This is a genomic window from Lactobacillus sp. wkB10 (genome assembly GCF_000760615.1).
Lineage (GTDB): Bacteria > Bacillota > Bacilli > Lactobacillales > Lactobacillaceae > Lactobacillus > Lactobacillus huangpiensis.
On record NZ_JRJB01000002.1, the window covers coordinates 57,672 to 173,014 of the forward strand.

Annotated in this window: 92 protein-coding genes, 2 tRNA genes and 1 riboswitch (2 of these 95 cut by a window edge); of the genes, 17 read left to right on the forward strand and 77 right to left on the reverse strand. The window is 36.2% G+C overall.

Features of this window, described 5'->3' with window-relative positions; translation table 11 throughout:
• From LACWKB10_RS01665 to LACWKB10_RS01690, 6 genes are all read right to left on the reverse strand, one after another.
• Positions 1-1,176 carry the 5' portion of a PTS sugar transporter subunit IIC gene (locus LACWKB10_RS01665; protein WP_034977986.1) on the reverse strand. Its footprint begins 141 nt before the window's first position, so the window shows 1,176 of its 1,317 coding nt (coding positions 1-1,176); its start codon is at positions 1,174-1,176; its stop codon lies off the left edge, out of view.
• A gap of 114 nt (positions 1,177-1,290) precedes the next feature.
• Positions 1,291-2,619: an alpha-L-fucosidase gene (locus LACWKB10_RS01670; RefSeq protein WP_052060241.1), complete on the reverse strand. Its 1,329-nt coding sequence runs from the start codon at positions 2,617-2,619 to the stop codon at positions 1,291-1,293.
• On the reverse strand, positions 2,612-3,595 hold the full coding sequence (locus LACWKB10_RS01675) for a LacI family DNA-binding transcriptional regulator (protein WP_034977989.1): 984 nt from the start codon (positions 3,593-3,595) through the stop codon (positions 2,612-2,614). The genes LACWKB10_RS01670 and LACWKB10_RS01675 overlap by 8 nt, the downstream gene beginning before the upstream one ends.
• Positions 3,582-4,463: an ROK family protein gene (locus LACWKB10_RS01680; protein WP_034977991.1), complete on the reverse strand. Its 882-nt coding sequence runs from the start codon at positions 4,461-4,463 to the stop codon at positions 3,582-3,584. The genes LACWKB10_RS01675 and LACWKB10_RS01680 overlap by 14 nt, the downstream gene beginning before the upstream one ends.
• A gap of 16 nt (positions 4,464-4,479) precedes the next feature.
• Complete coding sequence (locus tag LACWKB10_RS01685; RefSeq protein ID WP_034977994.1) at positions 4,480-5,856, reverse strand: glycoside hydrolase family 1 protein; 1,377 nt, start codon at positions 5,854-5,856, stop codon at positions 4,480-4,482.
• 152 nt (positions 5,857-6,008) lie between these two features.
• Complete coding sequence (locus tag LACWKB10_RS01690; protein WP_034977997.1) at positions 6,009-7,568, reverse strand: SLAP domain-containing protein; 1,560 nt, start codon at positions 7,566-7,568, stop codon at positions 6,009-6,011.
• Positions 7,569-8,055: 487 nt separating this feature from the next.
• Here LACWKB10_RS01690 and LACWKB10_RS01695 point away from each other — a divergent pair, with 487 nt between their 5' ends.
• Positions 8,056-18,975, forward strand: coding sequence for an SLAP domain-containing protein (locus LACWKB10_RS01695; protein ID WP_034978000.1), 10,920 nt, complete (start codon positions 8,056-8,058; stop codon positions 18,973-18,975).
• A gap of 109 nt (positions 18,976-19,084) precedes the next feature.
• Here LACWKB10_RS01695 and glmU read toward each other — a convergent pair whose 3' ends face one another.
• The 11 genes from glmU to trpS all read right to left on the reverse strand — a co-directional run bounded on the left by glmU (position 19,085) and on the right by trpS (position 31,207).
• On the reverse strand, positions 19,085-20,470 hold the full coding sequence (gene glmU, locus LACWKB10_RS01700) for a bifunctional UDP-N-acetylglucosamine diphosphorylase/glucosamine-1-phosphate N-acetyltransferase GlmU (protein ID WP_034978003.1): 1,386 nt from the start codon (positions 20,468-20,470) through the stop codon (positions 19,085-19,087).
• 61 nt (positions 20,471-20,531) lie between these two features.
• The gene (gene purR / locus LACWKB10_RS01705; protein WP_034978006.1) at positions 20,532-21,362 is read right to left on the reverse strand and encodes a pur operon repressor; all 831 of its coding nucleotides are present in this window, start codon (positions 21,360-21,362) and stop codon (positions 20,532-20,534) included.
• A 122-nt stretch (positions 21,363-21,484) separates the two neighbouring features.
• Positions 21,485-21,730 carry a Veg family protein gene (locus LACWKB10_RS01710; protein ID WP_034978009.1) on the reverse strand — a complete coding sequence of 82 codons (246 nt, stop codon included), beginning with the start codon at positions 21,728-21,730 and terminating at the stop codon, positions 21,485-21,487.
• A gap of 84 nt (positions 21,731-21,814) precedes the next feature.
• On the reverse strand, positions 21,815-22,708 hold the full coding sequence (rsmA, locus tag LACWKB10_RS01715; RefSeq protein ID WP_034978012.1) for a 16S rRNA (adenine(1518)-N(6)/adenine(1519)-N(6))-dimethyltransferase RsmA: 894 nt from the start codon (positions 22,706-22,708) through the stop codon (positions 21,815-21,817).
• A complete protein-coding gene (gene rnmV, locus LACWKB10_RS01720) occupies positions 22,698-23,264 on the reverse strand; it encodes a ribonuclease M5 (RefSeq protein WP_034978016.1) in 567 nt (188 codons plus the stop codon). The genes rsmA and rnmV overlap by 11 nt, the downstream gene beginning before the upstream one ends.
• Positions 23,251-24,018 carry a TatD family hydrolase gene (locus tag LACWKB10_RS01725; RefSeq protein ID WP_034978019.1) on the reverse strand — a complete coding sequence of 256 codons (768 nt, stop codon included), beginning with the start codon at positions 24,016-24,018 and terminating at the stop codon, positions 23,251-23,253. The genes rnmV and LACWKB10_RS01725 overlap by 14 nt, the downstream gene beginning before the upstream one ends.
• Positions 24,018-25,994: a methionine--tRNA ligase gene (gene metG, locus LACWKB10_RS01730; RefSeq protein WP_034978022.1), complete on the reverse strand. Its 1,977-nt coding sequence runs from the start codon at positions 25,992-25,994 to the stop codon at positions 24,018-24,020. The genes LACWKB10_RS01725 and metG overlap by 1 nt, the downstream gene beginning before the upstream one ends.
• Before the next feature lie 116 nt (positions 25,995-26,110).
• Entirely contained in the window at positions 26,111-28,801 is a 2,691-nt protein-coding gene (mgtA, locus tag LACWKB10_RS01735) for a magnesium-translocating P-type ATPase (protein ID WP_034978024.1), read from the reverse strand.
• Positions 28,802-28,888: 87 nt separating this feature from the next.
• A riboswitch (M-box (ykoK) riboswitch) is annotated at positions 28,889-29,054 on the reverse strand.
• 57 nt (positions 29,055-29,111) lie between these two features.
• Positions 29,112-29,771 carry a TPM domain-containing protein gene (locus LACWKB10_RS01740; RefSeq protein ID WP_369792466.1) on the reverse strand — a complete coding sequence of 220 codons (660 nt, stop codon included), beginning with the start codon at positions 29,769-29,771 and terminating at the stop codon, positions 29,112-29,114.
• The gene (locus tag LACWKB10_RS01745) at positions 29,701-30,180 is read right to left on the reverse strand and encodes a deaminase (protein ID WP_034978027.1); all 480 of its coding nucleotides are present in this window, start codon (positions 30,178-30,180) and stop codon (positions 29,701-29,703) included. Before LACWKB10_RS01745 ends, LACWKB10_RS01740 begins: the two co-directional genes overlap by 71 nt.
• Before the next feature lie 4 nt (positions 30,181-30,184).
• Positions 30,185-31,207, reverse strand: a complete 1,023-nt coding sequence (gene trpS, locus LACWKB10_RS01750; protein WP_369792467.1) for a tryptophan--tRNA ligase — start codon at positions 31,205-31,207, stop codon at positions 30,185-30,187.
• A 93-nt stretch (positions 31,208-31,300) separates the two neighbouring features.
• On the opposite strand from trpS, the gene LACWKB10_RS01755 reads away from it, so the two are divergent.
• From LACWKB10_RS01755 to LACWKB10_RS01765, 3 genes are all read left to right on the forward strand, one after another.
• The gene (locus LACWKB10_RS01755) at positions 31,301-31,906 is read left to right on the forward strand and encodes an SOS response-associated peptidase family protein (protein WP_034978030.1); all 606 of its coding nucleotides are present in this window, start codon (positions 31,301-31,303) and stop codon (positions 31,904-31,906) included.
• Between the two features lie 186 nt (positions 31,907-32,092).
• Positions 32,093-32,163, forward strand: a tRNA-Gly gene (locus LACWKB10_RS01760).
• Positions 32,164-32,397: 234 nt separating this feature from the next.
• The gene (locus LACWKB10_RS01765) at positions 32,398-34,464 is read left to right on the forward strand and encodes a BspA family leucine-rich repeat surface protein (protein ID WP_034978032.1); all 2,067 of its coding nucleotides are present in this window, start codon (positions 32,398-32,400) and stop codon (positions 34,462-34,464) included.
• A gap of 65 nt (positions 34,465-34,529) precedes the next feature.
• Here the strand turns inward: LACWKB10_RS01765 and LACWKB10_RS01770 are convergent, their stop codons facing one another.
• The 4 genes from LACWKB10_RS01770 to greA form a co-directional block, all read right to left on the reverse strand.
• Entirely contained in the window at positions 34,530-35,192 is a 663-nt protein-coding gene (locus LACWKB10_RS01770) for a CPBP family intramembrane glutamic endopeptidase (RefSeq protein WP_034978033.1), read from the reverse strand.
• Positions 35,193-35,280: 88 nt separating this feature from the next.
• Positions 35,281-35,637 carry a hypothetical protein gene (locus tag LACWKB10_RS01775; protein WP_081945320.1) on the reverse strand — a complete coding sequence of 119 codons (357 nt, stop codon included), beginning with the start codon at positions 35,635-35,637 and terminating at the stop codon, positions 35,281-35,283.
• Positions 35,630-36,943 (reverse strand): Y-family DNA polymerase, encoded by a 1,314-nt coding sequence (locus LACWKB10_RS01780; RefSeq protein WP_034978034.1) that lies wholly within the window; start codon positions 36,941-36,943, stop codon positions 35,630-35,632. Before LACWKB10_RS01780 ends, LACWKB10_RS01775 begins: the two co-directional genes overlap by 8 nt.
• Before the next feature lie 78 nt (positions 36,944-37,021).
• Positions 37,022-37,483, reverse strand: coding sequence for a transcription elongation factor GreA (gene greA, locus LACWKB10_RS01785; RefSeq protein WP_034978035.1), 462 nt, complete (start codon positions 37,481-37,483; stop codon positions 37,022-37,024).
• 208 nt (positions 37,484-37,691) lie between these two features.
• On the opposite strand from greA, the gene LACWKB10_RS01790 reads away from it, so the two are divergent.
• From LACWKB10_RS01790 to LACWKB10_RS01800, 3 genes are all read left to right on the forward strand, one after another.
• A complete protein-coding gene (locus tag LACWKB10_RS01790; protein WP_034978036.1) occupies positions 37,692-38,114 on the forward strand; it encodes an Hsp20/alpha crystallin family protein in 423 nt (140 codons plus the stop codon).
• A 545-nt stretch (positions 38,115-38,659) separates the two neighbouring features.
• Positions 38,660-39,271, forward strand: coding sequence for a PH domain-containing protein (locus LACWKB10_RS01795; RefSeq protein ID WP_034978037.1), 612 nt, complete (start codon positions 38,660-38,662; stop codon positions 39,269-39,271).
• A gap of 92 nt (positions 39,272-39,363) precedes the next feature.
• The gene (locus tag LACWKB10_RS01800; protein WP_034978038.1) at positions 39,364-40,680 is read left to right on the forward strand and encodes a C1 family peptidase; all 1,317 of its coding nucleotides are present in this window, start codon (positions 39,364-39,366) and stop codon (positions 40,678-40,680) included.
• 73 nt (positions 40,681-40,753) lie between these two features.
• Here LACWKB10_RS01800 and LACWKB10_RS01805 read toward each other — a convergent pair whose 3' ends face one another.
• The 6 genes from LACWKB10_RS01805 to LACWKB10_RS01830 form a co-directional block, all read right to left on the reverse strand.
• Positions 40,754-41,692: a nucleoside hydrolase gene (locus tag LACWKB10_RS01805; RefSeq protein ID WP_034978040.1), complete on the reverse strand. Its 939-nt coding sequence runs from the start codon at positions 41,690-41,692 to the stop codon at positions 40,754-40,756.
• A 9-nt stretch (positions 41,693-41,701) separates the two neighbouring features.
• On the reverse strand, positions 41,702-42,658 hold the full coding sequence (locus tag LACWKB10_RS01810) for an ABC transporter permease (protein ID WP_034978041.1): 957 nt from the start codon (positions 42,656-42,658) through the stop codon (positions 41,702-41,704).
• The gene (locus LACWKB10_RS01815) at positions 42,655-43,803 is read right to left on the reverse strand and encodes an ABC transporter permease (protein WP_052060242.1); all 1,149 of its coding nucleotides are present in this window, start codon (positions 43,801-43,803) and stop codon (positions 42,655-42,657) included. Before LACWKB10_RS01815 ends, LACWKB10_RS01810 begins: the two co-directional genes overlap by 4 nt.
• Entirely contained in the window at positions 43,796-45,331 is a 1,536-nt protein-coding gene (locus LACWKB10_RS01820; RefSeq protein WP_034978043.1) for an ABC transporter ATP-binding protein, read from the reverse strand. Before LACWKB10_RS01820 ends, LACWKB10_RS01815 begins: the two co-directional genes overlap by 8 nt.
• 74 nt (positions 45,332-45,405) lie before the next feature.
• Complete coding sequence (locus LACWKB10_RS01825) at positions 45,406-46,476, reverse strand: BMP family protein (protein ID WP_034978045.1); 1,071 nt, start codon at positions 46,474-46,476, stop codon at positions 45,406-45,408.
• A 119-nt stretch (positions 46,477-46,595) separates the two neighbouring features.
• The gene (locus LACWKB10_RS01830) at positions 46,596-47,687 is read right to left on the reverse strand and encodes a BMP family protein (protein ID WP_034978047.1); all 1,092 of its coding nucleotides are present in this window, start codon (positions 47,685-47,687) and stop codon (positions 46,596-46,598) included.
• Positions 47,688-47,981: 294 nt separating this feature from the next.
• Here LACWKB10_RS01830 and LACWKB10_RS01835 point away from each other — a divergent pair, with 294 nt between their 5' ends.
• Complete coding sequence (locus LACWKB10_RS01835) at positions 47,982-48,512, forward strand: methylated-DNA--[protein]-cysteine S-methyltransferase (RefSeq protein WP_034978050.1); 531 nt, start codon at positions 47,982-47,984, stop codon at positions 48,510-48,512.
• A 61-nt stretch (positions 48,513-48,573) separates the two neighbouring features.
• Here the strand turns inward: LACWKB10_RS01835 and LACWKB10_RS01840 are convergent, their stop codons facing one another.
• The 12 genes from LACWKB10_RS01840 to LACWKB10_RS01895 form a co-directional block, all read right to left on the reverse strand.
• A complete protein-coding gene (locus LACWKB10_RS01840; protein WP_034978052.1) occupies positions 48,574-49,227 on the reverse strand; it encodes an HD domain-containing protein in 654 nt (217 codons plus the stop codon).
• Between the two features lie 303 nt (positions 49,228-49,530).
• A complete protein-coding gene (locus tag LACWKB10_RS01845; RefSeq protein ID WP_034978054.1) occupies positions 49,531-50,364 on the reverse strand; it encodes a hypothetical protein in 834 nt (277 codons plus the stop codon).
• Positions 50,365-50,647: 283 nt separating this feature from the next.
• Positions 50,648-50,720: transfer RNA gene (locus LACWKB10_RS01850), tRNA-Thr, on the reverse strand.
• Between the two features lie 63 nt (positions 50,721-50,783).
• Positions 50,784-51,122, reverse strand: a complete 339-nt coding sequence (locus tag LACWKB10_RS01855) for a heavy metal-binding domain-containing protein (RefSeq protein WP_034978056.1) — start codon at positions 51,120-51,122, stop codon at positions 50,784-50,786.
• A 72-nt stretch (positions 51,123-51,194) separates the two neighbouring features.
• Positions 51,195-51,590 (reverse strand): NUDIX domain-containing protein, encoded by a 396-nt coding sequence (locus LACWKB10_RS01860; protein ID WP_034978058.1) that lies wholly within the window; start codon positions 51,588-51,590, stop codon positions 51,195-51,197.
• Between the two features lie 99 nt (positions 51,591-51,689).
• Entirely contained in the window at positions 51,690-52,955 is a 1,266-nt protein-coding gene (tyrS, locus tag LACWKB10_RS01865; protein ID WP_034978060.1) for a tyrosine--tRNA ligase, read from the reverse strand.
• Positions 52,956-53,225: 270 nt separating this feature from the next.
• Positions 53,226-56,198, reverse strand: a complete 2,973-nt coding sequence (locus LACWKB10_RS01870) for an LTA synthase family protein (protein ID WP_034978062.1) — start codon at positions 56,196-56,198, stop codon at positions 53,226-53,228.
• Positions 56,199-56,233: 35 nt separating this feature from the next.
• Positions 56,234-56,854 (reverse strand): glycerol-3-phosphate acyltransferase, encoded by a 621-nt coding sequence (locus LACWKB10_RS01875; RefSeq protein ID WP_152560550.1) that lies wholly within the window; start codon positions 56,852-56,854, stop codon positions 56,234-56,236.
• Positions 56,854-57,975 (reverse strand): LCP family protein, encoded by a 1,122-nt coding sequence (locus tag LACWKB10_RS01880; RefSeq protein WP_034978066.1) that lies wholly within the window; start codon positions 57,973-57,975, stop codon positions 56,854-56,856. The genes LACWKB10_RS01875 and LACWKB10_RS01880 overlap by 1 nt, the downstream gene beginning before the upstream one ends.
• A 103-nt stretch (positions 57,976-58,078) precedes the next feature.
• Entirely contained in the window at positions 58,079-58,645 is a 567-nt protein-coding gene (locus LACWKB10_RS01885; RefSeq protein WP_034978068.1) for a hypothetical protein, read from the reverse strand.
• 343 nt (positions 58,646-58,988) lie between these two features.
• Complete coding sequence (locus LACWKB10_RS01890) at positions 58,989-59,276, reverse strand: type II toxin-antitoxin system HicB family antitoxin (protein ID WP_034978069.1); 288 nt, start codon at positions 59,274-59,276, stop codon at positions 58,989-58,991.
• 138 nt (positions 59,277-59,414) lie between these two features.
• The gene (locus tag LACWKB10_RS01895; RefSeq protein ID WP_034978071.1) at positions 59,415-60,848 is read right to left on the reverse strand and encodes an MFS transporter; all 1,434 of its coding nucleotides are present in this window, start codon (positions 60,846-60,848) and stop codon (positions 59,415-59,417) included.
• 726 nt (positions 60,849-61,574) lie between these two features.
• Between LACWKB10_RS01895 and hflX the strand changes: the two genes are divergently transcribed.
• Entirely contained in the window at positions 61,575-62,855 is a 1,281-nt protein-coding gene (gene hflX, locus LACWKB10_RS01900) for a GTPase HflX (RefSeq protein WP_034978072.1), read from the forward strand.
• A 133-nt stretch (positions 62,856-62,988) separates the two neighbouring features.
• Here hflX and LACWKB10_RS01905 read toward each other — a convergent pair whose 3' ends face one another.
• The 4 genes from LACWKB10_RS01905 to LACWKB10_RS01920 form a co-directional block, all read right to left on the reverse strand.
• Complete coding sequence (locus LACWKB10_RS01905; protein WP_034978073.1) at positions 62,989-63,903, reverse strand: C40 family peptidase; 915 nt, start codon at positions 63,901-63,903, stop codon at positions 62,989-62,991.
• Positions 63,904-64,057: 154 nt separating this feature from the next.
• Positions 64,058-64,789 carry a C40 family peptidase gene (locus tag LACWKB10_RS01910; protein WP_034978074.1) on the reverse strand — a complete coding sequence of 244 codons (732 nt, stop codon included), beginning with the start codon at positions 64,787-64,789 and terminating at the stop codon, positions 64,058-64,060.
• Between the two features lie 203 nt (positions 64,790-64,992).
• Positions 64,993-65,586, reverse strand: coding sequence for a C40 family peptidase (locus LACWKB10_RS01915; protein ID WP_235191481.1), 594 nt, complete (start codon positions 65,584-65,586; stop codon positions 64,993-64,995).
• An 86-nt stretch (positions 65,587-65,672) separates the two neighbouring features.
• The gene (locus LACWKB10_RS01920; RefSeq protein ID WP_034978075.1) at positions 65,673-66,227 is read right to left on the reverse strand and encodes a guanylate kinase; all 555 of its coding nucleotides are present in this window, start codon (positions 66,225-66,227) and stop codon (positions 65,673-65,675) included.
• Between the two features lie 94 nt (positions 66,228-66,321).
• On the opposite strand from LACWKB10_RS01920, the gene LACWKB10_RS01925 reads away from it, so the two are divergent.
• Together LACWKB10_RS01925 and LACWKB10_RS01930 are read left to right on the forward strand one after the other, a co-directional pair.
• A complete protein-coding gene (locus LACWKB10_RS01925) occupies positions 66,322-66,615 on the forward strand; it encodes a hypothetical protein (RefSeq protein WP_034978076.1) in 294 nt (97 codons plus the stop codon).
• A gap of 108 nt (positions 66,616-66,723) precedes the next feature.
• Positions 66,724-68,247 carry an O-antigen ligase family protein gene (locus LACWKB10_RS01930; protein WP_034978077.1) on the forward strand — a complete coding sequence of 508 codons (1,524 nt, stop codon included), beginning with the start codon at positions 66,724-66,726 and terminating at the stop codon, positions 68,245-68,247.
• A gap of 161 nt (positions 68,248-68,408) precedes the next feature.
• Here the strand turns inward: LACWKB10_RS01930 and lacG are convergent, their stop codons facing one another.
• The 6 genes from lacG to LACWKB10_RS01960 form a co-directional block, all read right to left on the reverse strand.
• Positions 68,409-69,833, reverse strand: coding sequence for a 6-phospho-beta-galactosidase (gene lacG, locus LACWKB10_RS01935; RefSeq protein WP_034978080.1), 1,425 nt, complete (start codon positions 69,831-69,833; stop codon positions 68,409-68,411).
• An 11-nt stretch (positions 69,834-69,844) separates the two neighbouring features.
• Positions 69,845-71,587 (reverse strand): PTS lactose transporter subunit IIBC, encoded by a 1,743-nt coding sequence (locus LACWKB10_RS01940; protein ID WP_034978082.1) that lies wholly within the window; start codon positions 71,585-71,587, stop codon positions 69,845-69,847.
• A 19-nt stretch (positions 71,588-71,606) separates the two neighbouring features.
• Positions 71,607-71,960 carry a PTS lactose/cellobiose transporter subunit IIA gene (locus LACWKB10_RS01945; RefSeq protein WP_034978084.1) on the reverse strand — a complete coding sequence of 118 codons (354 nt, stop codon included), beginning with the start codon at positions 71,958-71,960 and terminating at the stop codon, positions 71,607-71,609.
• 4 nt (positions 71,961-71,964) lie between these two features.
• Entirely contained in the window at positions 71,965-72,828 is an 864-nt protein-coding gene (locus LACWKB10_RS01950; RefSeq protein ID WP_034978086.1) for a PRD domain-containing protein, read from the reverse strand.
• Positions 72,829-73,011: 183 nt separating this feature from the next.
• The gene (locus tag LACWKB10_RS01955; RefSeq protein ID WP_034978088.1) at positions 73,012-73,632 is read right to left on the reverse strand and encodes an LVIS_2131 family protein; all 621 of its coding nucleotides are present in this window, start codon (positions 73,630-73,632) and stop codon (positions 73,012-73,014) included.
• Positions 73,633-73,754: 122 nt separating this feature from the next.
• Positions 73,755-74,297: a hypothetical protein gene (locus LACWKB10_RS01960; protein WP_034978090.1), complete on the reverse strand. Its 543-nt coding sequence runs from the start codon at positions 74,295-74,297 to the stop codon at positions 73,755-73,757.
• A gap of 359 nt (positions 74,298-74,656) precedes the next feature.
• On the opposite strand from LACWKB10_RS01960, the gene LACWKB10_RS01965 reads away from it, so the two are divergent.
• Together LACWKB10_RS01965 and LACWKB10_RS01970 are read left to right on the forward strand one after the other, a co-directional pair.
• Positions 74,657-76,234, forward strand: a complete 1,578-nt coding sequence (locus tag LACWKB10_RS01965; protein ID WP_034978094.1) for a multicopper oxidase family protein — start codon at positions 74,657-74,659, stop codon at positions 76,232-76,234.
• A gap of 99 nt (positions 76,235-76,333) precedes the next feature.
• Positions 76,334-77,044, forward strand: coding sequence for a C39 family peptidase (locus LACWKB10_RS01970; RefSeq protein ID WP_034978097.1), 711 nt, complete (start codon positions 76,334-76,336; stop codon positions 77,042-77,044).
• 173 nt (positions 77,045-77,217) lie between these two features.
• Here the strand turns inward: LACWKB10_RS01970 and LACWKB10_RS01975 are convergent, their stop codons facing one another.
• The 5 genes from LACWKB10_RS01975 to LACWKB10_RS01995 form a co-directional block, all read right to left on the reverse strand.
• Entirely contained in the window at positions 77,218-77,694 is a 477-nt protein-coding gene (locus tag LACWKB10_RS01975; protein WP_034978101.1) for a threonine/serine exporter family protein, read from the reverse strand.
• Positions 77,695-77,697: 3 nt separating this feature from the next.
• Positions 77,698-78,474 carry a threonine/serine exporter family protein gene (locus LACWKB10_RS01980; protein ID WP_034978104.1) on the reverse strand — a complete coding sequence of 259 codons (777 nt, stop codon included), beginning with the start codon at positions 78,472-78,474 and terminating at the stop codon, positions 77,698-77,700.
• Positions 78,475-78,482: 8 nt separating this feature from the next.
• Positions 78,483-80,030 carry an ABC-F family ATP-binding cassette domain-containing protein gene (locus tag LACWKB10_RS01985; RefSeq protein ID WP_034978107.1) on the reverse strand — a complete coding sequence of 516 codons (1,548 nt, stop codon included), beginning with the start codon at positions 80,028-80,030 and terminating at the stop codon, positions 78,483-78,485.
• Positions 80,031-80,131: 101 nt separating this feature from the next.
• Positions 80,132-80,506, reverse strand: a complete 375-nt coding sequence (locus tag LACWKB10_RS01990) for a hypothetical protein (protein WP_034978110.1) — start codon at positions 80,504-80,506, stop codon at positions 80,132-80,134.
• 27 nt (positions 80,507-80,533) lie between these two features.
• The gene (locus LACWKB10_RS01995; protein ID WP_034978114.1) at positions 80,534-81,718 is read right to left on the reverse strand and encodes an LCP family protein; all 1,185 of its coding nucleotides are present in this window, start codon (positions 81,716-81,718) and stop codon (positions 80,534-80,536) included.
• Positions 81,719-81,865: 147 nt separating this feature from the next.
• On the opposite strand from LACWKB10_RS01995, the gene pepF reads away from it, so the two are divergent.
• On the forward strand, positions 81,866-83,671 hold the full coding sequence (pepF, locus tag LACWKB10_RS02000; RefSeq protein WP_034978117.1) for an oligoendopeptidase F: 1,806 nt from the start codon (positions 81,866-81,868) through the stop codon (positions 83,669-83,671).
• A gap of 126 nt (positions 83,672-83,797) precedes the next feature.
• On the opposite strand, the gene LACWKB10_RS02005 is transcribed toward pepF, so the two are convergent.
• The 14 genes from LACWKB10_RS02005 to LACWKB10_RS10365 form a co-directional block, all read right to left on the reverse strand.
• The gene (locus tag LACWKB10_RS02005) at positions 83,798-84,940 is read right to left on the reverse strand and encodes an ArgE/DapE family deacylase (RefSeq protein ID WP_034978119.1); all 1,143 of its coding nucleotides are present in this window, start codon (positions 84,938-84,940) and stop codon (positions 83,798-83,800) included.
• Between the two features lie 14 nt (positions 84,941-84,954).
• A complete protein-coding gene (locus tag LACWKB10_RS02010) occupies positions 84,955-85,704 on the reverse strand; it encodes an amino acid ABC transporter ATP-binding protein (RefSeq protein WP_034978122.1) in 750 nt (249 codons plus the stop codon).
• Positions 85,697-87,193: an ABC transporter substrate-binding protein/permease gene (locus LACWKB10_RS02015; protein WP_034978125.1), complete on the reverse strand. Its 1,497-nt coding sequence runs from the start codon at positions 87,191-87,193 to the stop codon at positions 85,697-85,699. The genes LACWKB10_RS02010 and LACWKB10_RS02015 overlap by 8 nt, the downstream gene beginning before the upstream one ends.
• Positions 87,194-87,364: 171 nt before the next feature.
• Positions 87,365-88,594, reverse strand: coding sequence for a lactate oxidase (locus LACWKB10_RS02020; RefSeq protein ID WP_034978128.1), 1,230 nt, complete (start codon positions 88,592-88,594; stop codon positions 87,365-87,367).
• 171 nt (positions 88,595-88,765) lie between these two features.
• Positions 88,766-89,563, reverse strand: coding sequence for a metal ABC transporter permease (locus LACWKB10_RS02025; RefSeq protein WP_034978131.1), 798 nt, complete (start codon positions 89,561-89,563; stop codon positions 88,766-88,768).
• Entirely contained in the window at positions 89,563-90,183 is a 621-nt protein-coding gene (locus LACWKB10_RS02030) for an ATP-binding cassette domain-containing protein (RefSeq protein ID WP_034978323.1), read from the reverse strand. The genes LACWKB10_RS02025 and LACWKB10_RS02030 overlap by 1 nt, the downstream gene beginning before the upstream one ends.
• Before the next feature lie 54 nt (positions 90,184-90,237).
• Positions 90,238-91,374: an SLAP domain-containing protein gene (locus tag LACWKB10_RS02035; RefSeq protein ID WP_034978134.1), complete on the reverse strand. Its 1,137-nt coding sequence runs from the start codon at positions 91,372-91,374 to the stop codon at positions 90,238-90,240.
• 13 nt (positions 91,375-91,387) lie between these two features.
• On the reverse strand, positions 91,388-92,287 hold the full coding sequence (locus LACWKB10_RS02040; RefSeq protein WP_034978137.1) for a metal ABC transporter solute-binding protein, Zn/Mn family: 900 nt from the start codon (positions 92,285-92,287) through the stop codon (positions 91,388-91,390).
• A gap of 260 nt (positions 92,288-92,547) precedes the next feature.
• Positions 92,548-94,005 (reverse strand): glycoside hydrolase family 1 protein, encoded by a 1,458-nt coding sequence (locus LACWKB10_RS02045; protein ID WP_034978139.1) that lies wholly within the window; start codon positions 94,003-94,005, stop codon positions 92,548-92,550.
• 41 nt (positions 94,006-94,046) lie between these two features.
• Positions 94,047-95,306: a PTS sugar transporter subunit IIC gene (locus LACWKB10_RS02050; RefSeq protein WP_034978141.1), complete on the reverse strand. Its 1,260-nt coding sequence runs from the start codon at positions 95,304-95,306 to the stop codon at positions 94,047-94,049.
• Positions 95,307-95,582: 276 nt separating this feature from the next.
• On the reverse strand, positions 95,583-96,308 hold the full coding sequence (locus LACWKB10_RS02055) for an LrgB family protein (protein WP_034978143.1): 726 nt from the start codon (positions 96,306-96,308) through the stop codon (positions 95,583-95,585).
• On the reverse strand, positions 96,308-96,742 hold the full coding sequence (locus LACWKB10_RS02060; RefSeq protein ID WP_235191483.1) for a CidA/LrgA family protein: 435 nt from the start codon (positions 96,740-96,742) through the stop codon (positions 96,308-96,310). Before LACWKB10_RS02060 ends, LACWKB10_RS02055 begins: the two co-directional genes overlap by 1 nt.
• Positions 96,743-96,899: 157 nt before the next feature.
• Positions 96,900-97,637, reverse strand: coding sequence for a LytTR family transcriptional regulator DNA-binding domain-containing protein (locus LACWKB10_RS02065; protein ID WP_034978147.1), 738 nt, complete (start codon positions 97,635-97,637; stop codon positions 96,900-96,902).
• Entirely contained in the window at positions 97,618-99,351 is a 1,734-nt protein-coding gene (locus LACWKB10_RS10365; RefSeq protein WP_052060245.1) for a LytS/YhcK type 5TM receptor domain-containing protein, read from the reverse strand. Before LACWKB10_RS10365 ends, LACWKB10_RS02065 begins: the two co-directional genes overlap by 20 nt.
• A 334-nt stretch (positions 99,352-99,685) precedes the next feature.
• On the opposite strand from LACWKB10_RS10365, the gene LACWKB10_RS02075 reads away from it, so the two are divergent.
• Positions 99,686-100,087, forward strand: coding sequence for a hypothetical protein (locus LACWKB10_RS02075; protein ID WP_034978152.1), 402 nt, complete (start codon positions 99,686-99,688; stop codon positions 100,085-100,087).
• Between the two features lie 361 nt (positions 100,088-100,448).
• On the opposite strand, the gene LACWKB10_RS02080 is transcribed toward LACWKB10_RS02075, so the two are convergent.
• Genes LACWKB10_RS02080 through LACWKB10_RS02090 form a run of 3 tightly spaced genes read right to left on the reverse strand, consistent with a single transcriptional unit; the run spans position 100,449 to position 104,106 of the window.
• Entirely contained in the window at positions 100,449-102,419 is a 1,971-nt protein-coding gene (locus LACWKB10_RS02080; protein ID WP_034978154.1) for a fructose-specific PTS transporter subunit EIIC, read from the reverse strand.
• A gap of 17 nt (positions 102,420-102,436) precedes the next feature.
• Positions 102,437-103,351 carry a 1-phosphofructokinase gene (pfkB, locus tag LACWKB10_RS02085; RefSeq protein WP_034978156.1) on the reverse strand — a complete coding sequence of 305 codons (915 nt, stop codon included), beginning with the start codon at positions 103,349-103,351 and terminating at the stop codon, positions 102,437-102,439.
• Positions 103,351-104,106: a DeoR/GlpR family DNA-binding transcription regulator gene (locus LACWKB10_RS02090; protein ID WP_034978158.1), complete on the reverse strand. Its 756-nt coding sequence runs from the start codon at positions 104,104-104,106 to the stop codon at positions 103,351-103,353. Before LACWKB10_RS02090 ends, pfkB begins: the two co-directional genes overlap by 1 nt.
• A gap of 285 nt (positions 104,107-104,391) precedes the next feature.
• On the opposite strand from LACWKB10_RS02090, the gene LACWKB10_RS02095 reads away from it, so the two are divergent.
• The gene (locus LACWKB10_RS02095; protein WP_034978160.1) at positions 104,392-105,747 is read left to right on the forward strand and encodes a threonine/serine exporter ThrE family protein; all 1,356 of its coding nucleotides are present in this window, start codon (positions 104,392-104,394) and stop codon (positions 105,745-105,747) included.
• 189 nt (positions 105,748-105,936) lie between these two features.
• Positions 105,937-106,956 (forward strand): adenosine deaminase, encoded by a 1,020-nt coding sequence (gene add / locus LACWKB10_RS02100; protein ID WP_034978162.1) that lies wholly within the window; start codon positions 105,937-105,939, stop codon positions 106,954-106,956.
• A 102-nt stretch (positions 106,957-107,058) separates the two neighbouring features.
• On the opposite strand, the gene LACWKB10_RS02105 is transcribed toward add, so the two are convergent.
• The 6 genes from LACWKB10_RS02105 to LACWKB10_RS02130 form a co-directional block, all read right to left on the reverse strand.
• Positions 107,059-108,504: an FAD-dependent oxidoreductase gene (locus LACWKB10_RS02105; protein ID WP_034978165.1), complete on the reverse strand. Its 1,446-nt coding sequence runs from the start codon at positions 108,502-108,504 to the stop codon at positions 107,059-107,061.
• Positions 108,505-108,569: 65 nt separating this feature from the next.
• Entirely contained in the window at positions 108,570-110,435 is a 1,866-nt protein-coding gene (locus LACWKB10_RS02110; protein ID WP_034978167.1) for an FAD-dependent oxidoreductase, read from the reverse strand.
• Between the two features lie 29 nt (positions 110,436-110,464).
• Complete coding sequence (locus tag LACWKB10_RS02115) at positions 110,465-111,685, reverse strand: nitrate/nitrite transporter (RefSeq protein ID WP_034978169.1); 1,221 nt, start codon at positions 111,683-111,685, stop codon at positions 110,465-110,467.
• A gap of 30 nt (positions 111,686-111,715) precedes the next feature.
• The gene (locus LACWKB10_RS02120; RefSeq protein WP_034978171.1) at positions 111,716-113,200 is read right to left on the reverse strand and encodes an FAD-dependent oxidoreductase; all 1,485 of its coding nucleotides are present in this window, start codon (positions 113,198-113,200) and stop codon (positions 111,716-111,718) included.
• 205 nt (positions 113,201-113,405) lie between these two features.
• Complete coding sequence (locus tag LACWKB10_RS02125) at positions 113,406-114,317, reverse strand: LysR family transcriptional regulator (protein WP_034978174.1); 912 nt, start codon at positions 114,315-114,317, stop codon at positions 113,406-113,408.
• A gap of 117 nt (positions 114,318-114,434) precedes the next feature.
• A protein-coding gene (locus LACWKB10_RS02130; protein WP_034978176.1) for an FAD-binding protein crosses the window boundary here: on the reverse strand, positions 114,435-115,343 show its 3' portion. 894 nt of this gene lie beyond the right edge of the window; 909 of the gene's 1,803 nt are visible here — the last part of the coding sequence; its start codon lies off the right edge, out of view; the stop codon is at positions 114,435-114,437.

Sequence of the window (115,343 nt, forward strand, 5' to 3'; positions counted from 1 at the left end):
AATCCATGGAGAAATTGCCACCATTTTTCCTAATAAACCAATTTTAGTTAAAATACATGCCAAGGTTAGATTAATTGATGGTATAACAGCTACGGGAATCATAAATAATGGGTTCATTACTACTGGTAATCCAAACATGATTGGTTCAGCAATATTAAAAACACTTGGTCCAATTGCTAATTTAGCAACATTACGATTATCCTCTTTTTTCGATACTAAAAATATGGCAATAATCAGTGCCATGACACATCCACCGCCACCTAATAATCCATAAGATCCTAAAAAAGGTGCGTTAACTATATTAGGAATTGGCTTGTGATTTGCAAAAGCTTGAATATTTTCTTGAATTGATTGTAACTGAGGTGCGACAGTAATTGGTGAAAGAATACTTGAACCATGTAATCCAAAAACCCACAAAGTATCAGATATGAACTGAATTAAAATCATCCCTGGTCCAGAAAGAACCAATCCTTTTAATGGCGTTTGAATAATAATAGAAATAAGCTCTGGTATACTTTTTCCAAGAAATGTTGTAATTAAATATATTGGAATTACCATTATAATTATAACAAGCACCTCTGGTACTAAAGAATTAAACGTAGATCCAACTGCTGGAGGAACGGAATCAGGCATATGAATTTGAAGTTTTTCATATTTAGAAAAACGAACAAACAGCTCAGTCCCTACTATTCCTGCAAACATTGCTAAAAATAAACCTGATGATGAAGTTAAACTTTGGGGAAAAGCATCAACTGCTAATGCTGTTTTACCAGAAACTAATGTAACCTGATTTCTAACAGGCATCATTAGAAACATTAAACACACAGACAAACCACCAGCATGAGTAGGTGTGAATGCTTTAGAATTCACCCTTTTATTTTCAACATACCAAGTAGCTAAATTAACACCGATATTGTATGCAACCAAAATTGCCAATATACCCAAAGTAGCATTATTTACCATTGTAGCTAAATCAGCTAATTTACTTAGATCTATAACTTTATTTACTGCAGCATTACTAAATAATAATGCATTCAATAAAACAAAAACTGAAGCTGCCATTATTAATGGCATTGTAACAATAAAACTATCACGTATCGCGGCTAAATGCCTTTGATTATTAAGTTTTCCTGCTAACGGGGACAACTTATTTGCAAATTTGTCAATCCAACTCATTTTCTTCCTCCTAAAAAATTGAAACGTTTCAACAATATTATTATAACTCTATATTGGAAACGTTTCAACTAAAAAATGTAAGTGATTACATAGAAGTTTGAGTGCTTTTAAAAACTATTTATCACATTTAATTTCTATTACACCATATGGAAAAGCAGTTTTCGGCAAATTAATAATACTGTTGTTAACAAGAACTGATTTTCCCGTTTCTAAGCTTAAAACTGTATTCGATTTTACTGGCAAATCATTCACTGAAATTTTATGACCAGCTTCATCACTGTTGTAAAATAAATAATAATCGGAGTTTTTCTTCGTCATAAAAATATTCTTATTGACATATTCTGGGCAGCCACGAGTATTATAAACAGCTTCTCCAAAAACTTTTAGCCAATCCCCTAGTTTTTTCATTAATTTTAAAGCCTGTTGTGGTAATGTACCATCTGGCTTTGGTCCAACCCCTAAAATAACGTTGCCACCTAGTGAAATAATTTTGACAATATTATCTAGTATTTCTCTAAAACTTTTATATTGATCATTAGGTACATATCCCCAATTTTTAGCCAAAGTTAAGTTAGACTCCCAAACCTTTTGTGGAGGTATGGTAGGTATTTGTTGTTCTGGTGTAACATAATTTTCGTATTTTCCGCCAATTGTGCGGTCAACAATCAGGGTATCTGCTTTAATTTGCCAAATTTTTCTGGCAATTTGCTCCATAGGCAAGAATTCATGATGACCCCCATTAACCCAGCCCGCATCAAGCCATAATATGTCAATTGGTCCATAATTTTGACAAATTTCCACTAACTGATTTTCAACAAACTTCTGGAATTTTTGCCATAGCTCCGGCTTTTGAACAGGATCATAGCTTGCATATCTTCCTCGGGGATCAGAGCCCGGTTCCCAATAAAAAGGACAGTGCCAGTCAGCCTTTGAATAGTATGCACCAATAGCGATTCCTTCCTTGCGAAAAGCCTCATTAACATATTTTAAAATATCAGCTGATGGATTATTATGAAAAGCAGAATCTTTGCCGGTAATCTTATAGTCGCTATATTTTGTATCGTACATGTTAAAACCATCATGGTGCTTTGTGGTAAAAATCATATACTTAAAGCCAGCATATTTTGCTGCTTTAGCCCAACTTTCTGGATCAAAATTTATCGGATTAAATTCATGGTTTAATGCCCAATAATCATGTCTTAATTCTTTTAGATCTTTGCGAAAAGCACCATGCTTACGAGCCCAATCATCTTCTTTTGATAATTGCCATGATTCAACAATACCTGCTTGGGCATATAAGCCCCAATGAAAAATAATACCCAGTTTTTGATTTTGAAACCATTCTAATTTATCTCGGATTGCTTGCGGTAAATCTTGATAGCTTTCCTGTTGCGCTTTCTTATTCTCAACTATATCTTGTCTTTTCTCATTTTTTTCATTCATCTTGCAACTCCTTTTGCCAAAATATCTTGTCTTTAATAAAAACCTGCTTTTCAACTTTCTGATGATCAAGCAGCTTTAATACTGTTTCCGCAACTTTTTCTGCTACCTTCTCAACTGGTTGCTTTATTAAAGTAACTGGTAATTTCATATTTTGTAATAAATGGGAATAGCCAAATCCAGCAACAGCGATATCTGTTCCTACCTTTTTACCACAGTCACGAACCCCTTGAACGACTTGAATAGCATTAGTATAATTAGTGACAAAAATTGAGTCAAAACCTTTTTTATTCAATCCTGCAACTGCTTCGTAAGCTTCAGTCGTACCGTAGTTAACATAAATTACTTGATCAGGAGTAAGTGTTACCCCCATTGATTTGCATGCGGCGTTGATACCAGCTAGCCGCTGTTGCAGCACATAGTCACTTTCAGTTGGAATCAAAAAAGCAGGTTTATTTCTTTTTTGCAGTATTTTAGTGACAACCTTTTGCGAAGCCATCATATCAGCACTCATGATTTCTGGCACTTTTTTGTCTGGCAATGAGGCTTCAACTGAAACAACCGGTAATGGCAGTTGCCCAACTTTTTGAAATGAGGTCCACTTAGTTTCCGCTTTCAAAATGATTAAAGCATCAACAGATCGCTCAATTAATTTTGCTAGTTTGAATTCAAAAGTTTTTTCATTATTACGATGACTGGTTAAAAGTAAAAAATAGCCGGCATGATCGAACAATTGCTCCAAAGCTGCTATTAATTGAGAGCTGTAAAAATTATCCATGTTATCAACCAGTATCCCAATTGAAAAAGACTTGTTCATTTTAAGAGATTTAGCGGTTTGATTTGGTATGTAATGTAACTCTTTGATAGCCTGCTTAATCTTTTCTTCATTCTCTTTTTTTAAATGAATACCATTTAAATAGCGAGAAATAGAACCAACTGATACACCTGACTTACTAGCAATATCTTTAATTGTTGCCATTTTTCACCTCTATAGCATAATCTGAGATAAAGTTATATGCGGCACCATATAAATTCGCATTATTGTGGTACTGGCACTCTTTGACTTCAGGCATTATTTCACCCACTTTATTTTTTACCAATTGTTCATGTAAACGTTTAGATAATTCAGAACTAAAGCCCTTATGAGCTGAAATACCACCACCAATTATTAAAGCATCGAAATCAAAAGCAACTTCAATATTGTATAAGCCAACAGCCAAAAAACTGTATACATTATCAATCAAATCCTGCGCTAATTTATCTCCTTGATCTGCTAACAGAAATAATTTTTCACCATCGATATTATCAACATGGGTTTGTTTTTCATATTCAGATGCAGCTTTAACAACTGTTGCCCGTGTACCCAGAGTTCCACCATCACTGGTTTGCATGAGACCAAATTCTCCACCAAATAAATGATTGCCTTTATATAATTTTTTATTGATAAAAACTGCACCCCCGATACCAGTTCCAATCACAATGAAAGCTACATTCGTAAAATCTTTTCCGGCACCTATATTAATTTCACAAATACCAGCACAATTAGCATCATTTTCAATTGCAACAGGTAATGAAAACTCCTCTTGTAATTCTTTAAATATTGGTCTGTCATGAATATAAGGTACTGCACTGATGCCTTTAATCGTGCCACTTGACTTATCAACAGCACCTGGTGCGCTAATAGCTATGCCATCAAAAGCATGCTTATCAATGAATCGATGCATTTGTATCTTCAAGCCTGTAAAAGTCTTGGGTGTAGCAAATTTTTCTATCTTAGTTATCTTATTATCCTGAAAACTACCACACTTAATATTAGTTCCACCAATATCAAAAACTGCTAATTTCATATTTGTGCCCTCTTTTTTAATTCAGGCTTTCGCCATTACCTGCTATTACTTTTTTAAACCACCAATAACTCTTTTTAGGAATACGCTTGAGATCCAATGGTTCGGAATTAGTGCGATTAACATAAACCATACCATAACGCTTATCCATATCACCAGCAGAACTGGGAATATCAATTAACCCCCAGACCAAATAGCCTAGAACCTTGACACCATCATTATTTATTGCTTTTTTTAAAGCACGTAAATGTTCTTTGTGGTATTCAATTCTCTGATCATCCTGAATTTCTTTACCGTAATATGTTTCCCGTAATCCAATACCGTTTTCGATAGGAAACATAGGTACATGATACTGATTATAGGTTTTAGTCAGAACATCCCTAAAGCCCTCTGGATCTATCGACCAGCCCCACTCATTTACTGGTAAAAATGGATTCTCTTTCCCACCAAATTTAAAGTAATAATTAGGCGCGATTTTTTCGGGAACAAGAGTGCTGCTAATTGTCGAGCTCTGATAATAACTGAATGCTATAAAATCACTCTTCATTTTGCTGATTTCTTCAAGATCGCTGGGTAAGTCACCAGTTTGAATATCATTTTTTTGGACAAAATTAATTACTTCATTTGAATAATGTCCTAAAACAAAGGCATCAAGCAAGTTTTTATTAAGAAATTCGTCTATTTGACGAGCATATAAAATATCTTTAGGCATTGATGAAGCTGGATAAACTTCACTATATGCCAGCATACCACCAATTTTATCATTCGTTTTTTCATGTAAGTAATTAGCAATTTGCGCATGAGCCAGCATCAAATTGTGACTAATAACATACAAATCATCGATTGTTTCATCACCTTTTATTTTGCCAGCAATTTTTGCTGCTCCAGGCATAAAATATAGATTTTGTTCATTAAATGTTAGCCAGTATTTTACCCTTTCACCAAAAATATCAATCATTTTTTTGCCATAACGAACAAAAGCATCAACTACATGGCGACTGCTAAAGCCATTAAATTTTTGGGCCAAATTCAATGGCATATCAAAGTGGTAAAGGCAAATCATTGGTTCGATTTTTCTTGCAAGTAAGCTATCGATTAAGTCTGAATAAAATTTAATTCCTTCAGGATTAAAATCTCCATCACCCAAGGGATTAACTCTACTCCAAGAGATTTGGAAACGGTAGCAATTGATACCTAAATCAGCAAACAAATCCAGATCTTCTGGATAGCGGTGATATTCATCTATTGCTGTATCCCAAATTGAACTGCCATCTTTTGCTCTATAAGTATCATAAACTGACTTACCCTTGCCCCCTTCTTTGACAGCTCCTTCAGTTTGCATACTAGATGTAGAGTTGCCCCACAGAAAGTTTTTCGGGAAAACCTTTTTTACCATTTTCTAACCTCATTTCATTTCTTTGAAACGTTTCAATAATATTATATAAAATTGACTTTATTAAGTAAAGTACATAGCTAATTCACTGCAAGATTACATAAAAATTAAAAACGACACCCCAAAGGATGTCGTCTTGTTTTAATATGTTATAACTACTTATTTGTTGTAGCATAGTCTGAAATATTTAAAGTTTGCTGGAAACCATTAGCACTTGTAACAGTCAAAACTGTATTATTGTTGCTAAACTGAACTGCACTTTTATCAACGCCGTTTACACTGGCAACCAAATCAACTATTTCATTAGATTCATTGATAGTCAAATTTTTCAAATCACTAACGACAACCTTTTTGCCATTTAGAGCAGCCTTCGCATTATTTATTTGGTTTACTGTATCACTAACTTGCGCTACAGTCGCAATAGCTGAATTAACTTGACTACCAGTTGAAATGGCCGAATCATAAGCACTACGCAGAGCTTTAGCAGAAAGTTTATAGGAATCACTTGCTTTAACTGCCGCATCTTGAGCTAACAAGTCTTGTAAGCTCTTTTTATCAGTTGAACTAGCAGTAACCGTCTCATCTTTAGCTGTATCAGGAGTATTGACTGGCGTCAGTTTAACACCACTAACTTTACTAATATCGTCTTGCTTAATATAACCATTCTTGTCACTTTGTAATTTGTAGAACAATTCAGCCTTATTATCATCCTTTACCCAAATGTACCTTAATTCGGTAACTCGTGCTCTGTGACCTTTAGCAAAAGTTTTTGTTGGTTGAGCCACACCTTTGCTGTTATATACATTAGTAGTACGAGCCAAAGTAATTGTTGTGATATCCGTATCATCTTCTGGCTTAGAATTTGTCGGCTGCAATTGTTTGCCAGAAACTATACCAACGTTATTCTTCTTAACCCATTGATCTTCGCCAGGGAAGTTATCGTCTTTAATACGATAAAACAGCTTTTTGCCGATATATTTAAGTTGATCAACTGTAATCTTTTCGTCTTTTCTAATCAAAGTTTTAGTCGAATGACCATTGCCATCATAAATATAAGCATTATGACTTAATGTGATCACAGTAGGATCGTTCTGGTTGTCACTTGGTGAATTATCATCTTTACTTGGCTTTTTATTAACTGGCTTTAACTTAGCACCTGTCGTTTTTCCAACATTAGCTGCCTTAATAAACTGGTTGCTTTGACCGCTGATTCTGTAAAACAACTTTTTGCCGATATAAATAAGCTGGTCAACTGTAACTGTTTGCCCCTTTTTTATCTTCTTTTTCTCGGTTTTACCTTTTGCATCATAAATGTAGGCATTATGCTTTATCTTGGCTTTCGCTGTGGCTGCAGGTTTTACAACCTTCTTGCCATTGACATAGCCAACATTTGCTGCCTTAACGTATGCATTGCCGCCCAAATTATAATATTCTTTATTTTTAATTGTAACTTTCTCACTAAATGTCAAGGTGATGCCTTTACCAATTTTGGTATTCTTAGCACTACCCATATAAGTCTTTAACCTTTTACCATTTTTGTCATAAACATAAGCATTATGACTTAACTTAATCGTATTTTGCTTTGAATTGTTGTTTTTCTTAGTTGCAACCTTGTCAGCCGCTTGCACAACAGTAAATTGACCTGCTCCTATTACAGGGCTGACACCAATTAACGCAGCAGCCGATACCATCATAAATTTATGACTAAATTTCATTTTGCTTCTCTACCTCGTTATTTATAAAAATTCTATCAATACATAATATTGTATACTAAAAAATGGTTGATACAAATAAAGTAAAGTATTGCTTACACTTTCTTAATACTCTTGCATAAATGTAAAAAAACTACAAAATTTTTAAAACTAAACTATAAGTTTTTCATTCAATTAACTTTTATATTTTGCTTCCGTTTTTTAATACATTTGATCTTTAAACATGCAGTACGTTTAAAATACTATATACATATATTTTAAATAAAATTTATTTTATGATATCAATTTCATTATTAGCTTCTCTGCTATTACAAATTCACCACTTTGTTTGCGCTTATTTTTCTACTATATAGCACTTTTTACTCAGTTCAATTTCTTTAAGTTTTTAATTTATAAACTAATGATATTATAATCGCAATAATTGACATTTATATAGGCATCTATTAAATTGATAATTGTATAGTAGTTGAAAATAAGAAAGGATATTTGTATGTTAGGAAAGAATAATAACAATGAACGGGTGAAAAAAATGGCAATGCAAGCTAAGCAAGACCATTTCTCAATTCGTAAATTGAGTATTGGTGCTGCCTCAGTATTGCTTGGCTTTACTTACCTAGGACTTAGCAGTAAAACAGTTAGTGCTGATACTGTTATTCCACCCCAACAAATAAGCAAAAAGTCAAAAGTAATAGCAAAAATTGACGCTCAGGCAACTCCCACCCCTACCCCTAGGGATGATGCTGCTCAAAATTCAACTGCTGCTACTAATAATATAACCAAAACCACTAAGCCAGAAAGCGAACCAAATTTAGGAACGTTTTCTGGCTTAAGTTCTTTTTTAAGGGGAAATAGCAGCAACAATGAGCAAAATGACACAAAGGTCAAAACGGACAGCGAGGATGCTAATGCGGACAAGGATAATAAGCAGATTTCTGTCACTGGTAATGTGCAAAATGACAATGAGCAAAAAAAGCAAGAAGAAACAGCTGATTCTACCGCAGATAGTGATCAAACCGAACAAAAGCAAGACAACTTAACTACTAAAATCACCAACAGAGATTTAAGAGATGTTGGCGAAAAAAGAAGCGTAGGTAACTGGAAAGACTTTATTAGTGCTCTAACAGATAGTAGTGTAAGCGAGATCGATATCACCAATAATATTAGTGCTGACAAAGACAAACGCCACTCCAACTTTCAAGGCAGAAAATTATTAATTAAGTCTGCTGGTAATGCGAAGTACACTCTTGACTTTAAGGGTATTGATCCCGCTCTTGCCAGTAATTCTTCTTTAGATATGACTTACGAAAACCTGATACTGAAGAGTACTGACTATTATGGTGTCATTAATACCTCTAATATGAATAAAGACCAAAAAGCTAGAGTTACTTTTAGAAATATTGTCTTTTATGGTTCACAGTTAGTCTTTACCAGAAATAATACCGATATTATTTTTGAAGGACAAATTCACGCGGAAACTGTCAAAATTCCAAGTAGTGTCGGTTGGTTATTTGATGGTAGTAATCAGCAACTTTTAGAATTTACCAATAGCAATAATAGCATTACTTTTAAAGCGGGTTGCCACTTTGACGGTTCAACATTTGGCGGCACCTTGATTGAAATGAGAGGAGAAGGCAACTCTTTAAATGTTGAAGAAGGAGCAGTTGTTAACCTGACCCCACTTAAGACGTATGACGGCACAAATGGTGCTAATAACAGTGAACATGGCAATCCAGTCAGTGCGATCTTTATTAGTGATGATGCACAAGTAACTGTTCATGGTCAGGTGAACATTAACATCGGACAAAGTGAAGGAATTAATTATGCGGGCAAACAAAATAACGGTCAAGCCAGAGCTATTTACCTAGATAATGCCAAATCAAAAGTTAATATTGGTAGAGGCGGCATTATCAACGTCAACACAAATGGTAATATTTCTATACGAGATAAACAAAATTTGATTTATATTGGGGGTGACTTTGCCATTAACTCCGGCGGTGCTCTCAAGATTACTGGGCAAAACATGGGCAATTATACTGGTTCGCTAGTGCAAATTGATGGTACAGCCAATGTCCAAAACGGTGGTTTTGAAATTCAATTAGTTGGTAATGCCGGTACTGGTGCAATAAAGCTGGTTGATGTGGCAAACACCGGGCAGCTAATTGTCAATAACCCAACATCTCTTGTTTTAGATGCTCATCTGAACAACAATGACCGCACCAGCATTATCGGTGATAATAAAATAACTGTCACAAATGTTCGCCAGTCCTTAAACCTTGGTGAACTTTTAAATGGATCAGCTGATAGCAACAACAATATAGTGCTACCGCCATTCCATGTCTTACAAGTAGAAAAAACCGCTAAAACTGTTGCAGTTAACAATTTGGAAGTATTAAACGGTCAAAGAATCTTCGACTTAGAAAAAGCCAAAAAAGATAGTCCACAGCTTAATGCTATTCTCAATAATGCGCCTAAAAACTTCCAGAAATTGCTGCAAAATTACAATCATCAAAGATATGACCTGCTCTTTCGGGCTATCGTTGAAGCAGCTTTTTCCAGTAAAGATAACCCAGGCTACAATAACATCAGATTTACGCCGGCTAATCAAAGTGGGTTCTTAGACATAGACCCAGAAGATGTAACAGTAACCAGTCAAGAAGATGGTTCAAAACTAGTCAAAGGTCATGTATTATACTATGATCCTGCAAAAGATGGTCCTGATAGTGACAACTTTTTTAAGAATATCTTACCTGGCGGTACTGAAGCCTATGTTTTAGCCAAGTTTAAAGATAGTGGTGTATACAAAAATGGTCAAGCTGTTATTGATTCCACAATAGCTAATCCATACGCTGAAACAGTTGATACTTATCGCGGTGAAGCAAATGATTTGGCATTTTTACCAACAAAATTTGCCGCTAAAGTAGCTCCAGATGGCACCTTTACCATTACTATTCCTGCTGAAATTACTACTAAAATGGCTAAAGACGCTACAATTCAACTAACTCCACATGCGAACTTTATTGAATATAGTCCCTTAGATATTGCCAGTGGCATTCGCCCTACTACAGTTAGTCTAGGCATTAAACCATTTAGTGCAATACAACAAGAAGCAGCTCAGGCAATTAAAGATGCTATTAGCACAGCTAAAGCCAATAAGCCAAATAACTTGACTGCAGATCAGGAAAAAGCATTCACTGACGCACTGAATGAAGCCGCTAAGTATGCTGCAAATAGTACAGACAGCAACTATGATTCCGGCAAATCAGTTTTTGGGGTGCAACCTTCCAAGACCGCAATTAGCGAAGTAAATAATAGAAAAAGAACCGTTTTAGACTTGGTAGAAAAAGCTGTACAAACGGCTAAAGGTCAAGCAGAGTATGAAAATGCCAAAAGGGATGCAAAAGATAAGTTAGATAGCCAGGCTAACGAGCAAATTTCTAAGTTTCCTTCACAGTCAGAAAAAATAAATGCTGCAAAAGATAAGGCAATAAGCAATGTTGATGCTCCCGAAACAAACGTCACCAACCTCGGTCAGGTTGTTAGTGACGGGATTGATGCCATCAATCAAATTGGTAAAGATTATCGTGAAAATGCCAGAACAGATATCAAGCAAGCAATTTCAAACGTGGAAAATGCTATTGCTGAAGCTGCTAAAGATGACAACGTCCAATCGCCTGTTGACGAATTGATTACTGGTTTAAAAAACAGGCTAAAGCGACCAAAAGAAATCGTTGCTACCGAAGGTGATCTTGATCAAGACGATAATGAAAAAGTCATCGATAACCATCAAAAAGAAGCAAAAGAAGCAATTCAAGGTATTCAGGATACTATTGCTGCCGTCAAAGCTTTAGAAGATGCTGCTAAAGAACAAATTACGCAACATGCAGATGATAAAGAAGACATTCAAGATGTCCTAAATCAGGCGATTAAAGATATTATTAGCAGCAATAATCCGAAAGAAGACGTTAATAAGGGTCTTGATCATATTAAGGGCACCCATACCGGTAAGCAAAAAGACCAGGCAGCAAAAGATATTAAAGAAGCAGCTGCCCAAGCTAAAGAGCGGATTAAAAACTCTGGTTTATCTGAGGATGAACAAAAACAATATCTTGATGAAATAGAGCAAGTGGTTGCTGATACGACAACTACAACTGGTGATACCAGTAAATCTATTTACGGCACTGATGATGACGAAATTATCAATAAGAGAAAAGCTGCTGCTGAAAGTTTAATCAATAAAGCTGCTGCTAAATCAGAAATTGTTGGTTATACCAGAGGCTATGAAAATGTCCTCGGCAAAGTAGACAATGCCGAGACAGCTATGGCAGATGCATTAAGTGCAATTGATAAAATTGAAGATAATGCTGCCAGTAGCCAAAATATTACCCAAATACTAAAATCGACAAAGGATAATATTTTAAACGCTTTTAAAGATGATGCTAAAGCACAAGTTAATGCAGATGCAGATACTGTTAAGACCAACTTAGGAGTAACTAAAGAAACTAATATTGATGACGCAGTCACCAATGCCGGTAACACGATTGACAGTCACAATTCTGCTACTGATATTAAACAAGACATTATTAACGGTAAAAAGAATGTTTTAGACGCTTATAAGACGGCTGCTAAAGCGCAAGTTAAACAAGACGCAGATGAAGCAAAAAGTAATTTAGGAGTTGACCAAGAAACTAATATTGATAACGCGGTCACTAATGCTGCTAACACGATTGATAGCCATGACTCACTTACCGATATTAAACAAGACATCATTGATGGTAAAAAGAATGTTTTAGACGCCTATAAAACTGCTACTAAAAACCAACTGGAAGCAATCAAAAAAGATGTTATAGCTAAAATTCAAAATAACCCTAACTTAACGGCTAAAAATAAAGATGAAGCTGTAAATAAAGCCAATGATTTGCTTACTGGAGATCAGGGATATTACGACCGCATTGATAACGGAGAAACTCCAGAAGACATTGACAAAGCTACCAAAGAAGGTACTGCTGCATTAAACGATTTGCTTAACGAACAGAACATCAAGGGCCAACGCAATCAAGCTATTACGGATATTCAAACTGCTAGAGACAAAGCAATTGCTGAAATTAAGGGCAATAAGAACCTGAGTGACGCGGATAGTACTAAGTATCAAAATCTAATTAACGCTGCAGCCGATAAAGGGATTGCCAATGTTTCTCAAGACGAAGATGAAAATGCAATTGAAACAGATCGAGACAATGCTATTAAAAATATTACAGACTATCAGAATAATGCCGCGAACGCTGCTACGAATAATTTAGATCAACAACGTCAAACTGCAATTACAGAAATTGAAAATGCAGCTCAAGCAGCTAAAGACAAAATTGATGGCTTTGCTGACTCCGATTTAAGCCCAGAGGATAAACAACATTTTAAAGAACTGATTGCTAAAGACTTAGATAGTGCCAAGGCAGAAATTAATGCAGCTAAAGACACTGATGATATTAATTCTGCCAAGCAAGCTGCTAAAGATAGTATCAACAAGGACTTGGCAGTTGCTCAATTGGCGGTCGCTAAATCTCAAGCAAATAAAGCTTTGCAAGCCGAGAGAGAAAAGGACTTAGCCACTATTAATCAGGCTTTTGAAGATAATAAAATTAATAGTGAGCAAAAGGATGCCTTAACTAGTAAGATTAGTGGCTTCTACGAAACAGCAACCAGCAAGGTTTATAGTGACTTTACCATTGACCAAGTAGTTAAAGATAGAGATAACGGCGTTGCTGCTATGGCTAATGTTGCTGGCAGTATTGCAAGCGAAGAAGCAAAATTCTTAGAGCAACAAAAAAATGAAGCATTAACTAACCAAGATACTGGACTAAACTCTTTAGCTGAAAAAATTCGGGCGGATATCGAACAAAATCCTAACCTTTCCGGTCAGGAAAAGAATAGCTACTATGGAGAAATTGCTACAGCATTAACGACAGCAAAAACTAATATTCAAAATGCCACTACTAAAGAAGAAATTGCTGCAGCAGCTAATGCTAGTCGCGAGGCCTTAAATAAAATCCGCGATAAAGCAGCCCTACAGTCAACTAGAAATGCTGCCCTGAAAGAATTATTGAGTGTTTACAACGATGTAAACGATAAAATTTCAGGTTTACAAAATGTCAATAGTAGTACAAAAGACGGGCTAATTAAGCAGTTAAACGATGATTACAATGATGCAGTTAACAAAGTTAAGAATGCTCCTATTGATCGAGTTGATACTGAAAAGCAAACAGGCAACGATAACATGCGTAAGGTAATCCGGGATGCTCAAAGCCTTGATACCAATATTAATAACGCCAAGAACGAAATTGATAAAATTGCTACACAAGCAATTGACAACATTAATCAGTCTTCAATGTCTGATGCTGATAAGAGCAAGACTATCTCAAAAATAAATGACGAACGGGATAAGGCTAAGCAAAATATAGAGTTGCAGAAGACTAATGATGCAGTTGATCAAGCTAAAAGCGACGGCAAAAATGCTATTGACCAAGTAGTAGCAGATGCTACTGCTGCGGATTTGGCAGAGGCCAAAAATAACAGCGAAAAAACTATAGAAGACGCAGCTCGTGAAGCAATTAATAGGTTGACTTCCTCCTATAATTCGCCGAGCGAAGAAGAACAAGCTGACGCTAAACCCCGATATGATCAGGCAATCACAGCTATTAATCAGGCTGCTGCTGATGCCATCAACAAATTACAAAACGTCAAAAGCAAAAATGACGTCAATAAAATAACTACCGATACTATTACTGCCATTAATAAAGCTGAAGCAAGCGGCAACTTGGCAATTACTAAAGCACAAGCTAGAAAAACTATTAAAGATGCTGCTAACGAAATCAAGAATAGCCTGAAAGATAAGGCAGATCAAAATAGCGTTGATTCAATCATTGATACTGCTAATTCAGCCATTGATGCGGCCGAAGAAAGTAATTCAGTCTTGGACATTAAAGATACTGCTATTAAGCAGATAAAAGCTATTAAGTCTACTGCAGATGATAAATATGCTGAGGAAATTAAACAGGCTAAAGCCGCTGCTATTAAAAAGCTTACTGAAGAACTCAACGGCCAAACTAATAATCCTGATGTCCTGGGAATCTTATCTCAAATTGACCAAATTGCGGGTTTAAGCGACCAAGAAAAGGACAAATATAAGAGTCAGGCAACGGATGCTAAAAATTTAGCTGTTAACCAAGTTAATGGTCAACAAACTGAAACCGATATAGATTCTGCTAAGAATACTGGAATTATTAACATTGACAAAGCTTTGAGTGCTGCCCAATTACAAGCTGCCAAGAATAATGCCAATAAATATTTAGAAGATATTGCCGAAACAGCTAAGAATGCTATCAATAGCATTGACCAGTCAGCCTTAAGTGACGAAGAAAAAGCCAAATTGATTGAACAAATCAATTCAAATAAAGAAACGTCTATCCAAAATATTAAACAAGCACAAACTTCAACTGAAGTTGAAAAAGCTAAAGCAGCAGGCGAAGGTGCAATTAATGGTATGGTGCAAAATGCCAAGAATAATGCTGCTTTACTGGAAGAACAAAATGTCGCATACAATAAACTGGTTGAACAAGCGCAGAAATTGAACGAACGCTTAAAGAATGACCTGTTGCAAAATAAACTTGATCAAAATCAGGTTGATGAATTAAGCAATGCTATTAGCGCAGCTTTAAGCACCGCTAAAACCAAGATTTCTGCTGCAACTGCTCAAGATAAAATCACTGATGCCAGAAGTAAAAGTGAGACTGCTCTTAACAACATTGGCAGTGATATTGATAAAGAAGAAGCCTTAACTAAAGCCCTAAACGATCTACAAACTGCTGCCACTAGTGCTAAGGCTAAAGCTGATAAAACTGAAGACAGCGCTGTCGCTGACAAAATGAAAGCCCAAATAGACCAAGAACAAAAGAAAGCTGCTGCTAATATTATTGCCGCTAGAAATAATAAGCAAAACACTATTACGCAAATTCAAGCAGCGGCAAGTGAGGGCATTGCCACAATTAGCAAATTAGGTGATGACTTTGATAATAAAAATCAAATAGTTAAGAGCCTGAAAGAATATGCTGCAAGTGCCAAAACTGATGTTGATGGTTTAGACTTAGCCGGTAATGATGTCGCTAGCGGATATAATGATATTGAAAGAGTTTTAAATAACTTTATTAGTTTAATTTATGCTGGTACAAGTGATAAGCTGTCGCAGTTAGAACAAGATGCCAAAACAAATATTGATCAAGCCAAGTTGCCTAGTCAACTGACTGCGGAAAAAAATAATCTGATTAACAAGTTTAAGGAATACCTTAAAAATAAAGGGAAAATTGCCAGTGTGGCAACTAATCTAGATCAAGAGCAAATTGAAGAACTGCAAAAGCAACTTGATGAAGCCGTCAATAGAACCATAGATAAGATTGCGGGTGTTAAACTTGAGAATACTTACGAAAATGCACTAGCACAAGCTCAAAATGCCCAACAAGGTAAAGCTCAACAGGATGAAATTCCTAATTTCGGTAAAAAAGAAATCGACCGTATTTTTCAAGTTGCGCAAGAAAAAGCCGAAATAGTCAAAGCTAAACAAGAGGCAATCTCTCAGGTCGAACAAGCTCAAAAAGAAGCAAATGATGCAATAGAAAAATCAGGTTTGTCACCAGAGGATCAGCAAAAGCAGAAAGACCAAATTAAAACTATTGTTGAGCAAGCAAAAACTGACATTAATTCTGTTCAACAATCTGAAACAGAGGCTAAAGACCAAATAAATGACAAACGAGATCAAGCAGTTGACAAGTTCAGTGCCATTAAAGATCAAGCTGCCCTAGCTGGTCAAAAGACAAAAGCTGAAGATATTCTAAAGGATAAACAAACTAAGGCTCATAATATAATTGATCAATCTCAGTTAACTGCCGAGCAGAAGAAGGCAGTTAAAGCTGCAATTGATGATGCTTATCAACAGAGTTTCCAAGATATAGAAAAGTCTACAGCAATTAGCGACATCCCAGATGAAGCAAACATTGGTCAAAATATTGATCGTCTGTTAACTAAACCTGAAACCGGCACTGAACCAGAATGGTTTAATGATGAACAAAAAAATGCTCTTGCAGGTGCTGATGGTGTGACTGGCATCAACAACGCCTACAGTACACTAAAAGACAGATTAAAAGATAAACTGGCACAAGAAGTGTTAGATAATATTGACGAGCAAATAAAAATCATTGACGAAGCTCAAAATATCCAGACTGTCAGTGCTGCTTATGATGAGGCTATGACTATTATCAATAAGGAAAATGCTAAAGCCGACATTGACGAAGAAGCTGATAAGATTACTAAAGAAATTGACGGTAATGATAAATTATCAACTGAATCAAAAGACAGGCTAAAAGAGCAAATCAAAGATGACAGCCAAAAGGCCAAGGACAAAATTGATGCAATCAATGCTCCTAAAGGCGATACAACTGACAAAAAGAACCAGATTGATAAAATCACAGAAACCGCCAAAGCTGATATTAACAGCGCTGGTAATGCTGCTAAAAATGAATCGATTGGTTCGCTTAAAGCAGAGGCTAATAACGATTTGGCTGATAAACACCAAAAAGCAGTTGCTGAACTCAAAGACAAGTTTGGTGAAAATGCCGATACCACCAGTGTTGATCAAGCCTACCAGGAGCATTCACGCGTCAATGGTGATTCAACTGCAGATATTGCAGCTGATAAGACTGCAGCTGAAAAAGAAATAGCTAAAGGTTCGGTAACTGACACCGCTACTAACGCTAGAAACCAAGTTGATAAATTAAAACATCAGGATGGTAACGATTATACTGATACTGAAAAACAGGCAATAAAAGACCGCATTGACCAAGAAGCAGCTAAAGCCAACTCGGATCAAACGGGTACTATTACTCAAGCTCAGGATTCTACTGTAATAGAAACTGCCAGAAAGGATGCGGTTGACAAGATAAGCAGTATTATTGTAAGTGATAGTAAAGAACTTGAAGATGTTTTAAACAACAATAGCAAAGTGCAAGGAGAAAGACTGAAAGTCGCCTATGATTCCGCTGTTAAGGCTCTTACAGACAGGTTTAAGGATAAAGCCAACACCACTAGTGTTGATCAAGCATACGAAAATGCTAAAGATGCGCTCAATGATCCTGCCAACGCGGATAAACTCGCCGCAACAGAATTAGCTGGTGAAAAGGCAATTGCTACTGGGGCTCTAGCGGAGGCACAAAAAGCAGCTAAAAGTGAAATTCAGTCCTCTAGCAATTACACTGAGCAGGAAAAGAAAACTATTATTAACCAAATTGATACTGATATGAATACTGCTAAAGATGCTATTAATCAGCCTGAAGTTAATGATAGTAAAACCATTACTAAACTCCGTGATGATGCAATTAATCAACTTTATCTCGATAGTACAGATTCTGATACAATTGACCATATTCTTGATAGTAACGACAATAGTCAAGAAAATGATGATAACCATAGCAATAACATTAATACTAGTTCTGCCCCTGCTCCATTCAACCCTAACCCGATTAATACTGCTGACAAAGAAGAAAAAGAAGAACCAGAACTTGATTTAAGCCATAGCGAAGAATTGGCTTTAATGCACAATGCCTACCTATATGACGAAAAAGGTCAACGTACCAATAAGGTTGTCCTTGGTGCCGGTTCAATCATTACTTCGTACGGTACAAAAGTAATTAATGGGAAACACTATTACATTCTGGTTGATAGGGGCAATAAGAACCAAGTCTACTATGTTGCTACTAGCAACGTAGTTTCAACCAGTCGAAAATTAAAACATAATGCTTATGTTTACAATAAACATGGCAAACGGATTAAGAAAGCTGGTGTGTTAAGAAAAGGCAATAATATTAATACGTATGGCAGTGCAGTAACCATTCGGGGCAAAAAGTACTTTATTATTGCTCAAAATCGTTTTGTTAAAGCCGCAAATATTACAGTCCAAAAAACATCTGTTACTACTGTTACCACAGCTCCGATTACTGAAAAGCCACATCCAGTGGTCGAAAAAGAAATTATGCACAATTCATATTTGTATGATAAGCAAGGAAAACGTGCCAATAAGTTAGTAATTCTTGTTGGTTCAAGTGTAAATACCGCTAACAAGCAATCTATTAATGGCAGGTCATTCTACGAACTGGAAGATGGTCTATTCATCTCTGCTGCTAATATAGATTCCAAAAAGATCAAATTAAGGCATAACGCTTATATTTATAGTCAACATGGCAATCGAATTAGTAAAAAAGGTTTGAAGAAAGGTAAAGCAGTTAAAACTTATGGCGATCCTGTCAAAATAAACAACAAACAATACTATATTATTGCTAAAAATAAGTTTGTTAAAAAAGCTAATTTTAAATAATTAATTTTACATCAATAGCTCCAGAAGTTTAAAACTCTGGAGCTATTTTTTTAGTTATGCTGCAAATAAAATGAGCTGGAAAATCTTCCAGCTCATTTTTAGTTCTTTTTTATTTCCAGTCAGGATCATTAGATAGGGGCAATTTATGCCAGTAATCAGGTTTATTTACCTGACGACCGCGAGCAATCGCCATATCATATTTGTCTACATCTTTAGTTATTGTCGAATCTGCTGCCACAAAAGCGTGGTCAGCAATATTAACTGGTGCAACTAAAGTAGCACCAGAGCCAATGAACGCACGATCACCCACGTTAGTATGATCTTTTTTCACGCCATCATAATTAGCGAAAATAGTGCCACAGCCAACATTAACATCTTTACCCAAAGTAGCATCCCCGATATAAGTCAAATGACCTACTTTAGAATTTTCACCAATTTCAGCATTTTTAATTTCTACAAAGTTTCCGATATGGACACCCTTTCTTAGGATTGCTTTAGGGCGCAAATGTGAATTAGGGCCAACGTCTGAAAATTCATCCATCTCAGCTTGTTCAACTGTTGAAGAAGTTACAGTAACATTGTTACCAACTTTAGAATCAATAATCCTTGACCCAGAAGTTATTAAACAGTCGCTCCCAATTTCAGTATTGCCTTTAATTACGACGTTGCCTTCAATCTGCGTATCACAACCAATTTTAACATCCGCATCAATATAAGCCGTATCAGGATCAATGAAAGTTACGCCATTTGCCATATGCTTTTTATTAATCCTTTTTTGCATAATTTTGGTGGCTTGAGCCAAAGCTGATCGATCGTTAACTCCCAGGCTTTCGCTGAAATCTGGCATTTTGTATGCACCAATTCTTTGACCTTCGTTACGCAAGATTTCCAGCACATCAGTTAAATAATATTCTCCTTGAGCATTATGATTATCGACCTTTTTTAATGCACTAAATAACAACTGATTGTCAAAACAAAAAACACCGGTGTTGATTTCGTCGATTTTTAATTCACTTGGTGTGCCGTCTTTTTGTTCAACAATTCTTAAAACATTATCTTGATCGTCTCGAATAATGCGACCATAACCATAAGGATTTGGAGCTTGGGCTGTCAAAACAGTAGCCGCATTGCCTTTGCTTTGGTGGTAATTAAATAATCTTTGAAAAGTTTGGCTTGTAAATAATGGTGTATCACCCGTAATTACTAAAGTAGCGCCCTTTTCTGCTGCTAACTCATCTGCAGCAGTTAAAACGGCATCACCTGTACCAAGTTGCTTTTTTTGTAAAACAAACTCAGACTTATCAGCAAGAACCTTTTTAACTTCTTCTGCACCATTACCCACAATTGTAACTATTTTGTCTGGTTTTATTGCTTGCGCTGCTTCAACAACGTATTCGACCATTGACTTGCCACATACTTGATGTAAGACTTTGTACAATTTTGATTTCATACGGGTTCCCTTGCCCGCTGCCAGAACAATTACAAACTTTTTCATTAATTTTAGCCTCTTTTATTTTCCTAGATTATTATTATATTTTAGTATATCATCTTATAAACTAAAAGCGGTCAAAATCGGTGTGCGCAATTAACGAACCTGGCTCTGCCACAATGACTTTCTTCTTGTCGTCAATTCTTTTGATTTTTACTAAAGAAAGATGGCCCTCAATTAATTTAACATCATCAAAATCTGCTTCACATAAAACGCAAACACCAGCAATATTACCATTAAATTCTCTAACTAATTGTTGCATTCCTGTTAAAGTACCGCCGGCCATCATATAGTCATCTATCAGCAAAACATTAGAGTTTTCTTTTAACACTCTAGTTGGCAATTCCATTTTAGAAACACGATCAAGTGAAGAAGAAATATAGTTTACTGAAACCGTTGCACCTTCTGTGACTTTTGAACGCTTACGTGCAATGATAAATGGCACATTTAAATAGCGTGCAACTGCCTGTGCTAAAGCTATACCCTTAGTTTCAATAGTCATTACAACATCAATGTCAGAATATGCATACCTGGTAGCAATTAATTTACCTATCTTGTCTAAGTCTTGCGGATTACCAATGATATCGGACAGGTAAACGAAACCTCCCGCTAAAATACGGTCAGGATCTTCAATACGACTGGCCAATTCATTTAAATATTTCTGAGCATGCTTTTTACCCCAAAAAGGAATATAGCGCACACCACCGGCCGCACCTGCTACAGTTTCTAAAATACCATCTTGATTATTTGCTAAAGTGTGTTTCAAAATGGCAAGGTCTTCCGAGATCGAAGACTTTGCTGCACCATATCTTTTTGCAAAAAATGGCAGCGGAATTAAGTCATGTGGCCGTTCCATCAAATATTTAGTCATGTCAACTAATCTCTCTGAACGTTTCATAGAATTACCCTCCTATTGTTTGTCTTTTGCCAGTTACTACTATACACTTAACCATAAAAAAAGGCACTAACATTTTACCAAATGTTAATGCCAAAAAGTATTATTTGGATATCGCTTTAGTTTTACTGTACAGCGTTATCAAATTTTAATGTAATGTTTTTGGTTAACAAATCCGTATAACTATAAGAAACATGTTCAAAATTGTTTGAATCTTGGTCTAGATCAACTACAAAAACTGCGGGAAAAGTATTCTTTAAAATTCCACGTCTTTTTGTAACTTTCTTACGTCCGGCTCTTGCAACTACAGTCAACGAATCACCCAAATGTGAATCCAGCTTACTCTTAATGGTCATAATAGATGTTGGCAATGAAAACAACTCCTTTGGAGTGAATTATACCACTTTATTATTATTTTTTCAATTCTTTTTAAAAACAACCACAGAATATTTTCGTCAATTTTTAACTGGCACACATGCAGCAATTTGGACAAATTGCTTAAGAGTCAGCTGTTCGGGACGAACTCGGGAATCGACACCTAACGACTTAATTAAATGTGTTCGATCTTCATTGTTCGGTATGAGTGCTTTCAAATTGTTATTTAATGTTTTCCGCCTTTGTGCAAAGCACATCTTAACTACCCAATTAAAGTGCTTAGAATCATTTATATCGATTTTACTTTCTGCGGGCAAAGGTGTTAAAACCACAACACTAGAGTCAACTTTTGGTCTTGGAATAAAAGAAGAACTTTTTACAGTCATAAATGAGTGAACAGACATTTCTGTTTGAACAGCGATTGTTAAAGGTCCATATTCTTTTGTTCCTGAATGAGCACTTAAACGATCTGCCACTTCTTTTTGCATCATCAGCGTCAAACTGGCAAATTCTAATTCAGAATTGTTAAGGAAGAAAATAATTGGCGTAGTGATGTAATAAGGCAAATTCGCTACAACTTTGACCGGTTTGCTTAAATCAAAAAAATCTTTCAAATCTTGCTTAAAATCAGCCTTCAGTATGTCCTTTATCTTAAATTTGAAACGTTGATCTAAAGGATAACCGTTTATTTTTTTTGGTAGTTCATTTTGTAATACTTCTAAAAGATTTTCATCAACTTCATAAGCAAAAACCTTAGCGCCGGCATCCAGCAATTGCTCAGTTAAGGAGCCAATTCCAGGACCGATTTCAATTACTTGGTCATCGGGTTTAATTGCTGCCGCTTTGACAATACCATGAAGAGCGTCCAGATCTACTAAAAAATTCTGACCCAGGCTCTTTTTAGCTTTCATAAAATAGCGATTAATAATTGCCTGAGTTCTAACAGGGGAACCAATGGGAATCTCAGTGCTCATCTTGTACCTCCTTAAGAGCTTGTTTAAGTTCAGAAAGTGAAATACCAAAAGTTTGTAAACGGTGATAAAACTGCTTTCCATTTCCATAGCCTATGCGCAGTTTATTGCCAACTTTTTCTCGTGTTTTGCGTGAATTAGGGCCACTTGCTAAACCCAATTTTTGATACTTTTCTCTTGTTAAATCAGTATTTGGCACCTTTTTTTCATGTAAATCACTCAGAGCTTTTTTTAAGGCCTCTTTTGATGCATGTTCAACGCCAAGGGAACCTTTTTTATGAGGCTCTCCCTCTTTTCGAGTAATAAAAGCCTGTTTAGCTGTTGGTACTGCCTGAGTCACCAGACGCCTTATTCGCTCACCATTTAAATCAGGATCAGTCAAAACAATAATATCTCTTTTGCAAGCCAATTCCTGCAGTTCCGCAAGTACAGTTTCAGGAACATCTGAACCATTGGTTTCAATTGTTTCAATACCTGGGAAAAATTGCTTAAGCCGAATTGTATCGTCTTTTCCCTCAACGACTACGACGGCATCAAAATGTTTTTTAGTTAAGTCCATAGACCCTCATTGTATTTGCATATGTTGCCTGAGCAACCTCATCTAGCGGTAGACCTTTTAATTCAGCAATCGCACGTGCCACATAATAAACATTACCTGGTTCATTTTGCCTGCCGCGGTATGGTTTAGGAGTGAGATAAGGTGCATCGGTTTCAACCAACAACCGTTCTAAAGGAGTTTTTTGAGCTGCTTCATGTACCTCCACGGCTTTAGTAAAGGAAACAACCCCAGAATAAGAAAAATATACATTCAAATCTAAGAATTTGGTCAGCCATGAAATGTCACCGTTAAAACTATGCAAAATTGCACCATATTCCAAATTGCTGTTTTTTAGTATTTCGTAGCAATCCCCAAACGCATCTCTAGTGTGAATATCAACAGGCTTTTTTAATTCATGTGCCAGTTCAACTTGTCTTGCAAAAACTTCCCGTTGCTTTGCTCTTGGAGATTCATCCCAATAATAATCAAGGCCTACTTCTCCTAAGGCAACCACACCAGGCAGTTGTAACTGCTCGATCAATAAATCTTCTGCTTTTTGGTCATAATCTTTGGCAACATCAGGGCAGTAGCCAACCATAGCATAAACCTGAGTAAAGCGTTGACTTAAATCAATGGCACGCTTGTTAAAATCAGGATCCTGCCCTGCACAAATTATTTTAGTCACACCCAGTTTTTGCGCACGTTCAAGATAAAATTCTTCTTTACCGCGAAACGGCTCATCCTGTAAATGAGTATGGTTATCAATTAACTCCATTAACTTAGTTGTGCCCCGACTTCATGTTCGTCACCAACTAAAGCTAATTTGACTTCGCCATTTTTCTCACTGGACAAGAGCATACCTTGACTCAAATGACCCAGCATCTTGCGCGGCTTAAGATTAGTTACAGCCAAAACTTTTCTACCCAATAATTCACTGGCATTAGGATAATATTGCCGGATACCACTTAAAATCTGTCTTTCATCACCATTGCCAAAGTCCATTTGGAATTGCAACAGTTTCTTAGACCCTTGAACAGGCTCAACAGATAAAATTTTGCCAACTTGAATTTTTACCTTATCGAAAGCGTCAATTGAAATTTCCTTATCTTTACCTTGTTCATTGCGGCTTTCTTTCTTTGGCTTAGCTTTAGCCATCTCATCTTGAATGTATTTAATTTCTTCTTTAGGCTCAACTCTTGGGAAAATCGGTTTTGGATCAGAAATAACATTAGTATCCCAAGCACATGCACCAAATTCAAATTTCTTTTCTTCATCGTTCTTCCAGTCAAGACCTAATTGTCTGAACATTTCAACTGGAGTTCTGGTCATAATTGGAGCAATCAGCAAAGCAATAATTCTCAAACTTTCTGCTAAGTTTGACATTACACGAGTTAAGTCAGCTGTTTTGCCTTCCTTATTCAAATTCCAAGGCATAGTTTCATCAATATACTTATTAGCACGATTAATAAACTTCCAAATATCCTCGATTGCCTGAGTAAAGTGCAGAGTATCCATTTCTTTTTTGTAGCTGGCAATGACGTCTGCTGCAGTTTGGGCTAAATCCTTACCCAAGTCATCCTGCTCCTGCGCAACGGGTTCAACTTTTCCATTTTGATACTGATTGATCATTGAAACAGTTCTGTTAAGCAAGTTGCCTAAATCATTGGCCAAGTCATAGTTAACCCGTTCAACAAAGTCTTCTGGAGTAAAGACACCATCAGAACCAAACGGCAAGGCCCGCATCAAGTAGTAACGCAGTGCGTCCACGCCATAACGGTTAATAATAGATTCAGGATAAACAGCGTTGCCTTTTGATTTGGACATCTTGCCGTCTTTCATTAAAACCCAGCCGTGACCAATAACATGCTTAGGTAATGGTAATCCCAAGGCCATCAGCATAATTGGCCAGTAAATAGTGTGGAAGCGCACAATTTCTTTACCTACCAGATGAACATCTGCAGGCCAGTATTTCTTAAATAGCGAATCATCATCCGAACCATATCCCAGAGCTGTAATATAGTTAGATAAGGCATCAATCCAAACATAAACAACGTGCTTAGGATCACTTGGAACAGGGATACCCCAGGAAACAGTAGTTCTAGTAACTGAAAGGTCTTCAAGACCTGGCTTTAAGAAGTTGTTGACCATTTCCTTTTCACGAGTGTGAGGAAGAATAAAATCAGGGTGATCTTGATAATATTGATAAAGTCTATCAGCATATTTACTCATCTTAAAAAAGTATGAAGGCTCTTTAACAAGCTGCACTTCATGACCTGATGGAGCCTTACCACCAATCACATTGCCATCATCGTCTTTATAAACTTCAGCCAATTGCGATTCTGTAAAGTACTCTTCGTCTTCTACGGAATACCAGCCAGTATACTCACCAAGGTAGATATCCCCCTGTTTTAGCAGCTGTTCAAATATTTTTTGGACGCCTTTTACATGCTCTTTGTCAGTAGTACGAATAAATTTATCATAAGAAATATCAAGGCTTTTCCACAACTTTTTATAAATAACTACCATTTTATCTACAAATTCTTGCGGTTTAACTCCCTGCTTCTCAGCTTTCTGCTCAATTTTTAACCCATGCTCATCAGTACCGGTTAAAAAGAAGGTGTCGTATCCTTGACTACGCTTGTAGCGTGCCATTACATCTGCAGCGATAGTAGTATACGCATTACCGATAGTCAATCGGCCAGATGGATAGTAAATTGGTGTTGTGATATAAAAAGTTTTTTTATCAGCCATATTCATTTTCTCCTTAATTTTTGTTTAATTATATTATATTATACTACACCAATAAAAAAGCGAATTCCTTACGGAGTCCTCTTTTTTAGTAGATATTTAGCATTTTACGCTTATTTTTAGATTAAAAATTTTTCACTCTTTAAATAGAAATGCTTGATAACTGTAGTCAGTAAAATATATAGAACAAGTATACCAAATACTACCCACATGAATTCAATTGGCATCTTGCCAAAACCCAGTTTTGTTGCTAAAAATGAAAATGGGATCAATGTTCCAATTACTCCAGCTCCAAATGTGGCTAAAGTTACTCCTGGTGCAGCATGCTGTTTAATAAATGGCAAACGTGGATCACGCAAAGCATGAATAACCATTTCCTGGGTCCAAAGTGATTCAATAAACCAACCAGTATGGAAAAGTGCCACAAATGCTACTTTTTGTGTTGCTCCAAGTGCGCTGTAATTTCCACCTGTTAATTGGGGACAAATCACAAAGAATAATAGGGCAAATGTCAAAATATCAAAAACAGATGAAGTTGGGCCAAAATAAAACATGAATTTAGGCAACTTTTTAGTTGACCAGGTTCGTGGCTCTTTTAAAAACTTATCAGACATATCATCAAATGGCAGTGCGAGGCAACTGGTTCCATAAAGTAAATCAAGAACTAACAGCTGCAGTGGGAGCATTGGCAGAAATGGCAGGAAAGAAGAGGCTACCATAATTGACAAGATATTACCAAAATTGGAAGAAAGAGTGATCTTAATGTACTTCATAGTATTGCCAAATACCTTGCGTCCAATTCTAACGCCAGCTTCCAAAACATTTAAGTCCTTATGCAGCAAAATAATATCAGCAGATTCCTTGGCAATATCCACGGCTGTATCAACAGAAATTGAAACATCTGCTGCTTTCATTGCAGGCGCATCATTAATGCCGTCTCCCATATAACCAACAGTATGACCATTTTTCTTTAACAAGTTAATGATTTTAGTTTTATCTTCTGGTGATAATTTGACAAAAATGTTGCACTCTTCCACCATTTTAGCTAATTCTTCGGGCTTCTTTCCCTCCAAATCTGCACCTGTATAAACTGTATCAACATTTAAACCAACTTGTAAGCCCACAGTTCTGGTAACAGCTTCATTATCTCCTGTTAAAATTTTAACGTTAATTCCGTCATACTTTAGACGAGCTAAAGCATCTTTAGCACTTTCTTTAGGCGGATCAAGGAAGGCCAGATAGCCGCATAAAATAAGATCATTTTCATCTTTGACGGAAAATTCTCCAACAGGAGCAGGATTACGCTTGTATCCCAGCATGATAACCCGCAAGCCGTCATCATTCATGTCGTTAACTTTAGCCATTACTTTTTGTTTTCGCTCAGCTGTTAAAGGTAAAATTTGACCGTCAACTTCAAGCTTGGTAGCAACTGCCATCATTTCTTCTGAAGCACCCTTTGTTACTAACAGGTGCTCACCATGTTGCTCATCAGAGTTTTCCACCACGACACTCATGCGCCTTCTGGAAAAATCAAACGGAATTTCATCAATTTTATTGTAATCACGCTGAATTTCACTAATATCCAATTCATCGCCGGCAGCTTCAATTATTGCTTTATCAATCAGATTTTTCATTCCGGTTTGATAATTAGAATTGAGGTAGCCTAATTCCAAAATACGCGGGTTTTCCTGCAAATTTAAATCATAGTGGCGTTCCAAAACCACTTTATCCTGCGTTAATGTTCCGGTCTTGTCCGTACACAAAATATCAGCAGAGCCAAAGTTTTGAATTGAGTTCATCTTTTTGACAATTGTGCCCTTTTTTGACATTTCAATTGATCCCTTAACCAGGTTAGTAGTAACAATTACCGGCAGCATTTCGGGAGTCAAACCCACAGCTGTAGCAATTGAAAAAATTAGCGCATTAACCCAGTCACCTTTGGTGATGCCATTAATGATAAAAACCAACGGAGCAATGATTGCGGTCATAATAATCAATAACTTGGAAACATTTTTGATGCCAATGTCAAATGTTGTATTTTTGACATCGTTATGTGAGATATCATGAGCCAGTTTGCCGAACATTGTTCTTTCACCTGTAGCAAAGACAATTCCCAAACCTGAACCTGAAACAATTGTTGTTCCTTCATATAAAATGTTGGGATAATCTAAATAATCACGGTCGGCACCAATTTTCGGCTTTGAAGTTGCAATTTTTTCTACTGGATTTGATTCACCATTTAAAGAACTTGATGAACAAAAGAGGTCTTTGCTTGTTAGAAGTCGCATATCGGCTGGTACCATATCTCCAGCTGCTAAGCGGATTACATCGCCTACCACTACTTCACTGGTATCAATTTCCTGGTCTTTGCCGTCACGAATAATGTCAGTTGTGACAGAAACCATCTTAAGCAAAGAGTCAACAGCATTTGATGATCTGACGTTTTGCACAAAACTGGTAACACCAGAGATTAAAACCATCGTGACCATTATTGCAACGGTAGTCAAATCCTTTTCACCAGCCGGCACAAAAATATAGTCAGTAAACAAAGACAATGTTGCCAAAACTAATAAAACTAATGTAAAAGGCGTAATAAAAGCTTCAGCTAAAAAACGTAACTTAGAGTTATGTTTATTTGAAGCAATTGTATTTGAACCGTATTCTTCTCTATTTTTTTCTGCCTGCTTGCTAGTTAATCCATTACTGCTCGCATGTAGTCTCGCTAAAGTCTCTGATCTGCTTTCCTTGGCTATTGCCTTTACCAATGCCAAATCTTTGTTGCTGGTTGTACCACTTGGCTTTTTCAGCATTATCCCCACTCCTCATCACAGAACTAACTCAAACAAACTAAAAAAGGGGCGCCCATGCTAACCGCTTGGCGCCCCTTTTCAACAGGTATATTATACTCATCGTTCAGTTTTAACACTACGTGACGTAAGCCTTGCAACTAGCCATCTGGTTTTCGCCTTATATCGACGATAACTATTTGACCCGTTGGCATCTCTGGATGTTTCCGGGCGATAGCATTTGTTCACGTAGGAGTCTCACCTAACAGTTTATTTGTTTCTTATTTAATTGCATTGTGAGTGTAATACATAACATATGATAAAGTCAATATTTTTACCTTTTTTTTACGTTCAAATTGTTTTTAAAGAAATAAATCAACCCACCAATTAATAACGCAAGCGCCAAAGCTATAGGCAAGGCCAACCTGTGAGGATGAGAAAGCTGTGCCCGCTCATCACTGGATAAATCATACTTATCAAGTGAATACTGATAACGTTGATCAATAGTTGTTGCACATGCTCTAAACACAAAGCGTAAGCCTTCATTAAATTTCTTTTTATTAGTGCTACGTAATTTATCAGATTGAGAACGAATTATATTGCCGCGAACATCAGCAGAAAATGCACTATGCAGATCTTTACTGGAAAATATCTGCACATTACGTTTTTTATTTTTAGTGCCAACAACAATAAAAACCGTCCGTTTATACTTGTTTAACTTAGCCGGTGTCAAGTGATCAACCCGATTCACTGTTTTCACAATGATTTTGGGTTGCTCACTAGTCTGAAAATATCGATCATTTTTTGCTAAAATTAATTTGCTGGTTTCGCGTTCAAGCAGATTACTGTTATCTTTAATGTTAGGACTTGAAAAACCAGTCATCGTTAGAAAAATGCCAATAAAGGCCGTGAGCAAAGCAAACTTAGTTTTCAGCGTCTTCCAGTTTATGGGCCAATTGCTCCACATATTGTCGATCGATTTTAATTTGTTCATAAGGAACCCCGCAGTCTTTAAAAAGTTTAATCGCAAGTGGACTGTCATTATAGTCGAAGTAATAATTAATTCTTTTAACTCCAGCCTGCACTAATGCCTTAGCACAATTATAACAGGGAAAGTGTGTGACATAAATTTCTGTGTCATCGGTTGAAACGCCGTTACGTGCACATTGGATCAGTGAATTCATTTCAGAATGAATAGTACGTACGCAGTGCCCGTCAACCAGTTGATGACCAACATCATCACAATGAGGCTGTCCCGTAACAGATCCGTTATAGCCTGTACCAATGATACGATTCTTTTTCACTAAAACACTACCTACTAGTGCCCGATCACATGTCGAACGCTGAGCAATTACTAAGGCCTGCATCATAAAGTACTGCTTCCAGGGAATTCGCTTACGCATTTTTTTACCTCTTAAAATAATTCAAACCGATTGCATCCCTTACCTCTTGTAAGGTTTGGTTAGCTACCTCGTTTGCTTTCTTAGAGCCCTCAATTAACATATCATAGACAGCTGATGTATTCTGTTCATATTTAGAGCGTCGCTCGCGTATTGGAGCCAACTCCTTTTCCAATACCGTATTTAAATAACGCTTAATTTTTACGTCACCCAAGCCGCCTTTTTGGTAATCTTCTTTTAATTGCGCTACCTTATCCTTGTCAGGATCAAAAATATCAAGGTAGGTAAAGACAGTGTTACCCTCAACTTTGCCTGGATCTTCAACATGAATGTGCTGGGGATCAGTATACATTGACATTACTTTTTGTTCAACGGTTTTGGCATCGTCAGAAAGATAAATAGCATTATTTAAGGATTTGGACATTTTGGCATTGCCATCTAAGCCAGGTAAGCGTCCTTCGCCTTTTTCCGGGAAGTAACCTTGAGGTTCTACTAATACATTGCAGTTATAAACACGGTTAAAAGTACGAACTATTTCACGCGCCTGCTCTAGCATTGGCTCCTGATCATCCCCGACTGGTACCAAAGTCGCTTTAAAAGCTGTGATGTCAGCTGCCTGTGAAACCGGATAATTTAAAAAGCCGACAGGAATGGAATCGTTAAATCCTTTTTGCTTGATTTCGGCCTTAACTGTTGGATTGCGTTCCAGACGACTAACAGTGACCAAGTCCATATAATAGGCCGTTAATTCAAACAAGGCAGGTATTTGTGATTGAATAAAAACTGTAGAAATTTCAGGATTTATGCCAACTGCCAAGTAGTCCAGTGCTACTTGAGTTAAACTTTTTTGAATTTTTTCAGGATTACGCGCATTATCAGTTAATGCTTGTGTATCGGCTATCATGATAAATGGATGATATTCGCCTGAATTTTGTAATTTGACCCTGTTTTTTAACGAGCCAATATAATGTCCCACATGTAATTTCCCTGTTGGGCGGTCACCTGTAAGGATAACTTTCTTTTTTATCATACTTTACCTTCCTTAAATAATTAAAATCTTTTTAATGTGATAATTATATTAATTCTACCAAAAATCGTGCAATGATTAAACATGGAGGAAAAAATGTGCAATCAATTTCAACTGCCAAGTCTAGCAGAAATTAAAAAATACTTAGTAAATGACTTAAATTTACCTCTAGTAGAACCGGCAAGCAATTTGCCTCAAAATCAGAGCGTTTTTCCTAAAAGTCTCGCTCCCGTTTTGGTTTATGCTGATAACCAGTTGCAGCTGCTGCCCAAATCATGGGGTTACCCCAGTCCGTATGATCAAAATAAAGTCATATTTAATGCGCGAATTGAACGCTTTTTTGAAGAAAAAAGGTCAATGTGGGACTCTTCTTTTGCCAGATCTCGTTGTATTATTGTTGCCAGCCAATTTTTTGAATCAGGGCATAATACTTATTCCGCCGAAAATGGTCATACTTACCATGAACGCTTCAGTTTCAAGAATGCAAATGGTGCATTAACACTAATTGCCGGAATTTATCAAAAGGATCATTTTTCAATGGTTACTACTCAGCCAAATAGGACTTACGCTGAAATTCATAACAGAATGCCATTAGTTATCCAAGCTGCTGAATTGCGCCAGTGGCTATTTCAGAACTTTTCATCTTTAGTTGATCGCAGCCAGTTAAGTCTTGATTCTGTTAAGCTACCACCTAAAAAGTAACAACAATATTTCCAAGTTAATTCAAATAGCTTCTCACTCCTATTTATTATTACGCAAATTTATTCTGAAACTCGTAAAAAATGACGCTACTTTAAGAAATTTTTCCTTCTCCTAGCAGCTACTTGTAAAATTTTAAAAATCAAAACTTGGTTTCGAAAACGAAACATGATAAACTGTTTGAGTAATGCGGGTATAGTTTAATGGTAAAATGTTAGCTTCCCAAGCTGAAGATGCGGGTTCGATTCACGCTATCCGCTTAAATAAAAAAGCAATGGCTTTAATAGCTGTTGCTTTTTTTGTTTATCAATTTATTAATTTAAGGCCCTTATATCTGTTTTGTTCATATAATATTTAAATATACTATAAATATATATTAATTTAATTTTATATATTTATAATTAATTTAGTGTTAATATAAATTTAGGTATTGTTTTTAAAATTAATGTCAGTTTTGTTCTGGTTTTAATTTTGAAAGGTCAAAAGGTATAATAATGAATTCAAAATTTAATTTACACGGCAGAGAAAAATTAATATTAACCAGTGTCGTTACAACATCTCTAGGTTTAATTGCTATGAATCCTGCTGTCATTAAAGCTGATACTGCAGTAGCTAAACCCTTGACTACAAAAAGAGAAGCAATTAATAAGCACAAAAGCAAGCGTAAAATATTTTATCAAAATAATAACAGTTTAAAAATCAAGGACACAGTCAATAATACTAATAGTTTTGTTTCTAATAATACAGACGTTAACCCATTAAAAAGAGTTGTTAATGCTAGCGCAAATTCTAATCCTACTCTTAATACTGCAGAACAACTTCAGCCATCAAATATCCAAAACATAAAAGATGCGCAAAAATCCTCAGCAGGAACAATGTTAGTGAAGGAAGAGGATCCTGAATCAGTAATGACTGGTGAGTGGGACGGATTAAAAGTAACGCTTGATACAGATGCACGTATATGCACTATTTCAGGTGGTACAATTACTGATCCTGATCAACTTATTCCCTATATTCCCAATACATACGGACTCGCTGAAACATTAAAGTTTGATGGTCCGTTGAAAATTATTGGTAAAGCAAACGGGATATTTTCTGGCCTTGCTTACACGACTAAAATTGAAGGTTTAGAAAATATTGATACATCTCAAGTTACCAGTATGAGTCAAATGTTTAGTGGATGTGAGAAGTTAAAACAACTTGATTTAAGCAGTTTTGACACCAGAAACGTTACCAATATGTACGCAATGTTTCAAAATTGTAAAAGTCTTACCAGCTTATCTCTTAAAAACTTTGATACGGCCAAAGTTAATGAAATGACTAACATGTTTAATAATTGCACCAACTTATCCAGTTTAGATCTTAGCAGCTTTAATACTTCCCAAGTCAAGAGTATGTTTAGCATGTTTGGCTATTGTACTAGTCTTTCCAGCCTAGACCTTAAGAATTTTGATACTGCTAAAGTGCTTGAAATGTCAGCTATGTTTAGCAACTGTATTAACTTGAAAACATTGGATATCAGCAATTTCAATACCCTTTCTGCAAAGAAAAGTTACATGCTAGCCGGAGCTTCTAATTTGAATACTTTAATTTTAGGGCCAAATTGTTCTCTTAAAAATACTGCACTAGATAGACCTGGTTTTTGGCTAAATGTTGGCAGCGGCACTATGGAACATCCTGAAGGCAGCAAACATTGGACATCCAAAGAATTAATGTCCAAATATACAGGTGAACAAGATCATGATACCTATGTTAGAACAAATTCTGCAGTCATAGAACACTTTCTGGATGAATCAGGAAAAAACATTGCTCCGGATAATGCTCTAACTGGAAACAGTGGCGATCCATATTCCAGTAGTTCTAAAGACATTAATGGCTATATTTTAAAAACTAGTCCGACAAACACCAAAGGAACTTTTTCTGACCAAATCCAAGAGGTTACTTATGTTTATGCTAAGAAACCGAGACAAACAGGATCCCACTATATTGGAGAAGGAGTCGTTACAGTTCACTATCGAGATGAAACCGGCCAGCAAATTGCTCCTGATCAGGTTCTAAACGGTAATGTCGGAGATGGTTATCTTACGCAAGAAGTACAATTGACTGGCTATAATCTGACCCAAAGACCAAATAATGCCACTGGTTTCTATACTGATAGGCCGCAAAGTGTTACCTATATTTATTCGAAAAATGTCACAAACTGGACTGCAGTGAGGAGAACAGTTTTTCATAATTCCTATCTGTATGACCAAAATGGCAGTCGTAAAACTGGCAAATACTTTATGGGCAAGATCATTTGGACTTATGGCACTAAAGTTATTCAGGGCAAGAAGTATTACGATTTAGGCCAGAATAACTATATTAAGGCTACTAACGTCTCAGGCGTTAAGCGCAAGCTCAGGCGCAACAGCTATGTTTATAGTAAAGCGACTAAAAAGCTACAGCGAAAATCCCTAAAGAAAGGGCAAAAAGTTAGAACTTATGGCGCAGCCGTTAAGATCCAGCAGAAGCTATATTATATCGTAGGGAAAAAACAATACGTCAAAAAGAGTGACTTTTAATAAATATTACAAGTAAAAAATAAGAGTCAGGAAATTTTTCCTGACTCTTATTTTAATTTCAATACTTAAGTCATAATCATTAGGAGAACCCCATTTAAAATTGCTAAATAGATCGGCATCCATAAGGTTTGCGTATAAAGGTATGACCAAGCAAAAAGTGCTCCAAAAATTATATTAATTAATAATAGTGGCAGTGAGTTTTGCCAATTAAGTAAACTAAACAGAATCCCTGAAGTCAATATTCCTAGAATTGCAGTTAAAACAGTATTGCTCCTAAAAGCATAATTGAATAAAAAACCGGTAATTAAAAATTCTTGTAGTATTGGTAAAACGATACCAATTGCAACTACTAAAAACCAGTAGGTTACTGTTGCTTCATGATGCAAATATGCAATTTGAAAATTATATAATTTAAGTCTGCCGTAGGACTGCAACCAGGAAACACTGATACGCAATGCTGTTACCACAGCAGTCAAACCAATGATCAAGCCAAAATTGCTAAGCCAAGATCCCGCAAAACTACGATCAAAAAAGCGTTGTTCCCTATTAAAGCGATAAATAAAAAACAGTGAAACCATTAATGAGATAGTTGCAAATAAAATTAGATCCCAAATATGAATTGGTGAATTAGCAGTAACTAACTTAATCACCCCGGCAACCATCAAATAGCTAATAAAATAAATAAGATAGCGTATTATGTTGCCTTGCCTTGATGCTGGTGTATTCACAAAAATTACCTCTATACTATTATGTACCTTACAAGTTCCATATTATAGCAAAAAAAGATATCTATATAAAATATCAAGGTAATTTTTCTTAATCTACACTGATATTATTTATATCTTCTAAAGCAATTTTTTGTCCGTCAACAATAATGCCGTCTTCACTATAACCATTGACAAAGCCGCAGATATCAGCTGGTAATTGATTATCACTGTTCATAACTTTAACCTGCAGATGTACCATGCGGTGATTGCCATATGCTTTAAGCAGCTGCAAGCTAATTTCTTCTATACTCATAGTATCTTTAACGGGATGCTTCACGCTGCGCTTTTGTTTATCTTTATTAATTGCCATAGTATGATCGCTCAAAAAGAAACCCTGCCACTTTTTCATTTTGCGATCTTGGTAATTCTTAAAAAAGTCTTGAACTACTTTATCAAAATCATTCATATGCATTTCCACCATTATGTCCACCAACTAAACTGCTGCGCCTTATTGCCGTAGCGCCCTTAGACAAACTTGAGGCTTTGACTAAACTGGTAAAACCATATTTTTTCCTGATTTTGTCAACAGTTATATTTATAGTACGTTTTTTTATCTGTTCAGTGGCCGAAACAAAAAAAGTTAATTGCTGGCAATTATCAGGTTCTAAGCGACTACAATTGACTCCTAATGCTCGGACCGTTTCTCCATGCCAGTTTTTACGGAAAAGAGCCAGTATTTCTTCAACTAATAAATCATTATCATTAGTAGGGCAAATTTTTTGCTGCACATTAAAGCCCTTGCGACTGCCATCTTGTTCGTACTTAGAAAAGCCAACAAACAAGCTTATACAGCTTGCTTGTAAACGGTGTGCCCTTATTCTGGCACCCACCTGCTCGCCAATTTCACGTAAAACTATTTCTATTTCTCGCTGATTCGTATAATCACGGTTTAAAATCTGTGAATTGCCGTAATTTTTCATTATGGGAAAATATTTTTCACTAATAATGCTGCGATCAACTCCCCAGCTAATCGCAAATAGCTGTTCGCCGATCACGCCAAACTCATTTTTTAAAATTGCCGGATCAGTATGAGCCAATTCATACATATTATTAATATGCAGGTGGCGCAAACGTGCAGCTGTTCTCTTGCCAATCCCCCAAACTTCTTCCATATCTTTAATTTGCCAAATTGTATCGGGGACATCAATATAATGCCAATAATCAATCATCGAACACCGATGTTTAGCAGAAATGTCCATAGCTAGTTTAGCTAGCAGTGGATTCTCTCCTATTCCGCAAGTAGTATAAAGACCAATCTTATTTTTTATTTCTACCTGAATTTTGCGAGCAACCAGATAAGGATCATCCCCAAACAAACGCCAAGACTTGGTCATATCAATCATACTTTCATCAATTGAGTAAACATGGATATCTTCATCTGATGCATATTTCTGAAAAATTTTTAATACCTGCATGCTACGTTTAATATACAAATTCATATGCGGGTCTGCCAAAATTAGGTCTGGCGCTTCTTTTTTCGTAGGTAAATCACGTACCCTCATAACATTAGTTAGCCCATATTTTTTCTTCGCTAAAGGTGAGGCTGCCATAATTAGCCCCGAGCCGTAATTTGTATGTGGCTGATGCGAAACAACTGCTAACACAGCTTTCATTGGGTTTAGACCTAATTGAAGTGCCTCACAACTGGCAAAGAATGATTTGTTATCAATCATAAAAATTAAACGATGGGGCTCATAACGATAATCATACATTGCTTTCACTTCCTAATGCAAACTTATGTTCGCTAAAATAAATTATACAAACACCAGTTCGAATAATCAAGTGAAAAATTATTCAATTGCTTCAATCGTTACCTGATATTCCCCTGCCGGAGCCTCTACTTTAACAGTTTTGCCAACTTTCTTTTTCATGATAGCCTGACCTAATGGCGAGTCGAAAGCTATTTTACCAGCACTGATATCTGCCTCCATTCGTCCAACAACTTGGTAAATCTCAGTTTCTGCATCATCATCAAATTTTAATGTGACCGTTTTGCCCAGATCTACCTTGCCGTCAGCTGTTTTTTCAATAATTTCTGCATATTTCAACTGCTTTTCCAAATAGCGCAAACGACTCTGAAGGTGTCCTAAATCACGTTTTGCCTCTGTATATTCAGTATTTTCAGACAAGTCACCCAAAGAGCGTGCTTCCTGCAAAATTTTAATTCTTCTAGGTCTATCCTTTTTCAAATCAGCAATCTCATCTTTAATTTTTTGATAGCCTTGAGGCGTCATTTTTTGATAATAAACCAAAATATTCTCTCCTAATTTTTTCTTTTCAATATTATCCACAAGCTATAATTACTGTTATGGAGGTTTTAGTTTTTATAAATTAGCACTCTAAAAATAATAGTGCTAAATATTTCCTTTTTATGAATCTGCATACTATAATAATAATTGTAAGGAAGAAATGAAAGTCTTCTGTTACAAATATATAAATTTTGAAAGGAAGTTTTTTACTATGGCAAATGATATGATGAATCGGCACAATGATTTATTCGATGCGATGAACGATTGGTTTGATCTTCCAAGAAAATTTTTCGATGATAATGAAGTAGCAAAATTAATGCAATCAGATGTTGTTGAAAACGACAAAGAATATGTAATCAAAGTTGACATGCCTGGAATGGACAAGGATAAAATTCACCTAAATTACAATAATGGTATTTTAAGTGTATCAGGTTCAAGAAAGTCATTTAAAGATATGTCCAAGGATAACAGCATTATTCACCGTGAAAGAAGTGAAGGTCACATTTCACGCAGCTTCAGATTACCAAACGTAGTTGCAAGTGATATTCATGCCAAATACGATAACGGTGTATTGACAATTACCCTGCCAAAGCAACAAGCTGGCGCAAGCGATAACTCAATCCAAATTGACTAATTGTCTTCAAATTATCAAAGTATATTAACTCACTGAAATAACAGAAAGTCTATTTAAACTTGTCTGAACTGTTTTTAAAATAAAACATGTCAGAAGCACCAAAATAAGCTATCCAGATCAAAGTCTGGATGGCTTATTTTGTTTCCAGTTGCTTTTTAGATTTTTCTTTAGCAGCAGATTAAGTAATAGAGTTTTGAGACTATATTTCGTTTAAAATTTCAGGATTATTAACAGAACCTATCATTTTAAATATTATTTTTGCATTTCCATCTATAGGTTCTTTTATATAGTATTTAAAATTCGCAAAGACAATTGATATCTATTTGCAATAGTTTTAATCTAATAATATCAGTAAAATTTAATATTTAAAATTTTGCACCTTTGTTATTGTTAATACTAGGACTGCTAAAGTTTAGGCTTAACTCTTTCTTCTACTCTTTTCCAATTTCAAGATTATTAGTCATTAATCTCAAATAATAGCTGACCAGTCCACCACAGCCAGTGACGTTAAACCTAGGGCAATTTTTCCTTAGGAGGAGTATAAATTGAGCAAAAATAATGACATATACATAGAAAATCGAGCTTCGAGTGCTGCTAAAAAAATAAATAAATTGAACATACCAGATGAAATTAAAAAACAATTAATTGATAAGAAAGTTTTTGATTTTTGGTTTAACAATAAAGAATTAAGAGCCCTGTCAGATAATATTGATATTGCAGGCGGTGAGAGTATCCAGTATGCAGCTAGTGGCAATTACGATAATCATACTGCACTGATAATTTGTACAAACATGCGTGTAATGATAATTAATAAGAACATGTTTATTGGGGGAGATTTTACAGATATACCACTTAATATGATTAATGGTGTATCAATAAAAACGCGACTTTTCTTATCTGACATTCAAATAACTAATGGAGCAACAAATATTTTTCTTAACGATTTAGATAAAACTGCTGCACCAATTTTAGCAGATACTATTAAAAGCATGTCAAAGAATTACCAACAAAGTATTCAAAATGTTCCAGTACAAAATACAACAGATAGTACCCAAGATATGATCGCAGAATTAAAGCAATTAAAAGAGTTAGTTGATGAGGGGATATTGACTGAAGAAGAATTTTCGGCTAAGAAGAAACAAGTTTTAGGATTATAAAACCAAAGCGTGGTCAGCTATTGAACTCGTTTTTCTTTTAGATTAAAATATAAGGTAATTTAAAAATAGATTAAAAAAGGAGAATATATATTATGGCTCACAAACTAACTGTTCAAGAACTAGAAGAGTTTGCGAAAAACTTTAATGAAAAGCCGCAAAATCAAGTTGTGGCACGAGCTGCTCAAAAAAGCGGTGTTTTTGCAGCATCTTACAATGAACGTGTTCAAGGCGAATTGACTCGGGTATTTTCAACAGAGCTGGATACTGAAAATGTTACTAACCAGCGCCAGTCAGGTCGTTGCTGGGAATTTGCTACCTTAAATATTTTACGACATTATTTTGGCAAAAAATATCACTGCAAGAATTTTACTTTCTCACAAAGTTACAACTTTTTCTGGGACAAAGTTGAACGGGCAAATATTTTTTATGACAATATTTTAGATACTGCTGATGAACCACTTGATTCCCGTACCGTAAAAGCATATTTAGACAGTGCTGGCGGAGACGGGGGTCAATTCCACATGGGTGCCGCTTTAATTGAAAAATACGGTGTTGTGCCTTCCTATGCAATGCCTGAAAGTTTTAATACCAATAACACTGCCGGTTTAGGTAAAGCTTTGGGCGATAAACTGAAAAAAGACGCTCTAGTTTTACGCAAATTAAAGCAAGACGGTAAAGATGATGAAATAGAAAAGGCCCGTAAGAAATTCTTAAGTGAAATTTACCAAATAACAGCAATTGCAGTTGGAGAACCACCTAAGAAATTTGACTTGGAATACCGTGATGATGACAAGAAATATCATTTGGACAAAGATTTAACTCCACTAGAATTTTTGCATAAATACATGGGCGATGTTGACTTTAATGATTACGTTGTATTGTCTAATGCACCAGATCATGAATATGATAAATTATATGGGCTGCCATTTGAAGATAACGTTGAAGGATCATACCGCATCAAATTCTTGAATGTACCAATGGAATACTTGGAAACTGCAGCTGTTAACCAATTAAAAGATGGTGAAGCTGTTTGGTTTGGTAATGATGTTGGTGAACAAAGCGATCGTAAAAAGGGATATCTTGACAGCGACTTATATAAACTAAGTGATCTCTTTGGTGTTGACCTCAAGATGTCCAAAGCTGACCGCTTGCGTACCGGTGCCGGCGCTTCAACTCATGCTATGGCTTTTGTTGGTGTTGATGAAGATGGTGGCCATGTGCGTCAATGGAAAGTTGAAAATTCCTGGGGCGAAAAGAACGGTGACAAAGGTTTCTTTGTTATGAATAATGATTGGTTCAATGACTATGTTTATGAAGTTGTTGTCCACAAAAAGTACTTGACACCAGAACAAGTAGCTATTGCTGAGGGTCCAATTACAGACTTACCAGCTTGGGATTCACTAGCTTAAGCGAATTTATAACTAATAGAAAAAGACGAAATTCAAAAACGAATTTCGTCTTTTTTATATTATAAAAAATTATTTACTTTCCACGTAATAATAGCTCATCAAATTTTTTAAAGAATAAATCTTTATTTGCTTTAGTTACCAAAGTAATTTCGCGTCCATTGGAATCATCTTCCATTCGTCCTGCAGCCAATCCCTGTGTAACCACCTTTACCTTGTGCTTTTCAGTGGCCAAAACGACTTCCGGATAAAGAGCACTAATTGTCGTTAATACATCCCAAAAATAAAGTTGCGAGCTTGGAATTGGGGGATTAACCAGGAGACAATAGCCTTGCGCAACCAAGTCTACAGCTGGATGTTCACGCAAACTGGCCCAATGCATTCTTAATTCATAAGTTAATGGTAATTCTTCACTACTTTCAAGACCGATAATTTGCATAGGAATATTTGATTTCAGAACCCTATCAACAGCAAACGGATCCCAAAAGGCATTCCATTCTTGCGTACCATCAACATTAACCTGAACAACATTACCATGACCATCAAGAGAACCGCCCATCCAGTATAGCTGTTCAATTTTATCCGCCATTTTGGGATTAGTATCCAGCGCACGAGCCAAATCGGTTAAAGGTCCCGTCATAACTAACGTGACAGGTTGCTTTGCTGCCAAAATTTTTTCAGCCATGTCTAAATGAGCCGGTTTTACTGCCATTTTAGTAATCATTTTCCCAGATTCGTTTAATAACGGCAAATAATTAAATGAATATGCCGCTTTACGCCAGGCTTCGGGAAACTGATTGACAGCTCTTGAATCTGATTTGGCAATTTCTAATTGATCGCCTCTTAAGTTAAACCGGTCTGTCATCTTTCGACACACCTCAACAGCTGGGTCAACGTAACCATCCGCATCAATTGCACCAACACCTAGTAATTTAATCTCTGGTGCTTGCAAGAGTAACAAATATGATACTAAATCATCAATATTACCGTCATGATTAAAATAAATTTCTTTCATTATTCTTCCCTATTTTGACTTAATATAGTTCTGGCCATCTGCTGCTGGAGCAACTGATTTTCCAAAGAACAAAACTAAAACTAAAATGGTAATTACGTAAGGAGCAATCTGCATGTAAACAGCAGGAATGTGACTAAAGAATGGTAGTTGATTGCCAATAATACTGATACTTTGAGCAAAGCCAAAGAAAAGCGAAGCTAGCATTGCACCTAATGGGTTCCATTTACCAAAGATCATGGCTGCTAACGCCATAAAGCCTTGTCCAACAATAGTAGAAACTGAAAAATTGCCTGAAATTGCTTCCGCAAAAACTGCTCCGCCAATTCCGCCTAAAAAGCCTGATATTAGCACGCCAGCGTAACGCATACCATAAACATTGATCCCCAAAGTATCTGCTGCTTGAGGATTTTCACCACATGAACGCAGACGTAAGCCAAAACGAGTTTTATACAAAACCCACCATAATAAGATTGATACAATTATTGCCAGCCAGGCAGGTGCAGAAGTGTTTTGAAAGAAAACAGGCCCAATAAAAGGAATATTAGCAAGGCCAGGAAAACTAAAATAACCAAAGCTCTGCGTAATGTTTTCAGTTTGACCTTTATCATATATAGCTTTGACTAAAAACACTCCTAATGGTGGAGCCATAAGATTGAGGACAGTCCCGCTGATGATGTGATCAGCGTGAAAATTAATGGTTGCTACAGCATGGAGCAGTGAAAATAGCAAACCTACAACTCCCCCAACAAGAAGGCCAATCCAAGGAGTTGCTTTGCCAAAAGTAGAAGCAAAAGTCAGGTTAAACACAATGGCAGAAAAAGCGCCCATTGTCATTATTCCTTCAAGGCCAATGTTGGTAATACCTGAATTTTCACTATAAACCCCGCCTAAAGCGGTAAAAATTAATGGTGCTGAATAGACAAAAGTCGATGACACAATTAACGCTAAAATCGTAACTAAATTCATGAATTTTGTCCTCCCTGGGTCTTTGTGGAACTCACTGTAACGTTATTTGGTTCAGTTTCTTCAGTCGCTGCATCTTTTTGGGTTTCTTTAGCCCTTTTAGTCGTAAACAGTAATCCAATTACATATTGAATAGCAACAAAGAAAATGATAGCAGCAATTACTATTGAAACAATCTCATAAGGAATACCGGCAATGGTTTGCATTCCTAGACCGCCAATTTTTAAAATTGAAAATAATAGTGAAGCCAGTAAAATGCCGACGGCTGTCCCACCACCAAGAAGAGCAACGGACAGACCATCCCAGCCGATATCTAAGCTGGTCGTTTGGGTGAAATAGTTTTGATATGTGCCAAGACCTTGAACAACACCGCCTAAGCCAGCAAATCCACCGGATAATAACATAGAAAGCATGATATTCTTTTTGGCTGACATTCCTGCATAACGACTCGCCGCAGCATTGGTACCAACTGAACGAATTTCAAAACCTGTAGTAGTTTTTCTCATTAAATACCAATATAAAAAAACTGCAACTAAAGCAATAAAAATACCTGCATTAATGCGTGAATCACCAAACATCGTGCTTAGCCATCCAATTTTTAAGCTGCCATTATCAGCAATTGTTTTAGTAGTATCAGTATCAATACGCAATTTAGATGACATAACTTGTTGCATTAAATATTGACACGAATAAAGCACAATATAGTTAATCATAATGGTTGTTATGACTTCATTAGTCCCAAATTGAGCACGGAGCCAACCAGCAATACCAGCAACAAGTGCGCCAGCCAGAATGCCTGTTATTACCGCCAATGGAAGCAAAATTGCCTTAGGCATATTAGGATTAGCCAAAACCACCCAGATAGAAGATAACCAGCCAGCTTGAGCCTGACCAGGCAAGCCAATATTGAAAAAACCGGCAGTAGAAGCTATAGCAAAACCAATAGCGGTAAAAATCAGCGGGGTAGCTTCACGGATCGTCTCACCTATGCCGTTCATGTTTCCTAACGCACTGGAAAACATTGAAGCATATGCTTGAAACGGATTGTAACTCCAAACCAGCATGATGATTGCTCCGACTAAAAAGCCTGCCAAAATAGAAATGATTGGCACTAAGATTTTCTTGGTTTTTAGTGTAACTTTAAGCAAGTGCATTACCTTCTTTCTTAACGCCGGTCATTAACAAACCTAATTCTTCATCACTAGTATTTTCTGGCTTGACCTCACCAGAAATTCTACCATCGTGAAGCACAATAATTCTGTCTGACAATTGCATAATTTCATCAAGCTCATAAGATATTAACAAAATTGCTTTGCCCTGAGCTCTCTCATTTAAGAGCTGATTATGAATATATTCAATGGCACCAACGTCAAGGCCACGAGTCGGCTGAAAAGCAATAATTAAATTACTGTCGCGACTCAATTCACGGGCAATAATGACTTTTTGCTGGTTACCTCCAGATAAATCACTTACAGGCATTCTTTCACTTGTAGTTCTGATATCAAATTGTTTAATTAATTTCTTGGCATGTTCATGAATTACATCATAATGCATCACGTTATGGCGAGAAAATGGTTCCTTATAATAAGTTTGTAAAGCCAAATTATCAGAAACTGAAAAAGGCAGGATTAAACCATATTTTTGTCGGTCAGCAGGGATATATGACACGCCCTTTTCGGTTATTTGCCGTACCTTACGATTAGTCATATTTTCACCATCAATCAAAATTTTGCCAGAATCAATATGTTGCAAACCGGTTAAAGCTCTGACAAGTTCATCCTGACCGTTACCATCAATACCAGCGACTCCCAATATTTCTCCAGCATGCAATTCAAAAGACAAACCTTTAATTACCGCAACATTTTGTTTGTTTTTAACATGTAAGTCTTCAACCTGCAACATTGTGCGTCCAACTTTTTCTGTGGGCTTATTAACCTGCATGTTAACGTGACGTCCCACCATCAATTCTGCCAGACGATTATTATCAACATTAGCGACATCAAAAGTTCCTACGCTTTTACCAGCACGAATCACAGTTACACGATCAGCTGCCCGTTCGATTTCTTCCAGTTTATGTGTAATTAAAATGATTGATTTGCCCTCTTTTGCCAGTTCATGCAGTATTTGAATAAATTCTGTAATTTCTTGCGGGGTCAAAACAGCAGTGGGTTCATCAAAAATCATAATATCTGCTCCACGGTAAAGAACTTTCAAAATTTCCACTCTTTGCTGTTGAGCAACCGTAATCTCACTGACCTTTTTCAGTGGGTCAACATTTAAGTTATAACGCTCAGACAGGGCCATTATTTGCTTTTCTGCTTTTTTAAAATCCAGTTTAGGACCCTTGGTAGTTTCATGACCCAAAATGATATTTTCTAAAACAGTAAAGGAATCCATCAACATAAAATGCTGGTGTACCATGCCTATACCCAAATCTTTTGCGACAGTTGGATTTTTAATATTAACCTTTTTCCCCCGAACCAAAATTGAACCTGCGGTAGGGGTAATCAAGCCAGATAAAATACTCATTAAAGTTGATTTACCTGCACCATTTTCTCCCAAAAGAGCTAAAATTTCACCTTTCCTTAAAGTCAAATTAATATCATTATTGGCTTTAAAACCGCTAAAATCCTTCACAATATGGCGCATCTCTATTACGTTCGTCATATCTTTCATTTTATGTAAATTTCCTTTTTCTAAAAAAACTCTTTGCATAAATTTACACAAAGAGTTTTAAACGTTAATTTACTTTAATTCTGCACCACTGTTATTTTTCCGGAAACTACTTGCTGCTTAGCCTTTTGTACTGCAATCCATGCCTTTGGTGCAAGATTGCCTTTAGTAATTGAAACACCATTGCCTTTTAATGAATAAACCAGGTGCTTTCCTCCAGGGAACTTACCTTTGGCTGCATCATCAGCTAAAGATTTGGTTGCAACATTTAGTCCCTTCAATACAGAAGTTAAAGTAAAGTTAGCCTTTTTACCATCCTTTGTTTTGTAGTTTCCCAGGTTTTCCTGATCAACATCAACACCAATTACCCAAACCTTTTTATTTTCCGGCTTAGTTTGATTAAGTGCTTTAGCTTCTTGGAAAACTCCACTACCGGCAGAACCGGCAGCTTGGAAGACTACGTCACAGTTGTCAGCGTACATAGATTGTGCAATTGACTTAGCTTTATCATTTGAAGTAAAGTTTCCGATATATTGCGTGCTGACACTGATCTTTTTATGTTGAGCTTTAGCAGCGTCTTTTACACCTTGTTTGAAACCTGCTTCAAAAGTATCAATGATTGCAGATTTTGCTCCGCCGATAAAACCAACTTTATTAGTTTTAGTTGAATAAGCTGCAGCTACGCCACCCAAATATGATGATTCGTTACTCTTAAAAGTAACAGAAGCTACATTTTTCTGACCAGTTATCACATCGTCAACAATTACAAAATTTTTCTTAGGATTCTTCTTGGCAGCAGCCTTAACTGAATCTTTTAGCATATAGCCAATACCGAATATTGTTTGGTAGCCAGACTTGGCAGCCTGATTAAAATTAGGCGTATAGTCAGTAGCACTGCTAGATTGAAAATACTGGTAGCCTTTGCCTTGTTTAAAGTTATGTTCTTTACCATAATCTTTAAAACCGGCCCAAGCAGCCTGATTAAAGGACTGGTCGTTAATACCGTTGCTATCCGTAATTAACGCAATACTGTCCTTCTTGTTTTGACTGCTTGTTCCCTGCTTTTTTCCCGAGCAAGCATTCAAAAACAAAGTAAATGAAGCCATTAAGATTCCTAATGACAAAAATTTCGTAAATTTCTTACCCATTATATTACCCTCCACAAAATACGAACTTTTCATAACTAATATTATAATAAAATACGTATTAATTCAAGATAATTATTTTTTTGGTAAGATTTAGATAAAGAAATCGGCTTATCAACGAACTATTTACTTGGGTGAATTGGCACTTTAATATTGCCCTCAATTATTTCATTACGTGCCTGACGTGAATATTTCCAAGCTTTAGCACTTATTTGTCCGCGTTTGATTGAGACGCCATTGGTTTTTAGGCCATAAACCAATTGCTGGCCACCTGGGAATTTACCTTCATAAGCACGGTTAGAAATATCTCGGGTAGCCACATTGACACCAGTAATCACAGAAGTCAAAACGAAGTTATCTTTTTTACCATCTTTAGTTTTATAGTTGCCTAAATGTGATTGATCAGAGTCAACACCAATAGCCCAGACTTTTTTTGCACCTGTTCTAGTTTGATTAATAGATTTAGCTTCTTGGAACAGACCATTGCCTGCTAAACCAGAAGCATGAAAAATAATATCAGCTTTTTTAGCATACATTGACTGAGCAATGGCTTTTTCTTTGTCTGCACTCTTAAAATCACCCACATACTGATTTAGCAGTGTAATTTTTTTATGCAGTTTTTTGGCTTGATCATTAACACCTTTAGTAAAACCGGCATCAAACAAGTCAATAATATTGCCATGAGCACCACCAATGAAACCAATTACGTTGGTCTTTGTTTCCGTTGCTGCTACAACACCTGCTAAGTAAGAAGCTTGCTCACTCTTGAAATTGGCGGAGGCCACATTCTTCTGCCCCTTAATTACTTCGTCAACAATAACGTAGTTCTTTTTAGGATTCTTTTTAGCAGCAGCTTTGACAGCGTCTTTTAAGCTATAGCCAATACCAAAAATTGTTTGATAGCCAGCTTTGCTTGCTTGATCAAAATTGGGTTCAAAATCTGCCGCACTGCCAGATTGAAAATACTGGTAGCCATTACGTCCACGACTAAGATTGTGATCTTTGCCGTATTCTTTAAAGCCTTGCCAAGCAGACTGATTGAAAGAATTATCATTAACACCAGCAGTATCAGTAATTAGCGCAATGGAGTGCTTAGCACTGCTGCTCGAATTACTACTACCTCCCTGCTTTTTACCTGAGCATGCTGTAAGCGCTAATCCTGCAGCAACTGCCACCGCACTAATGGAAAAGAATTTTCTAAATTTTGACTTCATCTTGTGACCTCCTATTTTTTACACTAATTAACATACCACATCTGGTACCATTGTCAAAAAATCACTACAAGATAAAGTGTTGATCTGATAGCATTTCTATTTTTTCATGAAAACGAAACTAAGCTTTATTCATAATGTTTTGTATACAACAATGAAAAAAGTTGAAATTTTCGTATAGAACTGGTTAAGCTGCTAAATCTTGAGTAAGCTTTAGTGCTAAAAATTGAGATCACTTATTGTTCAGAAATTAACGTATAATACAGTAAAAAAGTTATTTGTTACAGAAGAAATAAAATGAAGCTATATAAAGAATTTTTCGAATCAGAATTAGGAACATTGACTCTTTTGAGTGATGAAAAAAATTTATTAGGATTATGGTTTAACGGGCAAAAATATTTTGGTGCCGACTATGATTTGACTGCTGCCAAAGTTTTTGCAACTAGACCTATTAAACAAGCTCTAAAATGGCTAACGAACTATTTTGCTGGCCAAACTCCTGATCCATTTGCTGTACCAATTAAACCCAATGTGTCTACTTTTAGTCAAAAAGTGCTCAAAGAACTACAAAAAGTACCTTATGGTGAAGTAACCACTTATAAAGAATTATCTAATCGCGTACAAAAAGGACAAAATAAGATAAATTTGGCGCGCGCTGTTGGCAATGCAGTCAAACATAATCCAATTAGTTTAATTATTCCCTGTCACCGTGTAATTGGCAGTGATGGGTCCTTAACTGGTTATGCCGGTGGTCTTGAACGCAAGAGGGCACTGTTAAAAATGGAAAATCCCCAAATCAAATTTTCCAGTCAGTTAGACTTGCTGTGATTTTTAATGTTCGTGTTTTTAAAAAAAGCAAAATAAAAAGCCACATGCGACTACATGCAGCTTAAACATTCCATTCAGCCATAAATTCTTTCACATAATCACGCATAAATTCCGTTCTTTTTTGCGCTTCTTTTTTACCCCCGACAGTATTCATTAAATCAGCCAATTGAAACAGTTTTTCATAAAAATGGTTAATTGTTGTTTCTGTATGTTCACGATATTGATCATGGCTTACAAGCTTCTGTGGCTTGATTCTGGGATCGTATATAACATTGCCATGAGCACCGCCATATGTAAACGCACGGGCGATGCCAATTGCACCCAAGCTTTCAATGCGATCAGCATCTTGCACATATTCTCCTGATACTGGCAACTGATAATGATGCTCTATATTAGCGGAAAAAGACATATGTTGCATAGTGAATAAAATGTCTTTGACTTCTAGGGAAGTAAACCCCACCTTAGGAAGCAGTTCTTTAATGCTGGCAAGAACTTGATCAGGATCAGCACAGATTTTTTCATCAATAGTATCGTGTAAATATCCCGCAGTTTGAATAATAGCCACCATGCGGCTATCTTCATGTGCATCAAGATTATCTTGTAAATACATTTTGCTGGCCAGATGAGCTACTCGTTGTCCATGATAAAAATCATGCCCTGTTTTTTCATTTTTCAGCTGCTCTTTAACAAAATCAGTTACTTTAGTTAAATCCAAGTTAATTTCCTTTCTAATTTGTAAAATACTTTTTCATAAAATAAGCAGTTCCAATAAAGATTTGGTTTCTACATAGGCAAATTTAAAGTCCCTTAGGCACCAAAATGCTTAGTTATTTTAATTTTTATGAATACGACAACAGTTATTACTAGCTTTATTACCCTTTATATTATAAAAAAACAGACTATTAACTTTAGTAATTTATACTACTAGTTTAATAGTCTATCTCTTTTTTTTAATTTGACCAAATTTATTTCATAACGAGCTAACAATAATGTTAAATTATTCCTCTTTTAACTCGTATTAAATATTTAGCTTTTTATGGGCAGGCTTGAATTTATGGCTCCTTGTAATTGTGCCGATGTGATCATAAGTCACTGTTGCTCGTTTAAATTGACTTAAATCTTTTGTTTTAATATAACTAACAATCAATTCACCATTTGCGACATAGTTATAAAGGGGATAATAGTTTTCATAAGTATTTGTGCCATCAACTCTGAATTTAATCGGTGTACGCCCAATCCAAAAGCCTTTGTGTTTTCCTTTGGCTTGTCCATCTTGCTTCAAGGAAACAGTAAATGTGGCATCTCCCTTATTACTATAAATAATATTTTCTTTAGTTAATGTCTTACCATATTGATGATCAGTTTCACTATAACCATTATAAGCATTGGCCAAAGACCCATTGTAATCGTGAACTACAGCATGTCCTTTTTTAAGTTGGTATCCGTAAGGTACCTGACAATATGCTGCTGGAATTATATATTTCGTTTTGCCATCTTTTTCTTTAATATTGCTAATGAAATAACGAGTACCATTAATTGTTCCCGCACCTATAAAAATATCCCAATCATCAACTCCAGGATCGGATCTAGTTTCCAATAGCTTATGTGACGTTAAATGCCGATATGCTTGAACATTATCACCCGGGACAAAGCTGGCGTACCATTTCCTCTTTTTAATGTAATGAGCACCAGGCTTTTTAGAAAGCTTCTGTAGCTTGTTATAATCCTTTATCGTGGCAACTGGCAGAGATTTTGCCAAAATAGGCTGAGCGCTTACACCTAATGAAGCAGAACCGATAGTTAACATCGCTCCTACAATTAACATTTTCTTAAATAATTTAATCTTCTTCATAGCAAATAAACTTCCTTACTTTAATATACATGTCAATAATTTTTCCTATTATAGATTTCACACCTTATACTATTAGTTATATAATTAGCGCGTAATTTAGGCAACATAAAATTATAAGATTATTGATTTATTTCAACTTATTTAAGACAAAATTTTATACATAAAGTAGTTTATAAATGTTATCATAGCAACTTTAAAAGCTGCTTTAGGTTTTTGCGGCACACAGGGGAAAAAAACATATTCATAATTATCTGCTATAAAACTAAGCTCTGCTATAAAACTAAGCCACTTCCCAGATTTGAACTGAGGACCTCCTCCTTACCACGGCGGTGCTCTACCTTCTGAGCTAAAGTGGCAAATTAACAATAATAAAAAAGCATCCATCTCTTATTGAGCGAATACTTCAAATAATACTATATCTATTCGTTGTCTGCAATAAATCTCACAGCGGTACCGTAAGCAACCACTGACTGCATGTCGCCACTGATTGAACTAGAGTCAAAACGCATCATTACAATTGCGTCTGCTCCCTTATCCTCTGCAGCTTGACGCAGTCTTTCTAAAGCTTGATTGCGTGAATCTTCAAGCATTTTGGTATAACTGTGAATTTCACCACCAACTACGGATTTTAATCCTGCACCAAAATTTTTAACAAAATTTTTGGACTGAGTAGTCAGACCAAACACTTCACCAATAATTTCATATTTTTTACCAGGTATATTTTCGGTAGTAGTTACTAAAATTTCTCTGTGGGCCATTTTTACTCTCCTATTTGAACATTCGGATAAATATTTTACTAACATAATAGTATGAAATCACCGCATTTTTTGTCAAATTAGAGTTACTATTTTAGCAGCTATTTCAGGAGGCATTAAATTAATCTTTGGCAACTCTTTAATGGCTACCCATTCTGGTTGATAAACATTATCGCTGCTCGACCGCTCTTTTTCTTCACCACTGATTTTAGGTGCAGTTATATATGGAATCTCAGTGTAAAAGAATTCTTCATACTCTTTTCCTTCGCATTTAAAAAAATGTATCAGGTCAGCTAACTTTAGGTGAATATTTAATTCTTCATTTATTTCCCTGATTGCAGTATCTACTGGAGCTTCATTGTTTTCTGCACCACCACCAGGTATTACCCAGTAGTTACGACCATTTTTTAATCTGTGGATTAATAAAACAGCCTTATTTTCATTATTATAAAGTATTACCCGTGCACGCATTTTACCCTCCTAAATTAAAAAATGATGTGTTTCTTATTATACTCTCTTAATTGGAGTTAAAAAAGGGCAGTTGCAAAAATAGCAACTGCCTCTTTTAAACTAATCTTTAATTGTAACTAGAGTGTATTTTCTTTTACCTTTTCGAACAATGACATACTTGCCGTCAAAAGCCTTAGAAGGATCAACTTCAAAGTCTACTGACTGCTCACGGTCACCATTTACATAAATTGCTCCATTTGTAACGTCTTCTCGTGCCTGGCGCTTAGAGGGCTCAATTTTGGTGTCAACCAAAAAGTCCACAATATTCTTGATTTGAGATGTTGATTCCGCTGCAGGTGCACTCTTTAAGCCCTGCTTTATCTGCTTAACTGAAAGATTTTTAATATCTCCAGAAAACAAAGCCTCTGTAATCATTTCTGCTTCTGCTAAGCCTGCTTCTCCGTGAACAAATTTTGTTACTTCTTTAGCTAATGTCTTTTGCGCTGTCCGCTTCCACGGTTCAGCTTTTACTTGCTCCGCCAGATCATCAATTTCTTCATGACTAAGGAAAGTAAAGTACTTCAAGTACTTAACAACGTCACGATCATCCTGATTGATCCAGAATTGGTAAAATTCGTAAGGACTGGTCTTTTCTGGGTCAAGCCAAACCGCACCACCAGCTGATTTACCAAATTTAGTACCATCGGCTTTTAGCATTAATGGAATAGTCAAACCAAAAGCCTGTCTGTCTGACCCCATTAATTTATGGATTAAATCAATTCCTGCTGTAATGTTGCCCCATTGATCGCTACCACCAATTTGCATTTGAACACCATAATTTTTATTTAATTGGTAAAAATCAATGGCCTGCAAAATTTGGTAAGAAAACTCGGTAAATGAAATACCATTTTCCAAGCGGCTGGCAACTACGTCTTTATTGATCATATTATTAACTTGGAAGTGCTTGCCGTATTCACGCAAGAATTCAATTAAACTTAATTTATCAAGCCACTCTGCGTTGTTAACAATTTGAAAGTTATCAGTTCCAAACAATTTCTCCATTTGATTTGTAAGAGCAAGTTCATTTTCGTGTAATTTTTCTGCACTAAGGAGTACTCTCTCTGACTTACGTCCAGAGGGGTCACCAATTGTTCCTGTGCCGCCACCTATAACAATTACAGGATGATATCCAGCCAGTTGAAATCTTTTTAAAATCATGAAGGGAATAAGATGCCCGATATGCAGTGAATCACCAGTAGGATCAGTTCCGCAATAAAGGGCTAAGTCATCGTGGTCTTGTAAGTATTTGGTCAGTCCTGCTTCATCAGTCTGCTGGTTAATCGCTCCACGCCATTTTAAGTCTGCTAAAATATCAAAGTTTGCCATCTTTTTTCCTCCAATAAAAAATCCCTAGATTCGTTTAAGAATCTAGGGACGACTAAATACTTTTTCAGCCGTGGTACCACCCACGTTCGCACTTCAATGACAAGTGCCTTAATTATGGTCTTTATGGGAACCACCCAACTTGTATTTCGCTACGCTTGACCTGTCTAGCTCACACTAACCGCTAGTTCTCTGAACGCTGAATCAAGCTGCTACTTAAATTTGTTATAAATGATAATACTCATTTTTTCTTAATAAGTCAATATAATTTTATTACTTATAAAAGCCTTTAATCTTTAGACCATAGGCCTTTCCAGCTGTCATGTCATATTGAACAGCCTCATAATCGGCTAGAATCTGTTGCTGCTTCTTAGTCAAATATTTTGGATCTATTACTTGTCCTTGCCGACCAATTAACTCGAAGCCTTTATCACCTTTAAAGTTAATAGTAATTGCCGGTAACTTCTTATGAACTTCTGTTAACAGAGCCTGGTAAGGAGTAACTTTCGAATCTGTCTGTTCCAGCATCATTGCAATAAAATCACTTGAGCTGACGAAATTATTAGCTTTACGTGGCAGTCTCTTTTTAGCACCATGTTGACGGGCATATTTATTTGAATAGATAAAGTAGCGCGTTGAGTGCATTTGTACCGGGTATTTAGCAGTATAACTTTGAGAAAGGATACTTGGATAGTGATCGCCGTAAAAGACCAAAGTAATTGGCTTTTTAATTTTATCAATCTGTTCGATAAACTGCTTGACTGCCTTGTCAGTATATTGCGTACCCTTTACGTAGGTAGCCATTTGATCACGTACTGCTGGAGAATTGAATAATTCCCCAGAAATCTTGCCCATATATTCGTTATTTGGATACCAATTATTATATGGCATATGATTTTGAATTGAAATCAAGTTAATGAACTGTCCGCCACCGCGGGAATTGATTTCTTTTAGACCATTAGCATAGGTAGTAAAGTCAGAGTTATAACCACTCTTACCCAATTTCTTCTGGTCAATAACCTTATATTTTGAACCAACAAAGATAAATTTATCAAATTTAAACCTATGATAATCTTCTTGTCTTGAGTAATAAGTACCAATAAATGGGTGGACAGCAGATTTGTAATCGAAGTTCATCCCTATTGTTGGGTAAAAATCATAGTTTGGAACCACTTGAACATATGGGGTCAAGGTGGATTTAAACATTCCCATGTTTAAACCAGTTAAAGTTTCCCATTCCATGTTAGCTGTTCCACCACCATAACCAGCACTGAGCATGTTGCCGTATGTTGAACGTGACTTCATTGACTGAATAAACTTAACTGGATTTGGAACATCACGGTCAAGCCTAAATGTAGGGAAAGTGCTTGGATCAACAAAACTTTCACTCAAATTAAAGACAATAGTTTGATCTTTAAGAGTATTTTTGCGTTTCTTATTTATCCTAGCAGCAACTTTTTCATATTTATTATTTAACTGCTTGATACTTGTTTCTGAATATCCCTCAGGCTGATCCATAATTTGCAAATCAATATAATTCAAGAAATTAAGTACAGGACCATTTACCTGAATATCACGTTCGGGATTACGGAACCTTTGTTTATTATCAAAACCGCGATTGATATGATAGATAACTCCGCCGTCATGGTTAAAGCGCAATGGTGTTACAAATAATAATAAGCTTAAAAGTGCCCAAATACCACGTCTCTTCCATGATCCACGCTTTTTAACAGGGAATTTTATCTCTAAGAAAATATCAAGAGCAATAACTACAACGAGTGCAACTAAAATCACAATGACAGTAGTCTTACCGATCATTGGTATTAATGTTTTCCAATTAACAATTTCACTAAGTTCAGTTGGATAAATTGGCTCTCCACGTAAAATCAGCTTAATCTTATTAGCAACAGCCCAGCCAATCGCAATCAAACTGACTAAAATGTTTGAAGTCCAGTATCGTGTAGTTACAAAATAAAAGACGGAGAATAACGCATCAAGAAAGATAGTTGTCAAAATCATGGCAAAGAATTTAGTGCCTAGAAGATAAACTATCGCATTAATTGTAGAAGCTGTACTTATTTGAATTCGTAAGTTATCAGATTCAATTAGGAAAGAACCAAAACTTAGAATGTAGAACCAGGCCCAAGTAAGCAAATTTACTCTATTAGTAACTATAAACTTGGTAAAGATTGCCCATACTTTTTCACATATCTTAGCTAAATTAGGTTCGTTATCTAAATAATTAATTATTTTTGCAAACGGATTGATTTGAAACAAATAGCGATCAAGTAACTGATACCAAACAATCACAATTAATAGCATAATAACAAGCATAATCAACTTGTTAACTATTGAGGAGTCAGTGAACTGAAATGCTCTCATAAACCTCGGAGAAATGGGTGCATCCATGATCATGATTACCGGGATAAAATAGCGCATTTGCTTTTTATTAAAAGTCATAATAACTTTTTTGAATAATAAGAAAACCGCTACTACCAGTAAAAACATGAACGGAGATGAAGGATTGTTTAAGAACTCCCTGTTCCAGTCACCACCCCCGTTGCCAGAAATAATTTGTGACCAGTAAACAGCATCGAACCCAGAAACACCGATTATCACAATGAAGAAAGAAAGAAAACCGCTAATTAAAGATAAAGTTAACAATTTTTTGCCAATGTGGATATTAGCTAAAAACATGCCCCAGGCAAAAAATAAAACCAAGTAAAGACCATATAGCGAATATTGAAATGACAGGTTGCCGGCACTTAGGGCAAAGCCGAGTAAAGTTAATAAACTCAAAACCAGGAGGTTTTGCTTATTTGTCAATTTATGCAAAAAGTCATACAAATGTGGTTGAATCAACAAACAGAAAATCAAACCAGAAAACAAAACAGATGTACTGGTGATGATCGGAAACAACATGCCCCATACACGCCACATATTAAAGCGGGCAGGAACTATAAAGAAAAATAAAATGTAATAGACAATCAAAGTAGCGCTGGCTAACAACCAGTATTTAAAACTTTCGCTAACACTTTGTTTTTTCTTACTATAAACAGCACCAAATATCATGGGAATAAGCATTAAAGTCGCATTATGCAACATATTTGGCATAAAACGGACAAATGAAAAATGTGCTCTGGCAGCAATTCCCTTCAAGTTGAACATTTGGATCAGCATGAACAGAGTTGCTACCAGAAGACAGATTATCTGGATGGCTTTTAAAGATTTTTTATTTTTATTCATATTTCTAGTTATTTTCCTCACTAAAAATGATGCTATTAATTATCACGCTTAATACCCAACTTTTTCTTAATTGAGTATAAAACATCAACCTTTTTTCCTTTTCCGGCAAAAAAGTCACGAAGATCATATCTAAATTTATAGACCATAACCAACGTCATAATCAATAATACGATTCCGGCTTCCTTAGTTGTTAAAAATTCATATAAACTGAACAATATTATAAAAATTATTGGTGGAACCGTCAAATTTTGTAAAATTATCAACAGGAAAAAAGCAATTAACAATGTAACTGCAGCTACTGGTGTTTCATATAGTGCTGCTACTATAACAGCGACCGTTACACCTTTACCACCATGGAAATGTTCCCAAAAAGGAAAACAGTGACCTAGCATTAATCCCAAGCCTGCATATAACAAAGCAATACTGTCTGAGAAAAAACAGTGTACTATTAAAAGACAAATGAGAGTTTTTAGTATATCGCCAATACAAGTTAATATACCCCATTTTTTCCCAAACACGGCTCCGACATTTGCAGTTCCCGGATTACCTGATCCCACCTTTGTAGGATCTTGATGCAAAGCAAAACGACAAATCAACACGGCAGTGAGTAGACAACCAAACCCATATCCAATAATGATTGACCACAAGCGCATTATCAATAGTCACCTTCTTCCTGGTAACTTTGATCTTGATAATCTTCATATATATGATATTCTTGGCTATCAGGGTTTTTAAAACTGAAGCCATCAATTTTATTACGCTTATTCTGATAAGTTTCATTATTATTTACAGGTGCTTCGGGTAAACCAAGTTCTGCTCGCAGGTAATCTGATACTCGTTGTAATTCTTTAGTAGATTGCACCTGATAAGAAGAACCATCTATTGTAGCATTGTGTCCATGAAGATAATCATTTTTTACGTTTTTAGTAGAATCACGATAATTGAAGGCAATCTGACGCAATGCATCAAAGGGTAAATTGGTTTTAAGATTTCCAGAAACTGACGATAATACTGAATCCAAGCGAGTTAAAGTATTAATTGAAACTGCCTTTTTTATAATAGTAGTAATCACTTGGCGCTGACGCTTTTGACGACCATAATCACCTTCTGGATCATCATAACGCATTCGTGAATATGCCAAAGCACCACCGCCACCCATGTGAGTAAGCTGATTTTTCTTAAAAATATACCCACCATACTCAAAGCTCAGAGTAGGCCTGATATTAATACCGCCAACATAGCGGATGAGACGCATAATGCCCTTCATATTTACCAAAACATAATATTTAATTGGTACATTTACTAATTTAGACACGCTTGCCATCGACATGGCAGCCCCACCAACAGGATAAGCGGCATTTATTTTTTCAACCTGAAACTGGTCAGCACCGACCATTTGAGCCATAGTGTCTCGTGGAACTGACATTAAGGTGTAGCGCTTCTTTTGGGGATTAACAACGGCAATAATAATGGTGTCAGTGTTGCCTTTCTTCTCTTTACGGTCAAGCGCTCCTGTATCGCTGCCCATTAGCAACACCGCAAATTTTTTCTTACCGTTGAACTCACCATTTTTAATCTGCACGCCGTTTTTAGCGTCATACGCATCGTCAACTGTATCTTTTGTACGAAAATAAATATATGCTGAATACACGCAGACTGCCAAGACAAAAAGTGCTATAAGACATGATAACCACGCCAAAATACGTCTTTTTTTATGGTAATCTTTTGCATGTAATTCAACTCGACTTTTATTCGGATGATTATCGTTGTGATCCATAACTTTTTATTTACCCAAATTTTAATTACAATGAGTACATTATAGCAAAAAAAACAAGCCATTGCCGGTTTGTCTATTTTATCTTATTAAAATCATTAATTATTTAACTCAAGACTATGCTTAATCTCAGATCCTCATCACTATCGCTAGCCAGCGTAGCTGCATTATAAGCAGCACTAATCTGATTGCTCTCAGCCGTTAACGTAAAATTAGGGGAAGCTACGGTTAAATTAGTTTTATCTTTATTTAATACGATTTCGTTAGCATTAGTATTTACTTCCCATCCTGAAAAAACTGGTATCACGAATTTCAGCGAAAACGGCATATCTTTATGAGAATTATTTTTCAAGTAAAATTTAATATCAATTCCACTTCCCTCTAATGCGTACGTTAATATTGCTTCAAAGTGGAACGGAAACTTTTTATAACTAGAATTGTCGTCAATCAAAGCCAAACTAACACGTGAATCCCCCTTGTCTACAACTGTCCACGGCAGGATATCTGCTAGATTTTCCTCCTGTTCGGCTCCTCTAAAAATAACTTCTAATGCTTTTTGCGTAGCAACATCTTTAAAATAATCAATTTGACTATTTTGGGCAACAAAGTTAACCACTTTAGCACCCTTTTCAGAAACAGCAACACGCAAAACAGAACTTTCAATTGTTTGCATAATTTACTCCCAAACTTTTTCTCTTTCAAAAATAGCACTCAAATAGTGCTATTGTCAATTTGAGCTCAAAACACAAGATTTTTTGCAATGCCTTCTTTTTATTCAATCAAATTATTGAATAAAAATTATACTTAAATTTTCAAAAAAAGATATAATACTGCGCTTTTCAGATAACATTTTAATCTAAAGGTTATTTTAAAGCATTTTTACTAAAAGAAGCTAAATTTATTAGCAAAATTTACTTAGATATATTATAATTAACTTGTTCCCGAGGATTATAAAAAAGTTTTTGGAACAAGTTAATAAAAAGGGCATCCCAATTGATTGGGATGCTTTTTTTTTATTATATTTCGTAATTAATGCGATCACGCGAAGCTTCGGTAAGGTCTGCAGAAACAGGTGCAACAAATGAGCCATCATCTGGTAATTCAATATCACTAACCTTGCTGGCCTTGGGCAATATTGACTTATTATAAAGACGACTGGCAAGGGTATCAGCGGCCATTTTCATTGACTCGCGCAAACCCTGTCCTTCAGTTATTCCACCTTTAACATCAGGGAAACTAATTACATAAATATCATTTTCCAGTGGCTTAAAAACAGCTGGATACGTCACAACTTTATGGTTCATCCTAGACCTCCTCATTTTGCTCTTTACTTCTACATAATATACCCAAATTGCCAAAAAGAAGAAATAATTATTAAAAAATTATTTTTTAAAATAAAAAAGAGTTGTTTTTTATAATTTTCAACACTTTTTTATATTTAATTATTTATTATTTTTAAATAGTCTCCATCCACTCAGTATAACCGTAATCAAACAAATTACCATTGAAATAATAAAAACAACATGCATGCCATAAATAAAAATCTCGGGTTGTTTAGGCAGGTAAGCGGTAACTCTTGCTCCCTTTGCTTTGCTCATCGCAGCAAATAAAACCGTAGTAGCACTTGATATACCAATGACCATTCCTAGATTACGAGAAAGTGAATTAATACTGCCTGCAATGCCTAAATCTTTTTGTTCGACTGAGCTCATAACTAAAGAATTATTTGGGGAACTGAATATGCCACTGCCTAACCCCATAATTGCGATACTAATTATGAATAACCACATGGATGAATTCAAATTGCATAACGTATAACCAATCTGACTGATTAGCAATAACACAAGACCAATAAAAGTAATCAATTTAGGACCGATTTTATCAGATATAGAACCAGCAACCGGGGCAGCAAAAAGTTGAACTACTGGTAGTATCATTAAAATTAAACCGGTTTTCCCTGGTAACAAGTGACGGGCATTTTCCAAATAAAAAGGAGTGACCACATTAAAGAAAAAGTTAGTTATAAAAATTAATAATGCACAAAGCAGACTAACTGAAAAATCTGGATTTTTAAATAATTTAAATTGCAATAATGGATTTGTCACATGATTTTCAACGTAAACAAACCAGATAAAACTGACCAGACCCACTAGCAACATAAGTAAAACGGGTAAAGAACTAAAGCCAAGCTGTTGTCCTAAAAAGATACCTCCAAACAATGTAATCATGCCTAAAGCAAAGCTAAAAGAGCCGGCTTTATCTAAAGCAGATTTAGTAAAAGTAATATCCTTGGGTAAAAATATAGCCCCAATTATTGCAGCTATAAGACCAACAGGAACATTTAGCCAAAAAATATAAGACCATGAAAGGTGACTTAAAATTAAGCCACCAAGTCCAGGACCTGCAATTGAACCCAGAGCAACAAAAGATCCGATTGTACCTAATGCCTTTCCTCTTTCAGTAGCCGGAAAAATTTCAGTAATGATACCATTATTAGTAGCCATAGTCATGGCAGCACCAAAAGCCTGCAGTGCCCTGGCCAGCAATAAAAATATTAAATTAATTCTAATTCCTGATAAAAGCGAACCGGCAATAAAGAATATAGCTCCCAAGCGAAAAACCTTTATTTTGCCGTAAGTGTCACTTAATTTGCCAAAAAATAAAATAAAGCTGCAAACTACAATCAAATATAGTGAAACTACCCATTCAGATTGACTCATCGGGATATGTAAGTCTTTACTGATCACTGGCAAAGCAATATTAACAATCGTACCGTCCAGGGTTGACATAAATGTAAACAGACCCACAGCAACTAATATCCACCAGCGATTTTTTTGTACCTTTTGATTAGATTGATAGCTTAATGTTTGTGCCATTTTAATATACTCTCCATTTCAAAATTAGTTAGGTACCTTAATAGATTGAATTATACACCTTTTTTTCTATCTGCCAAGTATAAAAGCGACCACATATTTATGTAGTCGCTTTTTCTAATTAGCAGGTGAATATTATGTAATTAATCTAAATTGATAAAAGTAATTTACGAACTTCTTGTAGACTATGAGCATTTAACAGATGCTTAACATTATCCGGATTTCTAACTATATCAACTAATTGTTCCAGCATTATTTTTCCTCTTTCCAGATGTAATCGTTCTCAACGAATATTCAAGCACGACAACAGAATAAGCAAAAGTCAAGGTTATCTATTATTTCTGGTGCAATCAGTTAACTAGAGATTTTGACAACAAAAAAGCACATCTTTTAGAATGTGCTTTTTACTTTTGATTTAGCTTTTCTTTCTTTAAATAAAATATTGTTACCTTTAAGCAAAAACGCAGTACAAAAATATTAATTACATTTTTAAATGAGGCAGCTATTTATATTAATGATAAGTCCAGCAAAAGCAATAATTTGTAATATCATTATCAAAAGGCTAATTATTTATTTTTTAACTTTATTTCTTCTTTTTGGTAAACAAAGCGATTTGTATTAAAATTAAACTATCATAGACGCGAAAGAAGCACGAAACATGAGGATTAATAATTTTTAATTTTTTTGAGAAATACCACTTAATAAATTTATTTACAGAAAGAGAAATAAATGATTGAAAATACTCCACGTAAAACAAAAGCATTTATTGCTGGAGCCAATTTAAATGATCCTAATTTTGACTACTACATGAGTGAACTGGCTAACCTTACAGAAGCTGCAAACATGGAGGTTGTTGGACAAGCTCGACAAAATGAGGAACATATAATAGCTGGCACTTATTTTGGCTTAGGAAAAATCAATGAAATTAAGGATATGGCACATGGTTTAAAAGCAAAAGTTCTAGTACTTAATGATGAATTGACGCCAGTTCAAATTCGGAACTTAGAGAAATTAACTAAATTACGAGTAATTGATCGTACCGAACTAATTTTAGAAATATTTTCAAGTAGAGCACGCACTAAGCAAGCAAAACTGCAGGTTCAACTGGCACGCTTGCAGTATGAATTGCCACGATTGCACCCATCAGAAAATACCTTAGACCAGCAACGCGGTAATGGTGGCTCAACTGGCGGCGGCTTTGCCAACCGTGGTGCTGGTGAATCCAAACTGGAATTGAACCGGCGCACTATTGGTAGACAAATTTCTATTATAAAAAGGGAATTGCAAGCAATTGATAAGCAGGAACAAATCAAAGCCAAAAGGCGTAATCAAAACCATATTCCAAAAGTAGCACTTGTTGGTTATACCAATGCCGGCAAATCAACCACAATGAATGGACTGCTAAAAGAATTTTCTAAACATAGCGATAAACAAGTTTTTGTGAAAAATATGTTATTTGCCACATTAGATACAAACGTACGCAGAATAGACTTAGAAAATAATTTTAGTTTTATTCTTTCAGACACAGTTGGTTTTATTTCTAAATTACCTCATAATTTGATTGAATCTTTTAAAGCTACTTTGCAAGAAGTTAAAGATGCCGACTTATTAATAAACGTTGTTGATGCTTCAGATCCTAACATGATCCAGATGATTCGCACCACACAAAATGTGCTCAATGAAATTGGTGTCAAAAACACCCCAATAATAACTGCCTATAACAAGGCTGACAAGTCGGAACGTAATTATCCCCAAATTGAAGGCAGCGGCATTTTATATTCCGCAGTTGACACTAAATCTATTGAAACCCTCGCTGATTTAATAACAAAGCGAATTTTTACCAATTATAAAAAAATAAATTTGTTATTGCCTTTATCCGCAGGAAAAATTTTATCCTATTTACACGAAAATGCCCAAGTATTAACAGAGAGATATCAAAATGATGGTGTTCATATTGCTGTGAGGCTCTCACCTAGAGAACAAGCACATTTTGCCAGTTATATTGTCTAAACTAAAATAAATGATAGAAAACTAACACTAATAAAAAAGATTCTCACTTCGATATGAGAATCTTTTATTTTAATATAAATTGATTTTCGAAAATCATATTGAAATCAATTTAATCATAAACTTTGCTTGTAAATTAGAGAAGAACACGTTTTGCTACACAAGGATAAAAATATGAGCTGATTGTTTGTAATACAACCCCTTGTTCCGGTGTTGCAGCACTGACATACTGATTATTTCCAACATAAATGCCAACATGATAAGGCGCCTCTGTCGAACCCCAATATAATAAATCTCCGGGTTGTAATTGATTCATTGACACCGTTTGCCCAACCTTCACTTGATCAGTCGTTACACGAGGTAATTTCACACCACCAACTTGATTATAAACATATTGCACCAGACCAGAGCAATCATAGCTATCTGGTCCATTGCCACCCCAGACATAACTTTTGCCTAATTGACTTTCAGCTAAATTGACTACAGCCTGTGCTCGTCTTGAAGTATCGCTTGAAGAATTATTAGAAACAGTTTTATTACCTAAATTAATTGGATTTACGGTAGTTTTATTACTCTTCTTTTTAATAACATTATTTAAACTAGGAACAACTACTTTTTGTTTTTGAACCTTTTGCTTTTTTGGTACTTTTAATGCCTTTTTAGGCTTTATTTTTTTATTTTTCTTTTTTGTGGCAACAGATTTTACTTGTTCACGAGCAGTTTTAGCATCAGATTTTTCTTCTAGATCTTCAGTATAGCGAGCTTCAATCCACTCACTGTCACCAATCATATACCATAGCTTACCTTTGCGGTCCACTGCAGTTTTAGCAACATTCCACTTACTTTTATTTTTAGCACGAAAACTTATTAGTTGTCCTCCCTCAAAATTAGTCCATATCTTGACATCTTTATTTGGTAAACAACTAATTTGAATCCTCTTGACTGGGACTTTTAATGTAGCAGCATCCACAGCTTTCTGCGGTGAAGCCACACCAATTCCGGTTAGAGTCAATGCCGCGGCAAGACCCATTTTCCAAAAATTACGCTTCATCAAATCAGTTCTCCTTCAATAGCTTAATGTGATCAAAAATTAGTATTCAATTTTATTTTAAACGCTTCAGATTTTTAATCAAGTTACACCAATCAATTAGCAATAAAAAAACACTTAGAAGATTTTCTAAGTGTTTTAAATTTCAAACTTATTCTTATTCAAGAACACGTTTTGCAACTGATGGATAGAAATATGAACTTAAATTTTCTTTTACAACCCCTTGAGCTGGAGTAGCAGCATGTACATATTGATTGTCACCAACATAGATACCTACATGATATGGAGCTGTTGATGAACCCCAAAATAGAAGGTCACCGGGCTTTAAATTTTGCATTGAAACTTTCTTGCCCTGCTTAACTTGTGAATAAGTTGTGCGACTCAAGTTTACTCCGGTAGCTTTGCTGTAAACATATTGAGCTAAACCTGAACAATCAAAACCTTGAGGACCGTTTCCGCCCCACGCGTATGATTTTCCAACTTCAGCATTTGCCAAATCAACAACTTTTTCTGCCTGTTTTACACTTTTCTTCTTGATAGTTCTAGCTTGAACTTTTGCTATTTTGACTCCCGGCTTGACAGTATAACGAGCTTGAATCCATTGATTTTCACCAATCTGATACCAAGTATTTCCCTTTTTATCGATTGCACTGCTTAAAATGCTCACTGTTTTACCGTGCTTAATTCTTTTACCAGTAAAAGTAGGATTTTCATAATTATCCCATACATTAATGCCATATCCAGGAACATAATTGATTTTTAGCTTGTTTGTAGAAGCCTTAACATTAGTAGCCGCAGAGCTAGTATTTACTGCGTTTGCAATACCAAATCCAGTAATAGTCAAAGCAGCTGCAGTAGTAAATTTAACTAAATTACTTTTAACTTTCAAAATCAAAATCCCCCCGTATTCGCATCAAATTTTTTAAAAATTAAGTTCTATTTCTATGTTACAAAATCAATTTTACTCGCATATTGTTACAATAAGGTTACAATAATAATACCAGTAAGTAAAAAAAGCCCTTTCAACTTCACTATACCTGAAAGAGCATATCTGCAAATTTATAATTTTTAAAATATAGAACTAGAGTTTAATTAATCTAAGATACGTTTAGCAGCGGAGGGATAGAAATAGGCACTAAGTGATTGTTTTAAAACACCTTGACTTGGGGTAGCTGCATGAACAAATTGGTTATCTCCAACATAAATGCCAACATGATAAGGGGCAACGGAAGAACCCCAGAAAAGCAAATCGCCTTTCTTTAATTTTTTTAATGAAACTTTTTTACCCTGAGTTACTTGAGAATAAGTGGTTCTTGGTAAAGTTTTATCCCCAGCTTTTTTATACACATATTGTACTAAGCCGGAACAATCAAAAGAGTAAGGACCTGTAGCACCGTACACATAGCCTTTACCTACCTGTTTTTTGGCTAACTTAGCTACAGCTGTCCGTTTCTTAGTTACACTACTGGCACTGACATCATTTGCAGTGGTAGCACTAACTACAGTTACACTAGTTGTACTAGTGAAAAACAAAGCAATGAAAGTTATTAACTTAACTAATCTCTTTGAGTGTCCGTGTTTCAAAATTAAACTCTTTTCTAGTTCATAAGCAAAGCTTTTTAATTCCAACAAATGATAATTGGAAATCATTCGCCCTATTTCTCCGACATTTTCTATAATACTCATTTAATGTTACACATTTGTTTCAAACGAGCTACAAAACGTTAAGAATTTTATTTTGAAACGGATATTTTTTTACAAAAGTAATTTAATTAGTTCGGCAAGTTTCTAAGACTTGTAACAATGGTAAAGAGTTCTTTTTCAGTCTGCTGCCAGTTGTCATTGATTAATATGTGAGCGTCTTTTTTTAAGTTATCAGGCAGCACATTTAGCTCGCTGCCACTTAATCGTTCTTTAATTTTATGCGGTTCATCACCTCTTTTTAATAAACGCTCAGCAAGCATCTCTTTTGAGCTGGTAGTAATATATAAAAAATAAACTTTCTTATTGATTGCAGCTAAATATGAAGCAGCACCCTTAATATCAACAATCAAGGATACTATATCGTGGTTCAGCCAGGCTTTCTCTAATGCTTCTCTGCTCGAACCATATTGATATGAGCCATATTTAACGTGCTCAAAAAAATGCAGTTTTTTAAAACTGTCGTTAGTTTCAAAATGATAAGATCCCTCTGGGCTTTCTCCTGGTCTAATTGGCCTGGTAGTATGAGTCAAGACTCTGGGAATATCAAACTTATTTGCTAAGTATTCTGAAACAGTAGTTTTGCCTGCACCACTGGGGCCAGCAATTAAAATTAATTTTTGCAAAATCCAGGCTTCCTTTACTTGAAAACAATTCGCTTTTATAATAATATCTTTCTATTATAATGAAACATGGGTAAGAGAGGAAGTAAAACTTATTATGAAAAAAGCAGATGTGAAAGCAGATGACATTCTTAGCGCTAAATCTGAAGAAGAACTGACCAAACCTTTTTTAGGTAAAGTAGAAAAAATTTACGAAAATTCTGCCCTGCTAAAAATCATTGATTATGATCCTACTGACAGAACTGCGGTAAGTGATCTTAATCAAAAGATTGTAGTGAATTTCAAAAACTTGAAAAGCATTCCTAAAAAGAAGATCAAAGAAATTCAAGCATTGGCAAAAAGTGACGTCAAAGTAGAAAAAATCAAAAAGACTGATAAAAGAAAAGATTAATAACTATTTTTTAATTAAGAAACAGTGAATTAGGTTCACTGCTCTTTTTTTTTGCCTCATTTTTGCCTAAAATTAAACCATGTAAATATTTATGTTATGGAGAAAAAAGTGAAAGAAAAAGCAAGAACTGTCTTATTTTGGTTCATTTTAATACAGCCGTTTTTAGATTTATATTGGTTTTATCATGGCACTCTGGCTAATATTTTACCATTTACTTTGCCCACAATTATCCGTATTTTAGCTGTGGCTGCATTAGTTTGTCTTTACTTTAGCTCGAAAAATTCCTGGCAGAAACTATCACAGGAAAAATTGCTACTATTCTATATTGTTCTTTTAGCCATCTATTCAGCATTCCATTTAGTACATGTGCAACACTTCACCAGTGTTAATCCGAATAATTACGGCTATACTGCCAGTGGAGAAATCTTTTATTTGATTAGAATGATACTGCCTTTAACAGTTCTTTATTTGACTAATGAATTAGACTTTGATCAAAAACAATTGCAACTTGTAATTGAGGGTATTTCAGGACTTTTTTCAGGCACTATAGTTCTTTCCAACCTTTTTGTCGTATCCCTTAAATCATATGAAACGGGAACCATCAGCGCCAACATTTTTGAATGGTTCTTTAATCCTAATATTGGTTATTCCCATATGGCTTCTAAAGGTTTCTTCAACTTTACTAATATGATCTCGGCAGTCTTGTTTATGCTGCTGCCACTTATGCTGTATTACCTTTTTACTTCATTTAGCTGGCATACGGTTTTGCTAAATGTTGTGCAGGCTCTGGCAATGATTGAGATTGGTACTAAAGTAGCAGCAATTGGCCTAATTGGCGGCATAATAATTTGCCTTATCCTGTTTGGTCTACATAAATATCTAATTAAAGATGTGAAAAAAGGTGGTAAGGCATTTTTAGTTGCAGTCCTAATTGAAGTAGGAACTCTCGTAATTTTGCCTTTTGGCCCTGCAATTCAGCGTTACAATTATGAAATTTATTTAGCTAAACAATCTGACCACGACTTAACTGATGAAAAAAAGGAGCTGGCTGCGGGCTTACAAAAATATCCCAGTGGCGAAAAAAGAGCTGAATTTTTACGTTACTTCATTAAGAAAAATTATCAGGAATATGCTCTTAATCACAAGTTTGTTTTCAAAAGTTATCCGTATCAGTATGATCCTGAATTTTGGCTCAAAATTATGAATGAACCGGGTCAAGCGCGAATGGAAAACCGCCATATTGAAAAGGCAATGCTTGATCAAGTAGTCAAAACCAATAACAACAAGTTAGACAAATTTTTGGGTATTTCGTATATTCGAGAAAACAACATCTTTAATTTAGAGCGTGATTTTACTGCTCAAATATATTCTTTAGGCTGGCTCGGAATGCTCCTGTTTGTCGGACCATATTTGGCAGTTTTATTTTATGGAGCATACAGGTGGCTAAGATATAAGTCAGCACGCACTTATTTAGTCAGTTCTTTAATTGTTTCCAGCAGCTTCATTTTACTCGCCGCTTTTTCCTCTGGTAATGTAGTCGACTTCTTGACAGCCAGCTTTATTCTCGCTTTTGTCGAAGGAAATCTCCTGGTTCAAGTTCGTAAAAAGGAAACTATACGGAATTTTAATTAATGCGAAATTGCAAATTCATCATAAGATTCAATTTTAATTAAGGGACTAATGTTGCTATCAAACTTCGTCCCTTTATTTTTTCATTTGTGAAATTTTTGACCATTAGAAAAACCCCGAAATTGCACAAATTCGGGGCTTAAACTAAGTTAGTTGCTTAAATTTTATTTTTTATTCATTGTATCTGCTAATTCTTTAAACCATAAAGCACTCCTTTTAACATATCTTTTCTGCGTCTCAAAGTCTACATAAAATAAGCCATAACGCTTATTATAGCCATTAGCCCAAGAAAATTGATCTTGCAATGACCATACAAAGTAGCCTTGAACATTCACACCCTCACGGCGCGCCTTCAAGAGGGCTGCGACGTGTTGATCAATAAAATCAATTCTGGGAGTGTCATCAATAATCTTATCTGGGCTGACAAATTTATCCTTATAGCCTAAACCATTTTCAGTAACATAAATTGTTTTGCAGTTAGGATAATCACGACTAATACGCTTTAATGTGTCATAGAGACCCTGTGGGAAAATATTCCAGTCCCAGTCAGTTGTTGGGACTCCCGGCTTTTTAACAGTTTCTCCTACTCCTTTAAACTTAAAAGAAGAAGTGCCCTTGTCACCTGTACCATTAAAGTGATTCTCACTTTCACCATGATATGCCTTAATAAACTGATTTTGATAATAATTCAAACCAAAAATATCGTTTTGCTTTGCTGCCTTAGCCAGAATGTCCAAGTCACCGTCTTGAATATCTAAATGCGCGTTATTTAAACGCAATATTTCATTAATTGATGCCATGGTATCATCTGAATAATAGCCTAAGAATGTCCCATCAAGCAAAAATTTGTTCAAAAATGCATCTTGCAACTTAGCGGCATGTTCATCTGCAGCACTTGTAGATATTGGATAAACCGGCTGAATTACATGAATCAAGCCAATTCTTCCTGGTAGACCCATTTCCTTATATAAATTAACTACTCTTGCATGCGCCAATAATTCATTATGTTCAGCTTGAATAGCACTGGTAACATCAAAATGATGATTTGGTGGAAAAGTACCGGCAATGTACTGTGAATATGCTAAAGAAATCAGCTCATTAATGGTAAACCAATTTTTTACTTCTTTAAATTCACTAAAACAAAATTTGGCATAATCAACAAAATAGTCAATATTCTTACGGTTTAACCAATCACCGTTGTCAAACAGCGTTTTGGGACTATCAAAGTGATGCAAGCTAACATATGGCTCAATACCATTATCCAAACATTCCTTAAATAGTTTGTGATAATAATCTACGCCACTTTGATTAACTTGACCGTGACCTTCAGGAAAAATCCTGGTTGAGGCAATTGAAACGCGAATTGCATTTAAACCGTATTTTTTGGCAAGTCCAATATCTTCAGGATAGCGATTGTAAAAGTCGCTAGCAGGATCTGGTGAAAACCTGCCCTGTTTTTTAAGGTAATCATCCCACATCGTTTTGCCTTTACCGTCAACTGTAGTGCTACCTTCGACTTGATAAGCGGCAGTGGCGCCACCCCACACGAAATCATGAGGCAATTTTTGTACTCTATTTAATAAAGTCATTTTATTCTCCTTTATTCTGAAATATTAGCAATTATCAGATCTAGACATTTATCAGCATGTTGTGTCATATCAATATATTGCTTCCCGGTAGTCGTAATCATCTTAGCGTTATTCTTATCGCATTCCTTTTTCAGTTCATCTTTCATTGCATTCATTTGCGGTGCCAAAATAACGATATCCATTCCTGAAAGCAAGTCATGGTGAGCACCAAATGAAGTGGCCGCTACTGCTAATGGAAGATCGTTTTCAGCAGCTAGCTTGTTTAACGCTTTTGCTAAAATACCACTGGTACCACCACCAGCACAAAGAACCAAAACATTTAGGTTCTTGCCATCTTTTGTTTTTGCTAAAGGAATCTTGCTTGCGCTTGCAACATTATTTTCTGGTCCTGAACTACTTGAATTATCTGTTTCCGCATTATTAGCATTAGTTTCATTAGCCTCAGTGCTTGCGCCAGCATTTTCTTTTACTGCTTCTTCGGCACATTTTTGGATGTCATAAGCTTTAAAGAACGGGTAGTACATTACAACATCTACAACTAAAAGCAAAATTGCTAAAATAATTGAACCAATCGAGAACCCTGTACCCATTATTAATCCAAGTGTTCCTGGAGTAGTCCAAGGAAGGTTATAGATAAAACCAGGCATGTGGAAGAAATCAACAAATATCTTGAAAAGCCACACATTGGCAATTGGTGTCAAAATGAAGGGGATAAAGAAGACCGGATTCAAAATTAATGGTGCTCCAAATAAAATCGGTTCATTAACCCCGAATAGTACTGGAATTGAAGCAGCTCGACCAACCGCTTTTAATTCCTTTGACTTAGACATGAAAGCAAACATTAATGTAATGACTAAAGTAGCACCAGTACCGCCTAAAGTAGCAACAAAGTATTGCGTACCTTGAGCTAAAATTCTGTTTGCGCCAGCAATATTACCAGCTTTCCAAGCCGACAAGTTTAATTCAACATTGCTTAAATAAATAGCAGTGACTGCCGGCTCAACAATTGATGGTCCCTGAATTCCGATGAACCAGAAGAATGCCATCGCACCATATACTATGGCCAGACCAAAATACCCGTCTGCTGCGGTAAATAAAGGTGATAAAACCTGAATGATCCAAGCAGCTAGGTTGGTTCCAGTCATAGCTCTAAAAGCTAACGAAAAAATCCAGAAGAAAAATGTACTTATTGCAAAAGGAATAATATTTTTAAAAGCTCCTGCAATATTTTGAGGTACTGCATCTGGTAATTTAATTGTGATGTTATGCTTAAAACATTGATAGTAGACGTTAGGCACTATAAATGCTACTAAGAAAGCACAAATTAAGCCTTTAGTACCAATCATTGCAACTGCAAAATACAGATTATTCATTTTATCAGTTAAAGTGTCAACAGCAACTAAGACAAAAGAAACCTGAGCAGTAAACTGCACACCTACTGTTGGAATCTGGTCTGTTTTGGGCAAGTCTAGATTAAATGAATCAGTTAAAGCCTTAGCAACCGATGAAGAAGCCATCAAGGCTAAAACGCCCATTGACATGTTGTAAAACATGTTTAGAGCATTAGCCACTTTAGTGGGCCAGGCAAAGTGCCAAATTAAAGGCACATTTGCTATTAATAAAAAGATACTTGAAAAGATAATGATTGGCATTAAAGCTATAAAGCCATCTCTTACCGCACGCAAATATTTATTGGCAGCGACTTTTTGAAAAAACGGCTGCGCTTTTTCTATTTGCCTAATTACAGCATTCATTTTTAAACCTCTTTCTTAACTACTTATTTTTTAGTTCATTCAATTCCTTTAAAGCGGAATTATACTTTTCATACAAATCAATAAAATACTTTGCTTCATCTCTTAGCAGCATTGTAGTCATTAATGTATCTTGCCCGTGAGACATAATGAATGTAGTCTCCATTTCTTCACCACTGGCTTCTTTACTCATTAATTTTGTTTGTGCATTATGAGCATCATTTAGTGAACTATCTGCACTTTTGACCAATTCTCTGGCTTTATCGTAGTTGCCACCTCTAGCTTCATCTAAAGCATTGATTAGCGCAGTCTTGGCGTCACCTGCATAAGCAACTATTTCAAAACCGGCCATTGAAATTTCTTCTTTGGTTACCATATTTTTACTCCTTTTCTTCTTGTCCTAATATTTGATGAACATGAATGATAAAATACACTCTTTCTGCATCAGAAGGATGAAAATCAAATTCATCGCTTAACGCCTGAAAGATTTCCTGAGTTATTTGATACGAACGTGGATAAGCTTTGATCATGTCACATTCAATCTTTTTATCAATAGATTCATCTTTTTCTGGTGGGCGCCAAAGCCTTTTAGCCAGATACTGCAAATGAATCAGAAACCGCCTGAAACTATCCCGATTTTTACCGTTTTGATAAACATTATTGTTGTCTAGCACATTGAGTACCACGTTAATTAATTTGGAGGTGTCAAAAATATATTTTGATTTGCCTTCATGCTTTGCAATGCCATTAGGAATCTTGCTGTTGATAAAATGAAGGGCTATACTTTTAACCTCAGAATTTGGAAACTCAACGCCTAACTTGCTGTTAATAATTCCAAGTGCTTCTTTTGCTATTTGATATTCTTTAGGATACTTTGCGCTTAAATCTGGGATCTCATTTTCTTGGTACCTTCCTGCCAAAAGCAATTTATAAGCTCCATTTATATGTTCACTTAATGTTAAATAAATCGAATCATATACTTGGAAATGATAATTTATTCTTGCATTTTCAATAACTGCAAAAACTGCTGAAATTATGTCTGCCGGAATATTATGAAACAAGTAATCAAGCGATTCTTTATCCTTCTTATTATCTAAATAAAAAATCTTCTGAATTTTACTAGAATCAACATGTCTATTTTTTCCTTGTTCAAATCCCACTCCCTTACCGAAAACAATTGCTTCTTGTCCTTTCCCAACATCAACTAAAATGCTGTTATTATTAAAAATTTTTTTAAGGCGCATATCTTTGTTCCTTTTTTACGAAAAAAAAAAGAGACTACTAGCAATAGCCGATGAATAATATAAAATTCACCAGTTTTACTAGTAGTCTCGCCTAATTTGATAGTAACAATCTACTTAAACTTTCAATGTAAATAAAGCATAGCACACTTTTGAAATTATGCAAACGCTTTATTTAAATTAATTTTATTTTTCTTTGATAAATGATGAATCTGGAATTCTAATTAAATAGTAGCGCGTTGCGTTGTGTCCAGCATGCATTCCGATGCCATTCTGCCACACCTTTTTATAATCAGCCGTATAAATTGCAACATAAGCACGTTGATACTTACGGTCCATTTTCTGTAGTTCTTTTTTATCATACGGAATTTTTGCGGCATTAAGATCTAAGGGGCTTTTGCCATATGCAACAGTAGCAAAATTGCTGGATACTTTGATTTTCTTACCTGGTCTATAGTAGGTAAAAGTCTGAGTACTAATCCTTTTCTTTTTCGAATTAATCGTAACGTAACTTGAATTACCTTCCCCAGTGTTCATGACAATAGGCTCGTAAGTAATATGCGACGTGATTTTACTTGTATCTTCAAGGTCAGGATTGTCCAGCATAGTTTTGTTAAACAACCATACAATACCTACTATTAAAGCAACTACTTCAATAATATCGATTAAAAAATTTAGCCAGCTAAACTGCCTGTGCTTCTTGATAATCATAGTAATTCGGCGTTTGCGAATATTTTGCACAACAAAAACTAAATAAAGAATAACAATTACCCATAACAAAACTCCAAGTAGATTCCAGCTAACCATAACGGACCTCCTGCTTCTTTTTCCATTATATTGTAAAAAGTATCTTTTGAATAGCTGAGCTTAAAAATAGTATTATTAACGCAACAATTAAAAAACTTTTACCTGTTAAAAATTGAGTATTTTTATTTAGTCTTTTTAGTAGTAGTTTTCTTAGTTTTTGCAGTATTTTTAGTGGCAGGCTTTTTTTTGGCCGAAGCTGAAGGCTTTTGATATTCACGGATCTGCTTAATTTTTTCCTGCATTGCATCTGACAGTCTATCTACAATTTCTGCTTGATCTTGTTCAATCTCTTCTTCTGTTGCTATCTGATCAATTCTAAACCCTGATGCATTCAAATATTCTGATTGTGTCTCAAAATATATAGCAACAGGATAATCTTTACCTTCTTCGAAGAAATTAGCAATCTTTTTGTAATTGCTATAAGGCAAATTAATGATATTGCTTTCCAAAGCAAAGACAACAGGCCTCTGTCCGCTTATTTCAAGTGCAACATGGCTTAATGAACTATGTTTAAGTGCTGCTCTGGTTTCCTTAACTAATTTAGTCGCCAGCTCATGCATTCTAGCTTTTGACTTGCTAATGTCTGCATATTTAACAGTTTCTAAGTCTTCAATATAATCTTGTTTTTCTATTTTTGCAGTTAAATCTTTTAAGCTTATTTTCAAATTAAAAACCCTTATCTAAATTTATTAATTTTTATCAGTCTTTTATACGATACTCAAATTTTTGTTTAAAAACAATTTTTTTATTTCTTTTAAAAATATTTTTTAAAAAACACTTTTGCTAGTCAAAGTTAATTTAAAATATCTAAAAACCGTTTTTATTCATAGAAAACCACTATTAAAGCAGAATTTTTGCTAATATTAAATAACACTTTGCTCTATAAAATTTTAAAAAAGCGTTTTTATAAAATATTATTTAAAAAACTTGGCCTTATCTACTTTACAAGCGTTTTCACATAGAGTAAATTTAACATGTAACTAAAAATTTTTCACTAAATTTTTTAACTGAAAGGTAGACGAATATGTCAGATAAAGTTTACACAGATTATTTCTATAATTCCGAAGATTTTGATAAAAATCACGAAATGGGATACAAGGATCTTCACATTCCTGAAGGTGTTGAAGCTCAACCTTTAATTGTTCCACCAGTATTAGAGCCTGATAAACAAGAAAACAATGATGTTTGGTACACAATTGAGTCCCAAGAAGGTGACTTCCAATTTTTGCCAGGTAAAAAGACTCATACTTGGGGCTACAACTTCCCAGTTCTTGGTAAAACTATGGTTTTGACCAGAGGTCAACACGTTCACGTAACTTTGAAGAACAGCTTGCCAGAATTAACTACATACCACTGGCATGGTATGGAAGTTCAAGGTCCTGGTAACGATGGTGCTTGCCACTCACCAGTTTATCCAGGTGAAGAAAAGCATATTGACTTTACTATTAAACAACCAGCTGCCTTGACATGGCTTCACGCTCACCCATGTCCATCAACTGCTATGCAAGTATGGATGGGGCTAGCAATGGGTGTCGTTATTACTGATGCAAATGAAGCTAAGTTGCCAATTCCTAAGACTTACGGCAAGGACGAGTTCCCAATTATTTTACAAGACCGTATTTTCCATGAAGATAATCAATTTGACTACAAGGCAGACTACAATGCAATGGGTATCTTCGGTGATACTCCAATTATCAACGGTGTCGTTCGTCCATACGTTGATGTTACTACCCAAAAAGTTCGTTTAATCTTCTTAGGTGGTTCCAACCGTCGTGAATGGCGTCTGCACTTTAGCGATGATTTGGTAATGACTCAAATCGGTGGTGATGACTCATTCTTAGAGCATCCAGTTAAATTGACTAAGGTTTTAATTGGACCAGGTGAGCGTCAACAAGTAGTTGTCGACTTTGGTAACTATAAAGATGGCGATGTTGTCAACCTTTACACTGACGATTTCAAGTTGGTTGAATTTAGAATTCACAGCTATGAAAAAGATGACAGCGTAATTCCTGACACATTATTCAAACCATACGATCCAGTCGTTAACCCTAACTCACCAGTTCCTCATGTTACTATGGATAACCACAACATGATTAACGGCAAGTTGTTCTCAATGGACAGAATTGACATGAAGCAGGAATTAATGAATGCTGAATACTGGGATGTAACTAACACTAACGATAAAGTTAACGGTATGTTGCACCCATTCCACATTCACGGTGCCCACTTCTTGGTTGTTTCTCGTGACGGTAAAGATCCTTATCCAAATGAAAGAGGCGTATACAAGGACACTATTGAAGTGGCTCCTCAAGAAACAGTTCGCTTGAAGGTTTACTTCCAAAACACAGGTGTCTTCATGTACCACTGCCACATTATTGAACACGAAGACGCTGGTATGATGGCTCAAATTCAAATAGTTGATCCAAAAGAACCAGACAAGAAATATCATTTGATGGACATGGAAACTTTGACTAAGGCATTTGCTGAAGAAAGAGGAGTACCTGAAGACGAAGTCTTCTGCCCAGGAATGGACGTTGAAGGTATGGCAGTTAAAGGTGAAGATCACAGTCTTGATGCTTTATCAAGCGCAACTCACCACTAATTACCGCTTTCAATAAAGAAAAAATAAAATTTAGCAAAATCGCTCAAATTAATGAGCGATTTTTTGCTTTTAATAATCATCCTATGTTTAAATAGCTTTATGAAAAAGAAAAGATTTTCCTTTAAAGCTATTTTGATATTACTATTGGGTGCTTTTTTTCTAGGCTTAGTTTTTACAATCTTTAATTCTACAGGTGTTAAAGACCGCTATGACTGGTTAACCTTAAAATCATCCCAGAAGTTAGATGTTCCTTTAGAAAATCAGTATCCAGATTTGCCCAACGGCTGCGAAGTGACTTCTCTTTCGATGCTTTTGCGCTATTATGATGTTAAAGTTAATAAACTCGATCTCTCAGAGAATATTAAGCACGTTTCTTCATATACCGATGATGGCAAATATCGCGGCAATCCTCATGTTGGCTTCGTTGGCTATATGAGTCAGGCTAATGCTGGCTGGTGCGTTTATAATGAACCGCTAGAGCAAGTCGGTCTAAAGTACACTAACCGTATTAAGAATTTCACAAATCATGATTTTATCCAAGTAATAAAATTGGTTTCTGATGGACATCCAGTTCTAATTATTACTACCACCAATTTTAATCATGTTGGCGACATGCAAACGTGGCAAACAGCTCAAGGTGAAGTACACGTGACACCGTCTTCACACACTTGCGTTATTACCGGCTTTGATAAAAAGTCACGAATCGTTTATGTTAATGATCCCTTTGGTCATAAAAACAAAGCAATACCTTGGAAAAACCTGGAAAAAAGTTATAATCAGCAAGGCAAACAAGCATTATATCTAAAATAAAAAAGAGCAGATTCAATTAAGAATCTGCTCTTTTTCAAATCGAGGCCCGTTAAAATTAACAGGTGACTACTTCTGTTCACATCAGGTTGGTCAGCCACCAGCACTTCCCGTGCCTGCCACTTAAGGCGGGTGTCCTCACACAAATACGCATCTCGCGTTTTTGTCGACTCGCATTAATTATTATACTTATCTGAGTGACGTTTGTAAAATTTTTTTATTCTGAAGAAAATTTCCACACACATATTTGATAAGAGCATCCCTAAAGCAATTGACCCTGTGACAATTATTACTCTCAAAACTGCATCATTTGCACCCCTAAGGTTGCCGGATGTTAATTCACGAACAGCCTGATATGCTGGAACACCTGGCACTAAAGGTACAATCGCTGGGATATAAAAAACTGTAGCCGGGCATTTTTTCTTTCTAGCAAAAACTATCCCTAAAATACCAATAGCAAAAGAGCCAAGTAAATTGGATAATAACCGACCCATCGATGCTCTCATTGACAGCCAATAAATAATCCAGCTAATAATTCCACTCACGCCGGCCAAATTAAGTACTCGTCTTGGAACATTGATTGTTAAAGCAAAACAGGCCGAAGCCAAATAGGCAAAAGCAACATTAATTAGTATTTCTAACCAAAAAGGCATTTTTTAAGCTCCTAAAAATTTCAAGACAATACCAACTCCACCGCCCAATGCAAATGCTGTAAGCAGAGCCTCACAAATTTTCACCATTCCTGAAAGAATGTCACCTTTAAATAGGTCTCGCAGTGCATTTGTCAAAGCCAGACCCGGAACTAAAGGCATCAGTGCACCAGTAAGAATATGGTCAATAATCATTTGCGGAAAAAGTCGAACTAAACCAGCTGCAATAACCGTCATAATCAGAGCTGCAACAAGTTCAGCCAAGAATTTAACATTAGTAAAACGTTTAAAATAATAAAATGAAAGAAATCCAATAGCTCCCACAATAGCCGCAGCAGGAAAATCAATCCAATCATAATTATTCATGAACAATACCATGAGCGTTGCACTTAAAATTGCGGCTCCAATCGTCTGCAGCCATATGGGAAAATTGGGATAATCACCCTTTGCCATCTTGGTAACTTCTTTTTTAACTTCTTGCAAAGTTATTTTTTTATCTGCAAAAGCACGGGACAAAGAATTGATACGGTCAACTAGTTCAAGGTTGATATTGCGCTCATGTACAAGTGTGCTCTGGCAATAGTTACCATGATCCAAGCTCATAAAAACACCCGTTGGTACTACAAAAACACGTGGATCCGGTTCACCAGCACTTTTGGCAATGCGCACCATCGTATCTTCAACCCGATACATTTCGCTTCCGCCTTCAATCATTAATTCACCGACAGTTAAGCAGGTCTCAAGCAAATCTTGGTAAAATAATTCACCTGGTCTAGCATTCATTTTTCACCTCAAAGTTTATTCATAGTCTCAATATCAATAGTTTTATCAACCCAATTGCCTTGGAAAAAATCACGTTCATGGCTAACGATAATTACTCCTCCCGGAAATTTAACGATAGCCTGTCTTAATGCGTCTTTAGAATCCCGGTCCAAATGATTGGTTGGCTCATCCAGAAATAATAAATTTGCAGGTTCAAATAACATTTTTGCGAGTTTGACTTTTTCCTGCTCACCTCCTGATAGCTTTTTCAAAGGACTCATTGCCTGTTGAGCAGTGACGCCCAATTTTGCCAAAGCCCCTCTTAATTCTTTAGGTTTTATGCGCTCAAAGCTTTCCTGCAAATATTGTAGAGGCGTCATGTTATTATTTGGCCAAGTTAATTCCTGTTTAAAGTAGGCAATTTTAGCAGTTTCAGACAATTTATAGGTACCAAAAATCGGATCAAGTTGTCCCAGTAAGGTTTTTAAAAGCGTTGATTTCCCAATACCATTAAAACCGGTAATAGCAACTTTTTCATTACCTCCAACAGAAAAATTGAACGCTTCTTTGACTAATGCCTGATCATAGCCAATTACTAAATCCTGTGTTTGCAATAAAAGATTGGCTGCTGTAGCCACATAAGGAAATGCAAAGTGAGGTTTATGGTTATTTTTAGGTGGATTCAGTACATCCATTTTTGCAAGTTGCCGAGCACGTGATTTTGCACTTTTTGAACGGGTACCAGCCTTATTTTTGCGAATATAAGCTTCTGTTTTGGCAATTTTACGCTGCTGGTTAGCATAAGCCTTCATATACGTTTCCCGATTAGCTTCTTTTTGACGCATTGCCTGTTTTAAAGTACCTGTATAACGTGTAATTGTGCCGATATCTATATCAATGATACAATTGGCAATTCTGTCTAAAAAGTCATAATCATGGCTAACTACGATAAAAGCACCGGCAAAATTGTTCAAATAGTCAACCAGCCAATCGATATGAGAAACATCAAGATAGTTGGTCGGCTCATCTAGCAGCAACACATCTGGAGTCTGCAAAAGCAACTTAGCCAAAATAATTTTTGACCTTTGACCTCCTGACAATTGACTCACATCATGATCATACCCCAGCTCTGCCAGACCTAATCCCGATGCAACTCGCTCAATTTCGGTATCAATATTATAAAAATTATTTTCTTCCAGATAGGTTTGCATCTTACCTGCTTTTTCTAATATAGAGCTATCACCCTCAGCTGCATACTTTTTATATAAAGAGTTTAACTCTTTTTCCTTATCATAAAGTGATGCAAAAGCCGTACGTAAAAACTGGCGAATTGTCACCCCTGGTTTCAACTTGGCATACTGATCAAGGTAACCAATTGCAATTTTGTTTTGCCATTTAATTTGTCCATCATCAGGTAATATTTCACCAGTTAAAATTTTAATCAAGGTCGATTTGCCAACCCCATTTTGACCAGTCACACCCATATGATCTTCTTTGTTAAGTACAAAACTTGCATCTTGATATAAAGTTTTATCTTCAAAACCTTGTCCCAAATTTTTAACTGTTAGTATGCTCATTATGCATCTCCCTAAATATCATTATAAGTTGTACAAAATAAAGTAAAACTACCTTTAATCTTTTGGCCTGGTCTTGCTAATATCCACAACAAAAAAGTGGGCTACTTGCCCACCTTTTCATTTTTTTCTTGTTCATATTTCTGCAAGGAGTCCAATATTTTAGGCCAATAACGCTTAGGTAAAATCAACTGCAATTTATCGTTATAAATTGGAAAATCGCTTGCTTTCATGCCAGTAATTTTAGCTAAATCTTTATCAGATAAATGATGTTCACGTGCAATTCGTTTAATTTCAACGGAGGCATGACCGCGAAACCATGAAAGAGCAAAGAAAAATAAGGCAAATATGCTTGCTGCTAATACAGCAACGGGTAAATTCCAATGAAATGTCCGTAAGCAAATGAACGCTATCGCAATAAAAGCAATAAAGGCTGATATTGTACTATAAATAGCTATAAATACAGATTGCTTACGCATATTTATTATCCTCCTTTACCAGAACAGTTATTGACCTGCAGAATTATCTCCACTTGTTCCAGTTCCTGAAGAATTGCCATTTGACTCATCAGTTACTACTGAACGGTAAATCTGGTAATTAGTAAATGGATTGGGATCTTTCCACTTAATGTTATTGTTCTGCTCATTTAACTTATTGAGTTTCGTTTCATCATTATCCAATACTTTTTTATCCAAGTCAAGATTGGTACGTATCTTGTCAGAAGCCTTTTGAAGCTCTTTAGTTGATGCTACCTGAATAGATGCTCCATCAATCCAAGCATCATGCCCCTGAATATAACCACTGGCAATATTCTGTGAACAGCCGCGGTAAGTCAGGGCTAAGGCTAACATATCATTAAACGTAAGGTTAGTTTTGACATATTTTGAAAAGATCTTAACCAACTTGCGATAATTCGTAATTGAATCAACTGAAATAGCTTTATGAACTACAGCAGTGATAACTTGTCTTTGACGCATTTGCCTGCCATAATCGCCTCGAGGATCATCATGACGCATTCTAACATATGCTACAGCATGGCGTCCGTTTAAGTGCTGTTTTCCCTTATGAAAATCACACCAGTCATATGAAAACTTGAACGGCACTTTAACATCAACTCCACCAACAGCGTCAACCAGGCTTTTTAGAGCTTTCATATTTACTTCCACATAATAATGAATTGGAACACCGATTAAGGCTGAAACAGTTCTCATAGAAGCAGTACTGCCACCAATACCGTAAGCCGAATTAACCCGAAACATATTGTACTTATTTCCAGGATCACCTAAAATATTAGCAAGGGTGTCTCGAGGAATTGAAGTCATTGTCGACTTATTTTTAGCAGGATTTGCTGTTGCCAAAATCAAAGTATCAGAATTTCCTTTATCATGTCGTCCTTCAAGTCCCTGATCAACTCCGAGAATTAAAACAGAAATCGGCTGTCTGTTGGCAATTCTTGCAGAAGTGGCATAATTGCCACCATTGCCATCAATTGCACTGTGCAAAGCAAAATACATATGTGCTACCCAGGCTAAGCCAAAGCTGACACACAAAACAGCTGCAATACCACAAATCCGAGCAAAAACGCTGCCTTTAAAGGATTTAGCTGGTTCTGCCAAAGCAATATTCCGATGAAGATTTAGGGAAGAATGCTTTTTGTGGTAATCTTCTCTGCGTTTTGAATTTGGATTCATTCCTCTATTCAAACCCTTTCGTAGTTTTCCATCTATTATTTTTAACACTTTCAAACATGAATTAAAATAATATCAATTATAATTAATAATATCTTATTTTTTAATCTTTAGTATAATTTAATTAAATAGCTAAAAAGGAGAATTTTTATGTCAATTCCTAAACGTGATGAAGTCCCCGAAAATCTTAAATGGGATTTAACCAGGATATTTAAAACTGATAATGACTGGGAAGATGAATATACACTTGTCAAAAAAGAAATACCAGTTTTAAGCACTTTAAAAGAAAATTTTACCACTTCTGGTTCATCTTTATATAATGGTATTACTCAAATTTTAACAGTTAGTCGGAGGCTGGAAAAAGTATATTCCTATGCTACTCTTGCCAGTGATGTTGATACTGGAAACGCCCACTATTTAAGTTATGTAGCTCAAGTGCAAGGACTAGCAAGCCAGTTCGAAGCCGCTACTTCTTTTATGAATCCAGCAATTTTAAGTCTTTCAGCGGAAAAGTTGAGTGCTTTAGAACGAGAAGAGCCTAAGCTTGGTCACTACAAACATTTGCTTGATCAAATTACCAGACTGAGACCATATACTCTATCTGCACAAGAAGAAAAGCTAATTGCAGATGCTGGTGATGCTCTATCTGCTTCCGAAAACACTTATAACGTTTTAACCAATTCAGATATGGAATATGGTTATACTCAGGATGATAACGGTGAAATGGTTCAACTTTCTGATGGATTATACTCGCTGCTTATTCAATCCCAAAATCGTGAAGTACGTAAAAATGCTTTTGATTCCATGTATACTACTTACGGACAATTTGAAAATTCCCTCGCAGCAACTCTTTCCGGTGCTGTCAAGGAGCATAACTATAGTGCCCGTGTTCACCATTATCCATCAGCTCGTGAGAGTGCAATGAATGCAAATGGCGTACCATTAGTCGTTTACGATACTTTGATTGATGAAGTCGATGAACACTTAGACCTACTGCATGAATACGTAGCTTTACGCAAACAGATTTTAGGCTTAAAGGATCTGCAAATGTGGGACATGTATGTTCCACTAACTGGTAAACCAGCATTGAGCTATACTTTTGATCAAGCTAAAGCAGAAGCTAAAAAAGCATTAGCACCATTAGGAGAGGACTATTTAAAGCAGGTCGACTATATTTTTAACAATCGCGTAATTGACGTGGTTGAATCACAGAATAAAGCTACCGGAGCATATTCTGGCGGTTGCTATGATACAGATGCATATGAATTGCTCAATTGGGAGGACAATGTTGATTCATTATACACATTGGTTCATGAAACAGGACACTCAGTCCACAGCATGTATACCAGGCAAAATCAGCCATATGCTTATGGTGATTATCCTATCTTTGTTGCTGAAATAGCTTCTACAACTAACGAAAATATCCTGACAGAGTACTTTTTAAATCACATTTTGGATCCTAAAACGCGTGCCTTTGTCCTTAATTACTACCTGGATTCTTTTAAAGGAACTTTGTTTAGGCAAACGCAGTTTGCTGAATTTGAACAAAAAATTCACGAAATGGATGCAAATGGTGAACCATTAACAGCTGATCGTTTAGATGATATCTACGGTAAAATTAATCAGCGCTATTACGGTGATGCAGTAGAACCTGGTGGAGAAATTGCTAAAGAATGGGCCAGAGTACCTCATTTTTATTACAATTTTTATGTTTATCAATACGCTACAGGTTTTGCCGCAGCCACTGCCTTAGCAAACAATGTCGTTCATGGCACTACCGAGCAACGAAATGCCTATTTGAACTTTCTAAAAGCTGGTTCTAGTGATTATCCTGCTGAAATCATGAAAAAAGCTGGAGTTGATATGACGAAGCCAGATTATTTAGAAGAAGCTTTTAAAACTTTTGCCAATCGTTTAAGCGAATTTAAGAAAATTATCCAAAATAATTATAATTAATACTTGCATCTTTTAGTTACAAATAATATAACTGGTATGTAAATAATAATTTCTCACATCAAAAGCCACTCCTATTTTTAAGAAGTGGCTTTTTTCTGTTATAAAAATATTGATGATAGTCAAAAATCAGTCTAATGAGTTCCAAAACTGCCTTGCTAATTCTTGGTATAAACGACAGCCATCTAAATAAGCATTTACTTCTATATACTCATTTGGTTCATGATCAGTAGTTCCAGCTCCCGGTCCCAGAATAATAATAGGAAAACCTCCAGCTTGAATATATTCTGATGCATCTGTAGCAGCAGTCCCTGCAACAAATTCACTTGGCCTGCCAATTTCTTGCTCGACAACTTTTTGAGCCATTTTAGCTAATTTTGTCTGAGATTGGTCAGGTAAAGGCACCTCAGGAAAACTATATTTAATTTTTAACTGGGCGCCATTTTTATTTAAATCAGCAACTATTTGTTTAAGTTCAGTATATATTTGCTCATTGGGATATACTGGTGTCGTTCTGATATTTCCGGAAAGCCAAGCACTGTCGGGAACAGAATTAATTTGACTTCCACCCTGAATTTGGCTAATCACATGAGTAAAAGAGCCTAAAACCGGATCCTTTTTTTGATGACTGTCCATTAATTGTTGCGCTGATTGTGCAAACTCAATCAGTGGCATTATAGCATTCTGACCTTTTTCTGGGGTCGAAGAATGAACGCAAATACCTTTAGAATAAACATAATAGTCAATAACACCTTTATGTGTCACACGTACGTCAAAGTTAGAAGGTTCACCAATAACAAGTCCATCCAGGTCAGAAGCATAGCCTTCTTTAGTCAACTGAGCCGCTCCATATTCACCGGTTTCTTCGCCTACAGAAGCTAAGAGTCTAATACGACCGGGCATTTCTTTCTCACTATCAAGTAAATCAAGCATTGCAACAATCATTGCCGCCAGACCGGATTTCATATCGCTCGCACCACGCCCAAATATTTTCCCGTCTTTCAAAACGGGCTTGAATGGGTCTGTATGCCAATTGGTCAAATTCCCAGCTGCAACAACATCTTCATGCCCTGAGAAGCCTAACAACGGACCATGATCTCCGATGGTTACTACCAAATTATCTCTGCCGGAAGAATAAGAAAATCTGTGAATTTCTACTGGATATCCGCTAAACAATGCGGTTATATAATCAGCTATCAGGCTTTCATGATCATTTGCCGAATCTATCGCTAACAAGTCTGTTAAAATTTTAATCGCTTGTGTTTCTTCCACTTACTATCTCCCACCTAAGCCTCAAGAACTTTTGCTAAAAAGTCCTGTGCTCGCGGAGTTTGTGGCTGAGCAAAAAATTGCTGTGGTGCAGCTTTTTCCTGAATATAACCGTCAGCCATAAACCATACTTCATCTGCAACATTTTTGGCGAAACCCATTTCATGAGTTACAACTACCATAGTCATTCCTTTTTGAGCCAAATCCTGCATTACTTTTAATACTTCCCCCACCATTTCAGGATCAAGAGCCGAAGTGGGTTCATCGAAAAGCATTACTTCTGGATCCATTGCCAAAGCCCGAGCAATAGCAACTCTCTGTTGTTGTCCACCTGAAAGATTGGTTGGAAATGCTTCTGCTTTATCTGCCAAACCAACCTGGTCTAACAGCTCCATTCCTTTAGCTTTAGCTTCACTGTCACTCATGCCCTTTACTTTCATAGGCGCTAATTTAATATTTTCAATAATATTCATATGGGGAAACAAATTAAACTGCTGAAAAACCATCCCCATTCTTTCACGCAGTTGATCAAGCTGATCTTCACTTAAGGCAGTTAATTCCTTATCTTCAAAAATCACTTTGCCAGAGGACGGCTGATCTAATAGGTTCAAACAACGCAAAAATGTACTTTTGCCTGCACCGGACGGTCCAATTAGACAAATAACCTGACCTTCATTTACCTGAGCATTAATATCCTTTAAAACTTTATTATTGCCAAAATTTTTCTGTAAATGTTCAACTTTAATTACAGGGTTTGCGTTAGTCATGATTCATTTTCCTTTCAAATACCTTCATTAAGCTAGATAAACCAAAAGTAATGATAAAGTATAAGATCATTGTAATTACTAATGGCATTACTCCGCGATAAGTATCGGCCTGGACTACACGTGATTGATAAATCAAATCCTTAACGCCAATTACCGAAACAATGGAACTTTCCTTAATGAGGGAAACAAATTCATTACCTAATGCCGGCCAAATATTTTTCATTGCCTGTGGCATAATAACATAACGCATAGTTGCAGTTCTTGATAAGCCTAAGGAGCGAGATGCTTCAGTCTGTCCCACAGCAATCGAATTAATACCCGAACGAATTACCTCTGCTACATAAGCTGCAGAGTTAAGGGAAACGGCAATTATACCCGAAAGTAAAGCTGGGATATTTACTACTACTCCCAAGCCAAAGTAAATAAACAGCAGTTGTACCATTAACGGCGTGCCACGAATAAATTCTACGTAAGCTGTCGCAATTGAACGTGCAATTTGATTGTGTCCTAAGCGCATAAATGCCAGTATTGCACCTAACAAAAAGCCAAAGAAAACTGATATAGCAGAAATAAGTAAGGTGTAACCAACTCCCGCTATAAAGAAGTCTTTATATGCCCACATCGAATTAGACGCTTTGACTTCCTTTTTTGTTTTACCGGCAGTTAAATATTTTCCAGCTTTGGGTAAATATACTTTATCAATTAAATCTTTTTGCTTAATCTCTGCTATTGATTTATCAGCAGCTTTAACTAAACTATTGGCTCCCTTATGAAAAGCAACAGAAGTAGCAGATGACTCTGTCTTGAGGCCTGCCGGAATAACCATAATCCCGTCCGTATTTTGAGCAAAAGCCTCGGCTGTCGCTTTATCAACTGAAACTGCATCAACCTTATGCGTTTTTAATCCTAAAACCAAGTCGTTATATTTGTCCATGGTTTTCAGTTTGACATTTTTGGCCTGATTTTTGATCATTGTGGCCTGCATGCTGCCAGTTTGAGCACCGATTGCTTTGCCTGCAAAAGATTTATAGTTTTTATATTTGCCTTTATCTTCTTTTCTTATCAGTAGTTTCTGTTCACTTCTATAGTATGGCTGACTAAACGCAACGCTTTTAGCTCTCTTAGGTGTTGCGTTCATTCCGGCAATGACCATGTCAATTTTACCAGTTTCAAGGCCCACTAAAAGAGAGTCAAAGTCCATTGGCCGCACTACGAGCTTAACGCCCATATCATGAGCAATTTTTTGCCCGACTTCAACATCCATACCAACTATTTTTGATTTGCCTTTAATGTTTTTGACAAATTCATAAGGAGGATAATCTGGACTAGTCCCCATGACTAGTTCTCCTTTTTGCTTGATTCTTCGTAGATAATTGTCGGTTCTTTGTTCAGTTTGTCCTTTATCAGCTGCTGCTGCGTTCTGGGGTAACAAGGTTAACATCATAACTGCTATCAACAAAGTTTCAAGCAATTTCCACGCTTTCTTCATAATTTTCCTCCATTATTTGTTTTTATTATGACAATTATAAAGATATAAAAATTAAATTACAACTATTAATTAAAAGCAATTCTTTTTTAAGCAATAAAAAAAGGCTCTGCAAGTTAGTTAGAGCACCTAATATATGCAGAGCACTTTTTAATACTTAGTATTTAAGGCTGATTATGCTTGAGAAGCACCAGTTACAGCATCAGAGTCATTTTCTTTTAATTGATTCTCAGCTGTTACAGGATATGGCTTAGCTCTTGAAGGATCAGTATTTGACTTCAAGTTATCAGCAGTGTAATTAATATGAGTAATCTTGGCGTGTTTAACATCTTCAATTGTCTTGCAACCAGTCAATTGCATATCAATTAGTAATTCTTGGTTCAATTGTTCAATAACTGATTGCACACCCTTAGCGCCACCAAGTGCAAGGCCGTATAAGTATGGACGACCAACACCGACCATATCAGCACCAAGTGCTAAAGCCTTAAAGACATGTGAACCACGACGAACACCTGAGTCAAAGACAATTGGTACACGGTGGTTAACAGCTTTAGCAATTTCCGGCAACATATCAATAGTAGCAGGACCACAATCAACTTCTCGACCACCATGGTTGGTAACATAAATACCATCAGCGCCAGCACCCATAGCTAAATATGCATCCTCAGCACAAACAACGCCTTTAACAAAGACAGGTAAACCAGACATTTCCTTAATGCGTCTAACATCTTCTGGTCCAATCTTTTGGGCTGAAGAAGCATACATCTGCGCTACAGTTTGGCCTTCACCCTTTGCTCCTTGGTAACGAGTAAAGAAGTCTAGTGGAACAGGGTAGGCAAACTTAGTTCTGAGGTTAGCTTCACGAAAGCCTGAAACCAAAGCATCTACAGTAAGGAAAATTCCCTTGTAGCCAGCCTTTTTAACTGCATCAAAGACCATCTTGTTGAATCCCCAATCTTTACTGAGGTAAAGTTGGAAGAAACGTGGTGCGTTTGGAGCTGCTGCCGCAATCTCTTCTACACTCTTATTAGCATAAGTACTTGATGCAAACAAGGCTCCAGCAGCAGCTGCACCCTTTTGGGTAGCAATTTCCGCATCTTTATGAGCAATACCATGGCAGGCAATAGGTGAAATCATCACAGGTGTCTTTAATTTCATGCCCATAAATTCAGTATCCAATTGCGGACTATCCATATTTGTAAGAGCACGAGGCACAATCTGAAAGTGATTGAAGGCCGTAGTGTTATTACGCCAAGTCCACTCATTTTCTGATCCCGAAGCAATATAGTAGTATGCACCTTCTGGCATAACTTTCTTTGCACGTTCCTCAAGTTCATCGAGGTTAATCATCTTTAAAGTTTCTTCACGATCACTTTGGGGAAAACCGTTATAATATGATGTCATTTTTAAGACTCCTTCTTTAAATTAAAATTTCCACTTTCTATTATACATGTAAATGCTTACAAAAGTTAGTGAAATTTAAAAATAAATGTTTAAATAACGGGTTTCCTACTGTTTGTTTTTTCACAAAGTCTAGTAAAAATAGTAACGTATGTTATTTTAAGCTAATAAATTTTACAAACTACGCTTAATAATATGAGTGAAGTATGTAACAAGATAGATCGTAACTTCAATGACAGCAATAAAAAAAGTTACTGGCAGGTTCGTAATATAGCCTAAGTATAAGCCAAACCAGACGCCAACCAATGCAAAAAAGACAGACCAGGCTATCATTGACGGAATCGTTTTTCCCAGATAATTCGCAGTGGCCGGTGGTAATGTCAACAAGATAAAAACTAAAAGTGATCCTACTATTTGAGCACCAATTGATACCGACATTGCCAGAGCAATTAAAAAAATAACACTGACTGCACCAGTTTTTACTCCATGAGCAAGAGCACCAATATGATCAAATGAATCAAAATTTAATGAGCGCTGGATGATAAAAATCATTAACAGCACAAATACAGATAAAGCTGTTAGCTGGATGACACCCTGATGGTCAACCCCGATAATACTGCCAAAAAGAATATTAGTGGCATAATTGCTATTGGCTCCAGAAATGGCAAGGAAAAGTACCCCCAAACCCGTAAACAGGGCTGAAATAGCACTAATTGAGGATTCTTTTTGCTCACTATGAAGTGACAATTCACCAACACTAATTGAGCCAAGAAGGGTAAACAAAAGCATCCCCCATAAAGGATTAATTCCGAGCCAGACTGCAAATGCAGCACCAGCAAAACCAATTTCAGAAAGCGTATGTGCTAAAAAACTAAAGTTGCGTGCGACTACATAAACACCGACAGTGCCACAAGTTATCGCAATAAAGGTACTCGCCAAAAATGCGTTACGCATAAAACCATATGCAAACATTATTCATATGCCTCCTTAAATTGGGACATTTCACCATGTTCAATTTGACCATGATTTAAATATAAATAGTTCTGCATATACTTGTGAGCTAATGATATATCATGAGTTACAAACAAAACTGTTATTTTATGCTTTTCATTCAAATGTCTGATCAGCTTCATCAGCTCATCTTTAGCCATAGGGTCAAGACTTGCCGTAGCTTCATCTAAAATAATCATATTAGGATTATCAAGCAAGGCTTGTGCTAAATAGGCTCTTTGTTTTTGCCCGCCTGAAGCTTCCCCCATACGAGTATTTTTAATTTGATATAAATTTGTTTCCTCTAACTGCTTTTTTATTGCTTCCTTAGTTTGGCTGTTTTTAATAATCGGTGCATTCAAACCTACAAAAGCTTCAATTGATAATGGATATTCAGCATCTATATTGCGAAACTGAGGTACATAACCCAGACGAACATCATCTGCAAATTTAAAAGATCCCGAACTAGGAGTCAACATCTTCATTAGAATATTTATTAAAGTAGTTTTTCCTGTACCATTGGGACCTAAAAGCGCAGTCAATGAACCTCTTTTTAACCTGAACTTTAAGTTCTCAAAAACATTATTTTTATCAAATCTCATTGAGAGATTATTAACTTCTAAAATATCAGACAATTTGTATTTTTCCTATATTATCTATTTAAAATTACCCACCTTGACAAATTGATTAACATCAATGGGGTAATATTTACGACCCTTAATCTTAACTCGCCCACCATATGTGCGCACATAATTACCACGGTATAACTTATTTATACCCACTCGCTTACCTTTGCCATCGTAAATATAGGCATTGTGACTTAACGGACGCAACTTGCCTTCAACGTTGCTTGCAACGACAAACTGATTAACACCTATTTGCAAATACTTTCTTTTTTTAATGGTTTGATTGCCATAAATTGTTAACTTAGTACCAGCCTTTTTAGTTGGTAAATCAGTTGCCACACCATTTTCATCATAAACCAATGCATTATGAATCAAGACTTTGGTAGCAACCGGTTCAGGCAGAACAGCAGGCTTTTTAGCAGGTGCAGCAGGTGTTGGTGACGTTACTGTATTATCATCAACAGGTGCATTATTAGCTGGCGTTCCTTGATCATAATAATATTTAACTAGGTCAAAGAAATCATCCATTGAATAACCCCATTTGGCGAAGTAACCATCCGGATCAGTATGATCAGTACCACCTAAAAATGTAGATACGGCATGGTGAGACCAAATTGTCCCTTTACCATCATGAACAGCGTTGTCAGGTTCTAAATTATATTGGTGTAAAATTTGCGCAACATAAATAGCATCATTATTCACGCCTTTGGCAAAATCAGCCAGATTGTTTTCTTCACATAGTTCTACCTGAACAAAACGGTTGTTAGCAACAGGACCTGCACCCCATACACCGTAATCTGGACTTGTCATTTGAATGACACCAGTTTTATCCACAAAAGCATGAACATAAGAATAAATATTCATCCATTCGCGGTTAAAATAAATACATTCATTACGTGCAGTAGCATTTTGTGTAGCTGTTTCATGAATAACAACACCTTCAGGCTTACCGTTGCGATAATTAATTGGATTAGCAGCAGAAAAATCGTTGTATTTGATACCTTCTTGCGCTAATACCTGCTCTGCATAAGTTACACCGCTGAAACTATTTTGTTTAGCAGTATTATTAATTGTACTACTTGCCTGTACTATCGTTGTCTCTGGAGCAGCTACAGTTGCAATACTTGCTCCTAAAGCTAAAACGGCAATTAATTTTTTCATTTTCAACGCCTCATAATAATTACTTTCGGACTACTTCAGCCAAATCCTGATAACTATCATTCATCCAATCGAGATAATTAGTATTATCTGGGATAGTTTCCCTTACTTTTAAGATACGGATATTTTGCTTTTTAGCCAACTTTAGAAAAGTGTCAACTGTAGAACTTGAAGTTTGTTCATTGATCACAAAAAATGCAATTTTCCGTTTCTTAATGCCTTCTGTCATTTTCTGAACAGCTGATGGACTCGGATCTGTATTATTTTGGATTGCTTTCTCAAAGTCTTTATTTGCGACTTTAATGTTGACAGAACTTAACGCATAGTCAAAAACTGGCTCACTGACATAAACGGGCTTTTCAATGTGGTGACTTAATTTAGCAGAAGTCCTTTTAATACGTGCAATTTCAGCTAAATATCTTTTCCCGTTTTTTCTATAATAACGAGCATGCTTTGGATCTTTTTTACACAAGCTCTTAACTAAGTAATTAACATACTTGGTGGGCATAGTCAAATCAAACCAAATATGCGGATTATCACCTTTTTTTAAACCCATCAATTCTTCACCAATGCGAACCGGCTTTTTGTCAACTGAAGAGGCCAATTTATCCATCCAGCTGTCATAACCCAAACCGTTTTCTATTACTATGTCTGCATTAGATAGAGCCTTGGCATCATTAGTAGTAGGTTGAAAATCGTGAGGGTCAATTGCAGATTTTTTAATAATTGCTTCTGCTTTGCCATATTTGCCAACTATGTTTTGGGCAATGTCAGAATAGACATTCGTCGTCGTCATAATTGATATCTTACCGCTTTTGTGTGACTTTTGTGAACATGCACCTAATGTTAAAAGAACTATGCCTAATAAGGTAACTGCAGAAAATAATTTTCTAAATTTAACAAATTTCAATATTGTTGTCATTCCTTTTCGTTTTTAAGTGTAGTTTTTAAGTAATAAGGCAACTTTTTTAATTGCAGTACAAAATAAAAGTTACTTACAATTAATAACCATTATACACTAATTAGGGAGTGCTTTAAAAGCAACGCCTTATTATAGTTTCGTTACAGTTTCATTGCTCATAGCAGATAGTCTCAATGAACCCAATAATCAAAAAAACGTGCGAAATTTTCGCACGCTTTTAGAACAAATAAATAAATAATTAAACTTTGTAATATACTTTATTATAAAATATTTCCATTAGATTCAATTACCTGCTTATACCAATAAAAAGAGTCTTTGGGAATTCTTTTTAGAGTCCCGGTGCCATCATCGTTCAAATCAACATATATGCAACCATATCTTTTAGACATTTGAGATGTAGAAGCACTTACCAAATCAAACGGACTCCACATTAAATACCCAATAACGTTTACTCCATCTTTTATTGCTTCAAGAATTTGAAGAATATGTTCTTTCAAGTATTGAATTCTATAATCATCATGAATCTTGCCGTCTTCCAAAATGTCCTTAGCTCCCAGTCCATTCTCGACTATGAACAGAGGTACGTGATATCTGTTCCAATATTCATTCAAGGTAATTCTCAGGCCCAAAGGGTCAATCTGCCAGCCCCAGTCCGTTTCTTTTAAATAGGGATTTTTACCACCCACAGCCATATTGCCGTGTTCTTTTTTAGCATTATGAGAACTAGAAATAGTTAAAGATGAATAATAGCTAAAAGATAAGAAGTCACATTTGCCATTAGCTAAAATTTTCTCATCATCTTGTTTCATCTTTATTGATATGCCATGCTTTTTAAAATACCTATTCATAAAACTGGGGTATTCCCCTAAAATTTGAACATCAGAAAAAAATAAGTTTAAATTATCTCTTTGCACAGCAGCCAAAATATCTTGAGGGTCGCATGTTGAGGGATAAACCATATCTCTTGCCACCATACAGCCAATATGAGCTTTGGGATCAATTTTATGTAGCTGCTGTACTGCTAAGGCACTGGCAATAAACATATGGTGCAAAGATTGAAAACGAACATTCTTTTTTTCATTTTCAGTCAAGTTTTCTTCTATTGCCCCTGTTCCAACAAATCCCCAGGTTGCAGAATTTATTTCATTGAATGTAATCCAATATTTTACTTTTCCCTTATAACGTTCAAAAACAGTTTCAGAATACTTAGTAAAGTTTTTTATTGTTTTTCTGCTCAACCAGCCATTTTGATTTTTCACTAGTCCTAAAGGCAAGTCAAAGTGATGTAATGTAATTACCGGTTCAATTTGATACTTTAGGCATTCAGAAATTACTTTGTCATAAAATTCTAAGCCCTTAATATTCGGCTTATCTTCCGTACCATTTGGAAAAATCCTTGCCCAGGAAATTGAAAATCTAAATGCCTTATATCCCATTTTAGAAAGTAATTTAATATCTTCTTTATAATGGTGAAAGAAATCAATGCCCTTCCTTTTGGGATACCTTAAATCATTTAAATCTTTTTCTGCAAAAGCAACTGAATCTTTCGTAACAGTAGGCAAAGCCAATTTTTGATTCATTTTTGGTCTAGGCACTATTTCAGTAATTGTTGGTCCTTTATCATCAACATTCCACGCACCTTCAATTTGACTGGCAGAAGTAGCACCTCCCCATAAGAAATTTTGGGGAAAGTTTTGCAAAAAATTTTCTGAATACATTATTTTTCTTCCAATCTAAAGTCTAAAAATTCTTACAATAACTAATTATTTGTTTCTGGTTCTGAATCAATTTTTTTAAAGAAAGGCAGATAAATAAAATAGCTTAAAACACAAATTAAGAATTCATATATTGCCCAAGCAATACTTCCGCCGCCTGCTAAGAATCCGTGTACTATAATTGGGGTTCCTGTAGGAATTTGAATTCCTGGAAGAACTGGTAAAATACCTACTTTTATCCCTAAAATGGCGATTATGATGGCAGCTAAAGGGGTAAGTATAAAAGGAATGGCTAAAATAGGATTCATGACAATAGGTGTACCAAATACCAGGGGTTCGTTAATACCAAATAAATTTGGAATTATAGATAGCTTACCTAAAGTTCTGTACTGCTGCTTATGTGCTCTTAACATTGCAATACATAAGCCTATTGTTAGCCCAGATCCGGCAAAAGTTGACATGCCATAAATGGCACCAGTATAAATATTTGGAATTGCATGTCCAGCATTAAATGCTGCAAGATTGGCAGCATCTAAAGGCATCCATATTCCAATAAATACTGAAACTACAATCATTACTCCGTGAATACCAAAAATCCACAATAAATGGGTAATCAGAACCAACAAAATCATTGTAAATGCATTATTGCTTAGCAATGTTAATGGAGTGGAAATGATGGTAAAAATAAAATTATGCAGACTTTGAAACTTAGTTAAAGAAAATAAATATCTAGTGATTAAAAAGATAAAAGCAATTATAAATGATGGTATTAAAGCCGTGAAAGAGTTCGAAACAGTTGGTGGCACACCTTCTGGCATTTTGATGGTCCATCCTTTATTTTTTAGGAAAAGATATAACTTAGCTACTATTAATGCCACCAGAAAAGATGTAAACAGCCCTTTGGCTCCTAGCCAATCCGAAGGCAGTGAAACAATTGATGAAGATTTATCCGTATTAAATGGAGTGACAATTAAGAAACTAACTAATGCAATAATGCCTGCTTCAATACCGTATTTTTTATTTTCATTTCCACTTAATTCACAAAATTTATTTGCCACTAAAAAGACCGCGTATAAACTAAGAACATTGATAGTAACGTTAGCAGGAATACTAAGTATTGACTTGAGATTCAGTGAAACTAATAATTTTTGATAGGCAGGAATTTGAAGATTATTTATTAAACTTCCAATCGCACCTAAAATAATAATTGACATTGACGACAACAGACCATCAGAAATAGATTTGACATAAATATTATTTTGAATAGTCTGTGCACCTTTTAAAAACTTATCTTGTATTTTCATCTATAAACCTCCAATGTTTTTAGACAAAAGCTATTTAATTGCTATTAACTGATCAGCTATAAAATATTATTATCTATAAACAGTTGGCGTTCTATATGCAAAAGCCAGAACTTTTCTAACCATTTCACAGGTTAGCAATTTTGTAAGTTCTTAATTAATTAGCACAGAAAAATATTAAAATCAGCAAACCATTCTTTAGCTTTTGGCAATCAAAAAAACGTGCGAAATTTTCGCACGCTTTTAGAGTAAGTAAACAAACAACTATAAAATTATAAACTATAACCCAATTAAATGGGCAAAAACTGGAACTAACAGATTATCCACTAAAGCTGTCGCAACAACAGCCACTGCAGCAGTTGCTCCTTGCACAGAGCCCATTTCCAATGCAAAAGCTGAGCCGATAGTATGTCCTGCAGAACCTAAACCCAAGCCAGTTCCCAACGGATCACTATTTAAGTTGAACCACTTAACTAATTGTTTGCCTAAGGCGTAAATTACTACAGCATTAAGTATGCATGCCATAGCTGTAACAGAGGCATTGCCCCCAATAGCTTTTGTTATTGGCATTGCTACAGCAGTAGTAGCAGACTGACTTAGCATTGACTTTATTCCGACAGTATTTAAACCAACTGCTTTAGCGACAAGTGTTATTAAAGCCATTGAAATTAACGTACCAAAAACCAACCCTAAAAGAATAACCAGCCAGTTTTTCTTTACAACATCATTACGCTTATACAATGGTACTGCGAAAGCAATTGTAGCTGGCGTGATGAACCAGAAAATAATATCTCCACCTGGTTTATAAGCTTTAGCATAAACAGTAGCTGTTGAAACGTCAAAGCACTTAGCAAGGATAATTAGGATTGCTATTCCCAAAACCATTGCTACAAAGAGTGGTTGAAAAAGGAAAAAACCTTTTGATTTTTTGAACAGCCATTGTCCAGTTAAAAATACAATTAATGACAAGAAAACTCCAAATAATGGATTAGTAATATATTGCATTATTTAACATCCCCTACTTTTTTGTGATTAATAACAGTTAGTTGATTACTAGTTACTTTTCCTATAACCCAACTAAAGAATTTAGTTGTATAAGCAGTTACAACTAACAAAATGATTGTAGAAGCAATTACTACTATAATTAGTTGTATTCCCTCCTCTTTCATAATCTTTAAATTTGCAGCTAATGAGATTCCAGATGGAACAAACATAAAACTAATTAGTGAGATTAATGCACTGCCAAAAGAATCTACCCATTCAACTTTGATTACATGAAAAGTCAATAAAATATAAAGCAAAACTAATCCTATTACTGGAGTCGGTACGGGAAAAGACTTTGGCATCAAATCAGAAATTACTTGTGCCACAAACAAAATTGCAGCATAAATAAACATTTGTACTAAAATTGGAGCTGATTTTGTTTTTTCTTTTTTCATAAGATCGATTTCCTTTCTCATTTTCAGCTTTCTTGCTTTCAAGTAATAAGATAATAGAAAATGCGATTTTTGTAAGCGATTAACCCGTGAATTGCAAAAAATGACCTGTGAACTGCACTAAAGCAAATTCACAAGTCAAAATAAATTAGAACACTATTTACAAACCTAATTTTTGGTTCAATTCTTTGCGGTAAGATCGACCTACCTGAACTCTGGAATCATTATTCATAATCAACATCAATGTATGATTAAACCAGGGCTGAACCTCCTTGATATCTTCAATATTTACAATTGCATTTCTATGGACTTGTAAAAAACATGGATCCGTTAGCCTTTCCTTAAGCCAGGCCAGGGTTTTGCGTGTTTCGAATTTTTGCTTATTTGTTTCAATTGTTAATACACCGTTATTAACCGTTGCTGCTATTACTTCCAGTTTCTTAATAACCACGTTGCGATCTTGAAGCTCAATACTAAGAACGTCACTTTTTGACTTTTCTGGCTGTGCAGAATTTTTATTTTGACTGTTTAAAACTTTCACAGCCTTTTGCAGTGCCTGATCAACCCTCTCTTGTTCGAATGGTTTTAAGACATAGTCAAGTGCACCAACGTCAAAAGCCTTCACAGCATAATTATCATACGCAGTAGCAAATACAATCATCGGTGAATAGCTCAGTTGTTTCAATTCATCGGCCAGCTCAAAGCCGTTTTCTTCATTAAGCGAAATGTCCAAAAACAGCAAGTCAATTTTATATTTAAGCAAAGTTCCCTGTGCTTCTTTGATATCTTCTGCTTCATAGAGTTTAACGGTTTGATTATTTAAAACTGAACTTTTTTTAATCAAATAAGATAATTCAGTGCGGGCTAGTGGTTCATCATCAACTACCAAAATTCTCATTTTTAGCTCCCCTTTGACCTTCAAAATCACTTTTTTCAGCTTGTCTCAATGGTATCTCGGTTTTAAAAGTAGTTCCATTTTTACCAGTTTTGATATGCAATTGACTATTTGTGCCATATAAACCTATAAGACGCTTATTTAAATTATAGAGTGCTGTACCACTGCCGCCAGATTCACTTATTGGCTCTTGACCCAGCCTTTTTAAAATTTCCGGTTTAATACCAACACCATTATCACTTACTAAAATCTGCAAGTAATCTTTTTTTTGACTTAAATTAATGATAATTTTGTTACCAGTTTTTCTGCCTTTGAAGGCATGCTTGATAGCATTTTCTACAAAGATTTGTAAACAAAACGATGGCAGAAGCGTACTATCAGGCACACTGATTTGATAGTCAATTTTAAATTTATGCGGAAAACGCAGCTCCTCAATTCCAGTATAAGCACTAACATACCTTTTTTCCTGATCAAGGGTAATTTCTTTTGCCTGGCCATTTTTCAAACTTAATCTAAAAAATGTACTAAGCTGCATTAAAGCTCTGTGAGCTTCACTAACATCAACCCTCATTAAGGCTCCAATTGTATTAATTGCATTAAATAAAAAATGCGGATTAATTTGAACTTGTAATGCCCGAATTTCAGCTTCATTCACCAAACTGGTCTGCTGTTCTGCAATGCCAATAGCCAATTGTCCTGAAAAAATCATAGCAAGACCGCGAACCAAATTTTCTTCAACTACTGTCATTTCTTGTTCAGCACAAAAATAGAGTTTCAAAGCTCCAATCGTTTTTTTATTTACTTGCAGTGGGCAAACGATTGCAGATGTTAATGGACAATCCGAATGGGGACAACCAATTTCTTCTTTTGAATGTGCCAGTTTTTCATGTCCCGAAGCAATAACTGTTTTTGATAAATCAGTTATTACGGGCTCACCAGCAATGTGGTGATCTTGTCCAGCGCCAACATGAGCCAGTACATTAATGCGATCAGTTAAGCCTACCGCATCAAAATTAGTGTATTTTTTGATAATTTTACAGACATGTTCTGCAGAATCAAAGTCAAGGCCATGACGAAAATAAGGCAATGTTTTATTGGCCAATTCCAAAACATCTTTAGTTTGCACAGCTCTCAATTGACGCTCATTTGATAAATAAGTTTTCAAAATTTCAATGAACAAGCAAGAGCCAATTGTGTTTAACAATATCATGGGTACAAAAATTAATTTGATTAAGCCGAAACCATGAAATGCAAAAATAAATGCCATTTGAATCAGTTCTGCTAAAAAAGATAAAACTGCTACCCAAAAGGTTGAAGGATACAAATTATTTTTCTTAACCTTATCACCTAAAACGCCAATTAGATAGCCGATTAGAACCGAACTGACAATATAAAAATAATCCGAAAAGCCACCAAAAATCACACGGTGTAACCCACCCACTAAACCAACTAAAAGTCCTACATATGGTCCAGCAGTCAAACTTGCAGTAGTGATAACCAGCATCCGGGTATTTGCTATTGAATCAGACTGGGGTAATTCTGTCAGAATAAGTGGGGTAACTATTTCTTTTGAACTCGAAATTTCTACACCGGTGAGATTGGCAATGACAACGAAGAGTGAAAAAATGATAAATAACCAGATTTGCGATTTTAAGGTTCTTTTTTCAATTAAATCCCTAAAAAAGCGCATGTTAACAAGGAGAAACGCCAGAATCATAATAATACCCAGGCGTTCTGATAATAATATGAATAGGTTGAACACGTTTTTCTCCAATCCGTAAACTAAGCTGGAATTAACCTTTTATATCATATAAGTATGACAATTTTTTCAGCTTACGCAATAGAAATCGTATTCAACTGCTCAAAATGCCACTTGAAATGGTGAAATCCGTGCTTCAAATTCACTAAGATTTTTGAAACTTATTGCTTAAAAAATTTATTAAACAGATAAAAGACAATCGTCTAACTGATAATTTGCTTTTATCTATTTTCTGTCAAATGATACTATTAATAATATATTAATTGCTAAAACAGTTTAAAAGGAGAGAAAAATGAAACTAAAGAAATCGCTAATTTCAGTCATTGCTTTAATAAGCTTGGGGACAGTTGGGAATCTAGTCAACAATTCAGCAACTACTGTAGAAGCGAAAAAAGTACCAACCGTTTATCCTAAGGCAATACGGGGCAACTGGTATTTTTTTAATAAAGAAGATATAAATTATCCGTTCGTCACCAAAGAAACTTTTACTAAAACTAAAGTTACCAGAACATACTATTATGGCGAAAATCCGAAAAAAATGAAGATGGGAACTGATTCTAAATTTCTACATAAATATATCCCACATACTGCTACAGATGCACTTGGCAGCGATGATAATAAAGCTTTACACTGGGAGTTTCTAACTGGTTATAAAAATGAAGGCGGCCATAAATGGTTGAACGTAAAACCCTGAAACTCAACTAATGCCATTGGCGGTTACGAAGAAGATGGAGGTCTTTTTTACAACGTGTCGAAGCTTAAAGGACATCAAGTATTAACTGAGGCTAATGTTATGCATGGTAGCAAAATACACAATTGTGCTCACTGGTACCGTTCCAAGAAATTGGCCCGGAAATGGTCATTACATGAATATAAAGGATTTTTATATTAACGTTTTTATATAGTCAATATTTTTTAATTATACATCTGTAATGCAATAGAGTGATCTATATAATTAAAGGTATTCAGCTTATAAGCATTTATTTACAAACAAAAACTGCACTGAACTTTTTAAACAGATCAGTGCAGTTTTTGTATAATTCAATTAAATTTTGTTATTTATCTTCTTGTTGGTCAACCGGCTTTTTCCACAGTCCTAAAATGACACCAGCAACAATCGAGCCAATAATAGTAGCAACGAAGTAAAGCAAAATGTGGTTAGCAAGAGGAGATACCCAGAGACCACCGTGAGGTGCGGGAACGCCAATACGCCATAAGCCGACTAGAGCGCCACCGACAGCAGAACCAATGATACATGAAGGAATAACGTGACCAGCATCTGCCGCAGCAAATGGGATAGCACCTTCAGTAATGAAGGAAAAGCCTAAAATCCAGTTGGTTACACCAGCGCGACGTTCATCCACAGTATATTTATTCTTAAAGAAAGTCGTACCAATTGCAGTCGCAAATGGTGGTACCATGCCCCCAACCATTACAGCAGCCATCATTACAGCAGCAACAGTTGAATGAGGATCATTGGCAAAAGCACCTGAAGCAAAGACGTAAGCAGCCTTGTTGAAAGGTCCGCCCATATCAATTGACATCATGGCAGCTAAAATAGTTGTCAAAACTACCAAGTTTCCCGTACCCATTTGGTTTAAGAAATTAGTAATTGCAAAGTTAACGGCACTAAAGATTGGATTAACAATGTAGTACATAATAAGGGCTATGAAGAGCAGACTCAAAATTGGATAAATGAGCATTGGCTTCATCCCTTCAAGAGACTTCGGCAACTTGGCAAATAATTTCTTTAAGCCGACTACCAAGTATCCGGCAATAAATCCAGAAGCCAGACCACCTAAGAAACCGGCAGGTGATTTAGCATTAGTTACCACATTGGCAACATAAGCACCACCATATGCACCACTATAAACCGTGGCCATAAAACCACCGACAAAACCAGGCATTAAAGCAGGCAAGTCACCGATTGATTCAGCGATGTAACCTGACAAAATCGGCACCATGAATGCAAATGCCATGTTACCGGCATTGTTTAAGAAAATGAAAGCAGGAGATTTTGGACCACCAGCATAGTTTTCCACAATAAAGGAGATTGCCATTAAAATACCGCCACCGATAACAAATGGCAACATGTGGGAAACACCGTTCATTAAGTTTTTGTAGATTGAACCCCAGACGCCTTCTTTAGAGTTGTCACTTTCTTCATTACTCTTTTCACCATTAGAATGGTAAACGCTGGCTTTTGAATCTAAAATGTTATCGATCAATTCGTCAGGTTTGTTGATACCGTCAACAACTGGACGAGAAATTAAAGGCTTGCCATCAAAGCGGGGCATATCAACTTTCTTGTCCGATGCAATGACAACACCTTGAGCACGGCTAATTTCAGCAGCTGTTAATTTATCTTTGACACCTTCTGAACCGTTGGTTTCAATGCGAACATCAACACCGCGCTTTTTACCTGCCTTGATCAAAGCCTCTTGAGCCATATAAGTGTGGGCGATACCGTTAATACAAGCAGTGACACCAACAATTAAAGGCTTTTCTTCCTTATTAGATTCATTTGTACTTGCAGCCTGTTCTTTCTCGGCTTTCTTATCTTGATCCTTTTGTTTTTCAGCATCTTCAAAAAGCTGTATTACCTCTTCAGGTGTTTGCGCTTTTTTAAGAGCATTAACCAAATCGGGATCAATTAATAAACCAGATAACTTAGCTAGAGCTTCAAGGTGAGTGTTATCAGCACCGTCAGGTGCAGTAATCATAAAGAATAAATGAACCGGTTGACCATCAAGTGAATTGTAGTCAATTCCCTTTTCGCTTTTAGCAAAAAGCACACGCGCCTTGTTGATTGTCTTATTACGGGCATGAGGCATTGCAATTCCATCACCAATGCCGGTGGTAGATTCATTTTCGCGAGCCCAAATTGACTTGATGAATTCATCTTCGTCATTGACGATGCCGGTTTTGACTTCCAAGTCTGCCATTTCCTTAACAGCATCTTCCTTATTAGCCGCTTTAAGCGACATAATCATGGATTCAGGAGCCAAAATATCTTTAATTTTCATTTTAAATTCTCCTCAAATTACGAAATTTCTTCAACATTAATTTGCGGCAAAACCGCATCAATCTGACTTTTAACAGCTATATCTTTAGTAAAAGCTGTGGCAGCACCACAAGCCATACCAATACGAAAACTTTCGGCTGGATCTTTTGTTTTAACATAAGTGCCGACAAAGCCAGCTATCATTGAATCTCCAGCACCAACCGAATTAACAGCAGTTCCAACAGCTGCTTTGGCATGATAAAAATGTTTAGGCGTAATCAAGTAGCCACCTTTACCAGCCATGGAGACCATAACATTTTGTGCACCCATGTCAAGCAATTTGCGCGCACACTCTAGCATCTCCTGATCTGACTCAAATGTAGTTTTGAATAAATCAGCTAGTTCGTGATGATTTGGCTTAATCACAAGTGGCTTATAACTCAAAGTATCAAGCAAAGCCTGGCCAGTGGTATCAATTACAAATTCTGCCCCTGCTTCTTTAATAATAGGTAGAAGTTCCTTATAAAAATCAACCGGCAAGCTTGGTGCTAAAGAACCACTCAAAACCACAATGTCACCTTTTTGCAAATCGCTAAGATGTGCTTTAAAAGCAGTTATTTCCTGATCTGTAACATTGGGACCAGCAGCATTAATCTCTGATTCTTCTTCTGCGTGCACCTTAACATTAACGCGGGTCACGTCAGAAATGGTGACAAAATCATTAACAATGCGGCGCTGATTTAGCTGACGCACTAATTCTTTACCCGTAAAGCCACCAACAAAACCCCAAGCGGTGTTATCAATATCTAACTGGTTAAGAATTTGGGAAACGTTAATTCCCTTGCCACCTGCCAGAAACGTGCAGTTATCTGCGCGATTAACTTCACCACGGTTAACCTGTTCCAATTGGATCACATAATCCAAAGCTGGGTTAACTGTAACCGTATAAATCATTAGCATATCTCCTTCAGGTTAATTTTTGTGGGCAGTAAATTTTTGTCCTTTGCAGTTAAAGAAGTGGTTATTATTGTTACATCTTTTACTTTCGCAAAGGTAGCAAAACTACGCTCACCAATTTTAGAAGTATCGGTCAAAATGTATGCATGATTTCCCCGAGAAATTTCTATTTTTTTAATTGCCGCTTCTTCAGTATCGGGAGTTGTCAAATTGCCTTGGCAATCAAGTCCATTAGTGCCGATAAAACTGGCAGAAAAATTCATTTCTTGCAATTGCTGCAAAGCAGTCTGTCCGACTACTGCATGGGTATCTTCCTTTATTCGACCACCTAAAAGTATGGTCTTAATTCCGTTATTAAGAGCACAAAGTGCAGTCTCTAAACCATTAGTCACAATCGTCACTCCTGGAATCATCGCAATAAAAGGAACCATTTCATATGTTGTAGTACCTGCGTCAATAAAAATGTAATCATCTTTATGTACATAGTTTTTAACAGCATATTGAGCAATCAGCTTTTTAGCATCGTGATTCATTGAAAAACGAATATGTTGAGACACATCATGAGTAAAATTTTTGACTGATTGCGCACCACCATGTACCCGTTTAATCAGACCTTTTTCTTCCATCTGGTTAAGATCACGTCTAATCGTTGACTCAGACGTTGAGGTCAATGAACAAAGGTCACTTACCCGACACAAACCATGCTGGTTAACGTAATCTTCAATTACTTTTTGTCTTTCCGGCGTTAGCATACATTTCACCCCAGACAGTATTTTATTCGCTTTAGCATTTAAAATCAATCATTTTCAATCACAATTCATCATTTTCTTGCAAAAACGTTCATTTTTAGCTAAAAATAATGGTTGTCCATGATAAACCTTAATGTCTTCAATGGTAATTTGCCACAGAGGACATAAATAACAGCTAATGTGTTTACTTAAAATTTTTGCTCTAATTAAACCCATAGAATTGGTCCAACCACGAGTGTGGTAAAATTAAAATATTACATTATAAAAAGAAAGGTTATAAATTTAGTTATGAAAGGTAAGCAGACTCCTCAATCATATCCCAAGATTTCTAGTAAACACCATATGAGAATTCACTGGAAAGAATTTTTCAAAAGTTCAGATGATACCTTAGTCAAAGATATCACCTTGGTAGAAAAAGGGTCTTTAGTCGGAAGAATTGGTATAATGCTGCTGCAATGCGGTACTGGAGCCTGGCGGGTTCGTGATTCGATGAATACTATTGCACGTGCACTTAAAATCACATGTTCAACAGACATTGGCTTGGTAACTATTAGCTATACCTGCTTTGATGTTGACAACAAGTCTTACTCACAGACTCTTTCCTTACCAACTACAGAAGTAAATATGAACAAGCTCAATGAAATGGAAGAATTTGTCCGTAAATTTGAAACTGAAAATGATTATTTGACTATTGGAGCAGTTCACCGCAAACTGAATCAAATTGAACGCCATACTCAAAATTATCCTTTAATCATTTCCGCTTTGAGTGCCGGTCTGGCCTGTGCTAGCTTTATTTTTCTACTTGGTGGAGGAATACCGGAAATGTTATGTACATTTTTTGGAGCCTTAATTGGAAACTATATTCGTCAACTTTTAGGAAGAAAAAAAGTCACTCTCGTTGCCAAAATTGCTGTTGGGGTAGCTGTTTCCTGTGCCGTATATTTTATCTGTTTTAGATTAGGCACAATAATTTGTGGTTGGAGCAATAATCATGCATATGGCTACATTGGTTCAATGCTTTATGTCATTCCTGGATTCCCCTTTATTACTTCTGGTCTTGATATGTCAAAACTTGATATGCGGTCAGGACTTGAAAGGCTGGCCTATGCAATACTAGTTGTCATGATTGCGTCAATGGTAGGCTGGGGGACGGCTACCATACTCAACTTATCACCGGGTGCAATGCCAAAAATTTCTCTTAGTCCAACATTACTAACAGTTTTCAGAATAATTTCAAGTTTCTGTGGCGTTTTCGGATTTTCGATTATGTTTAATGCCAAAGTATCAATGGCAACTGTAGCAGCAGCCATTGGGGCCTTAGCGAACACTTTGCGACTTAGCTTAGTTGAATTTAATCACATACCGGCCGCCTTAGCAGCGTTCACCGGAGCACTATTAGCAGGACTGATTGCCAGCTTTGTGCGTGATAAAGTTGGTTTCCCTCGGATTGCAATTACCGTTCCTGCAATCGTAATAATGGTTCCCGGTTTATACATGTATCGAGCCGTCTTTAATTTTGGTATTACTAATATTAATGTCGGGGCTTATTGGATTATGGATGCTTTAATGATTATTACTGCCCTTCCAATCGGTTTACTTACCGCTCGGATTTTAACGGACGCAAAATGGCGCCATTGTGACTAAGTTCATTCAAGGAAAATTCTTTTTACCTAACTAGATTTTTAGTTAGGTATTTTATTTGCATCTAGGTTTATTAAGAACATATATTCAAAAGATCTCATATTTGTTCGTATCTTTCCATGTTTTTATTATCAAAATTATGCTAAACTAAAATTGCAAATATAAAATAAGAACATTGTTAAGGAGGATTATATGAGTTCAGTCGTTACATCTGAATTTACCCGTGGCCTGCCTAAAGCCGAATTGCACTTGCATATTGAAGGCACTCTAGAGCCAGAACTGAAACTAAAATTAGCTAAACGCAATCATGTCGATATAGGTCAGACAACCATCGCAGATGTTCAGAAGACGTACAATTATCATGACTTAGCATCATTTTTAGCTGTGTATTACCCAGCAATGAATGTTTTACAAACTGAAGAAGACTTTTACGACTTGGCTTGGGACTACTTAACTAAAGCTGCTGCCAATAATGTGCGGCACGTTGAACTCTTTTTTGATCCCCAAGCTCATACCAGCCGTGGCATTCCCTTTGAAGTCGTTCTAAACGGACTTTATCAAGCTACGATAGATGCGCGGGCATTAAACGTTGACGCTCATTTGATCATGTGCTTTTTACGTGATTTTTCAAAGGAATCAGCTAGAAAAACACTTCAGGAAGGCCTGAAATACAAGGATAAAATTATTGGCATTGGACTTGATTCTGATGAACACAATAATCCTCCTCTAAAGTTTGCCCGGCAATTTGAAGATGCAGCAGCTACTGGACTTCATATCACCACTCACTGTGATATTGATCAAAAAGATTCAATCGAACATATTCGTCAAGCTTTAGAAATTATGGAAGTTGAACGTCTTGATCACGGTACCAATATCGTAGAAGATCCAGATTTGGTAGAATTAGCAGCCAAAAGACAGATTGGCTTAACATCTTGTCCTCTGTCTAATAGCTTTGTGTCACCAGAGATGAAAGGTAAAGAAGTAATTGACCTTTTGAATGCAGGAGTCAAAGTGTCAATTAACTCGGATGATCCAGCCTATTTTAAGGGTTATATTAGTGATAATTACTATGCTTTAGCGCAAAAATATGATCTTAGCAAAGATCAAATAGTGCAACTTGCTAAAAATTCTTTTGAAACTTCTTGGATAAGTCAACGACAAAAGCAATTATATCTAGATGAAATTGATCAATTTGTAAAAGCAAACTCATAACTTAAAAATACAAACAAAAAGGCCAGCTCATATTAAATGAGTTGGCTTTTTCGCTGGTATAATGTTTTATTTTATCTCTTAGAAATTATTTTTTTGATTATTTTACTTCTGAGCTGCAATTGCTTTGATTGCATTACGTCCTGAAAAGATGCAATACCCTGCATGTGTTCCCGGAATATTAACACCGTAAGTGTCACCATAAAGAACTGCAGAGCCATCGCCACCAATAGCATACAAACCTTCAATAGGTCTGCCCTTTGTATTCAAAACTTCGTTATTGGTGTTTACGCGTAGTCCGTCACCGGTAGTGTAGGCACCAACGACCAATTCAATTGCATAAAATGGTCCCTTGCCATCAACTGGCAACATGTATTTAGCCGGCTTATGGAAATCAGTATCTTCACCGTTGGCAGCCATTTCATTATAATGTTTGACATACGCAACTAAGTTAGGGGTATCAATTTCTTGAGCAAGTTCTTCTAAAGTTTCTGCCTTGTGCAAGTATTCGCGACCATCTTTTTCAGCCTGCTCAATGTCAGCACGTAAAGTTGGATATCTGTCTTCTGGAACAAACGGTTTCATCGACCTTGGATATGACTTGTCAGTAAAGTCATCCAAAATCTTTTGACTAAAGATACAGAAAACCCGGTCCTGACGGTTCATTGAATTGCCTTCATTTGCCCAGTTAACTACAGCTGCGCTTTCATCGACAAAACGTTCACCGAGTTCATTGACCCACATTTGTGGTTGATCACAAACTGAACTCCAGATGGCTGTACCCCAAAGCTTGAATGAAGGGACAGTCTTATCTTTCAATTGGCCACCAAACATCATGGCCATTCCCGTAAAGTACTTTTTAGCACCTAACTTCCAAGCTAGTCTCAAGCCATCTCCAGTATTTTTACCAGAGTTAACCGGGATAATGTTATCAGGATTTTGGTGTGGCGTACTTTCTAATAATTTCTGATCATTTAAGTATCCACCTGTTGCCAAAACAACGTTTTTAGCGTTAATCACTTTCGTCACTTTTTCAATGACATTAGTTAACGTAACATCATAAGTGCCGTCTGCATTTTTCTTTAAGTCAGTCACTCTCGTTAATGTAGCAATGGTTATGCCCTTCTTTTTAGCATACGGTTCTAAGCCATTATGAATGGCATCATGACCCTTGCCCTTAAACAAGTGCCAAGTTCTTGCACCAGAACCTAAATTAGCAACCATTCCGATTTCGGCGCCGTGGTCTTCGAGCCATGAAACATTTTTACCGGCATTCGCAATATACTTTTGCCACATTTTGCCGTCAGCCTTGTAATGCGAATAAGTTAATTCCTCTTTAAGTAATTCTTCCTTATCAAGAGTAGCATTATCCTTCTTTTGCATTTCGGAATCAGCAGCAAAAACTCCTTCAACATAATTACCAGTGCCGCCTGTTGTTTGACCTTTTTCAACAAGCAAGGTTTTCAAATTATTATCAACAGCTTCATCTGCAGCGGCAAAGCCTGCAAGTCCTGCCCCTACAATTACTACATCGTATTTTTCTTGCGTCATAATTTATTCCTCTAGTAAAAAATCATGTATAAATAAGTTAATTCATACATGATTTTTGCCATAACCTACTTACCGGCTTTGGCAGTTTCAGCCGCATCGATTCCAGCTAGTCTACCAGAAATATATGCAAAGCCTAAAGTACCACCTTCAAAATCAACGTATGCTTTACCATACATTCCCGACGCATCAGCACCAGCTACGTAAAGGTTTGGTACTGGTTCACCATTTGGAGCTAAAGCATGCATTTTTTCATCAATGGTTGCACCACCAAGAGTGCCCAGGTTACGAGCGATGAATTTTACAGCGTAAAATGGACCCTGCTCTACTGGAGTCATTCTCTTAGTATCAGAGAAGAACAAGTCGTCTGCGCCTTTCTTCTTAGCGTTATTGTATTGCTCAACTGATTTGGCCAAATTATCTTTGTCAACACCCATCTTTTCAGCTAAATCTTCTATGGTGTCAGCAACAAAAATAACATTGGTTGAAGCCAGTTTATTCAATAATGAAGTAAAGTCGGTCTTTTCGTGTTCATGTTTGATGCTTTCTTCAGTATCAGTTGGAAAGTTAAATTCCATGTAAAACTGACGATGATTCTTCCACTTGCCATAGTGGTCTTCAATTGCGACGGTTCCACCTTCTTTAATTTTATCCAGCATTGCCTGGTCAAAGACAACAAACTCAGTTTGTTGTGGTTGTTCTGACAATTCTGCACCATGAACAGCGAAATCTAGTGCATGAGTTTCACTGGCATAACGTTGACCACGGTTGTTAACACGTAAGTTAGGAAAATCAGCTAAGGCATTAACAGGCATCCAGTTTGGACCAACAATTTTAGCCATTTCGCCAATATCTTTATCACTAAAAGTTTGCCAGAAGTAATGAGTGGAACCATTAATATGGTGAGCAGTACCTGCATCCCATGCCATGTTCAAGCCATCACCGGTGTTTTGCAAAACTTGACCTTGTGTGCTAACATCGCCAAGATACTTTTTGCGCATTTCAGGACTGCCACCAAAGCCACCAGTTGCAATAACAACTTTCTTAGCATTAACGTGAAGAGTTTTTTCATCGCTCTCGGCAATCAAACCAGTAACTTTACCCTCACTGTCTTGCAGCAATTTTTTACCGGCAAAACCAAAGTACATATTGCCACCGATTGACTTGAATTTTTCAATTAGTTTGGTTACGGCCTTAGTACCGCCTTCTTGATAACCATGAAGAGTAGCTGGCATGCCAATATGGTCATAACTGCCACCTGTACCAGCATCAACCAATTTCATGATTGCGCCGTTTTCATTTAACCAGTCAACCGTCTTACCTGCTTCATCAATAATGCGGCGCACAAGAATTGAGTTCATGTAGCCTTGAGAAGCATCCATGTATTCGTCATAGAGCCACTTTTTAGAAACAACCGCATTTTGATCTTTTTGTTGTTGACTGTCACTGGCAAACATACCACCAGCAAAAGTAGTTGCACCAAGTGGAGAAATAGTTTTTTCAAACAAGGCTACACTTGCACCATGTTGACGAGCTGCTAAAGCAGCTGCCACACCAGCACCACCGGCACCAACTACTGCAACATCAACGTCAATAGTTTCTTCCTTCTTGCCAGCAGTTTGACCACCATTTTCTTTAAGGGCATCAAAGTCAACTCCTGCCTTGTTCAGAGCCTCTTTAACGCCTTCAATAATACCGTGTGAAGTTTCAGAAGCACCAGAAACGACATCAACATCGACTGATTGCTGATCCACAATTTTTTGCGCCATTTTCTTAAATGCGTTATCAGCCAAACTGTCGGGAGTATATTTATCTAACGGTTTAACATTTACTATCTTGTCTGAGTCAACTTCGACTTCAAGGTTGATTTGACTTTCCTTACCTTGACCAGAACCGGTATACTTTCCTGGGTTTTCGGTTATTTTTTTTGTCATATAAATGACCCCTTTCACTTTAAAAAATCTTATTCAGCATGACGACGAGCAGCGTTTGCGTCTGGTAAAACTGCCAGTACGATAATTTGCACTACAAATACAAGACCTTGAATAATAAAGGTTAATGCATAGTTCTTACCGGCAATTGAGGAAATGATAACTGGAAGGAAGAATGATAATAGCAGTGATACTGTACCAACAAGTCCACCAGCACTACCAGCGTTCTTAGGACCGATCTCTGGGAATGTAATTGGCATAGCCTGCATAATAGGACCAGTCATAGCGCCAAATACGCCACCAAGGACTAGTGCAATGCTTAATGGCATTCCTAATGGAATATACCAAGTGATGGCCATCAACAAACCACCTAGAGCAGTAATAACAATCATCATTGGTTTAGCCTTTTTGGCCTTGTTAATAATTGCTGGGCCAAAGAGTGAACCTGCTAAACTACCAATAGTAGCAACAGAAGCAACCACACCAGCAGCTGCAGGAGTCATTCCCCTGGCAGCAAATGCTTGCGGCAAAATGCCAGAAAAGGCTTCACTAGCACCCATACCAAAACCAACGGCTAAAGCAACGTACCAAGTTTTCTTACTTTTAGCAGCAGCCTTAAAGTATTCAAATGTTGACTCAGATTTGCCTTGTCCTGTTTGGGGTTGTGGAACCTCTTCACCCTTAGGAGTGTCCTTAACAAAGATCATCCAGCAAACAGCTAAAACTAATAGTACAGTTGATGAAAAGATATATGCCTTTTCAACAGTCGGGAACAAAGAACTGGTAGCTTGGGAAAGCATAATTCCAACGCTAGCAGAAGCAAAGAAGACACCCATAGCTGTATTAGTATCTTGTTTAAACCAGGTACCAAAGATTTTCAGAGTATTAGCATTTAACAAAGCCATATAAACTCCGAAAAGTAACAGGGTTAAAAACATTGTGACGAAGTTTTTAGCAAAAAGGCGACCGTATGCACCTAGTACTGAGATAACCAAACCGAAAGAAACGATTTTCTTAGCTCCAAACTTATCAGCAAGAGAGCCGGCAGGAATACTTAAGAAAACTGCAACGAGCATTGGTGCCATTAATAAACCTTGAAATTGTGCTGGTGAAATATGCAGTTCTGGCATAATTTGGACAGCTAAAGCAGAAATCTGAAATTGAATATAACTACTAATTGCGTCAAGCAAAGCAGCTATTGCTAAGATTACCCACCTATAATTTGAAAGCTTAGGTAACTGTTTTTCATCCATGATATATAAAAACTCCTTTTATGATAAAAACTAATTTTCAGCAGCATATTGTCCGGCTAAACGACCAAAGGTCTGGGCGTGACTGCAAGTAAGGCCAGGAATTCTATCTGGATAACTGCCCCAGAAGAAACCACCACTGGCATTACCGGCTGCATAAAGGTGAGGAATTGGATCACCATTCTTGTCAATGACTTCCATCTTAGTATTGATCCGTAATCCATCCAGAGTAGCAAGTAAGCGTCCGCCCATGATGACGCCATAATATGGTGCTTTATCTACTGGGAATAATCTGAACTTTTCTTTACCAAAGTCTGTATCCTTGCCTTGTGCGCACATCTCGTTATAACGTTTTACAGTTGCAACTAACGTATCTTTTGGCAGGTTCAATTTTTCAGCTAATTCTTCAATCGTATCTGCTTTCTTAACTAGGCCGTCGTCAATTCTGCGTTGAATTTCTTCTTTGTTTTCCTCAGTATTGTAAATACCAGGCCAGCCTAAACGAGAGCAGCCTTGAGTATCAAATTGTGCCAAGTGATCCATAGTATCTTCAGACCAAATCTGTGCTTCCAGGTAGCCTGGTTGCTTAGCCATCGCATTAATATCAAATTGGTAAGGAACACTTTCGTTGCCGAAACGCTCACCTTTTAAGTTAACTTTTAGTAGTGGATAAGCACCCATCCAGAAGTAGCCTGGATCTTTAAAGTCGATGACATAATGGTCTTCAGCCTTAGTGCCAACAGGAACTGCACCACGGTCAAAAATGATTTCAGCTGGTTCTTCATCGCGAGCGGCTCCGACTTTAAGACCAGCAAGAATACCTGAACCATCATCACGAGGTCCATCTGAATAAACATTCTTCTTGTAGCCAAGTGGATCCCATTTCTTCATTAATTCAACATTGGCACCGTAACCGCCAGTACAAATGATGACACCCTTATTAGCTTTATATTCAGTCTTTTCGCCACTTCCGCGATCACTGGTAATTACACCAGTAACTGCACCACTATCATCTGTCACTAATTCTTCTAATCTAGTGTTGTATTTAAGGGTTACTCCTAATTCTTTAACTTTATCAATTACCCAATCGCCATAATGAGCCCAGCCATTATCAGGTGTTGCAATTGCTAACTCAGTATTGAAAGCTGTATTAACAACAGTTTCATAGTGGGCATCCTTTTGTGGTCTCAAAACGCCACCATTTGGTTTCAAAATATTATCTTCAAGCCAATTGGCAGTTTCATCTGCATGATTTGCCCAAGTCCACAATAAACGTTCATCAACGTTATCTTGGAAGAACAAGGTTAAAAAGTTCATTAGTTTAGCTTTATCAACTTTAATTCCTGCTCTTCTTTGGGCGTTACTGTCCAGCGCAGCAAAGAATGAACGGAATAAAAATCTTGAACTTCCTTGCTTATCAATCAGGAGAACTTTTGCTCCCTTTTCAGCAGCAGCACAAGCCGCCATAGCGCCAGAATTGCTTGCACCTGCAATAATGACATCATAAGTATTTTCCATTTTTATACCTCACTTCTTTAAACAAATCCTTTAACCGTTTTCATAATACTATGAATCAAGTGAATTAATGCACCATATTTAGAATTAAGAATTACTAAATGGAATACAGAACATAACAGTTTAAAAAGCCAAAATAAAAAATGCTTGTAATATCAACGTTTACATGCTGATTACAAGCATTCCAAAAACAAATTTTATTTGTGCATTACTTATTTTTATCCTCAGATAAATATTCGTTTATTGCTTTTTTCAATGTACTGGCCACTTTTTCAAGTACAGAGTCGTTAGTAAAGCTTTCCATGTATGCGATTCCATATGGTGAAATATCATGATAATCAATGGGAATATACTTGATTCCCTCTGATTGATAATCCGCAATAAAGTTAGGCAATATGCCATAACCCCAGCCACCTCTAACATAAATATCCATGGCCAAGAAATCTTGCACAAATTTGATATGTTCCATACCTAATTTATTGATTAAAGCAGTTTGAAAATTCAACTGCACGTTTAAAGTACTGTTAGGATCAAGCAAAAATATGTCACGATCAATTAAATCTGAAATAGAAATTTTAGATTTTTCTGCTAAAGGAGAACCTTTCGGACAAGCAGCAACCACTTTACCCTGAACCATTGGTTCAAAGTGAATATCTTCAACAACATCAACATCTTCTCGTGCAATTGCACATAAATCAACGTGATGGTTGAGAAGTTCACCAATAGAATTATTGAGTACAAAGACAAACTGGATATTCAAGTTACTTCCAGATTCACGCAGTCTTCGTAAAAAAATTGGCAGAATTTTTTGTTCAAATGGTGTATCGCAGACTCCTATTCTTAAAAGCGTTTCGGGGTCATTCTTTTTGCTTTGCAAGTATGCTACCGTGTAATCCATATCATCTACCACATTGCGAGCAACACGATAGAAATACTTGCCAGCGCTTGTTAAGGAAATACGGTGATGAGCACGATTGATTAAAGTTACTCCCAGAGTGTCCTCGAGATCCTTAATATTTTTAGAAACTGCCGACTGGGAAAAATTTAAGCGCTCTGCGGCGATAGTAAAACTGGAATTATCTATGGCCTTAATAAAACAGCGTAATTGAGTGAAATTCATTTTATTACCTCATCAAATTAGCAAAATTTTCTTCCTGTGTATATTATACTAAAAATTAACATACTTAAAAAAGACTGTCCCATCAATTACTGTCATGACCCTTTTTAACAATACCTACTATTTTATTTTACTTAGCGCATCCCTAACTGCGTCTTTGAGACCGCGTGATGAACTCGAAGCACCACTGACTGCATCAACATCAACAGTATTTTCCTGAACCATCTTAGAAGGCAGAGTCTTAATGGCTTTCAAACCATAGTCATCCGACTCAGCTTGTTTCAAAACTTCAATATTCTTTAGGTTCTTTTGCTCATCAACAGTTACCCGTACAACTATTTCATCACCCATGCCTTTAGTAGATTTACCAATGTATTGGTTCTCTCCTGTTTCATAGGTTTCATGTTTAAGATCTGAAGTTAAATGCTTTTCATGCATAGTAGCACCGCTTGCTGCATCGGTTGCTTCATCAACCTTTGGTTTAGCCGCATTTTCTCCAGCAATCTTGCCCCAAATCAAACATTCTGCCAAGTTATTGCCGCCTTGGTATTGGTTAGCACAGATACCACCAAGTTCACCAGCAGAATAAAGATTAGGGATAGCTTTGCCTCTGGTATCCAAAATTTCCGCATTCTTATTTCTTCTTGGACCACCTTGAGTGTTAAGCATTGTCTGCTCCAATTTGACGGCATAAATTGTATTACCGTCAAACGCACGCAAAGTAGCTGGATCTCTTCTAAATTCGGGATCGTCTTGTTCTTGACATGCTTTATTAAAACGATTGAGAGTATCAGACAAAACTGCCGGTTCAACCCCAATTTTATCGGCTAATTCTGAAACAGAGTCAGCCTTGATAACATTTTCTGTGTACGGCTTGTAATCACCAATAATTTTATCATTATCTAATTCATGCTTTTTGGTTTCATCAAAAATCAAGTATGGGTGTTCTTGGTTTAGTGGTATTTTCCATTGGCCGTGATTCTTGATGTGACCGTGACGATTTTCTTCTGCTTCATTAAAGTATCTGGT

Coding starts and splice junctions, on each gene's coding strand:
- LACWKB10_RS01670 (WP_052060241.1), bottom strand. CDS start 2,619: ATGAATGAAAAAAATGAGAAAAGACAAGATATAGTTGAGAATAAGAAA.
- LACWKB10_RS01675 (WP_034977989.1), bottom strand. CDS start 3,595: ATGGCAACAATTAAAGATATTGCTAGTAAGTCAGGTGTATCAGTTGGT.
- LACWKB10_RS01680 (WP_034977991.1), bottom strand. CDS start 4,463: ATGAAATTAGCAGTTTTTGATATTGGTGGAACTAATATTAAGTGTGGT.
- LACWKB10_RS01685 (WP_034977994.1), bottom strand. CDS start 5,856: ATGGTAAAAAAGGTTTTCCCGAAAAACTTTCTGTGGGGCAACTCTACA.
- LACWKB10_RS01690 (WP_034977997.1), bottom strand. CDS start 7,568: ATGAAATTTAGTCATAAATTTATGATGGTATCGGCTGCTGCGTTAATT.
- LACWKB10_RS01695 (WP_034978000.1), top strand. CDS start 8,056: ATGTTAGGAAAGAATAATAACAATGAACGGGTGAAAAAAATGGCAATG.
- glmU (WP_034978003.1), bottom strand. CDS start 20,470: ATGAAAAAGTTTGTAATTGTTCTGGCAGCGGGCAAGGGAACCCGTATG.
- purR (WP_034978006.1), bottom strand. CDS start 21,362: ATGAAACGTTCAGAGAGATTAGTTGACATGACTAAATATTTGATGGAA.
- rsmA (WP_034978012.1), bottom strand. CDS start 22,708: ATGAGCACTGAGATTCCCATTGGTTCCCCTGTTAGAACTCAGGCAATT.
- rnmV (WP_034978016.1), bottom strand. CDS start 23,264: ATGGACTTAACTAAAAAACATTTTGATGCCGTCGTAGTCGTTGAGGGA.
- LACWKB10_RS01725 (WP_034978019.1), bottom strand. CDS start 24,018: ATGGAGTTAATTGATAACCATACTCATTTACAGGATGAGCCGTTTCGC.
- metG (WP_034978022.1), bottom strand. CDS start 25,994: ATGGCTGATAAAAAAACTTTTTATATCACAACACCAATTTACTATCCA.
- mgtA (WP_034978024.1), bottom strand. CDS start 28,801: ATGCTGAAAAAGCCAAGTGGTACAACCAGCAACAAAGATTTGGCATTG.
- LACWKB10_RS01740 (WP_369792466.1), bottom strand. CDS start 29,771: ATGAACAAATTAAAATCGATCGACAATATGTGGAGCAATTGGCCCATA.
- LACWKB10_RS01745 (WP_034978027.1), bottom strand. CDS start 30,180: ATGCGTAAGCGAATTCCCTGGAAGCAGTACTTTATGATGCAGGCCTTA.
- trpS (WP_369792467.1), bottom strand. CDS start 31,207: ATGATAAAAAAGAAAGTTATCCTTACAGGTGACCGCCCAACAGGGAAA.
- LACWKB10_RS01755 (WP_034978030.1), top strand. CDS start 31,301: ATGTGCAATCAATTTCAACTGCCAAGTCTAGCAGAAATTAAAAAATAC.
- LACWKB10_RS01765 (WP_034978032.1), top strand. CDS start 32,398: ATGAATTCAAAATTTAATTTACACGGCAGAGAAAAATTAATATTAACC.
- LACWKB10_RS01775 (WP_081945320.1), bottom strand. CDS start 35,637: ATGAATGATTTTGATAAAGTAGTTCAAGACTTTTTTAAGAATTACCAA.
- LACWKB10_RS01780 (WP_034978034.1), bottom strand. CDS start 36,943: ATGTATGATTATCGTTATGAGCCCCATCGTTTAATTTTTATGATTGAT.
- LACWKB10_RS01790 (WP_034978036.1), top strand. CDS start 37,692: ATGGCAAATGATATGATGAATCGGCACAATGATTTATTCGATGCGATG.
- LACWKB10_RS01800 (WP_034978038.1), top strand. CDS start 39,364: ATGGCTCACAAACTAACTGTTCAAGAACTAGAAGAGTTTGCGAAAAAC.
- LACWKB10_RS01805 (WP_034978040.1), bottom strand. CDS start 41,692: ATGAAAGAAATTTATTTTAATCATGACGGTAATATTGATGATTTAGTA.
- LACWKB10_RS01810 (WP_034978041.1), bottom strand. CDS start 42,658: ATGAATTTAGTTACGATTTTAGCGTTAATTGTGTCATCGACTTTTGTC.
- LACWKB10_RS01820 (WP_034978043.1), bottom strand. CDS start 45,331: ATGAAAGATATGACGAACGTAATAGAGATGCGCCATATTGTGAAGGAT.
- LACWKB10_RS01825 (WP_034978045.1), bottom strand. CDS start 46,476: ATGGGTAAGAAATTTACGAAATTTTTGTCATTAGGAATCTTAATGGCT.
- LACWKB10_RS01830 (WP_034978047.1), bottom strand. CDS start 47,687: ATGAAGTCAAAATTTAGAAAATTCTTTTCCATTAGTGCGGTGGCAGTT.
- LACWKB10_RS01835 (WP_034978050.1), top strand. CDS start 47,982: ATGAAGCTATATAAAGAATTTTTCGAATCAGAATTAGGAACATTGACT.
- LACWKB10_RS01845 (WP_034978054.1), bottom strand. CDS start 50,364: ATGAAGAAGATTAAATTATTTAAGAAAATGTTAATTGTAGGAGCGATG.
- LACWKB10_RS01855 (WP_034978056.1), bottom strand. CDS start 51,122: ATGGCCCACAGAGAAATTTTAGTAACTACTACCGAAAATATACCTGGT.
- LACWKB10_RS01860 (WP_034978058.1), bottom strand. CDS start 51,590: ATGCGTGCACGGGTAATACTTTATAATAATGAAAATAAGGCTGTTTTA.
- tyrS (WP_034978060.1), bottom strand. CDS start 52,955: ATGGCAAACTTTGATATTTTAGCAGACTTAAAATGGCGTGGAGCGATT.
- LACWKB10_RS01870 (WP_034978062.1), bottom strand. CDS start 56,198: ATGAATAAAAATAAAAAATCTTTAAAAGCCATCCAGATAATCTGTCTT.
- LACWKB10_RS01880 (WP_034978066.1), bottom strand. CDS start 57,975: ATGGATCACAACGATAATCATCCGAATAAAAGTCGAGTTGAATTACAT.
- LACWKB10_RS01885 (WP_034978068.1), bottom strand. CDS start 58,645: ATGCAAACAATTGAAAGTTCTGTTTTGCGTGTTGCTGTTTCTGAAAAG.
- LACWKB10_RS01890 (WP_034978069.1), bottom strand. CDS start 59,276: ATGAACCATAAAGTTGTGACGTATCCAGCTGTTTTTAAGCCACTGGAA.
- LACWKB10_RS01895 (WP_034978071.1), bottom strand. CDS start 60,848: ATGGCACAAACATTAAGCTATCAATCTAATCAAAAGGTACAAAAAAAT.
- hflX (WP_034978072.1), top strand. CDS start 61,575: ATGATTGAAAATACTCCACGTAAAACAAAAGCATTTATTGCTGGAGCC.
- LACWKB10_RS01905 (WP_034978073.1), bottom strand. CDS start 63,903: ATGAAGCGTAATTTTTGGAAAATGGGTCTTGCCGCGGCATTGACTCTA.
- LACWKB10_RS01915 (WP_235191481.1), bottom strand. CDS start 65,586: ATGAGTATTATAGAAAATGTCGGAGAAATAGGGCGAATGATTTCCAAT.
- LACWKB10_RS01925 (WP_034978076.1), top strand. CDS start 66,322: ATGAAAAAAGCAGATGTGAAAGCAGATGACATTCTTAGCGCTAAATCT.
- lacG (WP_034978080.1), bottom strand. CDS start 69,833: ATGACTTTATTAAATAGAGTACAAAAATTGCCTCATGATTTCGTGTGG.
- LACWKB10_RS01940 (WP_034978082.1), bottom strand. CDS start 71,587: ATGAATGCTGTAATTAGGCAAATAGAAAAAGCGCAGCCGTTTTTTCAA.
- LACWKB10_RS01945 (WP_034978084.1), bottom strand. CDS start 71,960: ATGGTAACCAAAGAAGAAATTTCAATGGCCGGTTTTGAAATAGTTGCT.
- LACWKB10_RS01950 (WP_034978086.1), bottom strand. CDS start 72,828: ATGCGCCTTAAAAAAATTTTTAATAATAACAGCATTTTAGTTGATGTT.
- LACWKB10_RS01955 (WP_034978088.1), bottom strand. CDS start 73,632: ATGGTTAGCTGGAATCTACTTGGAGTTTTGTTATGGGTAATTGTTATT.
- LACWKB10_RS01965 (WP_034978094.1), top strand. CDS start 74,657: ATGTCAGATAAAGTTTACACAGATTATTTCTATAATTCCGAAGATTTT.
- LACWKB10_RS01970 (WP_034978097.1), top strand. CDS start 76,334: ATGAAAAAGAAAAGATTTTCCTTTAAAGCTATTTTGATATTACTATTG.
- LACWKB10_RS01975 (WP_034978101.1), bottom strand. CDS start 77,694: ATGCCTTTTTGGTTAGAAATACTAATTAATGTTGCTTTTGCCTATTTG.
- LACWKB10_RS01980 (WP_034978104.1), bottom strand. CDS start 78,474: ATGAATGCTAGACCAGGTGAATTATTTTACCAAGATTTGCTTGAGACC.
- LACWKB10_RS01985 (WP_034978107.1), bottom strand. CDS start 80,030: ATGAGCATACTAACAGTTAAAAATTTGGGACAAGGTTTTGAAGATAAA.
- LACWKB10_RS01990 (WP_034978110.1), bottom strand. CDS start 80,506: ATGCGTAAGCAATCTGTATTTATAGCTATTTATAGTACAATATCAGCC.
- LACWKB10_RS01995 (WP_034978114.1), bottom strand. CDS start 81,718: ATGAATCCAAATTCAAAACGCAGAGAAGATTACCACAAAAAGCATTCT.
- pepF (WP_034978117.1), top strand. CDS start 81,866: ATGTCAATTCCTAAACGTGATGAAGTCCCCGAAAATCTTAAATGGGAT.
- LACWKB10_RS02010 (WP_034978122.1), bottom strand. CDS start 85,704: ATGACTAACGCAAACCCTGTAATTAAAGTTGAACATTTACAGAAAAAT.
- LACWKB10_RS02015 (WP_034978125.1), bottom strand. CDS start 87,193: ATGAAGAAAGCGTGGAAATTGCTTGAAACTTTGTTGATAGCAGTTATG.
- LACWKB10_RS02020 (WP_034978128.1), bottom strand. CDS start 88,594: ATGACATCATATTATAACGGTTTTCCCCAAAGTGATCGTGAAGAAACT.
- LACWKB10_RS02025 (WP_034978131.1), bottom strand. CDS start 89,563: ATGTTTGCATATGGTTTTATGCGTAACGCATTTTTGGCGAGTACCTTT.
- LACWKB10_RS02030 (WP_034978323.1), bottom strand. CDS start 90,183: ATGAGATTTGATAAAAATAATGTTTTTGAGAACTTAAAGTTCAGGTTA.
- LACWKB10_RS02040 (WP_034978137.1), bottom strand. CDS start 92,287: ATGACAACAATATTGAAATTTGTTAAATTTAGAAAATTATTTTCTGCA.
- LACWKB10_RS02045 (WP_034978139.1), bottom strand. CDS start 94,005: ATGTATTCAGAAAATTTTTTGCAAAACTTTCCCCAAAATTTCTTATGG.
- LACWKB10_RS02050 (WP_034978141.1), bottom strand. CDS start 95,306: ATGAAAATACAAGATAAGTTTTTAAAAGGTGCACAGACTATTCAAAAT.
- LACWKB10_RS02055 (WP_034978143.1), bottom strand. CDS start 96,308: ATGCAATATATTACTAATCCATTATTTGGAGTTTTCTTGTCATTAATT.
- LACWKB10_RS02060 (WP_235191483.1), bottom strand. CDS start 96,742: ATGAAAAAAGAAAAAACAAAATCAGCTCCAATTTTAGTACAAATGTTT.
- LACWKB10_RS02065 (WP_034978147.1), bottom strand. CDS start 97,637: ATGAGAATTTTGGTAGTTGATGATGAACCACTAGCCCGCACTGAATTA.
- LACWKB10_RS10365 (WP_052060245.1), bottom strand. CDS start 99,351: ATGATTCTGGCGTTTCTCCTTGTTAACATGCGCTTTTTTAGGGATTTA.
- LACWKB10_RS02075 (WP_034978152.1), top strand. CDS start 99,686: ATGAAACTAAAGAAATCGCTAATTTCAGTCATTGCTTTAATAAGCTTG.
- LACWKB10_RS02080 (WP_034978154.1), bottom strand. CDS start 102,419: ATGAAAATTAAAGATATTTTGGCTCCTGAATCCATGATTATGTCGCTT.
- pfkB (WP_034978156.1), bottom strand. CDS start 103,351: ATGATTTATACGGTTACAGTTAACCCAGCTTTGGATTATGTGATCCAA.
- LACWKB10_RS02090 (WP_034978158.1), bottom strand. CDS start 104,106: ATGCTAACGCCGGAAAGACAAAAAGTAATTGAAGATTACGTTAACCAG.
- LACWKB10_RS02095 (WP_034978160.1), top strand. CDS start 104,392: ATGAAAGGTAAGCAGACTCCTCAATCATATCCCAAGATTTCTAGTAAA.
- add (WP_034978162.1), top strand. CDS start 105,937: ATGAGTTCAGTCGTTACATCTGAATTTACCCGTGGCCTGCCTAAAGCC.
- LACWKB10_RS02105 (WP_034978165.1), bottom strand. CDS start 108,504: ATGACGCAAGAAAAATACGATGTAGTAATTGTAGGGGCAGGACTTGCA.
- LACWKB10_RS02110 (WP_034978167.1), bottom strand. CDS start 110,435: ATGACAAAAAAAATAACCGAAAACCCAGGAAAGTATACCGGTTCTGGT.
- LACWKB10_RS02115 (WP_034978169.1), bottom strand. CDS start 111,685: ATGGATGAAAAACAGTTACCTAAGCTTTCAAATTATAGGTGGGTAATC.
- LACWKB10_RS02120 (WP_034978171.1), bottom strand. CDS start 113,200: ATGGAAAATACTTATGATGTCATTATTGCAGGTGCAAGCAATTCTGGC.
- LACWKB10_RS02125 (WP_034978174.1), bottom strand. CDS start 114,317: ATGAATTTCACTCAATTACGCTGTTTTATTAAGGCCATAGATAATTCC.